Source organism: Paracoccus sanguinis (genome assembly GCF_900106665.1).
GTDB lineage: Bacteria > Pseudomonadota > Alphaproteobacteria > Rhodobacterales > Rhodobacteraceae > Paracoccus > Paracoccus panacisoli.
Window position 1 is genome coordinate 113,587 of sequence record NZ_FNNA01000002.1, and the last position, 109,847, is coordinate 223,433.

The window sequence follows — 109,847 nt, forward strand, 5'->3', positions numbered from 1 at the left end:
CCGCCGCGGCCCCTTGAAATGCCATTGAAACTGTCCCTTCCGCCGCCTTAGCTGGCCCGGAGGAAGGATGTCCCATGAAGCCCAAGATCCTGTCCACCCTGCCCGGCTATCGCGGCGCGGATTTCCTGGCCGATGCGGTGGCGGGCGTCACCGTGGCGATGGTGGCGATCCCGCTGAGCCTCGCCATCGCCATCGCCTCGGGGGTGCCGCCGGGCGTGGGGCTGGTCACGGCCATCGTCGGCGGGTTCCTGATCTCGGCCCTCGGCGGCAGCCGGGTGCAGATCGGCGGGCCGACCGGGGCGTTCATCGTCGTGGTGGCAGGCGTCGTCGCGGCGCACGGGCAGGACGGGCTGATCCTCGCCACGCTGATGGCGGGCGTGGTCCTCGTCGCAGCCGGGGCGCTGCGGGCCGGGCGGCTGATCGCGCTGGTGCCCGAGCCGGTGATCGACGGCTTCACCATCGGCATCGGAATCATCATCGCGGCGAGCCAGCTGCCCGACGCGCTGGGACTGCACCTCGCCCATGTCCCGGCCGAGTTCCTGCCCAAGCTCGGCGCGATCTGGGCCGCGCGGGGGCAGATCGACCCGGCGGCGCTGGGGGTCACGGTCGGGACGATGGCGCTGATCGTGCTGCTGCGGCGCGCCTTCCCGCGGTTTCCGGGGCTGATCGTCGCGGTCGGGGCGACCTCGGCGCTGGGGCTCGCCCTGGGGCTCGGGGTGGACAGCATCGGCTCGCGCTTCGGCGCCCTGCCCGACCACCTGCCGAGGCCGGCGCTGCCCGAGATGAGCTATGCCCGGGTGGTGGAGCTGCTGCCCTCGGCGCTCGTCATCGCGTTCCTCGCCGGGATCGAGTCGCTGCTGTCGGCGCTGGTCGCGGACCGGATGATCGGCGGCCGCCACCGCCCGAATGCCGAGCTGATGGCGCAGGGCTGGGCCAACATCGGCTCGGCGCTGATGGGCGGCCTGCCCGCGACCGGGGCGATCGCGCGCACCGCGACCAACGTCAAGGCCGGGGGCCGCACGCCCGTCGCGGGGCTCGTGCACGCGCTGGTCATTCTGGTCGTGATGATGGTCGCCGCACCGCTGGCCGGCGCGCTCGCCATGCCGGCGCTGGCGGGGCTCTTGCTGCTCACCGCCTGGAACATGACCGAGCCGGCGAAATGGCGGCACCGGCTGGCGCTGCGGCGCGGCGATCAGGGGCTGTTGCTGTTGACGCTGGGGCTGACGGTGCTGGCCGACCTGACCATCGCCATCGGTGTGGGTGTCGGGGCGGGCCTCGCGCTGCGGCTGGCGCGGCGCGACGTGCCCTCGGACTGGACACCGCCCGCGCATTGAGCGGCGCGCCCGCCCGGACGGGCAGGCGCGGCCGCGAAGGTCAGTCGAGCTGCGCCGCGACCGCCTCGGTCAGGTCGAAGTTGGCGGTGACGGTCTGCACGTCGTCGTCATCCTCGAGCGTGTCGATCAGCTTCATCAGCTTCTGCGCGTGGTCCAGATCGCCGACCTCGGTCGGGGCCTGCGGCTTCCAGATCAGCTTGGCGGTCTCGGATTCGCCCAAGGTCGCCTCGAGCGCCGCCGCGACCTCGTTCAGGTCGGTGTCGGCGCAGTAGATCCAGTGGCCCTCGTCGTCGGATTCGACGTCCTCGGCCCCCGCCTCGAGCGCCGCCATCATCACCGTGTCGGCGTCGCCGACGCTCGCGGGATACATGATCTCGCCCACCCGGTCGAACATGAAGCTGACCGAGCCGGTCTGGCCGAGGTCGCCGCCGTTCTTGGTGAAATACGACCGCACGTTCGAGGCGGTGCGGTTGCGGTTGTCGGTCATCGCCTCGACGATGATGGCGATGCCGTTCGGGCCGTAGCCCTCGTAGCGGATTTCCTCGTAGTTCTCGGCGTCACCGCCCTGCGATTTCTTGATCGCGCGGTCGATCACGTCCTTGGGCATCGAGTTCGACTTGGCCTCTTTCACCGCCAGCCGCAGGCGCGGGTTCTTGTCGGGGTCCGGGTCGCCCATCTTCGCCGCGACGGTGATTTCCTTCGAGAGCCGCGAGAAGAGCTTGGCGCGCAGTTTGTCCTGCTTGCCCTTGCGGTGCTGGATGTTGGCCCATTTGGAATGGCCTGCCATGGGGTGCGTCCTTTGTGCGGCGGCGCCGCCCTGCGGGGCGCCGGAAGGGGGATGCGGCGGGGCTGCGACGGCCCGGCCGCCGCCTTCGGCGGGCGCCGCCGGGCCAGCCCCCCGGGTGCAGCGCGTTCTAGTCGCCGCCGCCCTGCCCCGCAAGCGGGGCCACGGCCCCGGCCCGGCTGCCGGCACGCTGAGCGGCGTCGAGCACGAACAGCCGGATGGCGGTGGCGAGCCCGACCTCGGGCGGGCGGCCCGCGTCGATCAGCGCGATCAGCCCGGCCCTTGTGGTGCCCTGCGCCGCCGCTACGGCGCCGAGCCCGCGCCAGAACGCATCCTCGAGGCTGACGCTGGTGCGGTGCCCCTCGATGGCGACCGACCGCTTGAGCGGCGCGGTCATCGGCGGCAGGGCGAGCGGGTCAGCGGTCATCCGCATCCCCCTCGGGCGCAATCCGGTGCTGGTCGAGCGTGCGGCTGGCGCGGTCCTGCCGGGCCGCCTCGGCCTCGCGCTCGGCCTTGGGCCGGCCGAAGCGGGCGGCGTTGGCGTCGGCTTGGCGCCGGGCTTCGGCCCGCTTCTGCGCCTTGCGATAGCGGTTGAGGTTGGTGATCTCGGCCATGCGTCCCCGCGGTGTGCGCCCGACCGGCGCGCGCGCAGCATAGCCAGTTTCGCGGCTCCGGTCACGCGCCGGCGAAAGCGGGTTGCGGGCGGCGGCTGTTTCCGTAATGTTATATTATTACAACAACTGGAGACCGATCCATGCCCCACCCCTCCCCTCGCCTGCACGCGCGCCTCGGCGCACTGGCGCTCGTCGCGGCGCTCAGCGGCGTTGCGCTGTCCCCGCTCGCCGCGGTTGCCGAAAGCAAGCCGGCGCACAGCCACGATCACGTCCATGACCACGCCAAGGACCCCGCTGCGGCCAGGATCTATGCCGGCCACTTCGACGACGCCCAGATCAAGGCGCGGACGCTCGCCGACTGGGCGGGGAAATGGCAGTCGGTGCATCCGCTGCTGGCGGACGGGACGCTCGACCCGGTGATGGCCGACAAGGCGGCGCATGGCGACAAGACGGCCGAGGGCTACAAGGCCTACTACGACACCGGCTACAAGACCGACGTGGACCGGCTGACCATCGACGGCGACCGCGTGACCTTCCACCGCAAGGGCGGCGACGTGACCGGCGTCTATGCCGACGACGGGCACGAGACGCTGACCTATCCCAAGGGCAACCGCGGGGTCCGCTACAGCTTCCGCAAGACCGGCGGGGATGCGGCGGCGCCGGGGTTCATCCAGTTCAGCGACCACAGGATCGCGCCCGAGGCGGCGGACCACTTCCACCTCTACTGGGGCGACGACCGCGCCACGGTGCTGGCCGAGCTGACCAACTGGCCCACCTACTACCCCGCCGCGATGACCCCGGCCGAGATCGTCGACGCGATGCTCGCCCACTGACCGCACGCAGGGCGCCCCTTCCGCCGGGCGCCCTGCCCCCCCGCGCCGCCGCGTCGCGGCTTGGCCCGCGGCCCTGCGCGCCTAGATTGACGCCGTGACCACGGGGACGCAGGACGGGACGCATGAAGGAACCCACGCAGGACCGCCGACGGCCGGGCCGGGCCCGCCGGCTCGTCGCCCTGCTCGGGGCGGCGCTCGTGCTGCTGGTGGTGCTGGCCGGCACCAACACGCTGCGCAACAAGGCCGGCATCGCCATCACCGACAACACGCCGGCCGAGCGCCGGGCGCTGCTCGAACCCTTCTGGCGGTTGGTCGGGACCGACGCCGCCCCCCCGCCCCCGGTCGAGGGCGCCGCGGCCCTGCTGATGTCCGGCTGCGACGGCCCGCACGACAACATGGACTATTGGGGCGCGGTGCTGGCCGGCGCCGGGCGCCCGGCGCTGGTGGTGGACAGCCACGGCCCGCGCGGGCTGGGCGAGTTCGACCTGTGGCGGCTGGTCTGTGCCGGGCAAATCCTTCCGGGCGCCGAGCGGGCCGGCGACGTCGCCGTGGCGCTGGCCGCGACGCGGGCCGCGCGGGTGACGCTGCTCGGCGCCTCGCACGGCGGCTGGACGGTGATGGAGCTCATGGCGCAGCTCGCCACCGGGGAGGTGCCGCCCGGCCTGACGGCGTGGCCGGCTCCGCCCGCCGACCTCGCGCGGCGGATCGACCGGGTGGTGCTGCTCTATCCCTATTGCGGGGCGCTGAACGGCGCCGCGGCCGGCGACTGGTCGGCGGCCCCGCCGATCCTGATGGTGCTGGGCAGCGAGGACCGGGTGATCAGCACCCCCGACTGTCAGGCGATGGCCGAGGCGCTGCGCCGCCGCGGCGCCGACATCCGGGTGATCGAACTGCCGGGGATCGACCACGGCTTCGACCAGGCGGAACGCTCGCCCCTTTCGCCGCTCAGGCTGGTGCCCGAGGCGCGCGCGGCGACGCGGCGCGCGGTGCTCGGGTTCCTCGATGCGGGCAACCGGCGCTGACGCAGCCCGTCAGGCGCCCGCGACCTCGACCTGCTCGCCCAGCGTGTCCTTGAGCCACAGCTCCTGCACCGCGACCAGCACCGTGAGCGCCAGCGGCACGGCCAGCAGCACGCCGATCACCCCGAACAGCGTCCCGAACACCGCGAGCGAGAAGATCACCACCACCGCGGGCACCTGCACCGTCCATTGCTGGACGCGCGGGACGAGGACGAGGCTCTCGATCTCCTGAATGGCGATGGCGGCGGCGAGGGTCCAGAGGATCGTCTCGAGCCCGACAGGGACCGCGGTCAGCACCGCGATGGCCCCGGCGAGGAACGGGCCGAGCATGGGGACGAAGTTCAGCACCCCCGCGATGACCGCGAGCGCGGTGGCCGAGGGCAGGCCGATCAGCGAGTAGGCGGCAAAGGACATCGCCCCGATCGCGACCATCACGATCAGCTGGCCGACGAACCACCCGCTCAGCGCATGAGCGATCGAGTCCATCGCCTTGCCGACCCCGGCTCGCTGGGCCGCCGGGAACAGCAGCAGCGTCCCGCGCCGGTAGAGCGCCGGGTCGAGCGCGAAGAACACCCCCGCGCCGATCACCAGCAGAAGCTCGATGACCGACGAAAACGCGTTGATGCCGTAGCGCGCCACGTTGCCCACCATGCCGGGGTCGATCAGGTCGGGCGCGAGCTGGTCGACCATCTTTCCCGGGTCGAGCTCGATCGGCATCCCCAGCGTCCCCGCCACCGCGTCGATGGTGTCGGGCAGCGCGCCCAGCACGGCGGCGATCTGCTGGTAGAGCTGGCCCCAGACCAGCCAGATGAAGAGTCCCAGCAGTCCGATGGTCCCCAGCGCGGCGATCACCACCGCCCATGTGTAGCGCAGCCCCGTCCACCCGGCGAGGCGCCGCCCGGCGGCCGAGATCAGCACGCCGACCAGCACTGCGGCGAAGATCAGCACCGCGACATAGGACAGCCGCCACAGCAGCAGCGCCGCGGCGCCGAGCGCGATCACGATGAGGGTGCGGCGGGCGAAATCCCAGTCGGTGAAGCGGTCGGTCATGGCAGCGCCCCTCATGTGCAAAGGGCCGCTGCCCCGTCGCGCGGCAGAATGGGGGAAGCGGCGGGGCCGGGCAAGCGGCCGCGGCCCGAGGCACCGCGGCGTCACGGGGCGGGCGCGCGAGGGTCGGTGGTGCCCAGCCTGTGAGCAAACGCGGCGAACACGCCCCGGATCGGGTCGTTAACGGACCCGCGCGCGCCCCCGTGGTTTGACCCCCGAGTCCCGCGCTGTTATTGACGCCCGGACCGGGATCGGAAGGCACGAGGGAAGGGGACCGCCGACGCATGACCATGTGGGGCACCTTTCTCAAGCCGATGCACCCCGAGGGCTATCGGTTCGTCGGCATCTTCGCCGCCGTCACGCTGGTGCTGTTCCTCGTCTGGGCGCCGCTCGGCTGGCTCGGGCTGGGCCTCACGATCTGGTGCTATTACTTCTTCCGCGATCCGCCGCGCGCCGTGCCCCAGGGCGAGGGGCTGGTCGTCAGCCCGGCCGATGGCGTCGTCTCGCTGATCGGGCCGGCGGTGCCGCCGGCGGAGCTGGGGATGGCGCCGGTGGCGCTGACGCGGGTCAGCGTCTTCATGTCGGTCTTCAACTGCCACGTGAACCGCGCCCCCGTCGCGGGGCGGGTGGCGGCGGTCGCCTATCGGCCGGGGAAGTTCTTCAACGCCTCGCTCGACAAGGCCAGCGACCAGAACGAGCGCAATGCGCTCTGCCTCGAACTGGCGGACGGGAGGCAGCTCGCGGTGGTCCAGATCGCGGGGCTGGTGGCGCGGCGGATCCTGTGCTGGTCGCGCGAGGGCGACAGCCTCAGGACCGGGCAGCGCTTCGGGCTGATCCGCTTCGGCTCGCGGCTCGATGTCTATCTGCCGCCCGGTGTCGCGCCCATGGTCGCGGTGGGACAGACCATGGTCGCGGGTGAGACCGTGATCGCCGAGCTGGGCCGGCCAGGGGCAGCGCGTGCTGCCGTGATCGACTGACCATGCTCAGGCACAGGGAACGACCGACGCGATTGTCCCTGACGCAGCTTCTGCCCAATGCGCTGACGCTTGCGGGGCTGTGTGCCGGAATGACGGCGATCCGCTTTGCCGTGCTGGGGCAATTCGACCGCGCGGTGCTGCTGATCCTGCTCGCCGCGGTCCTGGACGGGGTGGACGGGCGCCTCGCCCGGACGCTGCGCAGCGAAAGCGCCATGGGGGCCGAGCTCGATTCGCTGTGCGATTTCGTGAACTTCGGGGTAACGCCGGCGCTGGTCCTGCATCTGTGGGCCCAAGGCGGGGCCGGAGGCTTCGCGTGGATCGCCGCGCTGCTCTATGCCTCGGCCTGCGCGTTGCGGCTGGCCCGGTTCAACATCAGCAGCCGCCAGGCGGCGGCCGCACCGAAGCCGAAGAAGAGCTTCACCGGGGTGCCCTCGCCGGCGGGGGCGATGCTGGTGCTGCTGCCGATCTTCGTGGCCCTGCTGATCCCCGGCGCCGGGCTGCACGCGGCCGTGTGCGGGTTGTGGATGATCGCGGTCGCCGCGCTGATGGTCAGCCGGCTGCCGACCCCCGCGATCCCCTCGGTGCGGGTGCGGCCGGATCAGGCGCGGCTGATCCTGCTCGGCGGGCTCGCTCTGGGCGCGGCGCTGCTGACCTATACCTGGCTGACGCTGGTCCTGCTGGACACCGCCTATCTGCTGCTCTTGGCGTGGACGTGGAACCGTCATCGCCAATCGTCCCCTGCAAAGGAGCGCTGAATGGACCTTCACGCCGTCGAGAAGTCCTATGCCCGCTGGGCGCCGATCTACGACCGGACCTTCGGCGCCCTCACCGGCGTCGGCCGCCGCCGGGCCACGGCGCTGCTCAGCCGGCTCGGCGGGTCGGTCCTCGAGGTCGGGGTGGGCACCGGGCTGGCGCTGCCGCTCTACGGCCCGACCGTCAGCGTGACTGGCGTCGATTACAGCGCCGAGATGCTCGAAAAGGCCCGCGCCAAGGTCGAGGCCGAAGGGCTGGACCGCGTCACCGCGCTGCGCCGCATGGATGCCCGCGCGCTGGAGTTTCCCGACGCGAGTTTCGATCATGTCGCGGCCATGCACGTGATCTCGGTCGTGCCCGAGCCGGAGAAGGTGATGTCCGAGATCGCCCGGGTGCTGCGCCCCGGCGGCAGCGTGGTCATCGTCAACCACTTCGCCCGTGATACCGGCCTGCTGGCCCGGGCCGAGCGGTTGGCCGCGCCGCTCGCCAACCTGCTCGGCTGGCACTCGGACTTCGACCGGGCCCGCGTGCTGGGCGAGCCGAGCCTGACGCTGGTCGAGGAATGCACCCTGCCGCCGGCGGGGATGATGACCCTGCTGCGGCTGGTGAAGGCGGCGTGAGCGCGTGTCGCCGGTGCGGCCGGCAGTCGACCGACGACGGGAGGCGGGCAGATGCCACCGCGGGTGAAGGCTCGCGGTTCGTCCGTCGGGACGAACAGCCGATCAACGCCCCGATGCGGCGCGCCCGACAGTCATCACAGTGATCTCGAGAGGGTCTTTCGACACCCGGCGTGGGATGTCTGGAGCGGGTGAAGGGAATCGAACCCTCGTCGTAAGCTTGGGAAGCTTCTGCTCTACCATTGAGCTACACCCGCGTGCGGCCTGCGATAGCGCGGGGCGGCGGCCGGGTCAAGCGGCGACGCGCGGCGGGCGCGGCGTCAGAGCAGACCCATCGCCGCCAGCTCGCGCGCCAGCCGGGGCGGCAGCGCGGTTTCCTCGGCGCGGCTCGCCGGCAGGTCGGGGGGCGCGTCGGCGGCCTCAAGGTAGCGCCAGCCCTGAAAGGCGCGGCGGGGCACCGCCGCCACCCGGACCAGCGCCGGGTCGAGGATCAGCGCGCAGCGGGCGATGCCGTCGGCCCCGGTGCGCGGCTCGATCCCGATCAACCGCTGCCGGGCCAGCATCGTCCCCTTGAACACCCAGTAGAGCGAGCCGCCGGCCAGCAGCTCGTCGGCGCGCTTGGGCTGCATCCGGGTCACGTGCTCGGCGGCGCCCCCGCCGAAGCGGTCGCGCTGCCAGCGCTCGAGCGCCTCGGGGTTCGCGGCGCCAACGCACAGCTTCATCATGTGGAGGGGGGCGGTCATGCCTGCCATATAGGCCCCGCCCGCGGCGGTGAACAGGGTCGGGCCCGTCAGTTCACCCGCTCGGTCGGGTCCTTCAGCCGCGACATCATGTGCGGCGCGGCAAAGCCGTGGAAGACGATCGACACGAGGATGATCAGCGTCATCACCGCCCAGAGCAGGCGCCCCGTCTCGATCGAGAAGGGCGCGTGGCCGAGGCCGTAGGCCATGTAGTAGATCGACCCCACCCCGCGGATGCCGAGCAGGCTGACCGCGGCGCGCGAGGCGGGCGAGAGCCCCGCCCCGGTCAGCGCCACCCAGCCCGCGACCGGGCGCACGACCAGCAGGAACAGCGCCGCGACGACCCCGCCGGCCCAGCCGAGCGGCGCGAGCAGCCCCTGCCCCACGGCCATGCCGAGCACGAACATCACCACGATCAGTCCCATGATCTCGGTCTGTTCGACGAAATGATGCAGGTCGCTGTGGATCTCGTGCCGCGCCTCGACCCGGCGGAACGCCAGCGCGGCGACGAAGACCGACAGGAAGCCGTAGCCCTCGACCGTCTCGGCCAGCCCGTAGGACACAAGCATCAGCCCGAGCGCGAGGAATGCATCCGCGACGCTGCCCGCGGGCGCGACGCGGAAGGCGAGCCAGCCGGTCAGCCGCCCGATGACCACCCCCACCGCCAGCCCGGCGGCCAGCCGCCACAGCACGTCGTGCAGCACCCAGTCGCGCAGCACTTCGGCGGTGAAGCGGCCGCTGTCGCCGGTCACCTGCCCCTCGACCGCCATCGCCGCCGCAGCCGCCAGCGCCAGATGCACGAAGGGGAACGCGAGCCCGTCGTTCAGCCCCGCCTCGGAGGTCAGGGCAAACCGCGCCTCGTCGCCATCGCCCTCGCCCGGCGGGCCGACCTGGACCGAGGCCGCCAGCACCGGATCGGTCGGCGCCAGCGCCGCCCCCAGCAGCAGCGCCGCGGCGAGCGGCAGGCCCATGAGCCCCCAGCCCAGCAGCGTCATCGCGCCGATGCAGAGGATCATGGTGATCCCGAGCAGCCGCCACGTCGTCCCCCAGCTCGTCAGCCCCAGCGGCCGGTCGATCTTGAGCCCGCAGCCGGTCAGCGACAGCAGCACGACGAGTTCTGTGACGTGGGTGATGATCGAGCCGCCGTCGAGCACGTCGATGGTCGGCAGGTCGAGGAAGAAGCCGGTGGCGATCCCGCCAAGCACGCAGGCGATGGGCAGCGTCACCACCCGCGGCAGCCGGTAGTGGGCGACGATCGGCGGCACCAGCGCGGCCGTGAGGATACCGGCCCCGAACAGGGTCAGGAACAGCGGATAGGTCAGGTCGATCATGCGCCGTGCCTTGCGTCGGGTATCGCCGATCAGTGCGGGGGGCGCGGGGGGCTGTCAACTGCCTCGCGCGGCCGTGCACGTGCCGGGGCCGGTGTCGTCGGGTCAGGGCCGCGCGGCCGTCGCGCCGCACCCGGCGCGCGCCGCTTCCGGCTGCCGGAAACCCGCGGGGGGCGGCTTGCCTCAGGCGACGCCGCCGCGCATGGTCTGCGCCGCGGCCCCGGCAGACCGCCGACCGACCCCGTTCCTGACCCGAGGCCCCCGCCCATCATGTCCACGTTCCTGTTGCTGCTCGTCGCCGGCTTCTTCGGCGGGATGCTGAACGCCGTCGCGGGCGGGGGGACGTTCATCACCTTTCCGGCGCTCGTCTTCACCGGAGTCCCGGTCGTCGCCGCCAACGCCACCACGACGGTCGCGGCGCTGCCCGGCTACCTTGCCGCGGCCCTCGGCTTTCGCCGCGACATCGCCCGCATCGACCGGGCGCTCGTCACGCGGCTGACGCTCTGGACCATGCTCGGGGGTGCGGTGGGGTCAGGGCTGCTGCTTGTGTCGTCCAACACGGCCTTCGCCGCCATCGTGCCGTTCCTGCTGCTTGCCGCCACGCTGGTGTTCCTCGGCGGCCCCCGCATCCGCGAGATCGCCAGCCAGTATCGCGGCGGCGTCACCGCCTTCGGCGCCGGGACCATGCTGCCGGTGGCAATCTACGGGGGCTACTTCAACGGCGGGCTGGGGATCGTGCTGCTGGCGCTCTTCTCGCTCTGGGGGATGACCGACCTGCACGCGATGAACGGGCTGAAGAGCTGGCTGTCCTTCGCGCTCGCCATCATCAGCTTCGCGATCTTCGCCGCTGGCGGGCAGATCGTCTGGTGGGAATGTCTCGCCATGTCGGTGGGCACCATCCTCGGCGGCTTTCTCGGAGCCCCCGTGGCCCGCCGCATCCCCGTCCGGGTGCTGCGCGGGTTGATCGCGGTCGTCGGGTTCGGCATGACGGCGGTATTCTTCTGGCGCCTCATCAACGGAGCATGACCATGGCGGACATCAAGCGCATCGAGACCGGCAACCGCATGAGCATGGCGGTCGTCCACAACGGCACGGTCTATCTGGCCGGGCAGGTCGGCAAGCCGGGCGAGAGCGTGACCGACCAGACCCGCGAGGTGCTGGCGCAGGTGGACCGCCTGCTGGCCGAGGCGGGGACCGACAAGACCCGCATCCTCTCGGCGCAGATCTGGCTGGCCGACATGGCCGACTTCGCCGAGATGAACGCCGTCTGGGACGCATGGGTGCCGCAGGGCCACACCCCGGCCCGCGCCACCGGCGAGGCGAAGCTCGCCACCCCCGACTACAAGGTCGAGGTGATCGTCGTCGCGGCGCTGTAAGCGAAGCGACTAGCGCGGCCCGTATGCGGACCACCCGGCGGGGCTATTCAACGGCCCCGTCGGCGGACTCGTCGGCTTCCCACCCGACCATTCCGTAAGGCTCAGGCGGCGCGCGGTTCCAGCGCGCCGATCACGGATCGAGCCGCCCGCAGGCCGGGCGGCTCTCCGCCCCGGCCCAGCCGCTCCATCGTCAGCTGCATCGCGGCCAGCTGTTCGCCGCGCATCGCCTCGTCGTCGAGCAGCCCGACCAGCGCCGCGGCCATCGGGCCCGGCTGGCAGCGCCGGCCGAGGAACTCGGGGACCGCGCGGGTCTCGCTCACCAGATTCACGAGCGTCACCGTGTCGGTCTTGAGGAGCCAGCCGACCAGCATCCGGCTGAGCGGCGCCATGTCGTAGCCGATCACCATCGGCACCGCGTTGGCGGCGAGCTCGAGGCTGACCGTGCCCGACGCCGCCAGCGCCAGGTCGGCGGCGGCAAAGGCCGCGCGCTTCGCGGCCGCATCCTCGACCACCACCGGGGCCGAGGGCCAGCGCTTGGCCATCGTGCCGACCATGTCGGCCACCCCCGGCACGGTCGGCAGGACCACCCGGATCTCGGGCACCCGGTCGCGCATGCGCATCAGCGCCTCGTCGAAGCGCCCGCCGAGCCGCGCCACCTCGCCCCGGCGCGAGCCGGGCAGGCACAGCACCAGCGGCGCATCCGGGGCGATGTCGTGGGCGGCGCGAAAGGCCGCGGCCTCACCGGCCGTCGCGCGGGGTTGGGACACCACCGGGTGGCCGACGAAATCACAGCTCATCCCCGCCTCGTGCATCAGCGGCGGCTCGAAGGGCAGGATGGCGAGGACATGGTCGATGACCTCGGCCATGCGCTCGGCGCGGCCCGGCCGCCAGGCCCAGACGGAGGGGGCCACGTAGTGAACGGTGCGGATGCCGGGCGCGGCCTCGCGCACCCGCCGCGCCACGCGCAGGCAGAAATCCGGGCTGTCGATGGTGATGAGCACGTCGGGCCGGAAGGCGAGCGCCGCCTCGGCGGTCTCGGCGATGCGGCGCTTGAGGGCGCGGTACTTCGGCAGCACCTCGACGAGGCCCATGACGCTGAGCTCAGACATCGGGAACAGGCTCGTGAGCCCCTCGCCCGCCATCAGCGGCCCGCCGACGCCGGCGATGGAGAGGTCCGGGTCAAGCTGGCGCAACCCGTTGATGAGCGCCGCACCCAGCGCATCGCCCGAGGGCTCGCCCGCGATCAGGAACGCGCGCATCGCGGACCCCCGACGTGGCAGGGGGATTCGGGCCAGTCAGACGTCCTCCGGCGCCGCGAACAGGCGTCTTTCTGGTTCAAATCCCCGATTCCGCGCGTGCCCACAGGAACAGCCCCGCCTCGTTCGCCGCCGCCTCGGTTTCGGCGCGGTCCAGCACCAGAACGCCGCCCGCGGCCCAGACGATCCCCGACAATCGCGCGGCGGCGGCCTGTGCCACCGTCTCGGGGCCGATTGCGGGCAGGTCGATGCGGCGGTCTTGCCCAGGCTTCGGTGCCTTGTAAAGCACCCCGCTGCGCGGCGTCTCCCGCGTGGCGGCCACGAACTCCAGCATCGCCGCGGTCCCCGGCAGCGTCTCGAGCGCGAGGCAGAGGCCGCCCGCCACCACGCAGCCCTGCCCGATGTCGAGCGGCCCCGTCGCGGCGAGGATCGCCGCCGCACGGTCCGCGTCGGCGCGGTCGCCCGCCGTGGGGGCGCCGGCCAGCACCCGCTCGCCCGGCAGCAAATCGGGGCGCAGCGTCTCGGCGCCGACCACGGACAGGCCCCACTCCTCGAAGATGGCAATGAGTTCGCGCAGCGCCGCGTCGTCGCCCTGCCCCATCGCGGCGGCGATGCGGGGGACGAGGGTGGCGGTGCGGGGATCGAACGCCTCGGGGTCAAGCCGCGGGCGGCGCACGGCCCCGGCAAAGGCCACCTGCGTCACGCCCTCGTCGAGCAGCCGGCCCATCAGCGGCACCAGCCGTTCGAGCCGGAACGGCTCGGCCGCAAGGGCCGGGGTGACGCCTTCGAGGGCGAAGACCAGCGGCGCCTCGACCGCCTCGGCCAGAAGCACCGGCAGCCGCCCGGCCCCGGCGATGATCGCGGTGCGGGTCATCCGCCGTGCCCTGTCATCCGTGCGGGGTGAGGAAGCTGCGGTCCGACGGCCCGAGGATGAAGTCGAGCATCTCGCGCTCCATCGCCGTGGTGGCCTCGCCCGCCCGCGCCCGCGCCGTCTCGCGGAAGGCGCCGGTGCCGAGATCGGCGAGCAGCCCGCGCAGCGCGGCGATTTCGGCCCGGCTGGCGCCGCGGCGCTTGAGGCCGACGAGGTTCAGCCCGTCGAGATGCCCGCGCGGCCCCGAGACCAGCGCGAAGGGCAGCACGTCGGCGGTGACCATGGTCAGCGCCCCGATCATCGCGCCGCGGCCGATGCGGACGAACTGGTGCACGCCCGAGAGCCCGCCGACGATCACCTCGTCGCCCAGGCTGCAATGCCCGGCGATGGCGACGTTGTTGACCAGGATCACGCCGTTGCCGACCCGGCAGTCATGGGCGACGTGGCTGCCGGCCATGAAGAGCCCGTCGTCACCCACCTGCGTTAGCCCCCCGCCGCCCGCGGTGCCGGGGTTCATGGTGACGTATTCGCGGATGCGGTTGCGGGCGCCGACCACCAGCCGCGTGTCCTCGCCCGCGTATTTCAGGTCCTGCGGCGCCTCGCCGATGCAGGCGAAGGGATAGAGGGTCGAGCCGGCGCCGATCTCGGTGTCGCCCATGACGACGACATGGGACTTGAGCACCACCCCGTCGCCCAGCCGCACCCGGGGGCCGACGTGGCAGAAGGGGCCGATGCGGACGCCCTCGCCCAAGGCTGCCCCCGGCTCGACGATGGCCGAGGGGTGGATGAGCGTCTCAGCCATCCGCCCCGCCCGAGCCGCCGGACTTGAGGTCCATCATCGCCGTGAACGCCGCCTCGGCGACGAGCTGGCCGTCGACGCGAGCCTCGCCGGTGAACTTCCAGATCTTGCCGCCGGGGCGCTTGACGGTGACGTGCAGCTCGAGCACGTCGCCGGGCTGGACCATGCGGCGGAACTTGGCCGCGTCGATGCCCATGAAATACGTCAGCAGCGGCTCGTCGATGATGTTCATCGAGATACCGACCATCACCGCTGCGGTCTGGGCCATCGCCTCGACGATCAACACGCCGGGCATGATCGGCTGGGCGGGGAAATGGCCGGGGAAATGCGGCTCGTTCGAGGTCACGCACTTGATCCCCACCGCCCCCTCATAGGGGACGATGTCGCGGACCTTGTCGATCATCAGGAACGGATAGCGGTGCGGGATGATCCGCTTGATGAGGGCCAGGTCGGCGGCGGTGTGCGGGGCGGGGTTGCGCTCGGCCATCATGTTCTCCGTCGGGTTGGGCTTGCCTAGCAAGAAGGGCTTCCGATTGGCAAGGTTCGGCGCGGCCGACCGGCGCCGGACCGGGGCGCTGCCCCGGACCCCGGGATATTTAAGCAAGGAAGAATGGGGGGCGTCAGGTCAGCCCGGCCAGCGGCGCGCCGGCGTCGGGGCGCAGCGTCGCGGCGCGGCGGGCGGCGCGGATGGCGCTTGAGGACAGCGCCGTCATCGGCACGTTGATCAGCACCCAGGCGGGCGGGGTCGCGTCAGCCAGCAGCGCGGCGCGGGACTCGGGCAGGCGGTGGCGGGCGAGGATCGTCGCCGCGCGGCTGGTGCGGGCCTGGGTGCGCGAGCCCGGGCGCGCGATCACCCCGATCGGCACCCGCGCGGCGATCCCCTGCCAGCGGTCCCAGCGGGCGAACTGCACGAGGTTGTCGGACCCCATCAGCCAGACGAAGCGCACCCCGGGCCAGAGCGCCTGCATCGCCGCCAGCGTGTCGGCCGTGCGCCGCGTGCCGAGCCGGGCCTCGAGCCCGGTGACGACGATCCGCGGGTCGTCGGCGAGCGCGCGCGCCGCCGCGATCCGCTCGGCCAGCGGGGCGGGGCCGTGGGCCTTGAGCGGGTTGCCCGGCGAGACCAGCCACCACACCAGATCGAGCCGGAAGCGGCGCAGCGCCATTTCGGTGATGTGCAGGTGCCCGGCGTGGGGCGGGTCGAACGAGCCGCCGAGCAGCCCGATGCGCTGCCCGGCGATGGCGCGGGGCAGCGGGATGGCGTCGGCCGCGGCCGCGGGGGTCGGCGCCCGGGTCAGGGCGCGCGGTCCGGTGCGGGGGCGGGCGTGGCGTCGGTCGGCGTGGCGGCCGCGGGGAGCGTGTCGTTGCCGGTCGCGGCGGCGGGCGCAGCGGCGTCTGCGTCGGCCGCGGGGGCCGGGCGGGCGGCGGCGGCTTCCTCGTCGGCGATGGCGGCGGCGACGATGTCGCTGCCGTCGCCCAGCGCGGCGTCGAGGGCGGCGATGGTGGCCGCCGTCACGTCGATCGTCTCGGCCGAGATCAGCACCGTGCGCTGGTCCAGCACCAAGAGCGCGCCGCGCTGCTCCATCACCGAGGTCAGGACGGGGCCGGCGGCCTGGAAGAACAGCGCCCGGTCGCGGTCCGCCTGCCGGGCCAGCGCCAGCCGGGCGTTGTCGCGCTCTTGTCGGACGGCGGTCACGCGCTCGTCGAAGGCGGTGGCCCGGCGGCGGAACTCGGCCGGGTCGAGGGTGGCGCGGGCGCGGGTCAGCGCGTCCTCGTCGGCCACCAGCGCGGCAAAGGCGGTGTCGTTGTCGGCGGCGACCTTGCGCGACTGCTCGGCGATCTCGGCCTCGGCGCGCTGGCCCCAGCGCGAGCGGCGGTAGATCGCCTCCTGGTCCACGGTCAGGATGGCCTGCGCCAGCGCGGTGCGCGCCGAGGGGCCGAGCGCGGGCGCCACGGCCGCGGGCACCGCCAGGCCGGAGGGGCGCGCGGGTTGCGGCTGCGCGCCCCCCGGATCGGCGGGCGTCTCGGGGCCGAGCGGGCGGTCGGGGCCGGTCAGGGCGAGGGCATCGCCGGGTGTGGCCGGCGGAGACGCGGGTTCCGGGGCCGCGGTCTCAGGCACAACAACAGGCGTCGGCTCGGCCGGACGGAGAGTCGGCCGGGGCCGGGGCGGGGTCGTGCCCTGCGCAACCCGGTGCGGGGCACCGGCCGCCGGTACGTCCGGGACGGTGGTCTGCGCCGCCGCCGGCCACGTCCCGGCAACGAGGGTCAGCAGCGCTGCCGCTGCCGCCGGTGCGACGGACCTGCGCCTAGAACTTCGTCGAGATCGACAGGTCGAAGGGCTGGTCCTTGTCATAGTCTTCCTTCTTGACCGCCTTCGAGAAGTTGAAGCGCAGCGGGCCGACCGGCGTGGTCCAGAACAGCGACACGCCGACCGCGGCCCGCACCTTCATCCCGTCGTCAACCGTGCCGTTGGCGAACTCGGTGAAGTTGCCGTTGCCGTTGCGGTCGTTGGCGTCGCGGTCATAGCCCCCGAGGTTGTCGAGCCCCCAGACCGAGCCGGCGTCGGCGAACAGACCGCCGGTGATGCCGTATTCCTCGGGCAGGCCCAGCGGGAACTGCGCCTCGGCGCGCGCGGCCCAGTAGTAGTTGCCGCCCAGCGCGTCCTCGTTCGGGGCGTTCAGGTCGCGCGGTCCGTAGCCGTTCGGCTCGAACCCGCGGATGCGGCCCGAGCCGCGGAACCGCTCGGTGATCCGCGTCGGCTCGTCGTCGAGCCGGTGGATGGCGCCCGCCTCGACCTCGGCGCGCAGCGTCACCTCTTCGCGCCAGGCGCGGCTTTCGACCCCGGCCGAGATCACGCTGGTCACGCCCTGCACGTCGCCGCCGACGCCCGCGAAGTCCTGGCTGAAGCGCAGCTTGTAGGCGGTCAGCGGGTTCAGCCCGCCGATACGGCTGTCGTAGGTGTAGCTGTAGCCCAGCGCCGAGCTCACCCGCTCGCCCTGCTCGGCCACGAGGATCGGCGACGAGCCGCCCCATTCCCCGCTTTCGGGATCAAGCTCGATCGGCTTCACGTCGAAGAGCTTGTCCTTGCTCAGCCGGTAGCGCAGTTCGACCCGGCCGTTCTCGCTGACCGGGAACTCGAGCCCGGTCGAAAACCCGGCGCTGCGGGTGTTGAACTTGGCGTTGTCATAGTCCGAGGTGCGGTACCAGGCCGAGAACCGCGCCCTGAGGTCGCGGCTCATGAAGAACGGCTCGACGAAGGTGAAGTCGAAGCTCTGGGTGCCGCTCGCGGTCGAGAAGGACAGGTCCACGGTCTGCCCGCGGCCGAGGAAGTTCGTCTCGGAGAGCGAGGCGTTGAAGCCCACCCCGGCCGAGGCGCCGTAGCTCGCGCCGAAGCCGAGGCTGCCGGTCGGCTGCTCTTCGACGTTGACGTCCACGATGACCTGCTGCGGGCTCGACCCCTCGCGGGTCTCGACCTGGGCATCGGCGAAATAGCCCAGCGCGCGGATGCGCTCGGCCGAATTGCGCAGCTCGCGCGGGTTGAAGGGGTCGCCCTCGACGGTGTTGAACTGCCGCCGGATGACCTCGTCCAGCGTCGTGGTGTTGCCCTCGATGTCGATCCGCTCGACGAAGACGCGCGGGCCGCGGACCAGCGCGAAGGTCAGGTCGAGCGTCTGGTTGCGCATGTTGCGGGTGATGCGCGGCTCGAAGCTCAGGAAGTCGCGGCCCTGCTGGATGGCGATCGCCTCCATCCGCTGGATGGTCTGCTCGATGGCCTGGGGGCTGTAGACCTGGCCGGGGCGGACGCGGTTCTGGGCGATGTAGGGGCCGGCATCGACGCCGGGCACCTCGCTCACCACGTCGACGCGGCCGAAGCTGTAACGCGGGCCTTCCGAGATGTTGTAGGTGACGTAGAAGGCGTCACGCTCGCGCGTCACCTCGGGGGCGACGCCCTGGACGCGGAAATCGGCGTAGCCGCGCGAGCGGTAGAAGTCGGTGAGCAGCCGCTCGTCCAGCTGCATCCGGTCGGGCGCGAACACGTCGCGGCGGATGAAGGTCCGCAGGATGCCCGCCTGCTTGGTCGACAGCACGTTGCGCAGCCGCCGGTCGGTGAAGGCGCGGTTGCCGGTGAAGCCGATGCGCTCGATCTCGGTCAGGTCGCCCTCGCGCACCTCGAACACCAGGTCCACGCGGTTGTTCGGGCGGCGGATGACGCGCGGATCGACGCGGGCGGCATAGCGCCCCTCGGCGGCATAGGCGGCGGCGATGGCCTGGGCGTCCTGCTCGGCCTGGCTGGGCGAGAACACCCGGCGCGAGCGCGACTGGACCAGCTCGGCCAGCTTTTCGTCCTTGATCCGGCGGTTGCCCTCGAAGCTGATGACGTTGATGGTCGGGTATTCGCTGACCCGGATCACCAGGGTCGTGCCCTGCGGGACGATCTCGACCGTCTCGAACAGCCCCGACGCCTGCAGCCGCTGCTGCGCGTCGTTCAGGTCGCCGGCCGAAAGATTGGCGCCGCGGCGGATGTTGGCCAGCGACAGCGCCGTCTCGGCGTCCACCCCCTGCGCCCCTTCGAGCCTGACCTGGGTATAGACGGCGGCCGCGGCGGGCGTCGCCACCCCTGCCGCTGCGCTCAGGGCCGCGGCCAGCGCCAGCCCTGCGACCTGCGCCCGCGGGCGGATCCCCTCGTTTCTGTCGCTCATCGCCCGCCCCTCGCGTCTGCGTGCCTGCGCCGGGTTTGCCCGTGCGCGTTTGGGGGCAGGATTAACCCTCTCGGGTGGCAGCTGTCAAAATGAAACCCCGCCGCGGCGGCGGTTTCATCGGCACATGATGTCGTTCGAGAGCCCGAAGACCATCAGCATCAGCACCAGCGCCATCCCGACCCGGGTCAGGATGTCCATCGCCCGGGCCGAGGGCGGGCGCCCGGCCAGCGCCTCCCACGTGTAGAAGGCGAGGTGGCCGCCGTCGAGAACCGGGATCGGCAGCAGGTTCAGGAACCCGATCCCGGCCGAGAGGACGGCGATCAGCCAGAAGAAATTGCCCGCCCCGGCGCTCGCCGCGTCGCCCGCCACCTCGGCGATGGAAATCGCGCCTGAGAGGTTACAGCGCCCGATCTGGCCCGAGATCATCGCCGCGATCCCGGTGACCGAGCCCCAGATCACGTCCCAGGTCTGCTTCGCGCCCATTCCCAGCGCCTCGACCGGGCCGGGGGTGCGGGTGGCGGGGCGCAGGTAGCCCTCGCCCCCGGTCACGCCGATGAGCCAGCGGTTCTCGAAGCCGGTGGCGGTCGGCAGGTCCTGTCGGCGGGGGACGAGGACGAAGTCGGTCTCGCCCGCCCCCTCGCGCCAGACGCGCAGGGTGACGGGGCGACCGTCGGCGGCCTCGACGGCGGGGCGCAGTTCGGTAAAGCGGCTGATCGGGCGGCCCTCGACCGCCATCACCACGTCGCCCGGCCGCAGGTCGGCGGCCGAGGCGGCGCTGCGCGGCGCCACGCCCGAGATGCGGGGCGGGGCCGGGTCGGGGGCGCGCACGGTGATCTCGGCCCCCTCGCGGCGCACACGCCAGTTCTGCGCGGCGGCCGGGGGCAGCGTCTCGGTCAGGCGGAAGAGCGCGCCCCAGTCGGCGACGGGCTGGCCGCCGACGGCGAGCACCTCGTCGCCCGGTCGCAGCTCGTTGACGATCCCCGGCGGCGCGGGGGCGAGGCTGCCGACCACCACGCGGTCGGTGGCGATCCCCTGCCAGGCGATGACGCCGGCAAAGACCAGTGCGGCCAGGACGAAGTTGAAGACCGGCCCCGCCGCGACGGTGGCGAACCGCGCCCAGAGCGGCGCGCCGCCCAGCGTCTGCCGCGCCAGCGTCGGGTCCACCGCCTGCCCCGGCCCAGCGCTCGCGGCATTCTCGTCGCCGAGGAAGCGAACGTAGCCGCCCAGCGGGATCGCCGCGATCTGCCAGACCGTGCCGCGCCGGTCGCGCCACGCGGCGACGCGCGGGCCGAAGCCGAGCGAGAACACCTCGGCCCGGATCCCCGACCAGCGGCCGACGATGTAATGGCCATACTCATGCACGCCGACGATGATCGACAGCGCCACGATGAAGGCGACGACGGTCCAGGCGAGCCCGCCGGTCTGGGCGACGAGGTCTGCGATCATGCGGCGCGGCCCCACGCGGCGGCGTCACGGCGGGCGGCGGCGTCCCAGGACAGCACCGCCTCGAGGCTGTCGGGGCTGCGGGCGAACCCCGCCTGCCCCGCCGCGCGGTCGAGCGCGTGGGCCACCGCGGGCGCCATGTCGGTGAAGCGGATGCGCCCGGCGATGAAGTCGTCGAGCGCCTGTTCCTTGGCGGCGTTGAGGACCGCGCCCGCCGCCCCGCCCGACGCGATCACCTGCCGCGCCAGCGCGAGCGCCGGCCAGCGCGTCTCGCACGGCGCGCGGAAGGTCAGCCGCCCCAGCGCCGCGAGGTCGAGGCGCGCCACCGGCAGCGGCGCCCGCGCCGGCCAGTTCAGCGCGTGGCCGATGGCGTGGCGCATGTCCGGCGCGCCGAGATGGGCGATCACCCCGCCATCGACATGGGCGACGAGCGCGTGGACGATGCTCTCGGGGTGGACCAGCACCGCGATGCGGTCCGAGGGCAGGCCGAAGAACTCACGCGCCTCAATGACTTCCAACGCCTTGTTGAACATCGAGGCGCTGTCGATGGTGATCCGCTGGCCCATCGCCCAGTTGGGATGGGCCGACGCCTCGGCCACCGTCGCCTGCGCGAGTCGCTCGAGCGGCCAGTCGCGGAACGCCCCGCCTGAGGCGGTCAGCGTGACCATCTCGACGCTGTCGAGGTTGCCACCCGCAAGGCACTGGAATACCGCAGAATGTTCGCTGTCCACCGGCAGGATGGTGGCGCCGTTGACGCGGGCCGTCTCCATCAGCAGCGGCCCCGCGGCGACGAGGCTTTCCTTGTTGGCGAGCGCCAGCACCCCGCCCCGCCGGGCGACCGCCAGCGACGGCGCGAGGCCGGCCGCGCCGATGATGGCCGACAGCGACCAGTCCGCCGGGCGGTCGGCGGCCTCGGCCACGGCGGCGTCGCCCGCGGCGACCTCGGTCCCCGTGCCCGCCAGCGCCGCGCGCAGGTCGGGCAGCAACCGGGCGTCGGCGATCACCGCCAGCTCTGCGTTAAGCGCGCGGGCCATCTCGGCCAGCCGCGCGACGTTGCGCCCGCCGGTCAGCGCGACCGTGCGCCACGCCGCCGGCCCGCCCGACCCCATCAGCAGGTCAAAGGCGCTTTCGCCGATCGAGCCGGTGGCCCCGAAGATCGAGACGCTGCGCATCGCTCAGCTCCCCACCACCGGCAGGAGGCCCGCGAGCCCCAGCACCAGCGCCGCGGCCAGCGCCCCGCCCATCGCGTCGAAGCGATCCATGAGCCCGCCATGCCCGGGGATCAGCTGCGAGCTGTCCTTGACCCGCGCCCGGCGCTTCAGCGCGCTTTCCGCGATGTCGCCCAGCTGCCCGCCCAGCACCAGCAGCGGCCCGATGACCAGCGCGCCGGCGTGGGTCTCGCCCGCGGCGATCAGAGCGGCACCCGCGCCCAGCGCGCCGAGCCAGCCGGCGACGGTGCCGCTCCACGTCTTCTTCGGGCTGTAGCGGGGCCAGAACTTCGGGCCGCCCACGGCGCGGCCGACGAAATAGCCCAGCACGTCCGACAGCACGACGAGGATCACGATCCACCACGCCGTCCCCTGCCCGTGCGTCGCGCGCACCCAGGCGAGGCCCGCCGTGGCCAGCGCCATCAGCACCGCCTGCGCGATGAGGCTGAGGCGCAACGCCGGATCGGCCATCCGCAGCGCCAGCAAAAGCGGCACCGCCAGCAGCAGCATGGCCCACGGGCCCACCAGCAGCACGGCCGCCATCGCCAGCCCGGCGGTCAGTCCGACGGCGATGGCGTTGCGGGACGCCGCGGGGCCCGGCCGGGGAACGGGAAGCTGGACCCCCTCGGGGGCGGTGGGCGGCACGACCAGCCGCGCGAGTTCCCACATCAGCGCGCCGAAGAGCGCCGCCAGCCCGAGGTCCGACCACGGGCGCGGGGCCAGCAGCAGCCCGGTGCCGAGCACGAGGATGACCATGGCCGAGCCGACCCGCTGGGCCAGATCGACCCAGCGTCCCGCCGGGCGCACCTCCGGCTGGGCCGGGCGCGTCATGCGGCGCCGAAGCGGCGCTGGCGCTGGCTGGTGCGGTCGAGGATCTGGGCCAGATGCGCGGGGGTGAAGTCCGGCCACAGGGTCGGCGTGAACTCGTATTCCGAATAGGCCGCCTGGAAGGGCAGGAAGTTCGAGGTCCGGGTCTCGCCCGAGGTGCGGATCACCAGATCGGGGTCCGGGTGCCCGGCGGTGTCGAGACAGGCGGCGAGGTCTTGCTCGGTCCCCGTCGCCTCGCCCGCGGCGATGCGGGCGGCGAGCCGGGTGGCGGCGCGGGCCAGCTCATCGCGGCCGCCGTAGTTGATCGCCACGGTCAGGTTGAGGCGCGAGTTGCCGGCGGTGCGGGCCTCGATCCCGGCCATCAGCGCCTGCAGCTTGGCGTCCAGCCGCTCGCGCCCGCCGATGAAGCGCATCCGCACCCCCTCGGCCGACATGGCGTCCGCCTCGCGCCGGATGTAGCGGGCGAAGATGCCCATCAGGCCCAGCACTTCCTCGGTCGAGCGCTTCCAGTTCTCGGTCGAGAAGGCATAGACGGTCAGCCAATCCACGCCGAGGTCCGGGCAGGCGCGGACCACCTGCTTGACGCGCTCGGCCCCGCGCCGGTGGCCGACCAGCCGCGGCCAGCCGCGCTCGGTCGCCCAGCGGCCGTTGCCGTCCATGATGATGGCGACATGGCGGGGCCGGCCCGCGCCGCCGGGGGTCAGGGTCTGCGCCTCGGCGGGCACCGCGGCCATCCGCCTAGACCTGCATGATTTCGGCTTGTTTCGATTCGAGCGCCTTATCCACCTCGGCGATCATGCGGTCCGTCAGCTCCTGCACCGAGGTTTCCCAGAACTTCTGGTCGTCCTCGGACATGCCCTTCGACTTGGCCTTCTTGATCTGGTCCATCCCGTCGCGGCGCACGTTGCGGACCGCCACGCGGGCGTGTTCGGCATAGCCCGCGGCGACCTTGGTCAACTCTTTCCGGCGCTCTTCGTTCAGCTCGGGGATCGGCAGCATGATGATGGTGCCGTTGAGCTGCGGGTTGATGCCCAGACCGCTTTCGCGGATGGCCTTCTCCACCTTGCCGACCAGCGCCTTGTCCCAGACGTTGATCGTGACCATCCGCGGCTCGGGGACGTTCACCGTACCCACCTGGTTGATCGGCGCAGGCGAGCCATAGGCGTCCACGGTGATCGGGTCGATCATGCTGGCCGAGGCGCGGCCGGTCCTGAGCGAGGAAAACTCGTGCCTCAGGCTGTCCATGGCGCCCTTCATCCGCCGCTCGAGGTCGTCGGTGTCGATTTCCAGCTCGTCGGACATGGCGATTCTGCTCGGCCTTCTTTTGGGTTTGGTTTCGGCCTTGTAACCGTAGAGGCCGGGGATTCAAAGTCCAGACCGCGACCGCTGCGCCCCCGGCGGCACCATGCCGCCTACCCCTCGCCCCGGCCCGGATCGTCGCCGTGCGGGCGGGCGGCCGACCCGCCCCCGTCGCGTGCGTCGAGTTGCGCCTCGATCGCGCGCAGCCGGGCCAGAACCTCGTCGCGGTAGGCCTCGGTGATGGCGTTCTCCTCGGACTGGTGGGCCTCCTGCATCGAGTTCACGATGAGGCCGACGACGAGGTTCATCACCGCGAAGGTGGTCATCAGGATGAACGGGACGAAGAAGACCCAGGCCGCGGGATAGACCTCCATCACCGGGCGTACGATCCCCATCGACCAGCTTTCCAGCGTCATCACCTGGAAGAGCGAATAGGCGGATTCCCCGAGCGTGCCGAACCATTCGGGAAAGGCCCCGCCGAACAGCTTGGTGGCGATCACCGCGCCGATGTAGAAGATGATCCCCATCAGCAGGAAGACGCTGGCCATGCCGGGGACGGCGGCGAGGAACCCCTCGACCACGCGGCGCAGCTGCGGGGTGACCGACACCACGCGCAAGAGCCGCAGGACCCGCAGCGCGCGCAGCACCGACAGCCCCTGCGCCGCCGGCACCAGCGCGACGCCGACCACCAGGAAATCGAAGATGTTCCAGCCCGAGCGGAAGAAGGCCGGTCCGCGGCCGATCAGCTTGATGCCGATCTCGACCACGAAGATCGCGAGGCACGCCATGTCGAGCGCGAGGATCAGCCCGCCCCAGCGCGCCATCACGCTGCCCGAGGTCTCGAGCCCGAGGATCAGCGCGTTGAACAGGATCACCGCGGTGATCAGGCGGCTGACACGCGGGCTTTCCACCCAGTCGGCAAGTTGGCGTCGGCTCGGCATGGTGATCCGCAAGGCTGCCGCGGCAGGGTTCCCCCTCCCGCGCGACGGGCTGACCCGGCGCTGTTACTTCTTGTCGGCGACCCGCGTATAGGTGCCCGTCCCGGCGAGGATCGACCGGAACCCGCCCGGCTCGTCGAGCGAGAACACCACGATCGGCAGGTTGTTGTCGCGGGCGAGCGCGATGGCCGAGGCGTCCATGACGTTCAGGTGCTTATGCAGCACCTCGTCATAGGTGACATTGTCATAGCGCACCGCGTCGGCGTGCTTCTTGGGGTCCTTGTCGTAGACCCCGTCCACCTTGGTGCCCTTGAAGATCGCCTCGCAGTTCATCTCGTTGGCGCGCAGCGTGGCGGCGGTGTCGGTGGTGAAATACGGGTTCCCGGTGCCGGCGGCGAAGATGATGATCCGCTTCTTCTCGAGGTGGCGGACGGCGCGGCGGCGGATATAGGGCTCGGCCACCTCGTCCATGCGGATGGCCGAGATCACCCGCGTGTGGATGCCGCGCGCCTCGAGCGCCGCCTGCATGGCCAGCGCGTTCATCACCGTGGCGAGCATCCCCATGTAGTCGGCAGTCGCCCGCTCCATCCCCTGGGCCGAGCCCTGCAGGCCGCGGAAGATATTGCCGCCGCCGATCACCATGCAGATCTCGACGCCCATGTCGTGGACCGACTTCACCTCGTCGGCGATACGCTGGACGGTCGGCGGGTGCAGGCCGTAGCCCTGGTCGCCCATCAGCGCCTCGCCCGAGATCTTGAGCATGACGCGCGACAGGCCGCTGGCGGGCGCCTCGGCGCCGGCAGCGCCCTGGTCGGCCCCGCCGGGTGGCGCCGTGTCGGGGGTGGTGAAGCTGTTGGTCATCGCGGGGCCCCCTAGGTTTCGTCGGCCGGCAAAATGGCGCAAAGAGGGACCATGTTCAACCTCGCCGCCACCGCGAGCGCGCCGGACGCTGCGCGCCTTGTCGACAGCCTCGATCCCGATCGCCCGGTGCTGATCGCCGGGCCGACGGCGGCGGGCAAGTCGGCGCTGGCGCTGGCGATCGCCGAGCGGCAGGGCGGCGTGGTGGTGAACGCGGACGCGCTACAGGTCTGGTCCTGCTGGCGGGTGCTGACGGCGCGCCCGTCCGAGGCCGACCTCGCCCGCGCGCCGCACGCGCTTTACGGACATCGCGCGCCCGGGCAGGCCTATTCGGTCGGCGACTGGCTGGCCGAGGTGGCGGCGCTGCGCGACGGCGGGGCGCGGCTGATCGTCGCCGGCGGCACCGGGCTTTACCTCACCGCCCTGACCGAGGGGCTGTCGGTCATCCCCCCTGTCCCGCCGGAGGTGCGCGCCGACGCCAACGCGCGCATGGCCGCGCCGGACGGGCTGGCGGCGCTGGTGGCGGCGCTCGACCCCGAGACGCGGGCGCGGATCGACACCCGCAACCCGGCCCGTGTCCAGCGCGCGTGGGAGGTGCTGACCGCCACCGGCCGGGGCCTCGCCGCGTGGCAGGCCGAGACCCCGCCCCCGGTGATCGCCCCCGCGGCCGCGCATCGCCTGCTGCTGGTCGCCGACCGCGAGGCGCTCGCCGCCCGCATCGCCCGGCGGTTCGACGCGATGCTGGCCGAAGGGGCGCTCGACGAGGTGCGGGCGGGGTTGCCGGAGTGGGACGCGCGGGCGCAGTGGACCCGGGCGATCGGCGCGCCCGAGCTACGCGCCCATTTGGTCGGCGAGGCCTTGCTGGACGAGGCCCGCACCGCCGCGATCATCTCGACCCGGCAATATGCCAAGCGGCAGCGGGCGTGGTTCCGGGGCCGGATGCGGGACTGGACCCCGGTCACGGTGTGAGGCGCGCCTCACAAGCGTGTCATTCATGCCGCATCGGCGGATTTTTGCCGAAAAGGCGGAACGGTTAAGCAATTTTCAAGCTTTTATGGGGACGCTGAGCCTGCCCGGACGTCCCTTCCGAATCTCGTGAACCTGCCATGTCCCTTGGTCCCATCCCCCGCGCTGAACTGCAGGCGCCACAGACCGCGCCGCCCGGCCTCGCGGCCGAGGCCGTGCGTCCGAGCCCACCCACCCCCGCCAACCTCACGCGAGAGACGGCGCCGCTGCGCCCCTATGCCGGCCGCCCGCGCCTGCCCGAGGCCGGGCTGCGGATGCTGCCGCTCGACGGGTTCCACTGGGGCGGCCGACCGCGGCTGGGGATGTCTCGCAGCGCCCGGGTGCGGGGCGATCACTGCCTGATCCGGGTCACCGGCGGCGCGCTGCGGGTGATCCTGCCCAGCGGCGCCGTCGATCACGGGGCGGGCAGCGTGATCTTCATCCCCGCCGGCACCGCCTTCGGCACGCTGCCCCTGCCCGACGCGGCCGGGCAGGTGCTTCTGATCCCGCGCCCGCTGGCCGAGCGGCTGGGGATGCCCCTGCCGCCCCGGATGGTCGTGGGCGCCGGGGCGAGCGACGCGTTCTCGGCCGACCTCGCCGCCCTCGCATCGCGCGCCGCCGACCCGATTGCCGCCGCCACCGCCGCCTGCCGGGTCGAGCTGATCTCGGCCGCGCTGCAACGCCTCGCCACGGCGCCTGAGGCGCCCGCCCCCACGCGTCCCGGCAGCGGCGACCGGGCGCTGTTCGAGTCATTCGTCGAGTTGGCCGGGCGCGAGATGGGACGTGGCCGGACGCTCTCGGACCTTGCCGAGGCGCTCGGTGCGACGGCCTCGGCGCTCGATACCGCCTGCCGTCGGCAGCGGGGCCGGTCGGCGCTCGATGTGCTCTATGACCTGCGCCTCGACCGTGCCCGGCGTCTGCTCTCGGACGCCGCCACCCCGCTGAGCGCCATCGCCGCCGAGCTTGGGTTCACCGGGGTGCCGCATCTCAACCGTGCGTTCATGGCCGCGACGGGCCGACCCGCGGAGGATTTTCGCGGGCGGGGGTGAGCCTGCTGAAGGGTTGAGCAGGTGCGGGGGTGGGTGGCGCTGAAATCCATTCTGCAGGGCAGCGGCATAAGCCTAAACCTGAGTCTCTGAGGCCACCGTTAAAGCTGCAAACCGACCCAACATCAGACAACGCCTGCTTCCTGACGCAGGCACACCGCTCGCTGGGCGTAGAAACTTTGCTCGGTCACCCAGCCCCTACCCGTCCTCGCCCTCGCCCTCACCCTCGGACGCCTCGTCACGTCGCCCCCGGAACCCCATCGCCACCACGAACTTCTCGGAGGAATCCGACCGGCTCGCCGGGGGCTTCACGTTGGCGACGGTGGTGAAGTTGCGCTTTAGCACCGCCTGCAGCCCCTGCTCGGCGCCGCCCGCCAGCACCTTGGCCACGAAGCTGCCCCCCGGCTCGAGCACGTCAAAGGCGAACTCGGCGGCGGCCTCGACCAGCGCCACGATCCGCAGGTGATCGGTGCCCTTGTGCCCCGAGGATGCCGCGGCCATGTCCGACATCACCACGTCCGCGCGCCCGCCAAGCCATGCCTTGACCTGCGCATCGGCGCCCTCGGCCAGGAAGTCGAGCTGGTGGATGTCGGCCCCGGCGATCGGCGCGACCTCCTGCAGATCGACGCCGAGCACCGTCCCGCGCGGCTTGCCGGACCGCTCGCCCAGCGCGTTCACCCGCGCGACGGCGACCTGGCACCAGCCGCCGGGCGCGCAGCCGAGATCGACGACCCGCGCCCCGGGCCTCAGGAATCCGTAGCGGTCATCGAGTTCGAGGATCTTGAACGCCGCGCGGCCGCGGTAGCCCTCGCGCTTGGCGCGGGCCACGTAGGGGTCGTTCAGCTGCCGCTCGAGCCACAGCGTCGAGCTGAGCTTGCGGCCCTTGGCGGTCTTGACCCGCACCCGCAGGTCGCGCTGGCCCCGCCCCGAGGTGGCCTTGCCCCCCCGGCTGCCCGGACCCTTGGCGCCCCCGCCCGCCCCGCCACCCGACTTGCCGCCACCCGTCCCGGCCATTCCGTCACCCTGCCTTACGCCACGCCCTTGACGTCCTCGGGCGCGAGCACCCCATCGCGCACCATCTGGGCGTAAAGCAACCCCTCGCGCAGGCCGCGGTCGGCGACCGACAGGCGGTTCGTGGGCCAGACCCGCATCAGCGTCTGCAGGATCGCCGCGCCCGACATGATGAGCGCGTGCCGCTCGCGCCCGATCCGCGGATCCGAGCGGCGGCCGTCCGGCCCGAGCGCGAGGTAGTTCTGGATCACCCGGTCGATCTGGGCCGAGGTCATGCTGAGCCCGTCCACCTTGGTCCGGTCATAGCGCCTGAGGCCAAGGTGGCTCGCCGCGACCGTGGTCACGGTCCCTGAGGTGCCGATGATCTGGAACTGGTCGTCGGCGCGGGCGCCGGTCGTGTAGGGGGTGAAGCTCTCGAGCATCTGCTCGAACTGCCAGCTCATCAGGGCAAAGCGGGCCGGGTCGTCCTCGACGTCGTCGAACTGGTCGCGCAGCGTGGCAACGCCCAGCGGCACGCTGATCCAGTCCACCACACGCGCCGCGCCGGGGGCCGGATTGTTGAACCCGTCGGCCAGCCGCATGATCGCGCGGGGCCGCTCGGCCGGCTCGACGTCGCTCAGGTCGATCCAGACCAGCTCGGTCGAGCCGCCGCCGATGTCCACGACGAGCAGCTGCTCGGTCCTGAGGCTCACCAGCGGCGCGCACGAGATCACGGCCAGCCGCGCCTCTTCCTCGGCCGCGATGATCTCGACCGGCAGGCCGGTCTCGCGCTTGATCATCCGCAGGAAATCGCGGCTGTTGCGGGCCCGGCGACAGGCCTCGGTCGCGACCAGCCGCATCCGCTTGACGTCATGGGTTTCCAGCTTGCGCCGGCAGACCTGCAGCGCATGGACGGTCCGGGTCATCGACTGCCGCGACAGCCGCCCCGATGCCTCGAGGCCGAGCCCGAGCTGGACCGGCTTCGAGAAGCTGTCGATCACCTGAAACTGACTGCCCGTCGGTCGGGCGATCAGCATCCGGCAACTGTTGGTGCCCAGATCGAGGGCCGCATAGAGCGCGCCCTCGTCGGGCTGGCGGGTGGAGAACGGCTCGACCGCATGGTCCGGGAACGCGTCCGCACCCGCAGGACGCCTGGGCGTCATGTCAACGCCCTCCGATATCGTGTTGGGACCAGAGGTAACGCTGCCGGGTGCGGGGTTCAAGGGCGGCCGGCGCATTGGCGGTGCGGGATGCCTCCCCTCCCCCCTCGCTTGCCACCCCCGGGCCCTTGGCCTAGACCGGGGCCAGCCCTCAGCCTGCCCGAAAGACCCCTGCGATGATCGTTCTTGCCGCCATCCTGATCGGTGCCGTGATCGGCGATCTGCGGGCCCGGGCGGCGCAGGGCAACCGCAAGGACCGGCTGCAATATGCCGCCGCCCACGCCATCGCGCTGGCGATCCTCGCGCTCTTCGCCACGATCCTGATCGACCGCGCGGCGCGGGGCTGAGGGCGATGTTCCTGCCCTTCCTCGACGCGCTGCGCCGTCAGGGGGTGCCGGTCTCGCTGCGCGAATGGCTCGACCTCATGGCGGCGATGGAGGCCGGGGTCGCGGGCTGGTCGGTGGACGATTTCTACACCGTCGGCCGCGCGATCCTCGTCAAGGACGAACGCCACATCGACCGCTACGACCGCGCCTTCGCCGAGAGTTTCTCGGGCCTCGAGACGATCCCGGTCGAGGCGCTGGTGAACGAGGCCACCCTGCCCCGCGAATGGCTCGAGAAGCTGGCCGAGAAGCTGCTGACCGACGAAGAGCGCGCCGCGATCGAGGGCGCGGGCAGCTTCGAGGCGCTGATGCAGAAGCTGCGCGAGCGGCTGGCCGAGCAGAAGGGCCGCCACCAGGGCGGCAACAAGTGGATCGGCACGGCGGGCACCTCGCCCTTCGGGGCCTATGGCTACAACCCCGAAGGGGTGCGGATCGGCCAGGCCGAAAGCCGCCACCGCCGCGCCGTCAAGGTCTGGGACAAGCGCGAGTTCCGCGACTTCGACGACCGGGTCGAGCTGGGGACGCGCAACATCAAGGTGGCGCTCAAGCGGCTGCGGCAGTGGGCGCGGCACGGGGCGGCCGACGAGCTGGACCTGCCGGCCACCATCCGCGCCACGGCCGACCACGGCTACATCGACGTCCAGACCCGGCCCGAGCGGCACAACGCGGTCAAGGTGCTGCTTCTCCTCGACGTGGGCGGGTCGATGGATGACCATGTGCGGGTGGTGGACGAGCTCTTCTCGGCCGCCCGCGCCGAGTTCAAGCACCTCGAGCACTACTACTTCCACAACTGCCTGTACGAGGCGGTCTGGCGCGACAACCGTCGGCGCTGGAACGAGACGGTGCCGACCTGGGACCTGCTGCACCGCTTCGGGCGCGACTGGAAGGTGATCTTCGTCGGCGACGCGTCGATGTCGCCCTATGAGATCGTCGCGCCGGGCGGGGCCAACGAGCACTGGAACCCCGAGCCGGGCGAGCTGTGGCTGCGCCGCGCCGCCGAGACCTGGCCGGACCATGTCTGGCTGAACCCGATCCCCGAGGCGCACTGGCGCGCCACCCCCTCGATCGGGATGATCGAGCAGGTGTTCGCGGGCCGGATGATGCCGCTGACGCTCGACGGGCTGACGCGCGCGATGCGGGTTCTGGGCTGACGGCCGGCCTTTCGGGGCCGCTGCGGGTCAGAAATACGTCAGCACCACCAGCTCGATGTTGGGGATCGACCCCACGCCGGCGAGCAGGATCTCGATGTCCGCGACCGCATCGCCGTCGACGTCACCGAGGATCAGGGTGTTGCCGCCCTGCACGCTGGACCAGACCGCGTGCGCGGCCGGCCCCTCGGCGATGGTGCCGAAGCTCTGCGCGCCGGGGCGGGTCACGTCGGCGTCCACCTTGAGCAGGATCAGGTCCTCGTCCGGGTCGAAGTTCTGGATGACGTCGCGCAGCGCGCCGGCGCGGCTGTCGCTCGCCGCCCGGAACTCGAACCGGTCCGCCGAGGCGCCGATCACGCCGCCGATCATCACGTCCGTGCCGGCCTCGCCCAGAAACCAGCAGCCGCCGTCGCCGCCGATCAGCGTGTCGTTGCCCGCGCCGCCGGCGAGCCATTCCGGCGACCAGCCGCCGGCGTTCCCGCCCGAGGCCAGCCGGTCGGCGCCGTCGCCGCCGAACAGGTTGTCGCACCCCTGCTCGCCGTAGAGCCAGTCGTTGCCGTCGCCGCCCACGATCCGATCGTCGCCGCTGCCGCCCAGCATCAGGTCAGCCCCACCCGCGCCGGTGAGGGAATCGGCGCCCGCGCCGCCGAACAGACGGTCCGCCGCGTCGCCGCCAGCCAGCGTGTCGTCCCCGGCCGCGCCGTTCAGCACGTTGCCCTCGCTGCCCCCCGACAGGCTGTCGTCGCCCGCCCCGCCGCCCAGAGTGTCGGCGCCCGCGCCGCCGATCAGCGTGTCGTTGCCGTCCCCGCCCCGCAGCACGTCCGCCCCGGTGCCGCCGTCCGCCAGATCGTCTCCGGCCCCGCCGTCGAGCACGTCGCCGTCGTCCCCGCCGCGCAGCCGGTCGTTGCCCGCGCCCCCGGACAGCGTGTCGCGGCCGGCGTCCCCGGTCATCACGTCGTTGCCGCCGAAACCGTAGAGCCCGTCATCGCCGGCATCGCCGATCATCTGGTCCGAGCCGGCCTCGCCGTTCAGATAGTCGTCGGCCGCACCGCCCCAGAGCGTGTCGTCGCCCGCCCCGCCCACCAGCACGTCGGCGTCGTCGCCGCCGATCAGCCGGTCGAGCCCGTCGCCGCCATAAAGCCGGTCGGCCCCCGCACCGCCGACCAGCACGTCGTTGCCGCCCAGCCCCGACACGGTGTCGTTCCCGCCGAGCATCTCGACCACGTCCGCGAAGCCTGTGGCGACCAGCCGGTCGGCGGCGTTGCCATAGGCCCGGGCGGCCACCTGATAGGTCGCGGTGAGCTGCGCATAGGCCGTGTCCACCGGGATCAGCGGGTCGTCGATCACCACGCTGCCGCTGCGCACCACATGGTCGCCGGTCAGGACGACCGAGGCCGCGAACCCTCCAGCGATCTGCCGCGCCGTCAGGGCGAGGGGGGCCGAGGCGGCGTCCGCGTGGGACAGCGGAAATCCGGTCATGCCCACACCCGCGATGGGATAGGCGCCGGTATCGGCCGCGGACATCGTACCCGTGACCCCGGCCGGGGCCCCGGTGCCGGCCGTGAACCGGGCCGAAAGGCGCGATTCGATCGTCGCGAGCGTCACGCCGCCGGAGAGGTTGGGAACGCTGGCGCTGGCCGCGAAGCCGATCTCGCGCGCGACGTTGGCGCTGACCACCCGGCCGAGCCCGCCCCATCCCGACAGGACAAGCGGCCCCGACGCGCCGCCGGATTCGAGCGCCCCTGCGACGGTGTTGCTGCTGACTTTGGTCGCGTAAACCGCCATGACCAGCCCTCCGGGACCAGACCTCCCGGCCGGACCAGCCCGGCCGCACCTTGCGCGGGGGTCTGGCACGGGTTTGTAAGACTTGTGCGACAGCATCGCCCCGTTGACCGCAGGCCCGGCTGCGCCCACATCGGGGGCATGCTCAAGCTCATGCCCCTGCTGCTGATCGTCGCCTACGCGCTGGCCATGTGGGTCTATTCCAGCTGGCGGATGCGCCAGCAACTCAGCGCGAACTCGACCCCGCTGGATGACCCGCGGCTCGCCCAGGCGCTCGACCGGCTGGGGGCGGCGATGGGGCTGGGGCGCATCCGCGCCCATGTCTACGAGATCTCGCCGGTCAACGGCCTCGCCGCGCCGGACGGGCGGGTGTTCCTGACCCGCGGTTTCCTCGACCAGCTCGACGCGGGGCGGGTGACCGAGGCCGAGCTTGCCTCGGTCATCGCCCATGAGCTGGGCCACGTCACCCACGGCCACGCGCGCCGGCGGATGATGGACTTCGCCGGGCAGAGCGTGCTGCGGACGGTGCTCGCCGGCGGCTTCGGGCGGATCATCCCGATCGTCGGGCCGATGCTGGCCGGGCTGGTGGCGAGCGCGCTGGCCGCCCGGCTCTCGCGCGAGGACGAGTATCAGGCCGACGCCTTCGCCGCCGCGCTGATGGTCAAGGCGGGGTTCGGCACCGGACCGCAGAAGTCGCTGCTGGCCCGGCTCGGGCGGCTCAGCGGCGGCGGGGCTGCGCCGGTGGCGTGGCTCGCCTCGCACCCCGCCACCGAGCGCCGGATCGCGGCCATCGAGGCGCTCGAACGCCGCTGGGCGGTCACGCGGGCCTGATCGCGCGTCAGCGCCCGCCCGCTTGGCCCCTGCAAGGCGCGGTGCTAGGGCCACACGCAACCCCGCCGGAGCCCCGGCCCCACCAGACCACGGACCCCCGATGCGCGCCCTTCTCCTTTCCGGCCTCGCAGCCCTGACCCTCACCGCCTGCGGCACGTCCGAGGCCGTCCGCAGCGCCACCACCGCCCCGAGCATCGCCCCGGTCGAGCGTCCCTCGCTGACCGCCCGCGCCGCGACCGCCCTGCACCTGCGCAAAGAGCCGCCGGCGATGCGCTGGGGCGACGAGAACCCGGAATGGACCGTCGCCACGCTCGACGCGCTCGAGACCGAGGGGGTGGCGCTGCTGTCGTCGATGCCCTCGGACGTGCTGCAATACTGCCCCGGCTACGCCACCGCGAGCCGCGAGAACCGCGCCGCCTTCTGGGCCGGGTTGCTCTCGAACGTGGTGACCCGGCAGGCGACCGGCGGGGCCACGGGCGGGGTGCTGGCCCGCGGCGGCGGCAAGGCGCTGTCGCTGATGGGGCTCTCGTCCGGGTCGCGCCGCGCGCATGGCTGCGGCGGCGGGGCCGAGGGCGGCGAGGTGGTGCTGCGCTGCGCGGTCAAGGTCATGGCGGCGCAGGTCGGCCGCGACAACGCCATCGCCGGAGGCAGCGGATCGCGCTGGCTCGGCGCGGCGCGCGAGTGGCTGCCGCTGCGCTCGGCGCAGAGCCGCGCCGACATCGCCGGGTGGACGCGCCAGCAGAGCTACTGCCGCTAGGACCGCCGGGCGGCTGCCCTCACGATAGCCGCCCGCCCGGCCCGCCGGTGCCGAGGCCGAGCCCGTGTTCGGGCGCCTCGTCATGCTCTCCGTCGTCCAGCGGCGCGGCGGCGGGGCCATCCGCGAAGCGGTCCATCAGCGCGTTCTCGAGCGTCGCGCGCAGCTCTTCGGACCGGCGGATGTAGTCGGCGTTCTGGTCCAGCGGCACGCCCGGCTTCCAGACCTCGGCCAGCTCGCGCAGCCCGGCGCGGTCGTGGCGATAGTAGATCCGCTCGAGCTCGTTGGCCTCGTACTGCGACAGCCCGAGGTTCTCGAGGACGTAGCGCCCGGCCCTGAGCGAGCTGTCGAACATCTCGCGCACGATATGGTCGGCGCGCGCGGCGTAGAGCTGGTAGACGTTCACCCGGTCCCGCGCCCGGGCGATGATCACGAGGTCCGGCCGCCGCTCGCGCGCGTGGCGGACGAGGCGCAGGTTCGCCTCCTGATCGTCGAGGGCCGCGACGAGGATGCGGGCGCGCTCGAGCCCCGCAGCGGCGAGGATCTCGGGGCGGGTCGGGTCGCCGAAGTACCCCTTGACCCCGAACCGCCGCATGAGCTGGATCGTGTCGAGGTCGTTGTCGAGCACCACGGTCTTGAACCCGGACGAGGTGACGAGCCGGTTCACCACCTGCCCGAAGCGCCCCACCCCTGCGATGATCACCGGCTGCTGGTCGTCGATCCGGTCGGGCGGGGCCAGCACGTCGCGCTCGTCATCGAGCCAGGCCACCACCCGGTCGTGCAGGATGAACAGCAGCGGCGTGACCAGCATCGACAGCGCGATGACCAGCAGGAACCCCTGCGCAAGCTGGGTGCGGATGATCGCGAGTGAAGTGGCGTAGGACAGCAGGACGAAGCCGAACTCGCCCGCCTGCGCCAGGGACAGGGTGAAGAGCGTCCGGTCCCGGCGCGACATCCGCGCGGCCCGGGCGACCGCGAACAGCACCCCCGCCTTGATGGCGATGACGAGGGCCGTGACCCCGATCACCACCACCGGCTGGGCCACGAGCATCGAGAAATCCATCCCCGCGCCCACGGTGATGAAGAACAGCCCCAGCAGCAGCCCCTTGAAGGGCGCGATCTGCGCCTCGAGCTCGTGGCGGAACTCGGACCCGGCGAGCATCACCCCGGCGAGGAACGTGCCGAGCGCGGGGCTGAGCCCGACCATCGACATCAGCGCCGCGATGCCCACGACGATAAGCAGCGCCACCGCCGTGTTCATCTCGAGCAGGCGGGACTTCTGCACGAAGCGGAAGAGCGGACCGATGGCGAACTGCCCGAGCAGCACCACCGTGCCGACCGCCCCCAGCGTCACCAGCGTCGCGGCCCAGCCGGGCAGCCCGGCCATGAACTCGGCCCCCGGCGCGTGATGGTCGGGGGTCGCCGCCCCCGCCGCCAGCAGCGGCAGAAGTGCCAGGATCGGGATCACCGCGATGTCCTGGGTCAGCAGCACGAGGAAGGCGTTGCGGCCGCCGCTGGTCTGCATGAGGCTCTTTTCCGACAGCGTCTGCAGCACGATGGCGGTCGAACTGAGGGCGAGGATCAGCCCCAGCGTCAGCGCCACCTGCCACGTCTGGTTCAGCACCAGCCCGAGGACGAACAGCGCCGCCGTGGTCCCCGCGATCTGCATCCCGCCGAGGCCCAGCAGGCGCTTGCGCATCCCCCAGAGCTGCCGCGGCTCGAGCTCGAGCCCGATCAGGAACAGCATCATCACCACGCCGAACTCGGCGAAATGCTGCAGGTCGGCGACGTCGCCGGCGCTGCCGGCGAGCCCCAGCACCGGCCCGATCAGGATGCCGGCCACGAGGTAGCCCAGCACCGACCCCAGCCCGAGCCGTGCAGACAGCGGCACCGCCACCACCATGGTGGCGAGGTAGACCGCCGATATCAGCAGGAAAGACCCCATCTTACCCCGCCCCGCGCCGGCGGGCGGGGGCGAGGGTCAGGGCGGCAGCCGGCTCAGCGTCCATTCAGGATGGGCAGGTTGAACTGGCGCCCGCCCTTGACGTAGCTGATCCGCCCGTTGCCGATCGAGTTGATCGCCCCGCCGTCGATCCGGTCGCCGAGGCGCACGGTCACGACCTTGCCGTTGCGCAGCCGGATCAGCCCGCGGCTGGCGCGGCCGGCGCCGATCACGCCGATCACCTGGGTCCGGCCAAGCTCCATGCCGCCGACCGTCGCGTTGCGTGCGACCTGCCCGGCGGTGGTGCCCTTGGCGGCGGTGGTCGCCACTTCGGGCTCGTCGTCGTTCTCGGGCGGGCGATATTCGCCGCGGGCGGCGATGGCGGCACGCTCTTCGGCGGCGGCCTGGGCGCGGGCGCGGGCCTCGGCCTGGGCGCGGGCCTGTGCCTCGGCCTGGGCGTCCGAGGCCGCGTTGGCGCGGGCCCGGGCCTCGGCCTGCGCCTGCAACTGCTCGTCGCGCATCCGCTGGGCGGCGGCCACGTCGGCGGCGGGCGCCTCGGGGACGACCGGCGGGATCACCACCGGCGCGGCGGGGGCACGGCTCGCGGTCCGCGTCTCGGCCGGGGCCTCGGCGGCGGGCGGGGTGTCGGGGCGGGCGGCCGCGGCGGCAGCGGCGACCGCCTCGGCCTCGGCATCGGCGGCCGACGGCGCCGACTTGCGGGCCGGCTTGTGCGGCGGCAGCAGCGACTTGGGCGTGCTCAGCGCGACCGCGCCGGGGGTGGCCCCCGACTTGCCGACCGCTTCGGCAATGGCGCTTTCGACCGCGGCGGCCGAGCCCTTGCCCGCGGCCTGCTTGCGCGACGGACGGCTGGCCGGGCGGTCATCGTCGGCCGGGGCAGACTTGGTGGCGGTCTTCGAAGACTTCGCGGGCGCCGCCTTGTCGGCGGCGGGCTTGGCCGCGGCCGGGGCATCGGCCTTGGCGCGCGCCGCAGGCCGGGACGCGGGGGCGTCGGCCTTGGCCGCGGGGGCCTTTTTCTTCTTCTTCAGCAGCTCGTCGTCCACGGCGGCCTTGACCGCCGCATCGACCGCCGAGCTCGACCCGGCCGGCCGCCGCGAGGGGCGCGACTCGGCATAGCGCGGCTCGGACCCGTCGCGCGGGGCCACGCCGGCCAGCCGGGGCAGGGTCGGATGGGTGCGATAGAGGTCGGCGAGCCACGCGTCGGCGGCCCGGGCCTCGGCCGCGGTCATCTCGGCGGCGGTGACGGATTCGTCGGCCGAGCCTTCCTCGGGACGCGGCCGCGGGCGCGGCACCGACGAGGAGGTGGCGGGCGCGCTGGCCGGCGCGGCCTCGCTGCGCGGCGCCGCCGGGCGCGCCGGGGCGCGGGCAGGCGCCGCGGCCGGGGTCGAGGAGGTGGCCGCGGGCCGCGAGGCCGCCGGCGCGGTCGTGGTCGTCGCGCGCCCCGCCGCGGGGCGCGAGGGCCGCTCGGCCGGACGCTCCGAGCGGGTCAGCGCGCGGCGGCCGGGCACGACGGCGGGCAGCGGGTCGGCCTCGGCAGCCTTCGGCGCCGCCGCGGGCTGGGGCCGGCGCACGGTTGGCCGCGCCGGGGCCGTGGCGCGCGGCGCGGTTGTGGCGGGGGCCGCCTGCCGCGGCGCGGTGCGCGCCGGCGTCGCCGCGGGGGCGGCCTTGGCCGGGGCCGTTGGCGCGGGCGCGGCCTGAGCCGGCGCCGTCCGGGTGGAGGCGGCCTGCGCCGGCGCGGCTTGAGCGGGTGCGGTTTGCGTGGCGGTCGGAGTGCGGGCGGCCTCGGCGGCCGGGGCGGCGGCGGTCGCCGGGGCGCTGGCCGCAGGCGCGGCAGCAGCCGGCGCTGGCTTGGCGGCCTCAACCGCGGGCGCGGGCGCCGCAGGGGTCGCGGTTTGAGCCGCCGGGGCAGCCTGCGACGGGGCCGGCGCCGCGGTGGGCGCAGCGGTCTGGCCCGCGATCTGCGGCGGCGGCAGCACGAGGGTCTGCTCCGGCACGCGGATCGGCGGCTGGGCGGTGGACGGCACGGCCGCGGCCGCCGGAACGGCCGCGGGCGGCGGCGCGACCGGCTGGGTCGCCGGGGCGGGCGCGCTGGCGGTGGGCGCCGGAACGGCCGCGGGCGGCGCGTCCGCCACCGCGGCGGGGGCGGCGGTCTCGGTGGCCGTAGGCCGCTCGCCCGGGCCGGGCGTGGCGAAGGACCAGATCATCATCAGGCCCAGAAGCAGCGCGCCGAGCATCACCAGCAGGCCGCCGATGCCGCCGCGCGCGCCGGGATGGCGTGCGACCGCCTCGACCGGCTCGGCGGTGCGCCGGGCGCGGGCCTCGGCCGCGCGGTCGAGCACCGCGCGCGCCCGGTCGGGCAGCGGCACCGGCTCGCGCGCCGGCGTGGGCGCGTCGGAGGCGTCGATGAGGTCCGAGGGCGGGGCCACCACCTCGACCGGCGCCGGGACCGCCGAGGGCGGCAGGTCGGCCGGCAGGAAATCGGTGACCCGCGACCCGGCGGCCGGCGCGGCGCCCGCCGAGGCGATCAGCGTCGGGCCTGCGACGGCGGCGGGAGTGGACGCGGGGGCGGCCTGGCCGTCGCCCTTGGGCGCGGTCTCGGCCTTGGCCGGGGCGGCGTCGGACTTGGCGGCGGGGCCATCCCCGGTGCGACTGGCCTCGGGGGTGGTGTCGTTGGGCTTCGTCGTCTCAGGCTCGACGGTCTGCGGGTTTACCGTCGCCGAGGCGATCTCGTCGGTCTCGGGTGCCGTCGTCTCGGGCGCTTCCAGCTTCGGCGCCACGGCCGCCGGGGCGCTGGAGGCGCCTTCGGCGGTGTCCTTGGCCCCCGGTTCCCCGGCGCTGGCGAACACGCCCGCCGCGGAAACCGCAGCAGCCGCAGCGGAGCCTGCCACAACGGTCGCCGTTGCCGGGACCTCATCCGACGTCGCCGGCCCAGTCACCTCGGACGCATCGGCCTCGTTCCTGCCCTCTGCCGAAGCGGCCGTCTCACCCGCGCGCTCGGGGGCGTCGCCGGGCAGCTCGGGGGCGTCGCCGGGCAGGTCGTGGTCCTGCGCCGCCTTGGCCTCGGCCGAGAAGCGGGGCGCCTCGGGGAACAGGCCCTCGGCCGGATCGGCCTCGAAGCCGTCCGCCGCGAACCCGTGCCGGCGGGCGAAATCCTCGGCCTCGCGCAGCGTCTGGCGCGCCACCGCGGCCACCCGCACGTCGCGCCCCTCGGCAGCGCCCGTCACCGGGCGCCAGTCCCAGGCAAGGTCCGCGACCGGATAGGGCGTCAGCCCGTCGAGCGCCCGGCCGAGGCCCGCCGCCACGTCATCCTCGGCCGCCACCGGCAGCGAGGTATAGAGGATCTGGTCGTCGGGGATGATCAGCGCCACCCGCGCGTCGGGGCCGTTCGCCACCAGCCGCCTCAGCCGCGCCATTTCCGAGCGGAAGTCCGGCGCGTCGAACGGCGCCGAGGCGCGCTCGTGCCAGCGGACCGCGGGGGCGGCGCTGGCATCCGATCTTTCCATCAGGTGAACGGCGTCGCTGCTGAACGACAGGGCGTATTCGGGCGCGGGGCTCGTGCTCATGTGCCGGTCTTTTCTTGTTCGTGGCCGGCTCGTCGTTCGTGCGCGATCCGGTCCGTTGCTGCTCAGTTCCATGGATACCGCATCCATCCCCCCAAGCAAAGCAAAACACCGCTTCGTGACGGAGCCTGCGCGCCCTGCGCGGCGTTCGGCCGGCAACCCCGCGGGGCGCGGCGCCGCCGTGCGTCCGCACCGGGGTGCCGATGACGTCTCGAAAGGACATTGCATGACCCGTTCCGTCCTCTCCCCCCGCAGCCTGCGCCCGGCGCTGGGTGGCGGGCTGGCGCTGGCCCTGATGACCGCGCCGCTCCTGGCCCAGACCACCCCGCCCGCGCCCCCCATGCCCATGCCCCCGATCGAGGGTCACGTCATGCCGATGCACGCCCCCGCCCCGGCCACCGTCACCGTCACGGGCGAGGGTCAGGTCGGCATCGCGCCCGACCTCGCCACCGTGGCGCTGGGGGTGACGACGCAGGCCGAGACGGCGGCGAAGGCGCTCGCCGACAACGCCACCCGGCAGGGCGACGTGATCGCGGCGCTCAAGGCGCAGGGGATCGCGCCCGAGGATCTGCAGACCCAGGGGCTGAACCTGTCGCCGATGGCGGACTATTCGCAGCAGGGCAAGCCGCCGGTCATCACCGGCTATCAGGCGCAGAACATCGTCAGCGCCCGGGTCCGCGACCTGGCGAAGCTCGGGCCGCTGCTCGACGCGATGGTGGCAGCCGGGGCGACCGACGTGCAGGGGATCGCCTTCTCGCGCGAGGATGACGCGGCCCCACTGGACGAGGCCCGCGGGAAGGCCGTGGCCGAGGCGCAGCGGCGCGCCGAGACGATGGCCGCGGCAGCCGGGATGGCGCTCGGGCCGCTCGTCTCGCTGACCGAGGGCGGGGCGGCAAGCCCGCCGATGCCGATGGCCATGGCCTCGATGGCCCGCGACGCGGGCGGCGCCGCCACTCAGGTCGAGACGGGCCGGCTGATGCTGACCGTGCAGGTCACGGGCATCTGGACGCTGGTGCCGAAGGGGCAATGACCCGTCGGCTGTCGCCTTTGGGCGTCGGGGAGCGGTAGCAAGGCGACCGCCCCGCCGCCGCCTGAAATGTGCTCAGCCCAGCGCCTGATCGAGATCGGCGATGATGTCGGCGGGGTCCTCGATCCCGATCGACAGCCGCACGAGGTCCGGCCCGGCGCCCGCGGCGACCTGCTGCTCTTCGGTGAGCTGCCGGTGGGTGGTCGAAGCCGAGTGGATCGCCAGCGTCCGCGCGTCCCCGAGGTTGGCGACGTGGCTGATCAGCTTCAGCCGCCCGATCATCGCCACGCAGGCCTCGTAGCCGCCCTTGAGGCGGATGGTGAAGAGCGCGCCCGCCCCCTTGGGATAGAGCCGCTCGACCCGCTCGTGCCACGGGCTCGAGGGGAGGCCGGCGTAGCTGACCGCCTCGACGCGGTCGTCGGCGGCCAGCCATTCGGCGACCGTCACCGCGTTCTCGACGTGGCGCGCCATGCGCAGGCCCAGCGTCTCGATCCCCATCAGCGTGTAATGCGCTGCCTGCGGGTTCAGCGTCATGCCGAGGTCGCGCAGCCCGATGGCGATGCCGTGGAAGGTGAAGGCGGCGGCGCCAAAGGTCTCGTGGAACTTCAGCCCGTGATAGGCCGGCTCGGGCGCCGAGAGCGAGGGGAACTTGTCGCTGGCCGACCAGTCGAACTTGCCGGAATCGATCACCGCGCCGCCGGTCACCGTGCCGTTGCCGGTCAGGTACTTGGTCAGGCTGTGCACGACCAGCGTCGCCCCCATCTCGATCGGGCGGCAGAGGAAGGGCGAGGCGAGGGTGTTGTCCACGATCAGCGGGATGCCCGCGTCATCCGCGATGGCGGCGATGGCCGGGATGTCGGTGACGTAGCCGCCGGGGTTCGAGATCGATTCGACGAAGATTGCCCGGGTGTCGTCGTCGATCGCCGCGCGCACCGCGTCGGTGTCGTCGAGGTCGACGAAGCGGCAGGACCAGCCGAAGCGGCGGATGGTCTGGCTGAACTGCGTCATCGTCCCGCCGTAGAGCCGGTTCGACGCGACGAGGTTGCGCCCCGGCCCCATCAGCGGGAACAGCGCCATGATCTGCGCCGCGTGCCCCGACGAGCAGGCGACCGCCCCGGCCCCGCCCTCGAGCGCCGCGAGCCGCGCCTGCAGCGCGCTGACCGTCGGGTTGGTCAGGCGCGAGTAGATGTAGCCGACCTCCTGCAGGTTGAAGAGCGCGGCAGCGTGGTCGGCGTCCCGGAACTGGTAGGCGGTGGTCTGGTAGATCGGCACCTGCCGCGCGCCCGTGGCAGGATCAGGCGCGGCGCCGGCGTGGATGGCGATGGTGTCGAACCCCTGCGCCTTGGCGTCGGTCGGGCGCGGGTCGGTCTGGTCGGTCATGGTCGTCCCCCGTTTGCGTGTTCGCCAGACCCTAGGTCGGCCGCCCGTACGAGGCAATCGGCGCCGCCGGCAAGGACGTTTCGTCCCGCCGCGGACGGGTGCGGCGGAATCGTTGTCCTCGGGCGCCGGCGGGGGCGGGCGCGGGGTCCGGCGTTCCCGCCGCGCGCCGGTCCGGCGTCCTGCCCGGCGGCGCGGCCGGCTGCCTCCGGCGGGGATATTTTGGCAAGAAAGAAAGGGGGGGTGCGGTGGGCTGCCCTGTGAGGGGAGCGTAGGGCCGCGCCGGGGAGGCCGGGGTGTGGAGCAGTTCCCTCGGCGCGGCACGCGCTCTAGGATCGCGCCATGAAGACGCTCTCGCGCCCTGCCCCGGTCATCGCCTATGGCGCCGCCGCGCTGTTCCCGGCGCTGGTGCTCGCGGCGGGGGCGCTCTGGGGCGGCGCCTGGGTCTGGGTCGGGTTCCTGTGGGTGGCAGGCGTCAGCCAGTCGATCGACACGCTCGCCGCCCGCGCCCTGCCCGATCCGCCCGAGGGCGCCGCGCATCTGGGCGCGGACGCCGTCTCGCTCGTGCTCGTCGCCGCCCATCTCATGCTGCTGGTGCTGGCGCTGCGGGCGCTCGCGGGAGCCGGGCCGCCGCTCTCGGGCGCCGCGCACGCCGCGCTGTTTCTCGGGACCGGGATGTTCATGGGACAGGTCTCGAACGCCAACGCCCATGAGCTGATCCACCGCGGCAGCCGGCTGCTGTTCCGGGCCGGGGCGCTCGTCTACGTCACCCTGCTCTTCGGCCACCACGTCTCGGCCCACCGCCTCGTCCACCACCGCCATGTGGCGACCGACGCCGACCCGAACTCGGCCCGCGCGGGCGAGAGCTTCTGGCGCTTCTTCCCGCGCGCCTGGGCGGGGTCGTTCCGCGCCGGGCTCGCCGCCGAAAAGGCGCTCGCGGCCCGGCAGCCGGGGCGGGTGAACCCGTACCGCTGGTGGGTCGGGGGCGGCCTTGCCTGCGTGGCGCTGGTCGCGCTGACGCTCGGGCCGCTGGCGGCGCTGATCTACCTCGGGCTCTGCCTTTACGCGCAGATGCAGCTGATGCTGTCGGATTACGTCCAGCACTACGGGCTGCGCCGGGCGCGCCGCGCCGATGGGCGACCCGAGCCGGTGGACGCGCGCCACAGCTGGGACGCGCCGCATCTTCTGTCCTCGCTGATGCTGGTCAATGCGCCCCGCCACTCGGACCACCATGCCCATCCCGCCCGCCCCTGGCCGGCGCTGCGCCTCGACCGGGCGGCGCTGCCGCGGCCGCTGCTGCCGTGGTCGCTGCCGGTGATGGCGGCCATCGCCCTGATCCCCCCGCTCTGGCGGCGGGTCATGGACCGGCGCGTGGCGCGGATGCAGGCGCTGCCGCCCGGGCCGTGACCCGACGGGCCACCGGCGCCGCACCGCCCATCCCCCGCGCCACGCCTTGAACCGCGCGCCGCGAAGGGTCAGATGGAACCGCATGACGCCAAGGAGACCGCAGATGACCCGCAGCCGCCATTTCGATGCCGAACAGCCCGGCGCCGCCGCACTCGACCTCGGGCCGCTGCCGGAGTGGGATCTGTCGGACCTCTACACCGGCCCCGACGCGCCCGAGATTAAGGCCGACCTCGCCCGGCTGGAAGAGGCGACCGCCAGCTTCGCGGCCGATTACGAGGGGCGGCTGGCCGATCTCTCGCCCGCCGAGATGCTGGAGTGCATCGAGCGCTACCAGACCATCGACCTGATCGCCGGGCGGCTGATGTCCTATGCGGGCCTGCGCTACTACCAGAACACCACCGACGCGGGCCGGGCCAAGGCGATGGGCGACCTGCAGGCGAAGATCACCGACATGACCACGCCGCTGGTCTTCTTCAGCCTCGAGTTCAACCGCATCCCGGATGCGACCTACGAGGCCGTCTTTGCCGCCGCGGACGGGCCGGCGCGCTACAAGCCGGTGTTCGACCGGATGCGGGCGATGCGGCCGCACCAGCTTTCGGACGAGCTGGAAAAATTCCTGCACGACAACTCGGTGGTCGGCGCCGCCGCCTGGAACCGGCTCTTTGACGAGACGACCGCCGCGCTGACCTTCGACGTGGACGGCGAGACGCTGGGGCTCGAGGCCACGCTGAACCTGCTGACCGACCACGACCGGACCCGCCGCGAGGCCGGGGCGCGGGCGCTGGCGCGGGTCTTCACCGACAACGTCAAGCTGTTCGCCCGCATCCACAACACCCTCGCCAAGGAAAAGGCGATCGAGGACAAGTGGCGCAAGATGCCCACGCCCCAGCACGGGCGACACCTGTCGAACCACGTCGAGCCCGAGGTCGTGCAGGCGCTGCGCGACGCGGTGGTGGCGGCCTATCCGCGGCTCTCGCACCGCTACTATCGGCTCAAGGCGCGCTGGCTGGGGCTGGAGAAGCTGCAGGTCTGGGACCGCAATGCGCCGCTGCCGCAGGAAACCCCGCGGCTGATCGGCTGGGACGAGGCGCGCACCACGGTGCTGGACGCCTATGCAGGCTTCGACCCTGAACTGGCGAAGCTGGCCGAGCCGTTCTTCGAGCGCGGCTGGATCGACGCCGCCGTGAAGCCCGGCAAGGCGCCCGGCGCCTTTGCCCACCCGACCGTCACCGACGCGCATCCCTTCGTGCTCTTGAACTACCTCGGCAAGCCGCGCGACGTGATGACGCTCGCGCATGAGCTGGGCCACGGCGTCCACCAGCGGCTGGCCGCGGCGCAGGGCGAGCTGCTCGCCTCGACCCCGCTGACGCTGGCCGAGACAGCGAGCGTGTTCGGCGAGATGCTGACCTTCCGGGCGCTCTTGGCCAGGACCACCGACCCCGCCCAGCGCAAGGCGCTGCTGGCCGGCAAGGTCGAGGACATGATCAACACCGTCGTGCGCCAGATCGCCTTCTACGACTTCGAGTCGCGCCTGCACGCGGCCCGCGCCGAGGGCGAGCTCACCCCCGACGACATCAACGCGATCTGGATGACGGTCCAGCACGAAAGCCTCGGCGACGCCTTCGACTACATGGAGGGGTACGAGACCTTCTGGGCCTATATCCCGCATTTCATCCACTCGCCCTTCTACGTCTATGCCTATGCCTTCGGGGACGGGCTGGTGAACGCGCTCTACGCCGCCTACGAGGCCGCGCCCGAGGGCTTCCCGGCGCGCTACTTCGACCTGCTCAAGGCGGGCGGGTCGCAGCATCACTCGACGCTGCTTCAGCCCTTCGGGCTCGACGCTGCGGACCCGGCGTTCTGGGACAAGGGGCTGTCGATGATCGAGGGCTTCATCGACGAGCTCGAGGCGATGGAGGGCTGAGCGGGTGGCCCGCGACCCCTTCGGCCGCGCGAAGCCCCGCCGCCTGCGCCGCGTCCTGCTGGGTGCCGCCGCGGTGGTGGCGCTCGCGGCAGCCGCAGTGCCGGTCTTCGGGCCGCGGATCGTCGCGGACCGGCTGAACCCGGTGACGGCGGCGCAGCCGTGGCACGTCTCGGACGAGGCGGCGGCGCTGCACGCGCGGCTTTCCATCGCCGACCTGCACGCCGACCCGCTGCTCTGGGACCGCGACCTCGCGAGCGAGCGGCCCGAGGGCCATGTGGACCTGCCCCGGCTCGACCGCGGCAACGTGGCGGTGCAGGTCTTTACCACCGTCACCAAGTCGCCGCGCGGCCAGAACTACGCCACCAACACCGCCGAGGCGCCCGACAACATCACGCCGCTGGTGATCGGCCAGCTTCGCCCGGTGCAGAGCTGGTTTAGCCTCAAGGAGCGCGCGCTCGACCAGGCCGCCCGCCTGCGCCGGCTGGCCGAGCGCCACCCCGAGGCGGTGCGGCTGATCCGCTCGCGCGCCGATCTCGACGGGGTGCTGGCCGACCGCGCGGCGGGCAAGCGGGTCATCGGCGCGATCCTCGGGATGGAGGGGGCGCACCCGCTCGAGGGGCAGATCGCCAACCTCGGCGTGATGGAGGCGGCCGGCTTCCGCCTCGTCGGCATCACCCATTTCTTCGACAACGAACTCGGCGGCTCGCTGCACGGCACCTCGCAGGCCGGGCTGACGCCCTTCGGGCGCGAGGTGGTCGAGGGGCTGGTGGCGCGCAACATGGTGATCGACCTCGCCCATGCCTCGCCCGCCATCGTCCGCCAGGTGCTGGCGATCCCCGGCGCCCGGCCGATCCTGTCGCACACCGGCATCCGCAGCGCCTGCGACACGCCGCGCAACCTGCCCGACGACCTCGTCCGACAGATCGCGGCCAAGGGCGGGATCATCGGCATCGGCTTCTGGGCCGACGTGACCTGCGACGGCACGCCCGCCGGAATCGCCCGGGCGATCCGCGCCGCCATCGACCTCGTGGGCGAGGATGCGGTCGGGCTGGGGTCGGACTGGGACGGCTCGGTCGGGGTGCCCTTTGACGCGGCCGGCCTGCCCGCGCTGACCCAGGCGCTGATCGATCAGGGGCTGACCGAGGACCAGATCGACAAGGTCATGGGCGGCAACACCATCCGCTACCTGCGCGAGACGCTGCCGCGCTAGATCGCCTGCGGCGCGGGTATTCGGGCCAGAAAGACGCGTCTTTCTGGCCCAAGTGGCCTTTCAACGCCGCAGGATGCGGTTCGCGTGCCCCATCTTGCGCCCCGGCTTCACCTCGGCCTTGCCATAGAGGTGGACCTGCGTGTCGGGCGCCGCCAGCAGCGCGGGCACCCGGTCCATGTCGTCGCCGATCAGGTTCTCCATCACCACATCCGCATGGCGCTGGCCGTCGCCCAGCGGCAGGCCGGCCACCGCGCGGATGTGCTGCTCGAACTGGTCCACGGCGCAGCCGGCCTGCGTCCAGTGACCCGAGTTGTGGACCCGCGGGGCGATCTCGTTGACCACCAGCCCGCGGGGGGTGACGAAGAGCTCGACCCCCATCACGCCGACATAGTCGAGCGCCGTGACGATGCGGCTGGCGATCAGCACCGCCTCGGGGATCAGGCGGCCGGGCACACCCGCGGGCACGGTCGTGGTGCGCAGGATGCCGCCCTCGTGGACGTTCAGGCCCGGGTCATAGGCCGCCACCGCCCCGTCCGCGCCGCGCGCGACGATCACGCTGATCTCGGCGGTGAAATCCACGAACCCCTCGAGCACCGCGGGGGCGTTCACCTCAGCCCAGGCCGCGGCGGGGTCGTCGCCCGCCGCAAGCCGAAGCTGCCCCTTGCCGTCATAGCCGAAGCGGCGGGTCTTGAGGATGGCGCGGTCCTGACCGGCGAGCGCGGCGGCAAGATCGTCGGCGCTGTCCACGGCCGCATAGGGCGCAACGGCGAGGCCGAGGCCGGAGAGGAAATCCTTCTCCGTCAGCCGGTCCTGGCTCACCGCCAGCGCGCGGCGGTTGGGGCGGATCGGCACCAGGCTCTCGATCAGGTCGAGCGCCGCGGCCGGCACGTTCTCGAACTCATAGGTCACCACATCGACCGAGGCTGCAAAGGCGCGCAGCGCCGCCTCGTCCTCGTAGGGTGCGGTGGTCAGGCGGAAGGCCACGTCGCCGGCGGGCGCGGCGCCCGGCTCGTAGATGTGGCAGCGATAGCCGAGCCGGCTGGCCGCGACCGAGAGCATCCGGCCCAGCTGGCCGCCGCCGAGGATGCCGATCACGGCGCCGGGGGCGAGCGGGTCATTCATCGCGCGGCTCCTCGGGGATCGAGGCCGAGAGCGCCGCCCGCCAGGCGTCCAGCCGCTCGGCCAGCGCCGCGTCCGACAGCGCGAGGATGCCGGCCGCCATCAGCCCGGCATTGGCCGCCCCCGCCGAACCGATCGCCATGGTGGCGACCGGATAGCCCTTGGGCATCTGGACGATGGAATAAAGCGAGTCGACGCCGTTCAGCGCCCGCGTCTGCACCGGCACGCCGATCACCGGCACCCGCGTCTTCGACGCCATCATGCCGGGCAGATGCGCGGCCCCGCCCGCACCCGCGATGATCACCTTGAGCCCCCGCCCCGCCGCCGCGCGGCCATAGTCCCAGAGCCGGTCGGGGGTGCGGTGGGCGCTGACGATCCGGGCCTCGTAGCCCACGCCGAGCTCGTCGAGGATCGCCGCCGCCTCGCGCATCGTCGCCCAGTCCGACTGGCTGCCCATGATGATGCCGACCGGCTTGTCCATGCCCGACCCCCAGATTTCGCGTCGGCGCGCATCATAGGGGCGCGCCGGGCGGACGCAACGCGCCCCGAACGGCCGCGCCGCGCGGACGCGGTGTCAGGCGATGATGTCGGGGGTCAGCTCATCCTCGAGCCGCGCGATCTGGTCCTTGAGGACCAGCTTTTCCTTCTTCAGCCGCCCCAGCGTCAGGCTGCACACGACGCCGCCCGCGCTCATCCCCGACACCTGCTCGTCCAGTTCGCGGTGCTGGCGGCGCATCACCTCGAGCCGGGTGCGGATGATCTCTTCGTGGGTCATCTCGTGGTCGGCGTTCATCGGTGCGGGCCCTTGAAAAGACGGCGGAATCGGATGGCTGCGACCATACCGCCGCGGCCCCCGTCTTGATAAGCGAAACTTGCGCCCATCTTGCACCAACGCTGCGGCGCGCACATATCTCGGGGGACCGGGTCGCCGCCTGAGGGGCCCGGGCCAACGCAGTCGCTTGTGGACCGAGGACGCCGATGACGAAGATGACTCTGGGGACGCACCCCTACCTGTTGGGGTTCGACCAGCTCGAACGGCTGGCCGAGCGCGCCGCCAAGGGCGCCGACGCCTACCCGCCCTACAACATCGAGCAGTCGGGCGCGGACGGTTTCCGCATCACGCTCGCCGTGGCGGGCTTTGCCGAGGCGGACCTGTCGCTGACCATCGAGGACCGCCAGCTCATCATCCGCGGCCGCCAGTCCGAGGCGGCCGAGGACCGGGTGTTCCTGCACCGCGGCATCGCCGCCCGCGCCTTTCAGCGCAGCTTCGTGCTGGCTGAGGGGATCGAGGTCGAGGGTGCCGCGCTCGAGAACGGGCTCCTCCACGTCGATCTGCGCCGCATCACGCCGCAGAGCGTCGTCCGCACCATACCGATCAGCCGCACCTAGAAGGGGATCGCCAAGATGAACATGAAACACGATTTTCCGCAGATGGCCGACGGCAATGTCGTCTATGTCCGCCGGGTGGCGATGGACAGCCTGCCCGACGAGGTGCGCGAGCAGGCGCCCGGCCTCGACGCGCTCTACGCCGTGCACGGCATCGACGGAGAGCGCCTGGCGCTGGTCCGCGACCGGCACATGGCCTTCATGCTGGCCCGCCAGAACGAGCTGAACCCGGTCAGCGTCCACTGACCGGCCGGCCCGCGACCTGCGCAAGGTAGCGGGCCGCCACCCGCCGCATGGCGGCGCGGACCTGTCGCTGGGTGCGGTATTTCCCCCGCCCGGCGGCCAACCCCATCCACAGTTTCCGCTGGCGGTTGAACGCCGAAAGCCGACTGCCCAGCGACGCCGCGGGCAGCGGCGGCATCTGCGCGGCGATCAGGCCCGCGTGGTGGCGCCACACCTCGCCCATCATCACCCCCCGCGCCGCCCACGGCTTGTGGCCGACGACGTAGTGGATCACCGCCGGATCGGCCGGAACGGCTGCGGCGCCGGGATAGGCGGCCGGGTCGGCATAGACGTTGTAGCGCGCGGGCAGCGGCAGGATGCGCCCCGCGGCCGCGATGTTGAGCGCCGACTGATCCTCGGACATGAGCGGCCGCGCCGGGTCGGACAGCAGCGCGAGGCAACGCTCGGCGACCCCCTCGGCCCGCCACACGGGCAGGTTCATCACCAGCAGCCCGGCGTTGACATAGGCGCCGCGCGCCACCCCGGTCGAGGCCAGCTCGGCCGCGTCGGGGCTCGGGTCCGGGACCGCTGCCACCACCGCATCGCCCAGCGGCAGCGCGGCCAGCGGCGACAGGTCGTCCGTCACCACCATGTCGCAGTCCATGTAGAGCACCCGCTCGGCCTCGGGCAGCAGCTGCGGGATCAGCAGCCGCAGATAGGTGCTGCGCGTCAGGTGCCCGCGCCGCACCGGCAGGTCGGCGAAGGCGTCAGCGCCAATCTCGACCCGCGCCAGCGGCACCCCGAGCCGCGCGCCCAGCGCGTCGATGCGGGCGCGGTTCGCGGCCGAGATGCAATTGTCGAGCACCGTCACCCGCAGGTCGGGGGTGTGGAACGCCGCCGAGGCGATGAGCACCAGCACCCCCGCCGCGTAGTTGTCATCCGACCCGGTGACGAGATGCAGGGTCACGCCCGGCCTCCGGCTTCGGGGCCATCGCCCTCCGCCCCGCCCTCCCACGCCGCGCGCAGCCAGTCGATGTTCCCGATCCGGCGATACCAGCGCCCGCCCCGGCCGGCGAGGACGTCGGCCATCTTGGGACTGCCGGCGAAGAGCACGATCCGCGCGCCGGGTGGTGCCTCGGGGTCACCGCACCAGCTCGCCAGCCCCCGCCCCACGCAGTCGTTCTTGAAGCTGACGCACCAGCCCTGCGGCCAGTAGGACAGCACCCCCTGCCGGTCCAGCACGTCGCTCACGAGCTGCTGCTCGTGCTCATAGCGCGCCGCGGCGGCGGCGGGATCGTCGAGATAGGCGCGCACCACCTGCGGGTGGGCGCCGACCCGGTAGCGGAACACCGAGGTGTTGCCGACCATGTGCAGGAAGCGGTCGCGGGCCGGGTTCAGACGGCGCAGCGGCTTGGCGCGGAACAGGTCGTCGTCGCGCAGGATCACCACCTCGCCCGGCACCTCGAAGAACGGGTCGAGCGGCCCGACGATCACCAGGTCGAGGTCGAGAAACAGCGCCGTCCCGGTCAGCCCCAGGTCGGGGTTGAAGAGCGCGAGCTTGCGCCAGCGCGTGTCCCCCGACCCCGGCGGCAGGTCGAGCGCCGGCAGCGGCCGTGCCTCGATCCCTTGGTCGAGGCCGGTCGCGTCGTCGGTGAAGCAGATGAACCGGTGCGGCCGCGCCAGGTGCCGCGCCACGCCGCGGGCGAGCGCGTTCACGTCCCGCGCGCCATAGAGCGTGCCCCATTTCATGCACAGGATCAGGACCGGCTCGGTCATCGGCGCGCCTTTTCGATCATCCGGCCGGGGGTGGACTGCAGGGCCGGGCTTGTCAACCGCCGCCCCCGCGCCCGGAAACGCAAACACCCCCCGGACCGGCCGGGGGGTGCGCTGACATCTCGCGGTGGGACGGCGATCAGGACAGGCCGATCAGCCCCATCTGCTCAAGCTTCAAGAGAACCTGCTGGGCGGCGTAATCCACGTCCACGCCCTCGGTCTGGACGCGCAGCTCGGGGTTCGCGGGCTCCTCGTAGGGGTCCGAGATCCCGGTGAACTCCTTGATCTTGCCCTCGCGGGCCAGCTTGTAGAGCCCCTTGCGGTCGCGGCGCTCGCATTCCTCGAGGCTGGTGGCGACATGGACCTCGACGAAGGCGCCGACCGCCTCGACCATCTCGCGCACCGCCCGGCGGGTCGCGGTATAGGGCGCGATGGGCGCGCAGATGGCGATGCCGCCGTTCTTGGTGATCTCGGACGCGACATAGCCGATGCGCTTGATGTTGATGTCGCGGTGCTCCTTCGAGAACCCGAGTTCCGACGACAGGTGCTTGCGGACCACGTCGCCGTCGAGCAGCGTGACCGGACGTCCGCCCATCTCCATCAGCTTGACCATCAGCGCGTTGGCGATGGTGGACTTGCCCGAGCCGGACAGCCCGGTGAAGAACACCGTGAAGCCCTGCTTGTCGCGCGCGGGCGAGGTGCGTCGCAGCTGGGCCACGACCTCGGGGAAGCTGAACCACTCGGGGATTTCCAGCCCCTCGCGCAGGCGGCGGCGCAGCTCGGTCCCCGAGATGTCGAGGATCGTCGCGCCCTCTTCCACCTCGTCGCGCGGCTCGTACTGCGCGCGCTCCTGCACGTAGACCATCTGCTTGAAGTCGACCATCTCGATGCCGATATCGGCCTGATGCTCGCGGAACAGCTCCTGCGCGGCATAGGGGTCGTAGAAGTCCTGCCCCTGGCTGTTCTTGCCCGGCCCCGCGTGGTCGCGGCCGACGATCATGTGGGTCAGGCCGTGGTTGCGGCGGATGATGCCGTGCCACACCGCCTCGCGCGGGCCGGCCATGCGCATGGCGAGGTTCAGAAGCGACAGGTGGGTGGTCGCCTGCGGGTACTTGTCCAGCACCGCCTCGTAGCAGCGGACGCGGGTGAAGTGGTCCACGTCGCCGGGCTTGGTCATGCCCACGACCGGGTGGATCAGCAGGTTCGCCTGCGCCTCGCGGGCGGCGCGGAAGGTCAGTTCCTGGTGCGCGCGGTGCAGCGGGTTGCGGGTCTGGAAGGCGACGATCCGGCGCCAGCCCATCTTGCGGAAGAAGGCGCGCAGCTCGTTCGGGGTGTCGCGGCGGGCGCGGAAGTCATAGTGCGTCGGCGCCTGGATGCCGGTGATCGGCCCGCCCAGATAGACCGGGCCGGCGACGTTGTGCAGATAGTTGATCGCCGGGTGGGCCAGATCGTCGGTGCCGTTGCCGAAGACCTTTTCGGCCTCGCGGGTCTTGTTCGGCGTCCATTTGTCGGTGACCGACATGATGGCGAGGATCACGCCCTCCTGATCGCGCAGCGCGATGTCGGTGCCCGGCTCGATGCCGTCGGCAAAGGCCTGGCTCACGTCCAGCGTCACCGGGATCGGCCACAGGTCGCCCGTGGACAGGCGCATGTTCTCGACCACGCCGTCATAGTCGGCCTCGGTCAGGAAGCCCCGCAGCGGGTGGAAGCCGCCGTTCATCAGCAGCTCGACGTCGCAGAGCTGGCGCGGGGTCAGATCCCACGAGGGCATCGTCCCGGCGTCGGCCTTGAGCTTCTGGGCCGAGTCGGCGTTGACGTAGAGTTCCGGGATCGGCGCGAGGTTCGGCTGCTGGATCATCTGCACACTCGGGTTGAACGAAAACGACGCAAGCCCGGCTGAGGCAAACAAAAAGGGGGCGTGCGTCGCCCCCTTAGCCCCGGGGGGCGCGCTTCGCAACCGAGCCGCCACGGCAAATCCGCCCCGCGCCCCCGGCATGGCTGGGCCGAACGGCGGGGCGGCGGGGGCTCAGGCGACCTCGGTCGCCTGCGCGGGGACGGCGGTCCCCTCGGCCAGCCCCTCGGCGGCAAGCCAGTGCTCGGCGTCGAGCGCCGCCATGCAGCCCATCCCGGCGCTGGTCACGGCCTGCCGGTAGACGTCGTCGGTCAGGTCGCCCGCGGCGAACACCCCGGGGATCGAGGTGCGGGTCGAGCCCGGCTCGACCGCGACATAGCCGCCCTCTTTCAGCGTCAGCTGGTCCTTGACCAGTTCGGACGCGGGCGAGTGGCCGATCGCCACGAACACCCCGTCCGCGGCCACCGTCTGGGTCGTGCCGTCCACCGTCGAGCGCAGCACCGCGCCGGTGACGCCCAGCGGCGCCTCGGTCCCGGTCACCTCGGCCAGCTCGGCGTTCCAGATCACCTCGACCTTCGGGTGCTTGAACAGCCGGTCCTGCATGATCCGCTCGGCCCGCAGGTTGTCGCGGCGGTGAACGAGGATCACCTTGCTGGCGAAGTTGGTCAGGAAAAGCGCCTCCTCGACCGCGGTGTTGCCGCCGCCGACGACGATCACCTGACGGCCGCGGTAGAAGAACCCGTCGCAGGTCGCGCAGGCCGAGACGCCGAAGCCCTTGAACTTCTCTTCCGACGGCAGCCCGAGCCAGCGCGCCTGCGCCCCGGTGGCGAGGATCACCGCGTCGGCGGTCAGCGTCCGGCCGCTGTCGCAGGTCAGCCGGAAGGGACGCTGCGACAGGTCCAGCGCGGTCACCGTGTCGGTCACGATCCGCGCCCCCATCTCGCGGGCGTGCGCTTCCATCCGCACCATCAGGTCGGGGCCCATCACCTGCGTGTCGCCGGGCCAGTTCTCGACCTCGGTGGTGATGGTGAGCTGCCCGCCGGGCTGCATCCCCTGGATCAGCACCGGGGTCAGCATCGCGCGGGCGGCATAGACCGCCGCGGTGTAGCCCGCCGGCCCCGAGCCGATGATGACGAGGCGCTGGTGCGGCTCGATCGGGGCGGCAGAGGCGGGGGTGGGCGCATCGGTCAGGGGGACGGCATCGGACATCGGCGGGGCCTTTCGGGCGTGCGGCAGGGGCAGTTGCGCCCTGACCTAAGCCCTGCACCCGCCGCGATCAACCAAGCCCGCCGCCGCGTCCGCAATGCTGCCGGCGCGAAACAATCTTGCGGATCGGGGGCGTGAAAGATAATCAAGCTGCGATTTCCCGACCGGAGGCCTCATGGCTGGCGCCCGACTAGACGACATCGACCGCCAGATCCTTGCGGAATTGCAGGCCGACGGACGGATGACGAATGTCGAACTGGCGCGCCGCGTCGGCATCTCGGCCCCGCCCTGCCTGCGACGGGTCCGCACGCTGGAAGAGCAGGGCTACATCCGCGGCTACCACGCCGAGGTGGACGCCCGCGAACTCGGGTTCGAGGTGCAGGTCTTCGCCATGGTGCGCCTCGTCAGCCAGTCCGAGCGCGACCTCTCGGCCTTCGAGGACCGCGCCCGCGGCTGGTCGCTGGTGCGCGAGTGCCACATGCTCAACGGCGAGATCGACTTCATCCTGAAATGCGTGGCGCCCGACCTGCCCACGTTCCAGCGCTTCCTGACGCAGGAGCTGACGGCCGCCGACAACGTGGCGAGCGTCAAGACCAGCCTCGTGATCCGCGGCGCCAAGGACGAGCCGGGGGTGCCCTTCGACGCGATGCCGCTGGCCCGCGCCTGAGCCGCGTCAGAGCCGGATGGCCGAGATCAGCCGGCCGTAGTCCGCTGCCCCTTCGTGGGTCGCGCGGCGGTAGCTGAAGAAGCGCTCGGGGTCGGAATAGGTGCAGTGCCCGGTCCAGTCGGCATCGACCCCCAGATCGCGCAGCCGGGCGAGGCCGAAGCCCGGCAGGTTGAACATCGGCCGCCCGTTCGGCCCGCCCGAGAAGAACCGCTCGGACTCGGGCGCCTCGGCGAGGAACCGGTCCATGAACTCCTCGCCCACCTCATAGGCGCGCAGGCTGATGGTCGGGCCGATGACGGCGCGGATGCGGGTGGCCCCGGCGTCGCGCATGGCCGCCACCGTGGCCTCGAGGATGCCGTCGAGCGCCCCCTTCCACCCCGCATGGGCCGCGCCGATGACGCCCGCCTCGGGGTCGGCCAGCAGCACCGGCTGGCAGTCGGCAGTCAGCACCGCGATGGCGACCCCGGGGGTGGCGGTCACGATCGCGTCCGCCTCGACCCCCGCCAGCGCCGCCGGATCGTCGCCCTCGGCCAGCCGCGCCACGCGGGTCGAATGGGTCTGGTGGACGGTGGCGAGGCGGTCCGGCGCCACCCCCATTGCCTCGGCCACGCGGGCGCGGTTCACCGCCACGATCCCCTGCTGGTCGCTCGAGCCGCGCCCGCAGTTGAGCCCGCGGAACAGCCCCGACGAGGCCCCGCCCTGCCGGGTGAAGAACCCGTGCCGGAGCGGCGCGAGGGTCGGATGGGTGATTATCTCGAGGCTCATCGGCAGGGTCCGGGTGGTTCGGGTCTCGGGTCGGGTCGGCGCGGCGTGGCGTGGCGTGGCGGCTCTGGTGGCGGGGCGCGCCCTGAAGGGGGCGCGGATCAGCGGCCGGCCGGCAGACCGGCGGGCACGGGGTCGGCCGCGGCGGGAAGGGCGTTGAATCCCGGCGGTGGCGGGCTGTGGCGCGGATAGATCGCCATCGCCTTGAACAACTGTCCCATCGCGGCGGGCGCGGTCAAGCGCTCCATCGCCGCCGCGGCCCCGGCGTCGCCAGCCGCCGTCAGGCGGGCCGCCCGCTGCGCCAGCCCCAGCGACAACAGCCACTCCCCCTGCGGCACCGGGCACGAGGCCGCCGCACCCGCCGCCAGCGCCGTCCCGGCCAGCGGGGCGAAATCGACGTGCGCCGTCAGGTCGGCCTCGCCGGGGTGGGCGAGGATGTCGTCGGGCGCGTGGCGGCGCAGCGCCTGCAGGCTGTCGCCCTGCCCGTCCCAGGTGCCGTAGTCGATCACGATCGCGGCGCCGCCGTGGCGGGCGATGCGGCCCGCGACCTCGGCCACGACCGGGATCGCCTCGGCGCAGACCTCGCGGATCTCGCCCGGCGCGCCGGGGCGGGCGGCGTCGCCGGGGGGACCGAGCGCCAGCGCCAGCGCCCCGTCGCGCAGGCTCACCATCCGCTCGCGCCAGCCGTCGGGGTGGCGCTCGAACTGGCGGATCGGCAGGGCGTCGAAGAACTCGTTGGCGACAAGGAACAGCGGCGCCTCGGGAAGGCCCTCGGCGCGGTCGCGGTGGGTGACCTCGCCCAGACGCGCGCGCTGGACGCCGCGCAGATGCGCCGAGGCCTCGACCAGCTCGACCCGCGCCGCGGCGCGGAAGCCGGGCACCCGGGCGGTGGCGCGCAGGATGTCGGCCATCAGCGTCCCCCGCCCCGGCCCCAGCTCGGCCAGCGTGAAGGGCGCGGGGCTGCCCTGGTCCAGCCACGCCTGCGCGAGCGCGAGGCCCACCAGCTCACCGAACATCTGGCTGATCTCGGGCGCGGTGGTGAAGTCGCCCTGCGCGCCGAACGGGTCGCGGGTGGCGTAATACCCATGCGCCGGATGCAGCAGGCAGAGCCGCATGTAGTCGTCGAGCCGCATCGGCCCCTCGACCGCGATCCGCTGCGCGATCAGCCGCGCGAGCGGGGTCACGGGCGGGGTCACGGGCGGGGGCCCGCGGGCGGCCTGCGCCGGGCGGCGAGGATGAAGCCCAGCCCGATGAGCAGCATCGGCAGCGAGAGCAGCTGCCCCATCGTCAGCCCCCAGACCGGCCCGCCGAGGACATGGCCCCAGGGGTTGTCGGGGGTGACGAACTGCGCGTCGGCCTGACGGAAGAACTCGACCACGAAGCGCGCCAGCCCGTAGCCGGCCAGGAACACCCCGAGCGCCAGCCCCGGCCGGCGCAGGCCGCCGCGGCGGACGAGGAGGAAGAGGATCAGCCCGAGCAGCAGCCCCTCGAGCCCGGCCTCGTACAGCTGGCTCGGGTGGCGCGCGCAGGGGCCGACGACGCCAGGACAGTCCTGCGCGGCGGCGCCGGGGAAGATCACCCCCCAGGGCGCGTCGGTCGGGCGGCCCCAGAGCTCGGCGTTGATGAAGTTGGCGATCCGGCCGAGCAGCAACCCGGCCGGCGCCGCGACCGCCAGCGCGTCCGCGAGCCGCAGGGGCGGGATGCCGTTCCGGCGCGCGAACAGCGCGGCGGCGATCACCACGCCCAGGAAGCCGCCGTGGAAGGACATGCCCCCCTGCCAGACCTTCACGATCTCGGCCGGATTGGCGAGGTAATAGGCGGGCTCATAGAAAAGCACGAACCCGAGCCGGCCGCCAAGGATCACGCCGGCCACGATCCAGGTCAGCAGCTCCTCGACCTGGCCCGCGCGCATCGGCGCGGTGCCGCCCCAGAGCGCCGGGCGGCGCATCAGCGCGGCGATGATCCACCAGCCGAGCAGCAGCCCGACGAGATAGGCCATCGCGTACCACCGCAGCGCGAACTCGCGCCCCGCGAGGGTGATGGTGAAGATGTCGGGCGAGATGTCGGGAAAGGGGATCATGGGACCTCGGGCGCGCGACGCAGGGCGGGGACGGGCGCGCCGGTCGGGGCGCGCGCCACCGGGGCTGCTTGGCCCCGCCGCCGCGGGGTGTCAACCGCGGCGGATTGAACGCAGGCCCCGCCCCCGCCATATTGCCCCCGGATGAGGCGCCCGGACCGGCGCGCCCCTTGGCAACAGGATGACGCGCATGACCACCCAGAAACCCGGCACCGGCGGCCTTTTCGACGACATGTCGCGGCTGATGAGCAACGCGATGGGCGTGGCCCAGGGCGCCCGCGACGAGGCCGAGACGGCGATGAAGGGCTGGGTGGACCGCTGGCTCGCCGACCGCAACCTCGTCACCCGCGACGAGTTCGAGGCGGTGCGCGAGATGGCGATCAAGGCGCGGACCGAGAATGCCGAGCTGCGGGCGATGATCGAGACGCTTCGGGTTGGGGCTGCGGGTGGTGCTGGCAGCAGCGCCGCGGGCGGTGCTGGCCCCGTGGGCGGTGCTGGCGCCACGGGCGGTGCTGGCGCCACAGGCGGCGCTGGCGACGCGCAGAAGTAGGTGAGACGGGCCGTGCCTAGGGCGCGGCGATGGCGTGACGCGGGGGCCCGGGGCTCGCGCGCGTGACCCCCCGCGGCGCGCCGAAGTTGCTCAGGCAACCGGAGCGGGTTGGACCGAGCGCGAATGATCCCGCATTAGTCGGCCGACGCTGACACTAGCGGCCGAGCGCGGGCCGCTGGCCCGTCAGGAGCGACGCCCTTGCTGTCGAGCCGGCGATTTCGAGTTCGCCGCGAACGCGAAGAAGAAAAATGGACAGCCGAGATCCGCGTTCGGCAGGAAGCCGGGTCGATCCCAGCTATCGACCCGGAAGAATCGGTTAGCCCGCCGCGAGACTGAAACGCGATCAACCGCGTTAGGCTTTGCGCGGAGAGCTCGGCTGATTTCATCACCTAAAAGCAGTAAATATCGAGCGTGGCCCGGCGTGAGATATGCCGGTCTGCCAAATATTCTTGGTGGCAGGACTATGTGCGCGCCTGACACGGTTTGTGCGGATAGCGAATATCTAGCGGCAGTGCAGGTCAGTCTGACGCAAAACCGCGCTTATCGGCCCAGTCGGGGATGCTCACAGCCGCTAGCCACATGGACGAAGTGTACCACGATGGCTCCACATCGAGGTGCATCACGCTGGTCGCACGTCATCACCAATTCGCAGAACACTGCCCGCGTCGTGTGAATATGGCCGTCAAAGGGCCGGGCTTGCCATCGCGTAACGCCTCAGCACCAGCCATAACTGACGACCAGCCATAACGCCGTTTGCCATGGGGGCGGCTGGACTTCTCACAAGGGGTAGCACGACCTCCTGTCCAGTGGGGCCGCAACCTGCCACGGCCCCTAGCCCCCTACTCCTCCCCCATCTCCATCCCACGCTCACCCGCAAGCCGGCGCATGCGCTCTTGTAGCTTCTCAAACGCCCGAACCTCGATCTGACGGATGCGCTCGCGCGAGACGCCGTAGCGGCCCGACAGATCCTCCAGCGTTACCGGGTCGTCGCGCAGGCGGCGCTCGGTCAGGATGTCGCGCTCGCGGTCGTTCAGCACGTCCATCGCCGCGGTCAGCATCGACCGGCGGGTGTCGAGCTCGTCGGCCTCGGCATAGGCCTCGGCCTGGTTGGCGGTGTCGTCCTCGAGCCAGTCCTGCCACTGCGCCGTCGAATCGCCGTCGGCGCTGCCGACCGTCGCGTTCAGCGAGGCGTCCCCGCCCGAGAGGCGGCGGTTCATGTCCACCACCTCCTGCTCGGTCACGTTCAGGTCATGGGCGATCCGGGCCACGTTCTCGGGCCGCAGGTCGCCCTCTTCCAGCGCGCCCAGCTTGGCCTTGGCCTTGCGCAGGTTGAAGAACAGCTTCTTCTGCGCCGAGGTGGTGCCCATCTTCACCAGACTCCACGACCGCAGGATGTATTCCTGGATCGAGGCGCGAATCCACCACATCGCGTAGGTCGCAAGGCGGAAGCCCTTTTCCGGGTCGAAGCGCTTGACTGCCTGCATCAGGCCCACGTTCGCCTCGGAGATCACCTCAGCCTGCGGCAGGCCGTAGCCGCGGTAGCCCATGGCGATCTTGGCCGCGAGACGCAGGTGCGAGGTCACGAGCTTGTGCGCGGCCGCGCTGTCCTCGTGGTCCACCCAGGCCTTGGCGAGCATGTACTCTTCTTCCGGTTCCAGCAGCGGGAACTTGCGGATTTCCTGAAGATAGCGGTTCATCCCCTGTTCGGGGCTGGGGGCCGGAAGGTTGGTGTAGCTGGCCATCGGTGTCCTGCAATATGGCCGAATCGGGCATCGGCGCGGGCAATCTAACGGGTGTCGGGTTAACCGAGTGGAAACGCCAGTCAGGGGCTTCGGGTTCCTGAGCGTTTCACTTCGCCGCCGTGGCGTCACCGGCCCCGCGCAGCGCGTCGAGCAGCGCCGCCATGTCGGCCGGCAGCGGGCTGTCGAAGGCGAGCCAGCGGCCGTCGTCGGGGTGCGCAAACCCCAGATGCGCGGCGTGCAGCGCCTGGCGCGGGAAGGCCGCGACCTCGGCCGCCGCCGCGCCCAGCGCCCGGGTCGAGGCGCGACGCGCGCCGCCATAGACCGGGTCGCCGATCAGCCCGAGGCCGCAATAGGCGAGATGCACGCGGATCTGGTGGGTGCGGCCGGTCTCGAGCCGGCATTCGACCAGCATCGCCGCGGGCGGGGTGCCGAAGGCCTCGCGCATCACGGCCCGCGTCACGGCGTGGCGGCCGCGCTCATGGCTCACCGCCTGGCGCTGACGGTCGGTCGGGTGGCGGCCGAGGCGGGTGGCGATCCTGAGCACGTTGCCCGGCTCGAAGCTGACGCCGGCAAGGCCGCGCAGCCGCGGGTCGGCCGGGTCGATGACGCCGTGGGCGAGGGCGAGATAGCGGCGGGCGGCCGAGTGATCCTCGAACTGACGGGCGAGCGACTGGTGGGCGCGGTCGGTCTTGGCGACGACGAGCAGGCCCGAGGTGTCCTTGTCGATCCGGTGCACGATCCCCGGCCGCGCCGCCCCGCCGATCCCCGACAGGCTGCCCGCGCAATGGGCGAGCAGCGCGTTGACCAGCGTGCCGTCGGGCGTCCCCGGCGCCGGGTGGACGACCATGCCCGCGGGCTTGTCGATGACGATCAGCGCGTCGTCCTCATACGCGATGTTCAGCGCGATGGCCTGCGCTTCGGCCGCGATCGGGCGCGGCGGGTCGAGGCGGATGCTGTAGTCGCCGGGCAGCGCGCGGGCCTTGCCGTCGGTGACGGGTCCGGCGGGCCCCGCGACGGCGCCCTCGGCGATGAGCCGGGCGAGGCGCGAGCGCGACAGCGCCGCCGACGCTGGCGCGGCGGCGGCCAGCGCCTTATCAACGCGGTCGGGTATCTCGCCGGTCTCGGCGAGGGTGATGACGAGAGCGGCGTCAGGGTCAGAGGTGAGATCGGGCATGGCAGGCGATGATAGGGGCACGGCCGGGGCGGCGAAAGTCCCCGAACTGGCCTGGCTGCGCCGGGTGGTCACGGGGCTCGCGCTGGCGATGGGCGTCGGCATCCTGTCGCTGGTGGCGATCCTGTGGCTGCGGCTGTCGCAACCGCCGCTGCCGGTGCTGCCCGAGGGGGTCGTGCTGCCCGTGGGGGCGCGGGCCGCGGCGGTGACCTTTGCCCGCAACTGGACGGTGGTGGTGACCGAGGCCGGCGAGGTGCTGGTCTATGACCGCGCCGGGCAGTTGCGGCAGCAGGTGGCGGTGGAGTAGGCGCCTCACCGCACCGCTTGCCGGCGCCGAGGTGTATTGGGGCCAGAAACAAGCCGCCGGGCTGACGCGAAGGCTCCAGACCCCACCCCCCCGCGGCAATCCGCGCACGCCCGCGCCGCTTGCGCTGCGCCGTGCGGCTTGCGACAAGGGCGCACCATGACCGACGCCCCCTCCCCCGCCGCCCCGGCCCCGACCAAGACCATCCTGCGCGCGCTGGCGGGGGAACGCCTGCCCACGCCGCCGATCTGGATGATGCGGCAGGCCGGGCGCTACCTGCCCGAATACCGCGCGACGCGGGCGCAGGCCGGGGACTTCCTGTCGCTCTGCTACAATCCCGACCTCGCCGCCGAGGTCACGCTGCAACCGATCCGCCGCTACGGGTTCGACGCGGCGATCCTGTTCGCCGACATTCTGCTGGTGCCGCAGGCGCTCGGCTCTGACCTGTGGTTCGTCACCGGCGAGGGGCCGCGACTCTCGACCACCACCACGCCGGCCGAGGTCGCCGCACTGAAACCCGCGGGCGCGGTCCACGAGACCCTCGCGCCGGTCTACGAGACGATCCGCATCCTGCGCCGCGAGTTGCCCGCCGAGACGACGCTGATCGGCTTTGCCGGGGCGCCGTGGACGGTCGCCACCTACATGATCGCCGGGCGCGGGTCCAAGGACCAGGGCGCGGCGCACGCGCTCAAGGCCGCTGACCGGGCGACCTTTGCGGCGATCATCGACCGGCTGACCGAGGCGACGATCGAGTATCTCTCGGCCCAGATCGAGGCCGGGGCCGAGGTCGTGAAGCTGTTCGACAGCTGGGCCGGCAGCCTCGAAGGCCAGGATTTCGACGATTTCTGCCGCGCGCCGATCGCCCGGATCATCGCCGCGCTGAAAGCGCGTCACCCCAGCGTGCCGATCATCGCCTTCCCGCGCGAGGCGGGGGCGCGCTACGTCGGCTTCGCCCGGGCGACGGGGGCGGATGCGGTGGCGCTCGACAACTCGGTCGCGGCCGAGTGGGCGGCGGCGAACGTGCAGGTGGACGGCTGCGTGCAGGGGAACCTCGCGCCCGGGCACATGGTCACCGGGGGTCCGGCGCTGGTCGACGAGACGCGGCGCATCGTGCGGGCGTTCGCGGGCGGGCCGCATATCTTCAACCTCGGGCACGGGATCACCCCCGACGCCGACCCCGAGAATGTCGCGCTGATGGTCGAGACGGTGCGCGCCGGGGCCTGACCCATGTGGATCGCGGCCACGCTGATCGCCGCGCTGGCCCAGACCGGACGCAACGCGGCGCAGGCGGGGCTGACCGCGCGCATCGGGACGATGGGCGCGACCGGGGTGCGCTTTCTATTCGGCCTGCCCTTCGCGCTGCTGTTCCTTTTCGCCGTGGCGCAGGCCGCGCCGCTGCCGGCGCTGACGGCGCTTGCCGCGGGTTGGGCGCTCGTTGGCGCGCTGGCCCAGATCGCCGCCACCGCGCTGATGCTGTCGGCCATGCAGCGGCGCGGCTTTGCCGTGGCCACGGCGCTGGTCAAGACCGAGCCGCTGACGCTCGCGCTCATGGGCGCGGCCGTGCTGGCCGAGCCGCTGGGGCCCGCGCGGCTCGGCGCCATCGCCACCGCCACGCTGGGGGTGCTGCTGCTTTCGGGCGGCGGCTGGCAGCGGGCGGGCGGGCGCCCGGTCGCGCTGGCGGTGGCGGCCGGGGCGCTGTTCGGGCTGTCGGCGCTGGGGTTCCGGGCGGCGATCCTCGCCCTTGGCGAGGGCCCGAGCGTCGCGCGGGCGAGCGTCGTGCTGGTCCTTGCCCTGGCGATCCAGACGCTGCTAATCGGCGGCTGGCTTGCCGCCCGCGACCGGCGCGCCCTGCGGGGGATGGCGTCGGCGTGGCGCGAGTCGCTCGGCGCCGGGTTTCTCGGCGCGCTCGCCTCGCAGTTCTGGTTCATCGGCTTCGCGCTGGCCCCGGCCGCGGACGTCCGCACCCTCGCGCTGGTCGAGGTCGTGTTTGCCGCCGCCGTCTCGCGCCGCCGCCGCGAGGCGATGGGGCGGCGCGAGCTGGCCGGGATGGCGCTGGTCGTGGCCGGGGTCGCGTGGCTCTTGCGCGCCGCCTGAGGTTCAGCGGACCGTCAGACCCATTTCGCCAGCGGCGGCAGGCTCATCAGCACCGCATCGGCGTTGTGCCCGGTCTCGAGCCCGAACTTCGTCCCCCGGTCATAGACGAGGTTGTATTCGGCATAGAGCCCGCGGTGGATCAATTGGACGTCGCGGTCGGCGGCGTCGAAGGGCGTTTCCATGCGCCGCTCGGCGAGCGGCAGAAAGGCGGGCAGGAACGCCTCGCCCACCGCGCGGGTGAAGGCAAAGTCCGCCTGCCAGTCGGCGGTGTTCAGGTCGTCGTAGAAGATCCCGCCCACGCCCCGCGCCCGGCCGCGGTGGGGGATGAAGAAATACTCGTCCGCCCAGGCCTTGAAGCGGTCGTAATAGTCGCTGCCGTGCGGTAGGCAGGCGGCGCGCAGCGTGTCGTGGAAATGCCGCGTGTCCTCGGCATATTCGATGCAGGGGTTGAGGTCCGACCCGCCGCCGAACCACCAGGCGCCGGGGGTCCAGAACATCCGCGTGTTCATGTGGACGGCCGGCGCGTGCGGGTTCTGCATATGCGCGACGAGGCTGATCCCCGAGGCCCAGAACCGCGGGTCCTCGGCCATCCCCGGCACCCCGCGGGCGGCCATCGCGGCCTGCGCGCGGGGGGCGAGCGTGCCGTGGACCTCGGACCAGTTCACGCCGACCTTCTCGAACACCCGGCCACCGCGCATCACCGACATGATCCCGCCGCCGCCATCGCCGGCCCGCGCCGTCGGCGTCACCTCGAACCGGCCCGCGGGCGCCGTCCCGCCCGCGCGATCCTCGAGCGCCTCGAACGCCGCCACGATGCGGTCCCGCAGTTCGTGAAACCAGCGCGCGGCCTCGGCCCGCTCGGCGGTCATCTCGGACGCCAGCCCGCCAACCCTTTCGGATGCCCTGTCCATCGCCGGTCCTTTCGTGATTTGCCGCCCGGTGCGGGCTGGGGCTACTCTTGCCCATCTGCTTAGAGGCGCGCCCGATGACCCGCAACCTGACCCTGTCCCTGACGGCCGTGCTGGCCGGATCGCTGATGCTCTCGGCCTGCGGCACCCCGCAGGAGCAATGCGTCGCCCGCAACACGCGCGAGTATCGCGTCGTCTCGAACCTGCTGGCCGAGGTCGAGGGCAACCTCGCCCGCGGCTACGCCTGGCAGGAACGCGAGATCACCCGGACCGAGTGGCGCGACTGCCCGGTGGTGGTGCGCGACCGCGACGGCAACCCGCAGTGGCGCTCCCGCCCCTGCCTGCGCGACGTCTCGGACACCGAGCGCTTCCGCGTGGCCATCGACCCCGCGGCCGAACGCCGCAAGGCCGAGAACCTGCGCCAGAGGCAGGCCGCGCTGCGCAGCCATGCCGAGGCCGCGGTCCGCGCCTGCCGCGAGGCCTTCCCCGAGCCGCGCTGAGCCTCAGCGCCGGCCCTTGGCGCGTCCCGCGGCGGGGCGACCGCCCGCCGACCGCCGCTGCCCGGCGCCGGTCGCGCTCAGCAGTTTGAAGCGGGAATCGCCGCCGATCTCGGCCACCTCGGCGAAGCTCTCGGCCAGCACCGGCTCATACGGCAGGTGCCGGTTGGCGACCATCCACAGGCGCCCCGCGCCGGTCAGCAGCCCGGCCGCGGCGCGGATGAACTGCGCCCCGAGTTGCGGGTCGGAGGCCCGCCCGGCGTGGAACGGCGGGTTCATCACCACCCCGTTCACCGGCTCGGGCAGGCGGAAGCGGGTGGCGTCGGCCCAGTGGAACTGCGCCCGCGGATCACTGACGTTCCGCCGCGCGCAGTCGAGCGCCGTGTGGTCGGCCTCGACCAGATGCACCACCTGCACCCCCGGGCGGGCCAGCACCTGCGCCGCAAGCCAGCCCCAGCCGGCGCCGAGATCGACGACGCGCGAGGGCATCCGCTCGGGCAGATGCGCGGCAAGCAGGACCGAGGCCGGGTCGGGGCCATCGGCCGAGAACACGCCCGGCCGCGTCACGAACCCGTCCACCACCGTCTCGCGCGCGGCCCAGTCGGCCGGCAGCCAGTCGCCCTCGGGGACGGTCAGGCGAAAGATCTTGCCATGCGCGCGGGACTGCACGTCCTCGACCGGGACCAGCGCCCTGAGGTCGCGCAGCATCGCGTCGATCCCGTCGGTCTTCTGCCCGTCGATCCAGAGCGGCGCGCCTGCCGGCAGCACCGCGGCCGCTGCCGCAACCCGCGCCCGCGCCTCGGCCCGCGCCCGCGGCATCACCACCACGGCCGCCTCGGCCGGGCCGATGATGTCCGGCGCCACCGTAAAGCCGGCCGCGGCCAACGCGTCGTGATCGGGGCGGAACCCCTGCGCGATGGTCACCCGCGCGGGGTCGAGCCCCGCCACGTCGCCCGGCCGCCCGCCGACGACGAGCAGCCGTCCCGCGGGCGGGTCGATCAGGTCGATCCGCGAGCCTGCCACGCTATTCCTTTTCCATCGTGCATTGCAGCGGGTGCTGCTGGCGGCGCGCCAGCTCCATCACCTGCGCGACCTTGGTCTCGGCCACCTCGTGCGAGAAGACGCCGACGACCGCGATCCCTTTGCGGTGGACGGTCAGCATGATCTCGATCGCCTGGGCGTGGGTCATGCCGAAGAGCCGCTCGAGGATGTGGACCACGAACTCCATCGGGGTGAAATCGTCGTTCAGCAGCAGGACCTTGTACATCGGCGGCCGCTGCGTCTTGGGCCGCGTCTTGACCGCCAGATCCTCGTCCCCATCGGTCCGGGTCGGCGGCTTGCCAAGGGTGATGGGGGTCGCGAAGCTTCGCACGGCACGTCGTCCTGCAGGGATGGGGTCCGGGGGCAATATAGGGATCGGCGCGGGCATGAAAAGTCCACAGCCGCCGGCGGGTGGCCGCCGGTCGGGTTCTCGCGGCAAAAATCGGACAAATACGCGGTTTCCGCATCCGAGACCCCGTGCTATTGTCGGATCATTAACAAAGGGCGTGCAAGAAGAACGCGTCCGCGAGCAGAGAGACCGGGGCAGTGAACAGACTTTACAAGACCCTCGTTGCGGGGTGGCTGGTGCTGATCGGCGCGATGATGCCGGGGGCGCTGTCCGCCGCACCCTTTGCAGCCTTCGTCATGGACGGGCGAACGGGCAAGGAAATCTATTCCCAGAATGCGGATGCGCGGCTGCACCCGGCCTCGCTGACCAAGATGATGACGCTCTACATGGCCTTCACCGCCATCGAGCGGGGTCAGGTGCGGCTCGATTCGCGCTTCACCGTCTCGACCCACGCCGCAAGCCAGCCGCCGTCACGGCTGGGCCTGCGCCCGGGCCAGCAGATCGAGCTGCGCTACCTGATCCGCGCCGCGGCGGTCAAATCCGCCAACGACGCGGCGACGGTGATCGGCGAGGGGCTGGCCGGGTCCGAGGCGCAGTTCGGCGCCCAGATGACCCAGATGGCGCGCGCGCTGGGGATGCGGAACTCGAACTTCCGCAACGCCAACGGGCTGACGCAAGAGGGGCATTACTCGAGCGCCCGCGACCTCAGCATCCTCGGGCGGCGGCTGTTCTATGATTTCCCGCAGTATTACTCGATCTTCTCGCGCCGCACGGCCGATGCGGGCGTCGCAACGGTCGCCAGCACGAACAAGCGGTTCCTCGACAGCTATGCGGGCGCGGACGGGATCAAGACCGGCTACACGCGGGCGGCGGGCTTCAACCTGACGGCCTCGGCGCAGCGCGGGTCCAAGCGGATCATCGCCACGGTGCTGGGCGGGCAGTCCACGGCGCAGCGCAATGCGGTGATGGCGCAGCTGCTGGATGCGGGCTTCGGCCGGGCGCCGGCGCAGGTGCGCGAGATCCGGCCCGAGGCGCCGGCCTATCTCGCCGACAAGAAGCGCGTGGTGAAGGTTGCGCGCGCCGCCCCCGAGGCGCAGGCGCCGGTGGCGACCGCCCGCCCGGTGCGCGGCTCGACAGTGGCGCTGGCGGCGGTCCCGGTCGCGGTGCCCGCGCAGCCCAAGGCCACCGCGCGGGTCGCCGCGGCGCCGTCCGCCGACGCGCAGGCCGAAGCGGTGGCGGGCGCCGTTGCTGCGGGCCGCGTGGCGGGCGCGCGCCCCTCGCGCCGTCCCGACGAAGCCCCGGCGGCGGTGAAGGTGGCCGAGGCCCCTGCCCCCGCCGACCCCAAGCCCGCGGCCGAGGCCGCCGCGCCCCGCGTCGCCAGCGTCTCGGCCGACCGACCCACCCGCGCGCCGCGGAAGGGCGCCGACGCCTCGGCCGACCCCGCCCCTGCGGCGACCGGCAAGGCAGCCAAGGCCAAGGCGCCCCGCACCCCCGGCTCAACCTTCGCAGCGGAGGCAGCGCCGGCGCCTGCAGCGGACACGAAGCTCGCCCGGTCGGCCAAGCCGGTGCGCAAGTCCGACACGGTGATCCTCGCCGCGATGGAGGAAGAAGAGGGTGACCGCTCCGAGCCCGAGGCGACCGAGATCGTCTCGCGCCCCTCGACCGGTCGCGGCAAGTTCGCGATCAACGTCGGGCGCTTCAAGACCAAGGCCGAGGCCGAGCAGCTTCTGCTGCGGCTTGCCCTGCAGGAGAGCGCGGTGCTCGACAGCGCCACGCGGCGCGTCGGCAATACTCCGAAAGGGTGGGAGGCGACCTTCACCGGCCTCTCGCGTGACAGCGCCCGTCTGGCCTGCGACAAGCTCGCGGCCCGCTCGCAGCGGTGCCGGGTGCTGGGGAATTGAGCGCCCCGCCAGAGTGACGAGCGTGAGGCCCGGACGCGTTGTCCGGGCCTTTTGTTTTTGGGGTGAGGAGCGGGGAGGCTGGGTTGGGACGGCCCCGTCTTTAGAGGGCGCGGGGCGCCGGAGCGTGACCTGAACTTAGGCTTGCTGAGTCCCGGAGATGGCATCGGTTGGGCAGGACGACCAGTGGATCACGCGCAGAGGAGCGGCGACGTCGCGGGGCCCGTCGCGGCTGGGGGTGAGCCGTGAGGTGTTAGACCCGGTAGATGTCGCCTAGTCGAGGCGGACGGGACATGACGTTCGTGCCGAAGGAACCTGCTTCATAGTGCTGGCCAAGCCGAGAGAGCGCGGCGCTACGGGAGCGCCGCGCTGAACCGCGCTTGCCAGTTATTGTATCGCTCCGGTGGCAACCCGGCAGAAAAGCGCAGGCCGCGCTCGGATCGGTTCACCGCCTGACCAGCGAGTTCCGACCATCGGGCCGCGCGACGATCCGGCAGGAAAGCGTACGGGTTCTCGTGAAGCACCGCGTCCGTCAGAACGTTACCTTTTCCATCAAGGGCAGGGGTGCGCGGATGACGCGGTCAGAGAAAGGCAAAGCCGCAGAGGTCTCGGTACGCCATCGCGCAACCCCAGCCCTAAAATGCTAGGGCGCTTATTACGGGCCAGGATGAACCAAACGGCGCCAGACCATCAACCTTTTGCCCGTCCCTTGCTCCGCACACCCCCGGTCGCCTAACCCGTGTCTATCGAAGCAAGGATGGCCGTCAGCGGCTTCGCCGACCTGCCTGATGCACGGCGAGCGGGTGGAGGGCGCACCCAAACTGGACCGCCATCCCGCTCCGCCCCCTGCCCTCACGGCTTCGGCTTGTCGTCCCACTCGCTGCTGAGGATGCGCGCGGCATCACCCTTGGGGTCCTCATACTGGCGGTTCCGCAAGGACCACAGGAACGCCGCGAGGCCGAGCGCGCCGAGGCCCAGCGAAGCGGGGATGAGGAAGATCAGCACGTCCATCAGCGCACCCTCAAGGCATTCAGCGTCACGCTGATCGAGCTCAGCGACATCGCCAGCGCCGCGAGCAGCGGCGTCGCCAGCCCGGCCACCGCCACCGGCACCGCGACGATGTTGTAGAGGATCGACAGCGCGAAGTTCTCGCGGATGCGCAACGCCGCCGAGCGGGCGACGTGCACCGCCTCGGCCACAGGCCCCAGCGCGCTGCCCATCAGCACCATGTCCGAGGCCACCCGCGCGGCATCGAGCGCGCTAGCCGGCGAGATCGAGGCATGCGCCCCGGCCAGCGCGGCGGTGTCGTTCAGCCCGTCGCCGACCATCAGCACCTTGTGTCCCTCGGCCGCGAGCGCCGCGACCGCCGCCGCCTTGTCCTGCGGCGTCATCCCGGCGCGCCAGTCGTCGATCCCGAGCTCCTCCGCGATGGCGCCCGCCGCCCCAGCAGCATCGCCCGAAAGCATCATGACCCGCAGCCCCTGCTTGCGCAGCGACGCGATGGTGGCCGCGGCGCCCGGTCGCAGGCTATCGGCGAAGTCGATCCGCCACACCCGCTCGCCGATCCGCAGCCAGCTTGCCGCGCCCTGGGCGTCCTCGCCGGTCCCGGCCCAGTCGGCGCGGCCCAGCCGCACCGTTTCGCCGCTCCAGCGCGCCTCGACGCCGTAGCCGGGCCGTTCGCGCAACCCGTCCAGCCGCGCCGGCGCGACCTCGAGCGCCCCGGCCAGCGCCCGCGACAGCGGGTGCGCCGAACCGCCCGCGAGCGCCGCCGCGACCGCCTGCGCCTCGGGCGGCAGCGCCGCCGCCACCACCCGCGGCGTGCCCATCGTGAGGGTGCCGGTCTTATCGAAGACAACCGTATCGACCTCGGCCAGCCGCTCGAGCGCGGTGCCGTCCTTGATCAGCAGCCCGCGCCGGAACAGCCGCCCCGAGGCCGCCGTGACCACGGCCGGCACCGCGAGACCCAGCGCGCAGGGGCAGGTGATGATCAGCACCGCGGCCGCCACGTTCAGCGCCACCCGCGCGTCGCGGGTGATCCAGAGCCAGCCGAGGAAGCTCGACAGCGCCATGAGGTGGACGACCGGCGCATAGGCGCGGCTCGCCCGGTCGGCGACCGAGGTATAGCGCCCCCGCGCCGACTCCGCCGCCGCGACCAGCGCGGTCAGCCGCGCCAGCGAGCTGTCGCGCCCCGCCGCCGTGACGCGCAGAGTCAGGGGGCCGGTCAGGTTGACCTCGCCCGCCGAGAGCTCGGCCCCGGGCCGCGCGGCCACGGGGGCCGACTCGCCGGTCAGCAGCGAGCGGTCGATCTCGGACGCGCCCTCAGTCACCACCCCGTCGGCCGCCACCCGCGCCCCGGGTCGCACGAGGATCAGGTCGCCCGGAACGAGGTCGGCCACCCGCACCTCGACCGGCGCGCCATCCTCGAGCCGCAGCGCGCGCGGCACCTCGAGCGCGGTCAGCTCTTCGGCGGCCGAGCGTGCGACGGCCCGGGTGCGATAGTCGAGATAGCGCCCGACGAGCAGGAAGAAGCACAGCATCACCGCCGCGTCGAAATAGGCGTGATGCCCCGAATGCAGCGTCTCGAAGACCGAAATCGCGCTGGCGAGGATCAGCGCCAGCGAGATCGGCACGTCCATCCCCAGCCGCCCGGCCCGTAGCGCCCGCCAGGCGCTCGAGAAGAACGGCTGCCCGGCAAAGGCCACGGTCGGCAGCGCGATGGCGCCGGAAATGAAGTGGAACATGTCCCGCGTCGCGTCGTCGGCCCCGGACCAGACGGCGACGGACAGGATCATAATGTTCATCATGGCAAAGCCCGACACCCCGATCCGCATCAGGATGTCGCGCCCCTGCCGGTCGGCGGCGGTCGCGGTCAGGGCGGCGGGATCGAGCTCGAAGGCCTCATAGCCGATCCGGTCGAGCGCCGGGATCAGGTCGGCGGCCGCCACCCCCGCTTCGGCATCCACCACCACGCGGCGCAGCGACAGGTTCACGCGCGCGGCGTGGACGCCGGGCTGGGCCGTCAGCACCCGCTCGACATCGGTGATGCAGGTCGCGCAATGGACGGCGGGGACCGACAGCATGATGTCGCCGCGCACCGGGTCGGGACGCCCGATCCGGCCCGCGAGCGGCGCCACGTCACAGGCGGGGCAGGCGCTCAGCCGCGCCTCGTACCCTTGAGCGGCGGCATCCGTCATCACTTCACCTCGGCGCCGGCATAATGGTCGATCCGCTGCCGGAATACGGTCCCGTCCCCGGCTTCCGCGGTGATATGGATGTTCCACAGCCCCGGCGCCAGCGTCAGCGGCGCCCGGAACACGCCGCCGGCGTAGGTGAAGACCGGGGTCTGGTCGTCGCGGACATGGGTGGGGCGGCCCACCGTGGCGCTGAGCGTCCGCACCCGCGCCGGGTGGCCGTCGCGGTCGCGGATGGCCAGCGTCAGCTCGTGCCCGTCATAGTCCGGCGTCACCGTCCAGCCGAGCTTGTCCTGCGCCGCCCGCTCGCGGTCGAAGCGCTGCGAGGCGACATAGGAGTTCGTCGTCTCGAGCCCCGGGAAGGTCTGGACCGCCTGCGTGGCGAGCCAGATGTTGATGCCGATGATGACCCCGAACATGCCCACGGCAAAGCCGAGCATGTGCCGGCCGGTGAAGTTCCGGCTGAGCGAGAACAGCAGGAACGGCAGCCCGAAGATCGCCGCGACCCCGAGGATGAGGCCGTAGGGGCCGACGGTGGAGAGCACGGCACCCATCAGCGGTCGGTCCCGTGGAAGACGGTGCCCACGGTGGCCCGGCGGTGCGAGGTGGTGTCCTCGATCCACATGGTCACCGGCGTCTGTCCGCCCGTCGCCAACGCCGAGGCGGGCTCGGCGGTCAGGTAGACGCGCTGCTCGAAGGTGGCGTCCTGGTTGACCGTCACGGTCCCCGGCTCGCCCTCGAGCGTCACCGCCAGCCCCGGGATCGGCGCGCCGTTGGCGTCGCCCGCCCCGATGGCGAAGGTCTTGACCTCGCCCTGCTTGTTGCGCAGCCGCATCTCGTAGGTGTTGCGGATCGAGCCGTCCGACATGGTGACGAACAGCGGGCTGCGCACCGGCGAGACGTTGAGGTCATAGGGCGAGCGCATGAACAGCGCCACGATCAGGCCCACCCCGATCGCCCCCCAGAGCGTGAAATAGAGCAGCGTCCGCGGCCGCAGCACGTGGCGCCAGAGCGAGGCGCCCTCGTGCCCGGTCTTCTCGGCGCTTTCGTCCTTGAGCGCCATATAGTCGATCAGGCCGCGCGGCTTGCCGATCTTGGCCATGATGTCGTCGCAGGCGTCGATGCAGAGCGCGCAGGTGATGCACTCGAGCTGCTGGCCGTCGCGGATGTCGATGCCCATCGGACAGACGTTCACGCAGGCATAGCAGTCGATGCAGTCGCCCTTTTCGCCGGGCGGCACGTCGGACTTGGTGCGCTCGTCCTTGCGGATCTTGCCGCGCGGCTCGCCCCGCCACTCGCGGTAGGCGACGGTCAGCGTGTCCTCGTCCATCATCGCGCCCTGGATGCGCGGCCAGGGGCAGGCGTAGATGCAGATCTGCTCGCGCGCGAAGCCGCCGAAGAAGAAGGTGGTGGCGGTCATGATGGCGATGGTGGTGTAGGCGACCGGGTGCGCATGGCCGGTCACAAGGTCGCGCAGCAGCGTCGGCGCGTCGGCGAAGTAGAACACCCACGCCCCGCCGGTCAGCAGGCCGATCAGCAGCCAGAGCGTCCACTTCGTCACCCTGAGCCGCGCCTTCCTTGCGTCCCACGGCTGGTTGTAAAGGCGGATGCGGGCGTTGCGGTCGCCCTCGACCCAGCGCTCGACGAGGATGAAGAGGTCGGTCCACACGGTCTGCGGGCAGGCGTAGCCGCACCAGACCCGGCCCAGCGCCGAGGTGAAGAGAAACAGCCCGAGCCCGGCCATGATCAAGAGGCCCGCGACGAAGTAGAACTCGTGCGGCCAGATCTCGATCCAGAAGAAGAAGAAGCGGCGGTTGGCGAGGTCCACGAGCACCGCCTGATCGGGCAGGCCCGGGCCGCGGTCCCACCTGATCCAGGGCGTGATGTAGTAGATGCCGAGGGTGAGTGCCATCAGCACCCATTTCAGGTTGCGGAACGTCCCCGAGACGCGGCGCGGAAAGATCGGCTCGCGCGCGGCGTAGAGCCGCGGGGGTTCATTTTCGACACTCGACATGGACTTCTCCTGCCCGGCGTGGGCCGATCCTGGGTGGCGAGGACGGACCCGCCAGCGAACGGGCCAGAGCAGGCCCGGCGTTCATATAAGCCATCCGCGATGCGTCTGAGAGGGACGGTTTGTCGCACATGGGAGGCCCGGTCTTCTTGCGCGGCCGCGCGGGGGTGGCGCGGGTCGCCGCAAGTCTGCCATGCGGGCGGTGGTGGGGAAAGCGTTAACGCGGCGTTTCCGGGGTGGGTGATGGCGCGAGCGCCAGCGTCACGCGCGCCTGGCCACGGCGCCGTGACATCAGGGCACTGGGTGAAAACGCCGAAGGACGACCCCCGAGTGATGTAGCCGTCTCAATGCGGCGAAGGCGACCTCGTAAAAAAAAGAACGGCGGCTGCACGCCGCCGGAAGCGAAGGGGGGACCGGCGGGGCCGGTCCCCCAAAGGATCACTCGCCGCCGCCGAGGCCGTGGACATAGGCGGCAACCGCCCGGATGTCCGCCTCGCTCAGGCGCTTGGACCAGGCCGGCATCACGCCGAACGGGCCGTCGTGGATGATCCGGCGGATGGTGGCCTCGTCCGGGGCGCCGCCCTTGTTGTAGAGCCACACCGCGTTGGTGAGGTTCGGCGCGCCCTGGGCCCGGTCGCCGGTACCGTCCTCGCCGTGGCAGGCGACACAGTTCTCGGCGAAAACCGGCTGGCCCGCGGTCGCCTTGGCGGCGTCATGCGGCAGGCCGCTCATCGACATGACATAGTTCGTCACGTCGTCGATCTGGGTCGCGTCGAGCAGCCCGTCCACACCGAAGCGCGGCATCTCCGAGTAGCGGGTGTCCGGGTCGTCCGGGCTGCGGATGCCGTGCAGGATCGTCGTGTGGATGTCGTCGATCGTGCCGCCCCACAGCCAGTCGTCGTCCACCAGCGAGGGATAGCCGTTCGCCCCGGCGCCGCCCGCCTGGTGGCACTGGACGCACCAGGTGCTGAAGACCGCACGGCCGGCGTTGTTGGTGTAGTTCACCAGCTCGGGGTCGTTGCGGATCTCGGCCAGATCGACCGACGCCAGCTTCTGCTGGATCGGCGCGTTGGCGTCGGCGAAGCGCTGGATGTCCACCGCCACCTCGTCGCGCGGGGTGGTGCCAATGAAGCCCTGGGTGGACCCATTGATCAGCGGGATCGCCGGATAGGCCAGCACATAGCCCACCGCCCAGATGATCGTGGCATAGAAGGTCCAGAGCCACCAGCGCGGCAGCGGGTTGTCGTATTCCTCGATCCCGTCCCAGCTGTGGCCGGTGGACTGGACCTCGACCACGTTCTTGCCGACGCGGCGGCGCTGGGTGTTGCGGGCCTGCGGCCGCGCCCCGGGCTTGGCGCCGACGATCGTCTCGGGCGCGTTCTCGAGGATCTGCTGGGCGTTCTCGGCGTCGGCCGCACGGCGGTCCACCGAGATGCGGTTGTCGGGGTTGGCCGGGCTCTCGTGCGCGTCGGACGCATCGGCGCCGACGTTGCGGGCCACCTGCTCGTCGCGCGGGGTCGGCTTGGGGGTGTCGTCAGTCGGATCGGCCATCACTTGACCTCCTTGCTGCCCGGTTCGGGGTCCGTCGCGGGTCTCGTCTCGTTTCGAAAGATGCTCTCGGCGGCGTCCTGCTGGACCTTGCGCGACCCGGGCCTGAAGGCGAACAGGATCACCCCCAGGAAGATCAGGGTCAGGACCAGCAGGACCCAGCTGTCGGCGAGGTGGCGCAGGAAGGAATAGCGCTCCATCCCGTGCGCCCCGTCAGCGATGCCGCTCGGGCTGGAAGGTCGAGAAGTCGACCATCGTGCCCAGCACCTGCAGATAGGCGATCAGCGCGTCCATCTCGGACACCCCCGCCTGGCGGTCGAAGTTCCGCTGCTGGGCGCCGGGGTAGCGCGCCTGCAGCGCCGAGGCGTCCGCGTTCGGGTCCGCCTGCGCCAGCCAGTCGGCGCGCGCCTCGGCCAGCATCTCGTCGCTGTAGGGCACGCCCACGCGGCGGTCGGCGGTGATCCGGGCGTCGATGTGGGTCGGCTCGATCAGCCGCTGCCGCAGGAACCCGTAGGACGGCATGATCGATTCCGGCACCACCGCCTGCGGGTGCGTCAGGTGGTCGATGTGCCATTCGTCCGAATAGCGCCCGCCCACCCGGGCCAGGTCCGGCCCGGTCCGCTTGGAGCCCCACTGGAAGGGGTGGTCGTACATCGACTCGGCCGCGAGGCTGTAGTGGCCGTAGCGCTCGACCTCGTCGCGCATCGGGCGGATCATCTGGCTGTGGCAGACGTAGCAGCCCTCGCGGACGTAGATGTCGCGCCCGGTCAGCTCGAGCGGGGTGTAGGGACGCACCCCCTCGACCTTCTCGATGGTGTTCTCGAGGTAGAACAGCGGCGTGAGCTGGACGATCCCGCCGATGGTGACGATCAGGAACGAGAACACCAGAAGCAGCGTCGCGTTCTTCTCGAGGATCTTGTGGTGGTCAAGGATTGCCATCGGTCAGATCCTCATTCGGCCGGCACGGCGACGCGGGTGTCCGCGACGCGGGGCTGGCGGGCCACGGTGGCCCACAGGTTGTAGCACATGATGATCGCACCGCTGAGGAAGAACCCCCCGCCCAGCGTCCGCACCACCAGCATCGGGTACTTGGCGACCACGGTGTCGGCGAAGGCGTTGACCAGGAAGCCCTGGCTGTCGACCTCGCGCCACATCAGGCCCTCCATGATGCCCGAGACCCACATCGAGGACGCGTAGAGCACCAGGCCGATGGTCGCGAGCCAGAAGTGCCACGAGACCAGCGTGTTGGAATAGAGCCGCTCACGCCCCCAGAGCCGCGGGGTCAGGTAGTAGAGCGCCCCGAAGGTGATCATCCCGTTCCAGCCCAGCGCACCCGAGTGGACGTGACCGATGGTCCAGTCCGTGTAGTGCGACAGCGAGTTCACGGCCTTGATCGACATCATCGGCCCTTCGAAGGTCGCCATCCCGTAGAAGCCCACGGCCACGACCATCATGCGGATGATGGGGTCGGTACGCAGCTTGTCCCAGGCGCCCGAGAGGGTCATCAGGCCGTTGATCATGCCGCCCCACGAGGGCATCCACAGCATGACCGAGAACACCATCCCGAGGGTCGAGGCCCACTGCGGCAGCGCGGTGTAGTGCAGGTGGTGCGGACCGGCCCAGATGTACATGAAGATCAGGGCCCAGAAGTGGATGATCGACAGCTTGTAGCTGTAGACCGGACGCTCGGCCTGCTTCGGGATGAAGTAGTACATCATCCCGAGGAAGCCCGCGGTCAGGAAGAAGCCCACCGCGTTGTGGCCGTACCACCACTGCGTCATCGCGTCCTGCACGCCCGAGAAGAGCTGCACCGACTTCGACCCGAAGACCGAGACCGGCAGCGACAGGTTGTTGACCACGTGCAGCATCGCGATGGTCACGATGAAGGACAGGTAGAACCAGTTGGCGACGTAGATGTGCGGCTCGCGCCGCTTCATGATCGTGCCGAGATAGACCGCGAGGTACACGACCCAGACGGTGGTCAGCCACCAGTCCACGTACCACTCGGGCTCGGCGTATTCCTTGGACTGGGTGGCGCCGAGGATATAGCCGGTCGCGGCGAGCACGATCATCAGCTGGTAGCCCCAGAACACGAACCAGGCCGCGTTCCCGCCCCACAGCCGCGTCGCGCAGGACCGCTGGACGACGTAGAACGACGTGCAGATCAGCGCGTTGCCCCCGAAGGCGAAGATCACCGCGCTGGTGTGCAGCGGGCGCAGCTTGCCGAAGTTCAGGTAGCCGTGGGCCAGATCCGAAAGGTTCAGCGACGGCCACGCCAGCTGGGCGGCGATCACCACGCCGACCAGGAAGCCGATGACCCCCCAGAAGGCGGTGGCGATCACGCCGGCCCGGATCACGCCATCCATATACTCGGATTCGATCCCCACGCGGCTGGCCGCGCGGCGCGGATCGTCCATGCTGCGCAGCTGCCACAGGAAGGTGAGGCCTGCAGCCAGCATCACCGTCAGCGCGTTCACCATATAGGCCAGATCATGCGCGTAGTTGGCGCCTATCGCGGCGAACACCGCGATGACGCCAAGCACGATCAGCTTGATGACATCCCACATTGTCGTCTTGTCCCTTGTCCCTGTGCGGTTTTGACCGAATCGCGCAACTTCGCGATCGGTCTTTCCCGCCGTGGCACCGTGTCTATGGGCCATAGGTTGACCAAACATTGATCTGGGTCAACAAATCGCGGGCGTTCCGCGGCGTATGGTCGCTGTGGATGACCTCAGGAGCACAGGCATGGGCTACAAGACCATTCTCACCGTCGTCACCCGGCAGGGGCAGACCGCGCAACTCGAGGCCGCGATCGCGCTGGCGCGGCGCGAGGACGCCCATCTCGACGTGTTCTGCCTGGGCGTCGATCACACCCAGACCGGCTACTATTACGCCGGCGCCTCGGCCTATGTGTTCCAGGAGGCGATCGACCGGGCCATGGCCTCGGCCGAGGCGCTCGAGACCGAGGTCAAGGCGCAGCTCGCCCCCGAGGACATCCGCTGGTCGACCGAAAGCGCCGTGGCGCAGATGGGCGGCGTCTCGGCGCTGATCGCGCAGCGGGCGCGGTTCTCGGACCTCGTGGTGCTGAGCCAGCCCTACGGCGAGGGCGCGGCGCCGGACGCCGAGGCGGTGCTCGAGGCGGCGCTCTTCGAGGGAAGCTGCCCGGTGCTGGTACTGCCGCACGGGTTCACCGACGTGGCGGGGCTGGGCCGGCGGGTGCTGATCGCCTGGAACCAGTCCGACGAGGCGCTGGTCGCGGTGCGCCGCGCCATGCCGATCCTGCGCGCGGCGGAAGCGGTCGAGATCGCGGTCGTGGACCCCTCGCCGCACTCGCCCGAGGGCTCGGACCCGGGCGGCGCGCTGTGCCAGAAGCTGACCCGGCACGGGGTCAAGGCCGACATCGCGGTGCTGGCCAAGACGCTGCCCACGGTCAGCGAGGTGCTGAACCGCCGCGCCGCCGAAACCGGCGCCGACCTCGTGGTGATGGGTGCCTACAGCCACTCGCGGCTGCGCGAGGCGATCCTCGGCGGGGCCACCCGGCACATGCTCGAGCGGGCGCCGCTGCCGATCCTGATGGCACGCTGAGGGGTCAGTCGGCGGTTACAGGCGGGCCGGGGAACCGGCTCGCCCCCCTGCCCTCCGCGCTCACGCGGGTGGGGTCAGCAGGGCAGTCCGCCGTCCGAATCGTCGCCGCTTTCGGCCGCGAGGCGATGGAAGTCGGGGATCACCACCCGGCGGCTGCCCTCGAGCGCGATGACCCCCTCGCGCCGCAGGGCCGAGATCTGCCGGCTCACCGTCTCGAGCGTCAGCCCGAGATAGTCGGCCATCGCCTCGCGCCCCAGCGGCAGGTCGACCACCGTGCCGCCGGTGGGCAGGCTCTGACGCAGCACCGCCTCGCGCCGGGCGAGGATGGTGAGGAACGAGGCGATCTTCTCGCGCGCCGACTTGCGCCCCAGCAGGAGCAGCCAGTCCCGCGCCGCGTCGAGTTCGTCGAGCGTCATGTCGAGCAGCCGCGCCGCCACCCGCGGGCTCGAGTGCAGCAGCCCCTCGAACGGGCGGCGCCGGAAGCAGCAGAGCAGCAGTTCGGAGAGTGCCGTGACGTCATAGGGCGAGCGGTCGCGGCCGGGCCGGCCGAGGAAGTCCGACGGCAGCAGCAGGCCCACCATCTGGGTGCGCCCGTCCTCCATAGTCTGGCTCAGGCCTGCCACGCCAGAGACGACCGAGGCCACGAAGTCCATCCGCTCGCCGGCCAGCCCGATCACCTGCCCCGCCTCATAGCGGCGATAGTACTTGCTGCCCTCGAGCGCGGTCAGTTCCGACGGCTCGCAGGTCGCGCAGACCGCCCGATAGCGGATCGGGCAATCCTCGCAGGGAATCTGCAGCGGGTGGCAGCCCGCGGGTGATATGGACTTGACCTGTGTCAATACTGGCCTGTGTGATGCTTGTATCTGACTAGGCGCATGGAACAGGAATCGCAACTCACCCGGCTGGGACTGTTTGACGCGCGCGTGCCGCGCTACACGTCCTATCCCACCGCGCCACACTTCAAGCCCACGATCGGGGCCGGGGACTTCACCCGCTGGGTCGAGGCCATCCCGCCCGGCGCGGCGATCTCGCTTTACATGCACGTCCCGTTCTGCCGCCGGCTGTGCTGGTTCTGCGCCTGCCGGACGCAGGGCACGCAGTCGGACGCCCCGGTGCGCGCCTATGCCGACGTGCTGATTCAGGAGCTTGCGCTGCTCAAGGCGCATCTCGCGCCCGGCGTTACGCTGTCGCGGCTGCACTGGGGCGGGGGCACGCCCACGCTGATGCCGCCGGACATGATGCGGCGCGTGGCGGGCGCGGTGTTCGACGCCTTCCCGCTCGCCCCCGGGGCCGAGTTCTCGGTCGAGATCGACCCCAACGAGATCGACGAGGCGCGCATGGACGCGCTGGCCGAGGCGGGGCTGACGCGCGCCTCGATCGGCATTCAGGACTTCGATCCGGCGATCCAGGCCACCATCGGCCGCGACCAGAGCTTCGAGGTGACCGCCGAGGCGGTCCGCATGATCCGCGCCCGCGGGATCGAGAGCCTGAACGCCGATATCCTCTATGGCCTGCCCCACCAGACCCCGCAGCGGATCGCGGATTCGATCCAGAAGCTGATGGCGCTGTCGCCCGACCGGATCGCGCTTTACGGCTATGCCCACGTGCCGTGGATGGCCAAGCGCCAGGTGATGATCCCGGACGCGGCCCTGCCCGACCCGCAGGCGCGGCTGGCGCTGTTCGAGGTCGCCCGGCGGCTGTTGGTCGCGGACGGCTATGACGAGATCGGGATCGACCACTTCGCCCGCCCCGGCGACGGGCTGGCGGTGGCGCAGCGGGCGGGGCTGCTCAGGCGCAACTTCCAGGGCTACACCGACGACCAGGCGACGGCGCTGGTGGGGATGGGCGCCTCATCCATCTCGCGCTTCCCGCAGGGTTACGCGCAGAACGCGCCCGCGACCGGCGCCCACGTCAAGGCGATCCGCGAGGGGCGGTTCTCGACCACCCGCGGCCATGCGTTCACCCCCGAGGACATCTGGCGGGCCCGGATGATCGAGGCGCTGATGTGCGACTTCGAGATCCGCGCCGACGAGTTCATCCGCGACCACGGCTTCACGGCCCCCCGCCTCGCGGCGCTGTTCGCCCCGATCAAGGCGCAGTTCGGCGAGATGGTGACGGTGAATGCGGCCGGGCTCTCGATCCCCTTCGAGGGGCGGCCGCTGACCCGGATGATTGCGCGGATGCTCGACGGCTACGAGATGGAGGCCAAGGGCCACAGCCCGGCGATCTGAGCGGATTGGCGGTGCCGGACCGGGGCGCTGCCCCGGACCCCGGGATATTTGGGTCCAGCCCGAGGTGGGGTGGGCCGGTCGACGCGCGCCCTCTGGCTTCGTTCTGGTCCAGATACCTCCGCCGGAGGTGCCCGCTCAGCGGCCGAGCTTGGCGTGCACTTCGTCCAGATCGACCTCGCCCTTCGGCAGCTTGTTGTCGGGGTCGTCGAAGTCGTAGCGGAAGAGCTGGAAGTCCTTCTTGTAGATCTCCCACACGAGGTGCCGCGACAGGTCGTCGAAGTAGTCGCTGACCTTGTGCAGCCGCTTCGGCCCGTGCCCCTCGCTCTCGTTGAAGCGCGGCACCGTGGTCACGTCGAGCTTCACCGGCGTCTCGGCGGCGTCGAGCACCCGCTGCATCCCCTCGTTGAACTTCTCGGTGAAGAAGATCTGGTCGTAACGCCCGCCGTTCACGATGAAGGTGGCGATATGGCCGGACATGGCCGACCAGTGGATGTCCGGCTCCATCGGGCGGCGCCAGCGGATGGTGTCGCGGGCGAAGAGCAGGAAGCGGCGGAAGCTGGCGATCTGGTCGAAGGCGAAGTCGTTCTCGGGCGAGCCCACGTCGACGCCGTAGCGCTGCATGAGCTGCGGGATCAGGTTGCCGCGGTAGCGCTTGCCGTTGCGCTGGATGCCGGCGATCTTGTCGAAGAACGACGACAGCACCCGCGCATAGGGGTTGCGGACACAGGTGAAGCTGACCGGCTTGCGCGCCGTGACCGCGCGCTCGATCGGCTCGTGGCTGTGCTCCTGGTTCCACTTGTGCAGGCCGGTGGTGGAATCGTGGATGTCACCGTCGAAGTAGCGGCCGTGGTCCGAGTAGAACATGATCTGCCCGATGGTCGAGCAGGCGCATTTCGGCACCACGCGATAGGCGATGCTCTCGCTTTCGGTCATCCACGTTCCGGGGAAACCCATGACGCATGTTCCTTTCCGCCGCGGCTTTCGGCCGGGTTGCCCAAGCCCATAAAATCGTTATGGACGCAAAGCAACGCGCCCGTTGGCAATTTCCTGTCCGAGCCGCCGCGCCGGGTCCGAAAGGGCGGCGCGGCGTCGGTTTGAGTCGAGTTCCATGGCCCGCATCGCCTTTATCCTGCTCTGCCACAAGGACCCCAAGGGGGTCATTGCGCAGGCCCGGCGGCTGACCGGCTCGGGCGACTATGTCTCGATCCATTTCGACGCCCGCGCCAGCGCCGCGGATTTCGACCTGATCCGCACGGCGCTGGCCGACAACCCCGGCGTGACCTTCGCGGCACGGCGGCTGAAATGCGGCTGGGGCGAGTGGTCGCTGGTCGCAGCCACGCTCGAGGCGGTGCGCGCCGCGGTCGCGGCGTTCCCCGCCGCCACGCATTTCTACATGCTCTCGGGCGACTGCATGCCGGTCAAGTCGGCGGCCTATGCCCACGACTACCTCGACGCCCACGACCTCGACTACATCGAGAGTTTCGACTTCTTCGCCAGCGACTGGATCAAGACCGGCTTCAAGGAAGAGCGGCTGATCTATCGGCATTTCTTCAACGAGCGCACGCAGGCGCGGCTGTTCTACGGCAGCTACGAGCTGCAGCGCCGGCTTGGCCTGACCCGGCCGGTGCCCGCCGACCTGCAGGTGATGATCGGCTCGCAATGGTGGTGCCTCAGGCGGCAGACGATCGAGAAGGTGCTCGCCTTCTGCGACGAACGCCGCGACGTGATGCGGTTCTTCGCCACGACCTGGATCCCGGACGAGACGTTCTTCCAGACCGTGGTGCCGCACGTGGTCGCCCGGCGCGAGATCCGGTCGCGGACGCTCACCTTCCTGATGTTCACCGACTACGGGATGCCGGTGACCTTCTACAACGACCATTACGACCTGCTGCTCGGGCAGGATTTCCTCTTCGTCCGCAAGATCAGCCCCGAGGCCATCGACCTGCGCGAGCGGCTGGGCGCGCTGTGGCAGGCGCCGGACCTCGACTTCCCGATCTCGAACGAGGCGGCCGGCCTCTACCGCTTCCTGACCCAGCGCGGCCGGGTGGGCCGTCGCATGGGCCAGCGCTTCTGGGAGGCCGAGGGCAGCCTCGGGCGCGGCCGCACGCTGCTGCTGATCGTGTGCAAGAAATGGCACGTCGCCAAGCGGCTGACCGATGCCATCCGCACCCACACCGACATTCCCGCTGTCAACTATCTCTTCAACGAGACCGACGCCGCCCTGCCCGACATGGGCGGGATCGAGACGACCGTGGACAAGCGCCAGCGCCACCGCCGGGCGCTGGTGCGGATGCTCTTCGACCAGTTCGAGGCGAAGAAGCTGGCGATCTGCCTCGACCCCTCGGCGCTGGGGCTGATCCAGGATTTCGTCGAGGACAAGGCCGACACCCGCGTCCTGCTGATCGATTCGGACTTTGACGACGACTATGTGCGCGGCCACATCGCGCGCGTGGGGCTCGCCGGACCGAACAGCCCGCCGGGGTTCGTCGGGCGCCTGATCGGGGCGGTGCGCAGCGATCTCGCGCACGAGACCGAGCGGCTGCGCGACCTCGACCTCGAGGGGTTCGAGGTGATCGCGGCCCGCCATGACCCGGACCGCAATGCCGCGGCCCTCGCGCGGTTCCTCGGCGTCGAGCCCGAGATTGCCTTGACGCTGGCCCGCACGGATCATCTGTTCGATGACTGAGACGATGCCCGGAGAGGCACCCGACACGACGCCCGAGAAGGACCGCCCGATGACCTATGACGACAGCAACATCTTCGCCCGCATGCTGCGCGGCGAGATCCCGAACGACACCGTGGCCGAGAACGCCCACGCGCTCGCCTTCCGCGACATCCGCCCGCAGGCGCCGGTGCATGTCCTCGTGATCCCGCGCGGCCGCTACGTCAGCTACGACGACTTCGCCGCCAACGCCTCGGACGACGAGATCGTCGGCTTCAACCGGCTGGTGGCCGAGGTGGCGCGGGCCGAGGGGCTGAGCCTCGCGGACGGCGGCGACGGCTTCCGCGCCATCACCAACGCCGGCGCGCATGGCGTGCAGGAGGTGCCGCATTTCCACCTGCACCTGCTCGGCGGCCGCCCGATGGGCCGGATGGTGTCGCGCGACTGAGCGCTGAGCGTCACGGTCCCCGGCAGGTCGCCCCATGCTTCACGCCTTCGCACCGCATCTGGGTGGCCTCGCGCCCCTGCCCCCGGGCGAGCAGATCGCCCGCGCCCGCTGGGTCGACCTCTACCGCCCGCTCGACGCGCAGGTGCGGCAGGTCAAGGCGCTCGGCATCGACGTGCCCACCCTCGAGGACATGGAGGAGATCGAGATCTCGAACCGCCTCTACCGCGAGGGGGACGCGATCTACATGACCGCGGTGCTGCCGGGCGAGTTGCCGGACGGCAAGCCGGTGGCGATGCCGGTGACCTTCATCCTGTCGCCCGAGCGGCTGGTGACCGTCCGCCACCACGCGCCGCGGCCCTTCACCACCTTTCCGACCCGGGCCGAGCGCTCCGCCTCGGGCGTCGGCAGCCCCGACCGCATCTTCCTTGGCCTGATGGAGGAGATCGTCGCCCGCCTCGCCGACATCCTCGAGGGGGTGGGCCGGGTACTCGACCAGACCGGGGCGCTGGTCTTCGACAGCAACGCCAACGCCCGCGACGCCGAGCTGCGCGCCGCCCTGCTCAGGATCGGCGGCCAGTCCGAGCTGATGGCGCGGGTGCGGCTCGGGCTTCTGTCGGTCGAGCGCGTGCTGAGCTTCTACACCAGCTGGACCGAGGCCCACCCGGACGCCGACCGGCTGCGGGCGCTGGCGAAGTCGATCAACCGCGACGTCCAGGCGCTCGAGGTGCACGCCGATTTCCTCGGCACCCGGCTGGGGATGACGGTGGACGCGACGCTGGGCCTCATCAACCTGCAGCAGAACAACACCGTGCGGGTGCTGTCGGTGGTCGCGGCGCTGTTCCTGCCGCCGACGATGATCGCCTCGATCTACGGGATGAACTTCGACGTGATGCCGGAACTGCACTGGCGCTACGGCTACCCGATGGCGCTGGCCGCGATGGTGCTGTCGGCGCTGCTGATCTATCTGCTCGCGCGCTGGAAGCGCTGGCTCTAGCGGCCGCCGGTCAGCGACAGGAACACGTCCTGCAGGTCCGGCTGCTCGGTCGAGAGGTCCGCCATCGGCACCCCGCCCGCGCGCAGCGCATCGACGATTTGCTCGGCCGGGACCCGCTCAGGCGCGTAGCTGAGCGCCAGCCGCCCGTCGGCGCGGCGCTCGGCCGCGACCCCCTCGGGCAGCGGCGGCAGGGCCCCGGCCCACGGCCCGGGGTCGACCACCAGCGTCTTGGTCTCGGCCCGGGCGAGCAGGCGCTCGGTGCGGTCCTGGATGATCTTCTGCCCGCGGTCGATGATGGCGATCTCGTCGCACATCGCCTGCGCCTCTTCGAGGTAATGCGTGGTCAGGATCACCGTCATCCCCTGCGCGTTGAGGCGGCGGACGTTTTCCCACAGCATCTCGCGCAGCGCGATGTCCACGCCCGCCGTCGGCTCGTCGAGGACGAGAATGCGCGGGCGGTGCACCAGCGCCTTGGCCAGAAGCAGCCGCCGCTTCATCCCGCCTGAAAGCTGGCGGGTGTAGCTTTCAGCCTGCGCGGTCAGCCCGACCAGCGCGAGGATCTCGTCGGTCCAGCGGTCGGCCTTCGGCACGCCGTAAAGCCCCGCCTGCACCTCGAGGCTGGCGCGCGGGGTGAAGAACGGGTCGATGTTGAGTTCCTGCGGCATCACCCCGATGGCCGCGCGCGACTGGCGCGGGTTCACGTCCTGGTCGAAGCCCCAGATCTCGACCTGGCCCGCGGACTTGTTCACCAGCCCGGCGAGGATGTTGATGAGGGTCGATTTCCCCGCCCCGTTCGGCCCCAGAAGCCCGAAGATCGAGCCGCGCGGGATGGTCAGGTCGACGCCCTTCAGCGCCTCTTTCGCGGGGACGCGGCCGACCGCGGCATAGGTCTTGCGCAGGCCCGTCAGGCGGATCGCAGGCGCGGCAGAGGGGTCGGGATCGGGCATCGGGCGGTCCGCCTGTGGCTGGGCGACACCCCCGCCCCGCGAACCGCGACGGGTTGCGGCCGGGGATGGGGCGGCTAGAATGGCCGGGCCGTTAAACCGGCGTTTCACCGCCAGCACAAGAGAGCCTCGATGCGCGCGCCCCAGACCGAAAACCCGCTCTCCACCGATCAGGACACCGCCCTGCCGCTGCATCCGGCGCCCGTGACCGAGGTGGTGGCGGCGTGGAAGGTCGCCTGCTCGGGTGACGAGGCGCTGGGACTGGGGCATCCGCGGGTGTGGCTGTCGATCGCCGAGCCGACCGGCTGGGTGGACTGCCCCTATTGCGACAAGCGCTTCGTGATCGACCGCGCCCACGCGCAGGCCGGCCATTGAGGCGCGGCGCCTAGCGCCGGGCCCGCGCCTGCCGGGCCATGACCAGCGCCAGCGCCGGGACGTACATCAGCACGCCATAGAGCGCCGCCGCCAGCGGCGCGGCGCTCAGGCCCCCGGCGAGACCGGCGAGCATTGGCACGGCCACGTTCCGCATCGGCAGCAGCAGCGCCGCGGTCACCGGCACACCCTCGCCACCGGCGACGGGGGCAAGGCCCCTGCCGACGGCATGGCCCAGCACGGTCAGCGCCCCCGCCAGCAGCAAGACCGCCCCGGCCAGCGGCCAGATCGTCGCCCCTGCCCGGCCGAGGATCAGGCCGGCCAGCACCATCGCGGCCAGCGCCAGCCCTGCGACGATCGGTGCCAACCGCTGGACGCCGGGCGAGACCCGTAAACGCAGCACCCGCCCCAGCCACATCGGCAGAGCGGCGGCCAGCAGCAGCGGCAGCACCACCGACCCCGCCGCGCCGAACAGCAGCGCGACCGCCGCGACCGCAGCGACGGCAGCCAATCCGCCCACCGCCATGACGCCGTTCGCCAGCACGATCCGCCCGCCCGCCAGCGCCACCAGCGGATTGACCGCGACCGTCCCCGGCGAGGCGCCGAGCAGCGCCAGCGCCGCCGTCTCGGCCGGGGTCATGGCCAGCAGCCAGCCGATCGCCCAGCCGAGCAGAGCACCGCCGACGACCTGCAATCCCGCCAGCGGCAGCGCCCCCGGCGCAGGACCGCCCGCCCCCTCGCGCGCGGGGACCGTCGCCAGTCCCGCGGCCAGGCAGACGACCGCGCAGCCGAGGGCGGCCGCCAGCAGCATCACTCGGCGGCCAGCCGCGAGATGACGATCTTGACCTCGGGCTTCTTGCCGATCTCCTCCATCGTCGCCTGGCGGACGATGCGGCGCAGCCCCTCGTCCAGCTTCTTGTCGTCGGTGGCGGTCGTCTGGTCGACCCGCTCGAGGTACTCGCCGAGCTCGCTCTCCACATGCCGGGCGAGCGGCACGCCGGCGCGGCCCTGCGCGGCCAGACCCATCGTCTCGACCCAGGCGTCGGGCAGCGGCTCGTCGTTCTCGTCGATGATGACCGAGACCGTCGCATGACCGTTCAGCGCCATGCGGATGCGGTCGCGCACCACGCCGTCCATCGCCCCGATGAGCACCGTCCCGTCCAGGTAGATGCGGCCCGTCGGCACGTCGTCCACCTGCCGCAGCGTGTCGCCGCTGAGGTCCATCATCATCCCGTTGGTGACGATCTCGGACGCCATGCCCTTGGCCCGGCCCAGGTTCATGTGCTCGCGCAGATGCATGTGCTCGCCGTGCATCGGGATCAGCATCTGCGGCTTCAACAGGTCATGGATCGCCTCAAGGTCGGGGCGGTTGGCGTGGCCCGAGACGTGATACATCCCGTCGTCAGGGTCATAGACGTCGACCCCCAGCCGGCTGAGGTTGTTCATGATGCGGATCACCGGGCGCTCGTTGCCGGGGATCGTGCGGCTCGAGAACAGGAAGCTGTCGCCTTCCTTGAGCTGGATGCCGAGATACTTGCCCATCGAGAGCTGCATCGAGGCCGCCCGCCGCTCACCCTGGCTGCCCGTGACGATCAGCATCACCTTGTTGCGCGGCAGGTCCGCGGCCTCGTCCGGGCCGATGACCTTGGGAAAGTCCTTGAGCACCCCCGTCTCGATCGCCGCCGTCACCATCTTGCGCATCGCCCGGCCGAGCAGGCAGACCTTGCGCCCCGAGGCGACGCCCGCCTCGGCCAGCGTCTTCAGCCGCGCGACGTTCGAGGCGAAGGTCGTGGCCACAACCATCTGCTTCTGCGCCATGACGAAGTCGAGCAGCGGGTTCGCCAGCAGCGCCTCGGACCGGCCGGGGTTGGGGCTGAACACGTTGGTGGAATCGCAGGCGAGCGCCTTGATCGGCTGTTCCTGCGCGATGTCGTGCCAGAGGATCGGGTCGAACGCCTCGCCCACCACAGGCGTCCCGTCGAGCTTGAAGTCGCCGGTGTGCACCACCCGCCCCGCGGGCGTGTCGATGATCAGCGCGGCGCTTTCCGGGATCGAGTGGCTGACCGGCACGAACTGGACCTTGAAGGGTCCGACCTCGACCACCCCTGGGCGCGGGGCCACGATGCGCAGCCGGTCGGTCGGCTGGCCGGCCTCTTCCAGCTTCATCCGGGCCAGCGTGCCGGTAAACTTGCGCGCATAGACCGGCACCCGCAGGCGGCTGTAAAGCAGCCCCAGCGCGCCCACGTGATCCTCGTGCGCGTGGGTGATGAACACCCCCTCCAGCCGGTCGCGGTTGTCCTCGAGCCAGCGCAGGTCCGGCATGATGAGGTCGATGCCCGGCGCACTGTCCATGTCGCCGAAGGTCACGCCGAGGTCGACGAGGATCAGCCGCTCGCGCCCCGCCGGGCCGTAGCCGTAGACATAGGCGTTCATGCCGATTTCGCCCGCGCCGCCCAGCGGCAGATAGATCAGGCGCTCAGACATTGCCCGCCTCCCTGTTGTAATCGTGGATGAGCCGCAGCCCGTGCATGGTCAGATCGTCGTCCCAGCTGTCGAACAGGTCCTGGGTCTGGTCGAACAACGCAGCCAAGCCTCCGGTTGCGATGATCTTCATCTTCCGGCCGCGCTCGGCAGCGATGCGCTGGCAGATCTCGCGGACGAGCCCGACATAGCCCCAGAACACACCCGACTGGATGCAGGCAACCGTATTCGTGCCGATGACCTGCGCGGGCTTGGTGATATCGACATGCGGCAGCGAGGCCGCGCCCATGTGCAGCGCCTCGAGCGACAGGTTCACGCCCGGCGCGATCACGCCGCCCACATAGGCCCCGTCGGTGTCCACCACGTCGAAGGTCGTGGCGGTGCCGAAGTCCACCACCGTCAGGTCGGGACCGTAGCGGTCGAACGCCGCCCATGTGTTCACGATCCGGTCAGGCCCGACCACCGCGCCCGGGTCCACCCGCGGCGGCGCCGGCAGCAGCGTGTCGGGCTTGCCCACCACCAGCGGGCGGGTGTCGAAGTAGCGGTTGCAGAGCACCCGCAGGTTGAACACCACCCGCGGCACGGTCGATGAGATGATGCAGTGGTCGATCGTCACCTCGAGCCCGTGCAGCGAGATCAGCGAGCGCAGCCAGACGAAATACTCGTCCGCGGTGCGGCGGTGGTCGGTGGCGATGCGCCACTGGCTCAGGAACCGCGCGCCGTCCCAGATGGCGAAGACGGTGTTGGTGTTGCCGGTGTCGATGCAGAGCAGCATCAGGGGGCCTCGTGAAAATAGATGTCGGCGGCGGGGATCACCTCGCGGCCCTGCGCGGTGATGAGGATCAGCGCGCCGGTGGCGTCGATACCCTCGAAGGTGCCGGTGCGGCTGTGGCTGCCGGTGCGGGCGGTGATGGTCTGGCCCAGCCGCGCGGCCCGGGCCAGCCAGGCGGTGCGGATCGGGGCGAAGCCCCAGGTGGTGAGATGGGCCTGCCAGCGGGCGAAGGCCGGGGCGAGAAGGTCGAGGAACTCGGTCGGCGCGAGGGCGTGGCCGGTCGCCTCGCGGACCGAGACGGCGGGGGTGGCCTCGGGCTCGAGCATCTCGGCCGGGGGGGCGGCGGCGAGGTTGACGCCGATCCCCACGGCGAGCGCGCTGACCTGCCCACCCTGCCCCGCGCTTTCCAGCAGGATGCCCGCGACCTTGCCGCCGTTCAGCAGCACGTCGTTGGGCCACTTGATCGCCAGCCGCGCCGCGGGGCCGCAGACCAGCGCCAGCGCCTCGTGCAGAGCAAGCGCAGCGACGAAGCTGTAGAGCGAGGCCTCGGCCGGCCCACCCGCCGGGCGCAGCACCAGCGTGGCGGCGAAGTTGCCGGCGGGCATCTGCCAGACCCGCCCGCGCCGTCCGCGCCCGGCGAACTGGTCGAGCGTCAGCACCCAGGCCGGGCCAGTGAGCGCGGGGGCCAGGCGCAGCGCCTCGGCGTTGGTGCTGGCGCAGCGCGGCAGGATGTGGCGGCCGACGCCCTCGGGCCAGCCGTCAGCGGCGGCGGAGGGGTCCGCCGCGGACCGTGCGGGGTCAGTCAACGGGGCGGGTGGCCACCGCCACAGGCTCCGCCACCGCGGCCTGCGCCACGACCAGCGACGCCGCCGCCCGCTCGGCGGCCCGGTCGGCCCCGAACATCGTGAAGGCCCCGATCACCATCGCCGCGGCCGCACCGACCAGCGCCACCCAGGTGGCGGCGCCGCCGTGCATCTGCACCGGCTCATCGCGCTCGGCGCCGAAGTAGAGGTAATACGCCATGCGCAGGTAGTAGAACGCCCCGATCACCGACGCGATCACGCCCAACACCGCAAGCCAGCCCATGCCCGCGTCCACGGCCGCCTTGAGCACCCCGAACTTGGCGAAGAAGCCCAGCATCGGCGGCACCCCGGCGAGGCTGAAGAGCAGCACCAGCATCGCCAGCGCCCTCAGCGGCTCGGTCCGCGCCAGCAGGTTCAGGTCGTCCAGCGCGGTGACCGGACGCCCCCCCCGCTCCATCGACAGGATGAAGGCGAAGGTGCCGACGTTCATCACGACATAGATCGCCATATACATCAGCATCGCCTGGACCCCGTAGACGGTCCCGGCGGCCAGGCCGATGAGCGCGAAGCCCATGTGCGCGATCGAGGAATAGGCCATCAGCCGCTTGATGTCGCGCTGGCCGATGCCGGCGATCGAGCCGAGGAACATAGACAGCAGCGCCAGCACCGCGATGATCTGCCCCCAGTCGCCCGGCACCTGCCCGAACGCGCCCCACATCAGCCGCGCGATCAGCGCCATCGCGGCGACCTTGGGCGCGGTGGCGAAGAAGGCGGTGATCGGCGTCGGCGAGCCCTCGTAGACGTCAGGCGTCCACATGTGGAACGGCACCGCCGAGACCTTGAAGGCCAGCCCGACGAGCAGGAACACCATCCCGAACAGCAGCCCCATCGGCAGCTGCTCGGCGGTGACCGCCTGCATCACCCCGGCGAGGTTGGTGGTCCCGGCGAAGCCATAGACCAGCGAGATCCCGTAGAGCAGCATCCCAGAGCTGAGCGAGCCGAGGACGAAATACTTGAGCCCGGCCTCGGACGAACGCACGCTGTCGCGCCGCATGGCGGCCACGACATAGAGCGCCAGCGACTGCAGCTCGAGCCCCATGTAGAGCGTCAGCAGGTCGCCGGCCGAGACCATGACCATCATGCCGACGACGGCGAGCACGATCAGGATCGGCAGCTCGAACCTCAGCAGGCCCTGCCGGTCGAGATAGCCCGCGCTCATCGCCAGCACCGCGGCCGCGGCGGCCAGCGCCGTGACCTTGGCGAAGCGCGCGAAGGCGTCGTCGATGAACATGCCCCAGAAGGACTGCCCGTCCGCGCGGTCGCCCCAGCCCACGAACAGCGCCGCCAGCAGCAGCGCCGCGACCGAGAGCCACAGCACCGTCCCGGCCAGCCGGTCCTTGCCGAAGAACGCCCCCAGCATCAGCGCAGCCATGGCAAACAGCGCCAGCGCGATCTCGGGCAGGATGAGCGAGAAGTTCATGTCGATTGCGGTCATCGCGGCCCCCTCAGTGGCTTGCCGCGGGCGCAGCGGCGACATCGGTGGTCGCGGGGGCTGCGGGCAGGCTGGCGTGGTAATCATGCACGAGCGCGGCGACGGCCGGGCCGGTGATGTCGGTGACGGCGCGCGGATAGACCCCGAGCAGCAGCGTCATGGCGATCAGCGGGACGAAGATCCAGCGCTCGCGCGGGGTCATGTCGGTGATCGTGCGCAGGCTCTCCTTGACCAGCGCGCCCAGCGTCACCCGGCGGTAGAGCCAGAGCGCATAGGCCGCCGAGAGGATCACCCCGGTGGTGGCGACGAGCGCCACCCAGGTGTTGACCTGGAACACGCCGAGCAGGGTCAGGAACTCGCCCACGAAGCCCGAGGTGCCCGGCAGGCCCACGTTCGCCATGGTGAAGAACATGAAGATCAGCGCGTAGATCGGCATCCGGTTCACGAGCCCGCCGTAGGCGTCGATCTCGCGCGTGTGCATCCGGTCGTAGATCACGCCGACCAGCAGGAACAGCGCGCCCGAGACGAAGCCGTGCGACAGCATCTGGAAGATGGCGCCCTCGACGCCCACCTGGTTGGCCGCGAAGGTGCCGAGCGTCACATAGCCCATGTGCGCGACCGACGAATAGGCGATCAGCTTCTTCATGTCGGACTGCGCCAGCGCCACGAGGCTGGTGTAGACGATGGCGATGGCCGAGAGCCAGAACACCGCGGGCTGGGCGATGGCGGACGCCTCGGGGAACATCGGCAGCGAGAAGCGCAGGAAGCCGTAGCCGCCCATCTTCAGAAGCACCGCCGCCAGCAGGACCGAGGCCGCGGTCGGCGCCTGCACGTGGGCGTCGGGCAACCAGGTGTGGACCGGCCACATCGGCATCTTGACCGCGAAGCTGGCGAAGAACGCAAGGAACAGCAGCATCTGCGTCCCGCCCAGCAGCGTGGTGCCGAACACCGGGATCGGCGTCGACGGGAAGTCGAAGCCCATCAGCGTCGGAATGTCGGTGGTGCCGGCCATGTTGTACATCGACACCATCGCCACCAGCATCAGCACCGAGCCGAGGAAGGTATAGAGGAAGAACTTGAAGGCCGCGTAGATGCGGTCCTTGCCGCCCCAGATCCCGATGATCAGGAACATCGGGATCAGCCCGGCCTCGAAGAACAGGTAGAACAGCACCAGGTCCAGCGCGACGAACACGCCGATCATCAGCCCCTCGAGCACGAGGAAGGCGATCATATAGTCCTTGGTGCGGTCCGTCACCTCCCACGTCGAGAGGATGACGAGCGGCATCAGGAACGTCGTCAGCATCACGAACAGGATCGAGATGCCGTCGACGCCCAGCTTGTAGCGCAGCCCCATGATCCAGGGCTGGTCCTCGACGAACTGGAAGCCGGTGTTCTGCGGGTCGAAGCCGGCGAGCACGAGGCAGCTGACCGCAAAGGTCGCCACGGTGGCGACCAGCGCCAGCCAGCGGGCGTTGCTGGCCGCGGCCGCGTCGTTGCCGCGCAGGAACACGGCCATGATCAGCGCCGCGACGATGGGCAGGAAGGTGATGATGGAAAGCAGCGGATAGGTCGTCATCTCAGTTCACGCTCCGCGCCATCACCCAGATCAGCAGGCCGACGAGGCCCAGGACCATGCCGAAGGCATAGTGGAACAGGTAGCCGGACTGCACCCGGCCGGCAAAGCGGGTCAGCCGCGGGATCAGCCCCATGGCGAGCCCGTTGATCGCCCCGTCGATGGTCCGCCCGTCCCCGCCGGTCCAGAGCGCGCGGCCGAGCCAGCGCGCCGGCCGGACGAAGAGGAAGTCGTAGATCTCGTCGAAATACCACTTGTTGAGCAGGAAGCGGTACAGCGGACGCTGCATCGCGCCCAGCTGCGCCGCCGACCCGGGATGGCGGATGTACATCATCCACGCCAGCGCCAGACCCGCCAGCATGGCGGAGAACGGCGCCACCTTGACCCAGACCGGCGAGTGGTGCGCCTCGTCGAGGACGTGGTTGTCGGGGTGCATGTAGATCGCCCCGCCCACCGGCGCCGGAACGGCGGTGTTGACCGTGCCCGCGGGCCGGTCGGCCGCCGCGCCCTCGGGGGCGGCCGCGGCCCCCTCGGCCGGCGCTGCGTGGACCGGGGCGGCGTCGGCCGTCTCGGCCGGTGCCGTCACGTGGTCGGCCGGGTCCGTGGCGACCGGGGCGGCGTGGTCGGCCGCGGCGATCTCGTGCCCGCCATGGCCCATGTGGAAGAATTCGGCCACCCGCTCGTGGCTGCCGAAGAATGGCGCGTACCAGACCATACCCGAGAAGATCGCGCCCACCGCCAGCGCCGCCAGCGGGATCAGCATCACCGGCGGGCTTTCATGCGCGTGCTCATAGGCATGCAGGCCGCCGTGGTGGCCGTGATCGTCATGGGCGCCGTGCGCATCGTGGGCGCCATGCGCGTCATGCGCGGCGTGAGCCACATGGCCGCGACCGGCGGCGAGGCCCTGCGGCTGCACCTCCTCCTCGGCCTTGATCTCGGCGTCCCACACCTGCTGCGGACGCGGCGCGCCCCAGAAGGTCAGGAACATCAGCCGCCAGGAATAGAAGCTGGTGAAGAGCGCGGCGATGACCAGCAGCCAGAAGGCATAGGCGTGGCCCGAGGCAAAGGCGCTCTCGATCACGGCGTCCTTGGACAGGTAGCCGGCGAAGCCGATGGTGGTCAGCGGGATGCCGACGCCGGTGATCGCCAGCGTGCCGATCAGCATCGCCCAGAAGGTATAGGGGATTTTCTTCCGCAGCCCGCCGTAGTTCCGCAGGTCCTGCTCGTGGTGCATCGCGTGGATGACCGAGCCGGCGCCGAGGAACAGCATCGCCTTGAAGAAGGCGTGGGTCAGCAGGTGGAACATCGCCACCGAATAGACGCCGACCCCCGCGGCCACGAACATGTAGCCGAGCTGCGAGCAGGTCGAATAGGCGATCACCCGCTTGATGTCGTTCTGGACGAGGCCCACGGTCGCGGCAAAGAACGCCGTCGCCGCGCCGATCAGCACGATGAAGTTCTTGGCGTCCGGCGCGAATTCATAAAGCGGCGACATCCGGCAGACGAGGAACACGCCCGCCGTGACCATGGTCGCCGCGTGGATCAGCGCCGAGACCGGGGTCGGTCCCTCCATCGCGTCCGGCAGCCAGGTGTGCAGGCCAAGCTGCGCCGACTTGCCCATCGCGCCGATGAACAGCAGCACGCCGATCAGGTTGGCCGCGTTCCACTCGGTCCACAGGAAGGGCACCTGCGTCTGCGCGATCTGCGGGACCTGGGCGAAGATCTCGTCGAAGCGGATCGTGCCGGTCAGCCAGTAGATGGCGAAGATGCCGAGCAGGAAGCCGAAGTCGCCGACGCGGTTGACGATGAAGGCCTTCATCGCCGCGGCGTTGGCGCTGGGTTTCTTGTAGTAGAAGCCGATCAGCAGATACGAGGCGACGCCCACGCCCTCCCACCCGAAGAACATCTGCAGCAGGTTGTCGGCCGTCACCAGCATCAGCATGGCGAAGGTGAAGAACGACAGGTAGGCGAAGAACCGCGCCTTGTAGGGCTCGTCCTCGGTCCAGTTGTCATCATGGGCCATGTAGCCCATCGAGTAGAGGTGGACGAGCGCCGAGACCGTCGTCACGACGATCAGCATGATCGCCGTCAGCCGGTCGATCCTGAGCGCCCATTCGGCGTGGAAGTCACCCGAGACGATCCAGTCCATGACCGGGATGTGGCGCGGGGTGCCGTCGAAGCCGAGGAAGACGATCCAGGACAGCGCGCAGGCGACGAAGAGCACCGCGGTGGTCAGGACCTGCGCGCCCTTTTCCGACATCACGCGCCAGCCGAAGCCGGCGATGATCGAGGCTGCCAGCGGGCCGAAGACGATGAACTTTTCCAATTGTCTCAGCCCTTCATCACGTTGACGTCTTCGACCTCGATGGTGCCGCGGTTGCGGAAGAACACCACGAGGATGGCCAGGCCGATCGCCGCCTCGGCCGCCGCGACCGTCAGCACGAACATGGTGAACACCTGCCCGCCGAGGTCGCCAAGATGGGTCGAGAAGGCGACGAAGTTGATGTTCACGGCCAGCAGGATCAGCTCGATCGACATCAGGATGACGATGACGTTCTTGCGGTTGACGAAGATGCCGAAGACGCCGGTGACGAACAGGATCGCCCCCACGACAAGGTAATGTGTCAAACCGATCATTCGCTTCGTCCCTCTCCGGTTCGTGGCCCGGTTGTCGTCTTACCGCGACTCTCTCGCGCGGGTCTTTAGTTCACGCCGTTCGGATAGAACAGCTTTCGGCAGAAGATCATGCGCGCCCCGCGCGATCCACCTTGTCTAGCGCACTGGCACATATTCCGTCTTATCCCCCCGCAGTTCGGGGTAGTAGGTCGCGCAGCCGCAGCTTTCCTTGCCGAGTCCTTTGTCACTCCGCACGGAGATCCGCTTGCTGCGGGCGAGCTTGTCCAGCTCGCTCATGGTCTTGACCTGCCCGCCGAGCAGCAGCCTTCGGACGGCCTCAACCTCGGCGGTGCGGTCTGGCTCCTTGACCTCGCCGGTGTCGGTGTATCCGGTAAAGGTTTTGGTCAGACCTATCGTCGCGCCCGTCCGGCAATCCTCGACCTTGTAATATGAGCCGAAAGCCTGCGGCACCGCTTGGCCACCCGCTTGCCCGACCATCCCGTTCGCCAGATCTTCCGCGGGATCAGCGCCGGATTCGATGTCTTGGAACCCGCATTTTTCCAGGTTGCGGTCCAAGGACAGTGCCGCATCGTCGCGCGGCGTCACACAGGCCGCCAGGCTTGCCGAAGCGACCAGCATGATGGCCGCCGTCCGCATCACAGCCCCTGCCCCGGCTTCGGGTTGGTCATCCGCATCGCCTTCTTCGGATCGCGCCACATCTGCTGCAGCACGTCCTGGCGCTTGATGTCCTTGCGGTGGCGCAGCGTCAGCAGGATCGCCCCGATCATCGCCACCAGCAGGATCAGACCGGCGAGCTGGAAGGCGAGGAAGTAGCGGTCATAGAGCACCCCGCCCAAAGCGTGGGTGTTCAGCGTGTTCTCGACGATCGGCACGCTGCGGGCGGCCGCGGCGCCCGGGGCGGACTCCCACGCGCCGAAGGCGATGCCGAGCTGCGCCATCATCACCACCGCGATCAGGAGGCCGAGCGGCAGGTAGCGCGCCAGCTCGCCCTTGAGCGCGGCGAAATCGACGTCGAGCATCATCACGACGAACAGGAACAGCACCGCGACCGCGCCGACATAGACGATGATCAGCAGCATGGCGACGAACTCGGCGCCTTGCAGGACAAACAGCCCCGCCGCCGAGAGGAAGGCCAGGATCAGCCACAGCACCGAGTGCACCGGGTTGCGCGAGATCACCACCATGAAGCCGGCGACCAGCACGGAGATGGCGAAGAGGTAGAAAGCAAAGACCATCATGCTGCGTCATCCTCCTCGGCGAATACCGCCTGCGCCAGTTCCAGCGCCTTCTGCATGGCGGGCAGCCCGCCGAACATCGACATCTGCCAGATCGTCTCGGCGACCTCGCGCTGCGTCGCCCCGGCCTTCAGCGCGTGGCGCACCGCCAGCCGCAGCTGCGGCTCGGCGACAGCGCCCTGCACCGTCAGCGCCCCGATGGTCAAGAGCAGCCGCGTCTTGGCATCCAGCCCCTCGCGGTTGAAGGTGCGGCCGAACCACATCTCCATCATGTCGGCGGGCATGACGGGCAGCATCTTCTCGAACGCGCGGGTGTCGAAATTCTCGAGCCCCGGGTTGAAGGCGCGCGCCATCTCCTGCCCGGACTGGAGCATCTGCTGGAACAGCCTGGCGAAACCGTCGCTCATCGATAGGGCGCGTCGAGCTGGAGGTTGCGGGCGATCTCGGCCTCCCACCGCTCGCCGTTGGCGAGCAGGCGGGCCTTGTCGTAGAACAGCTCTTCGCGGGTCTCGGTGGCGAACTCGAAGTTCGGCCCCTCGACGATGGCATCGACCGGGCAGGCTTCCTGGCAGAAGCCGCAGTAGATGCACTTGGTCATGTCGATGTCGTAGCGCGTGGTGCGCCGCGAGCCGTCCTCGCGCGGTTCGGCGTCGATGGTGATCGCCTGCGCCGGGCAGATCGCCTCGCACAGCTTGCAGGCGATGCAGCGCTCTTCGCCGTTCGGATAGCGGCGCAGCGCGTGCTCGCCGCGGAAGCGGGGCGAAAGCGGGCCCTTCTCGTGCGGGTAGTTCAGCGTCGCCTTGGGGGCGAAGAAGTACTTCATCCCCACGCCGAAGCCTTTGATGAAGTCCCACATGAGGAAGTATTTGGTGGCGCGGACCAGATCGAGGGCCATCTCAGACGTTCCCCTCCTCGTCGGCATAGCGGTCCATCGCGCCGACGATCAGCCGCTTGGCGGCCGAGTCGTGCGGGACGCCCGCGCGCTCGAGCGCGTGCAGCACGTATTGCGCCAGCGTCGCCTTGTCGGTTTCGGACGCCGCGGCCAGTGCTGCGGCAAGCTCATGTGCGGCCATGGTCAGCCCCCCACAATGGTGGTGCCGATCGGCACCAGATGATCCCAGCGCGCCCAGGCCCCGCCCAGCACGTCGAACCGGGCCAGGAAGGCGACCAGAACGACCCAGAACAGCGACAGGGGCAGGAAGACCTTCCAGCCGATCCGCATCAGCTGGTCGTAGCGGTAGCGCGGCACGATGGCCTTCACCATCGCGAACATGAAGAACCAGACCCACATCTTCAGGACCATCCACAGCGCCCCGTCGGGCAGCCCCGGGATGGGCGACAGCCAGCCGCCGAAGAACAGGATCGAGATCAGCGCGCACATCAGGAAGATCGCGATGTACTCGCCCGCCATGTAGAGCAGGTAGGGGGTCGAGGAGTATTCGACCATGTGCCCGGCCACGAGCTCGGATTCGGCCTCGGACAGGTCGAAGGGCGGGCGGTTCGTCTCGGCCAGCGCCGAGACGAAGAACAGCACCAGCATCGGCAGATGCGGCAGCCAGTACCAGTTGAACATCCCGTAGGCGCCGCGCTGGCTCTCGACGATGCCGCTGAGGTTCATCGTGCCGGCCGAGATGATCACCCCGATGATGATCAGCCCCAGCGACACTTCGTACGAGATCATCTGCGCCGCCGACCGCAGCGAGGCGAGGAACGGGTATTTCGAGTTCGAGGCCCAGCCGCCCATGATCACGCCGTACACCTCGAGCGAGGAGACCGCGAAGATGAACAGCACGCCCACGTTGATGTTGGCCATCACCCAGCCGGGGGCGAAGGGGATCACCACCCAGGCGAACAGCGCCAGCATCATCGACAGGAAGGGCGCGAGGAAAAAGACGAACTTGTCCGACCCGGCCGGGACGACGATTTCCTTGACGACGTATTTCAGCGCGTCGGCCACCGACTGCAGCAGGCCCCAGGGGCCAACCACGTTCGGACCCCGGCGCATCTGCACCGCGGCCCAGATCTTGCGGTCGCCGTAGACGAGGAACAGCAGCGAAATCATCACGAAGGCGATGATTCCCAGACCCTGCGCCAGCAGGATCACGGCAATGCCGAGCGGGGACGCCAGAAAGTCAGCCATGCGGAACGTGCCCCCTCGTCATGCGGCCGGAATGCCGCTGTCCCTGCAGGCGCGCAGGGTGTCTTGTGTTTCCATGACCCGCAAGCCCATGGGCCGCGTGTCCGACAGCGTAAAGACCGACCCGACGACCAGCTTGCCGTCGCGCCGTTCCTGCAAGGTGCGGATGTGCCGGCCAAACGGCTTGTTCTGGCCCTTGGCCCACCCGGCCAACGCGCAGGTGGCATAGGCGAACGCCACATCGGCGTCCACCCCCGGCCTGAGGTTCGCGCTGACCTCGACGAGGTCGCCGCGCCGGTCCCCGGCCAGCGGCTGGACGCGGGCGGCCACGAAATCCTGCGGGTCGGCCTTGAAGCCCTTGGGAAAGGCGGGCAGCGCCGGCCGGGTGCGGGCGGCGAATTCCTCGAGCGCCTTTTCCTGCGCCGTCGGCAGGCGTGGCTTTTCAGGCGCAACGACGTCGAAATTCGCCACGTCCGCCGGCTTCAGCTTGAGACCGAGATTGACATTCAGCGCCTCGAGTTCCGCCTCGGTGACCTGGAACGCCTCCTGCCCGGCGGGGCTGTCGAGCGCCACTTCGGTCACCGATCCGTCGTGCTCGAGGATCAGGATGTCGCCCGACTTGGTCGAGACGCGGGCCCGGCTCAGCTTGGTGCCCGCAATGCTGCGATCGACGATCTTGACCTTGACCTCGTCCGGCTTGGCACGGGGCGGCGTCGCCAGCCCCTGCCCGCCCGACTCGCGCTGGCCGCAGCCGCTCAGCGCCCCGACCGAGACCGCGACCGCCACCAGAAGGGACAGCCCGCCGCGCACGGGGGTTACTCCGCCGCCAGAGCCGTGGCCCGCCGGGCCATGGCCATCGCCGACAACTCGCCCATCAGCGCCGAGGCGCGGGCGATCGGGTTCGAGAGGTAGAAATCGGCCACCGCACCGCGGAAATCGGCCCGGCCGAGCGGCCCGGCCTCGACCGGCTGCCAGACGTTCGCCGGCACCTCGTCGATCTGCGCCAGATGCGGCACCGCGTCGATCAGCGCCCGGCGCAGCTGGGCCAGGCTGTCCCACGGCTGGGTCTTGCCCAGACGGGCCGAGAGCGCCCGCAGGATCGCCCAGTTCTCCTTGGCCTCGCCGGGGGCGAAGTTGGCCCGCATGGCCAGCTGGGGACGGCCCTCGGTGTTCACGAAGAGGCCGTTCTCCTCGGTGTAGCAGGCGCCGGGCAGGATCACGTCCGCCCGGTGCGCGCCGCGGTCGCCGTGGCTGCCCTGGTAGATCACGAAGGCGCCCGGGGCCACGTCCACCTCGTCGGCGCCGAGGCTGTAGATCACCTCGGCCCCCTCGACGGCGGCCGCAAGACCGCCCTCGGTCACGGCGCCCACGTCCATCGCCCCCACCCGGCTCGCCGCCGTGTGCAGGATCAGCAGCTTCGAATTCGAGTTCTCGGCCAGCCGCATGGCATGGCCCAGCACCGCCGCCCCGTCTGCCTCGCGCAGCGCGCCCTGGCCGACGATCACCAGCGTCTCCTTGCCGCGCGTCTCGTCCGAGATCTCGCGCGAGGACAGGCTCTCGAGCGCCGCGCGGTCGCTGCCGACATGGGCATAGTCGTAGGTGAGGTCCACCGCCGGGCCGACCAGCCCGACCTGCGCGCCCCGCGCCCAGGCGCGGCGGATGCGCGCGTTGAGCACCGGCGCTTCGGTCCGCGGATCGGTGCCGATGAGCTGGATCATCTCGGCCCGGTCGATGTCGGCGATGCTCGCCGTGCCGACGTAGCCGGCGCGGTTCCCGGCCGGCAGCCGGGCGCCATCGGTGCGGCACTCGACGCTGCCGCCGATCCCCTCGATCAGCTGCTTGAGCGCGAATACCGCCTCGACCGGGGCCAGATCACCGATCAGCCCCGCGACCTTACGGCCCTTCATCGCCTGCGCGGCGACCGTCAGCGCCTCGTCCCACGTCGCGGGACGCAGGCGCCCGTTCTCGCGCACATAGGGCCGGTCCAGCCGCTGCCGGCGCAGCCCGTCCCAGACGAAGCGGGTCTTGTCGCTGATCCACTCTTCGTTCACGCCGTCGTTGTTGCGCGGCAGGATGCGCATGACCTCGCGGCCCTTGGTGTCGATGCGGATGTTCGACCCCAGCGCGTCCATCACGTCGATCGACTCGGTCTTGGTCAGCTCCCACGGGCGGGCGGTGAAGGCGTAGGGTTTCGAGACCAGCGCCCCCACCGGGCACAGGTCGATGATGTTGCCCTGCAGGTTCGAATCGAGCGTCAGGCCGAGATACGAGGTGATCTCGCTGTCCTCGCCGCGGCCGGTCTGGCCCATCTGGGTGATCCCCGCCACCTCGGTGGTGAACCGCACGCAGCGGGTGCACGAGATGCAGCGGGTCATGTGCGTCTCGACCAGCGGCCCGAGGTTCAGGTCGTCGGCCGCCCGCTTCGGCTCGCGGTAGCGGCTGAAGTCGACGCCATAGGCCATCGCCTGGTCCTGCAGGTCGCACTCGCCGCCCTGGTCGCAGATCGGGCAGTCGAGCGGGTGGTTGATGAGCAGGAACTCCATCACCCCCTCGCGGGCCTTGCGGACCATGGGCGAGTTGGTGCGGATCTCGGACGGCGCGCCGTCCGGGCCGGGGCGCAGGTCCTTGACCTGCATCGCGCAGCTTGCCGCGGGCTTGGGCGGGCCGCCCACCACCTCGACGAGGCACATCCGGCAGTTGCCGGCGATCGACAGCCGCTCGTGATAGCAGAAGCGCGGCACCTCGATCCCGGCCTGCTCGCAGGCCTGGATGAGCGTGAGGTTCGGATCGACCTCGATCAGCCGGTCGTCGATCTTGATCGTGCGGGTGTCGCTCATCTGCCTGTCTTCCTCGTCATGCCGATCCGGCAAGGTCTCATCCGCGGCGCGTCGTCCGGTCGCCTGTCACCGTCGCGCGCCGCCGGTCGTCCGTCCCGCGGTCGGCTCAGTTGCCGGCCGCGAGCCTCTGTACATTCCCCCGCACCGGCAGCGGGCCGCCCCGCTGGCCGGGCGATTCGACCAGCATCAGCGGCACCTGTTGCCCCTCGCGGAACAGCAGGATCGCGTCCACCTGCACGGCCAGCGGGTCGCGCGGGTCGGGCCGCGCGTCGATCAGGAACCGGCCCGCGCCGGGTCGTTCGCACAGGATCTGCATCCCCGCATAGGGGCCGTGCAGCGTCACGAGGTCGCGCCCCATCAGGTCACGCCCGGCCCGCACCTGCCCCTCGGGCGAGGTGCCCCGGCAGCGCACGTCAAGCGGCGAGAAGAGATCGAGCCGCACCTGATAGTCCACGACGTGGGTCTGGGCCGGCGCCTGCGCGGGCTGGGCCAGCACCATGTCGGCAAACACCATCGTCAGCGCCGCAGCGGCTACGATGCCCATGCCGATCCAGCGGATCACCTGCTTCATTTCGCCACCAGCAGCGAACCGCTGACGGTCCGCCCCGCGATCTCGGCCCGGCCGATGGCGCAGAAGCTCTCGGCGTTGCCCTTCTTCGCGCCGTTGCGGGCGAGGTAGTCCTCGGCCACCGCATAGATGCGCTGCTTCTCGGCCTTGTCGTCGAGGAAGGCGTCGATCTGCGCCTTGCTGTAGCCCTTGTCGAGCGCATAGCGCTGCAGCGCCCGTGCCTGGCTGTAGGCGAGCACGATCCGGCCGTCGATCGACGGGCATTCGCGCCGGATGCGGTCGGCGACGCGCGCCGCGATCAGCCGGTCGTTGATGTATTTCTCTTTCGACAGCGGCTCGAGCGCCGCCGCGGGCGAGGCGAGCGTCGCCACCGCGGTGAGCGCGAGCAGTCCGGTCCTGAGGCGTTTCATGGGCACATCCTTCTTGCAGATGCCTGCAATATAGGGGCGCCGGCGCGCGGTTTCGCCGCAAGCCCGCGTCAACCGCCCGTGATCGGCCTGCCGAGGATCGACCGCGCCGCTCATTCCGCCGCCATCGCCCCCATGCGCCCGGTCCGCTTGGCCTTGATGCGGTCCTCGATCTCTTCGCGGAAATGCCGGATCAGCCCCTGGATCGGCCAGGCGGCCGCGTCGCCCAGGGCGCAGATCGTGTGCCCCTCGACCTGCTTGGTCACGTCCAGCAGCATATCGATCTCTTCGATCTCGGCCTCGCCGCGGACCAGCCGGTCCATGACCCGCATCATCCAGCCGGTGCCCTCGCGGCAGGGCGTGCACTGGCCGCAGCTCTCGTGCTTGAAGAAGTAGCTCAGCCGCCAGATCGCCTTCACGATGTCGACCGAATTGTCCATGACGATCATGCAGGCGGTGCCGAAGCTGGATTTCAGCTCGCGCATCCCGTCGAAGTCCATGATCGCATCCTCGCACAGATGCGCCGGCAGCACCGGGCAGGAGGCCCCGCCGGGGATGATCGCCTTGAGGTTCGACCAGCCGCCGCGGATGCCGCCGCCGTGCTTCTCGATCAGCTCGCGCATCGGGATCGACATGGCTTCCTCGACGACGCAGGGCGTGTTGACGTGCCCGGTCAGGCCGAAGAGCTTGACGCCCGCATTGTTCGGACGGCCGAAGCCCGCGAACCACTCGGCGCCGCGGCGCAGGATGGTCGGGACGACGGCGATAGATTCGACGTTGTTCACCGTCGTCGGGCAGCCATAAAGGCCCGCGCCGGCCGGGAACGGCGGCTTCATCCGCGGCATCCCCTTCTTGCCCTCGAGGCTTTCCAAGAGCGCGGTTTCCTCGCCGCAGATATAGGCGCCGGCGCCGTGGTGCAGGAACAGGTCGAAGTCCCAGCCCGACTTGGCGGCGTTCTTGCCCAGAAGGCCCGCGTCATAGCATTCGTCGATGGCCGCCTGCAGCGCCTCGCGCTCGCGGATGTATTCGCCGCGGATGTAGATATAGGCCGCGTGCGCGCCCATGGCGAAGCTGGCGATCAGCGCGCCCTCGATCAGCGTGTGCGGATCGTGACGCATGATCTCGCGGTCCTTGCAGGTCGCGGGCTCGGATTCGTCGGCGTTGATGACGAGATAGGCGGGCCGCCCGTCGCTTTCCTTGGGCATGAAGGACCACTTCATGCCCGTGGGGAAGCCGGCGCCGCCGCGGCCGCGCAGGCCGGATTTCTTCATCTCGTCGATGATTCCGTCGCGGCCACGGGCGATGATCTCGGCGGTGCCGTCCCAATGGCCGCGCGCCCGCGCGCCCTTGAGGCTGCGGTCGCCCATCCCGTAGAGGTTGGTGAAGATCCGGTCCTGATCGCTCAGCATCGCGTCGTCGTCCTATCCTTTGCGCGGGCGTGAGCCACGCGGTGCCGCCGCGCCGCCGGCGCGCCGTTTGTCCTGTGCCGGCGCCGGGCCGGTCGTCGGTGCGACCTCGGCGGCGCGCCCGCGCCGCCAGACCCGCCACGTCACCAGAAGCGCCCAGACCAGCGCCCCGATCGCCGCCAGATCGGCGAGGAACGCATACTCCGGCGCCCAGCCGAAGCGCTGCCCCGCCCAGTTCGCCGCGAGCCACAGCACCATCGCCGCGGCCATCACGCCGCCGGCGAGGCGCATCTGCCCCGCGTCATGGGAAGGATGCTGCGCCGTCATGTCGCCTCGCCCCGGTCCACGCGGCGGGAATGCTCGGTTTCGCCGCCGGCCGCAAGGATGCGCGCCTGCCCGACCCAGTCGTCCCGCTCGATCCGCCCGCCGTTGCGGCCGAGGCGCTCGCCCCAATCCAGCACATCCTGGTCGCTCCACGCGGCGATCTGCGCGAAGCGGGTAACGCCGTTGTCGTTCAGCCACTCGGTCAGCACCGGCCCGATCCCGAGGATGCGGCCGAGGTCGTCGCGGTCGTCCGAGGCGTCCGCGGTGGCGGGCCGCGCCTCGCCCACCGGCTGAACCTCCGCGACCGGCGCGGACGCCGACTCACGGCGCCCCGCCGCATCATCGCCCCGCGCCTCGACGTCCTGCGCCGCTCCACCTTCGGTCTGACGGTCCCCGGCCTCGAAGGTCACGGCCTGCCGCGGATCGGAGCTCGCCCCCGCCGGCGCGCCGAGTTCGATCGGCGCCGGGGTCTCCTCCGCCACCCGCTCCTCGCGCGCCACCTCGGCCGAGGGCTCGAATGTCACCGCCTGCCGCGGGTCGGTCGTGGCGCCCTGCGGCGCCCGGCCCATCCCCTCGGGGCGCGCCGCGCGGGTGATCTCGATCTTGCCGAAGCGCGCCTGACGGGCCGCTGCCGCCTCGGCCAGATCGGCGTCGGACAGGGGCTCGGCCACGCGCAGCGGCTCGGGCTCATAAGGCTCGACCTCGCTGCCGCAGAACAGCAGCACCAGCAGGCCGCCCAGCAGCCAGGCGGTGACGAACGCCAGGAACAGACCGCCGAACACCCCTGCGCCGCCGTGGCCCATCGCCATCAGCCAGACCACCAGCCCCATCAGGGCGGCGAAGATCCAGCATTTGCGCGCGCAGTCGGTCATCGGGGCGTCCTTGAGGTTCGGGTCAGGTCAGTGGGTATCCTTCGCATCGGCGGGCTGCCCGGCGGGCTCGCCCTTCGACTGGGGCTTGCCGGGCGAGGTCGCGGCGGCCTCCTGCACCGTCACCCCGGTCTTGTCGGCCGGACGCCCGGCCGAAGGCGTCGGCTCGACCTGCGGGGCGTCGGGATCGGCCTGCTCGGGCCGCCGGCGCCACGGGGTCAGGATCGGCACTTCCGACCCGTCGATCCGCTTGACCGTGTCGCGCAGCTTGACCGCCAGCGCCGCCGAGGCGTTCAGCTCTTCGGCCTTCTCGGTCGCCTTGAGCGCCACCGGCCCGCCCAGCGGCTCGGACGAGAACCGCCCGTTCTGCGGCCCCGGCACCGGCACCTGCCCCGCGGCCAGCGCGTCGAGCAGCGCCGAGAGCTTCTCGGCGGTCAGGTCCTCGTAATAATCCTTGCCGATCTGGGCCATCGGCGCATTCGAGCAAGCGCCGAGGCACTCGACCTCCTCCCAGCTGAAATTGCCGTCGGCCGAGACGGTGTGCGGCGCCGGCGCGATCCGCGCGCGGCACACGTCGATCAGCTCACCCGCCCCGCAGATCATGCAGGTCGTGGTGCCGCAGATCTGGATATGTGCAATCCGACCAACGGGATGCAGCTGGAACATGAAGTAGAATGTCGCGACCTCGACGACCCGGATATAGGGCATCCCGAGCAGGTTGGCGCAGGCCTCGATGGCCGGACGCGAGAGCCAGCCCTCCTGCTCCTGCGCGCGCCACAGGACCGGGATCACCGCCGACTGCTGGCGACCCTCGGGGTACTTGGTCATCTGCGCCTTGGCCCACGCCAGGTTCTCGGGCGTGAAGGCGAACGAGTCCGGCTGGACGAGAGACAGGCGGCGCAGCATCAGGCGAGGCTTCCCAGAACGAGGATGGCGGCAAGGCAGAGCACCACGGCCGGATGCTGCCCGAGGGCGGTCGAGGCCGTGGCGGCCGAAGCGGTGAGGGCGGCGGGGTCGATCACCGGTCGACCTCGCCGAACACGATGTCCATGGTGGCGATGATGGCGGGGACATCCGAGAGCAGGTGACCGCCCGCCATCCAGTCCATCGACTGAAGATGCAGGAAGCCCGGCGCACGCAGCTTGGCGCGATACGGCTTGTTGGTGCCGTCGCTGACCAGGTAGACGCCGAACTCGCCCTTGGGCGCCTCGACTGCGGCATAGACCTCGCCCGCCGGCACCTTGAAGCCCTCGGTATAGAGCTTGAAGTGGTGGATGAGGCTTTCCATGTCGCGCTTCATGTCGGCGCGGCGCGGTGGCGTCAGCTTGCCACGCGCGAGCACATCGCCCGCAGGCTCGGCCCTGAGCTTGGCTACCGCCTGCTGCATGATCTTGCAGGACTGCCGCATCTCCTCGACCCGGCAGAGATAGCGGTCGTAGCAGTCGCCGTTGGTGCCGACCGGCACCTCGAACTCGAACTCGTCGTAGCACTCGTAGGGCTGGCTGCGCCGCAGGTCCCAGGCGAGGCCCGAGCCGCGCACCATGATCCCCGAATAGCCCCAGTCGAGCGCGTCCTGCTCGGTCACGATGCCAATGTCGACGAGCCGCTGCTTGAAGATGCGGTTCTCGGTGAGAAGCGTGCCAAGGTCGTCGACCAGCCGCGGGAAGCGCTCGCACCACGCCTCGATGTCGTCGAGCAGCGCCGGCGGCAGGTCCTGGTGGACGCCGCCGGGACGGAAATAGGCCGCGTGCAGCCGCGCGCCCGAGGCGCGCTCGTAGAACACCATCAGCTCTTCGCGGGCCTCGAACCCCCAGAGCGGCGGGGTCAGCGCGCCCACGTCCAGCGCGCCGGTGGTCAGGCCGAGCAGGTGGTTGAGGATGCGCCCGATCTCGCAGAACAGCACCCGGATCAGGCTCGCCCGCCGCGGCACCACGGTGCCGGTCAGCCGCTCGATCGCCAGGCACCACGCGTGCTCCTGGTTCATCGGGGCGACGTAGTCGAGGCGGTCCAGATAGGGCAGGTTCTGCAGATAGGTGCGGCTCTCCATCAGCTTCTCGGTGCCGCGGTGCAGCAGGCCGATGTGAGGGTCGGCGCGCTCGACCACCTCGCCGTCCAGCTCGAGCACCATGCGCAGAACGCCATGCGCTGCCGGGTGTTGCGGGCCGAAGTTGATGTTGAAGTTGCGCAGCCGCTGCTCGCCGGTCACGGCATCCACCGAACCGTCGTCATAGTGGTTGTCGCGGAAATCGCCGTCCATCATTTCTTGCCCTCCGCGGTCACGCCGGTCGTGGCCGGGGCCTTCTCGTCGCCAGGCAGGACGTACTTCGCCCCCTCCCACGGCGAGAGGAAGTCGAACTGCCGGTATTCCTGCGTCAGCTTCACCGGCTCATAGACCACGCGCTTCTCGCTGTCGTCCCAGCGCACCTCGACATAGCCGGTGGTGGGGAAGTCCTTGCGCAGCGGGTGACCCTGAAAGCCGTAGTCGGTCAGGATGCGGCGCAGGTCCGGGTGGCCGGCAAAGGCGATCCCGAACATGTCGAAGACCTCACGCTCGAACCAGTTGGCCGAGGGGATCACCGACACGAGCGAGGGCACCAGCTCGTACTCGCGCACCGCGGCCTTGAGCCGGATGCGCTGGTTGGTGTGCATCGACAGCAGGTGCCAGACCACGTCGAAGCGCGCCGCCCGGTCGGGATGGTCCACCGCGGTGATGTCGACGAGGGTCGCGAACCGCGCCGCCGGGTTGTCGATCAGCGCCTTGACCAGCCCCACGATGCCCTTGGCATGGATGGTCAGCGTCAGCTCGCCGAAGGCCACGTCGGCCGACAGGATCTCGTTGCCATGCCGCGCGGCCAGAAGCTCGCCCAGCTCGGCCAGCGCCTGCGGATCGGGATAGACGGCCATGACTTACCTCACCAGCGTGCCGGTGCGGCGGATGCGCCGCTGGAGTTGCAGGATCCCGTAGAGCAGCGCCTCGGCGGTGGGCGGGCAGCCGGGCACATAGATGTCCACCGGCACGATCCGGTCGCAGCCGCGCACGACGCTGTAGCTGTAGTGATAGTAGCCGCCGCCGTTGGCGCAGGACCCCATCGAGATCACGTAGCGCGGCTCGGGCATCTGGTCATAGACCTTGCGCAGCGCCGGGGCCATCTTGTTGGTCAGCGTGCCCGCGACGATCATCAGGTCCGACTGCCGGGGCGAGGCGCGCGGCGCGGTCCCGAAGCGCTCGAGGTCGTAGCGCGGCATCGAGGTCTGCATCATCTCGACCGCGCAGCAGGCCAGCCCGAAGGTCATCCAGTGCAGCGAGCCGTTGCGCGCCCAGTTGATGATGTCCTCGGTCGTGGTCAGCAGGAAGCCCTTGTCCTGCAGCTCGCGGTTCAGCTCGGCGGTGGCGAACTCGCGGTCGGCCCCGGCGGCATTGGCACCCGTCATCACGCCCATTCCAAGGCCCCTTTCCGCCATTCATAGGCGAATCCGATGGTCAGCACGCCGAGGAACAGCATCATCGACCAGAAGGCC

General features: G+C 71.3%; 111 protein-coding genes, 1 tRNA gene and 1 pseudogene (2 of these 113 only partly in view). 33 read left to right on the plus strand and 80 right to left on the minus strand.

The window, feature by feature from the left end; genetic code table 11:
- A protein-coding gene (locus tag BLW17_RS07030) for a LysE/ArgO family amino acid transporter (protein WP_052176432.1) crosses the window boundary here: on the minus strand, positions 1-25 show its 5' end (the start). Its footprint begins 596 nt before the window's first position; 25 of the gene's 621 nt are visible here — the first part of the coding sequence; it begins with the start codon at positions 23-25; its stop codon lies beyond the left edge, outside the window.
- A gap of 49 nt (positions 26-74) precedes the next feature.
- Between BLW17_RS07030 and BLW17_RS07035 the strand changes: the two genes are divergently transcribed.
- Positions 75-1,334: a SulP family inorganic anion transporter gene (locus tag BLW17_RS07035; protein ID WP_036734087.1), complete on the plus strand. Its 1,260-nt coding sequence runs from the start codon at positions 75-77 to the stop codon at positions 1,332-1,334.
- A gap of 40 nt (positions 1,335-1,374) precedes the next feature.
- On the opposite strand, the gene BLW17_RS07040 is transcribed toward BLW17_RS07035, so the two are convergent.
- The 3 genes from BLW17_RS07040 to BLW17_RS07050 form a co-directional block, all read right to left on the minus strand.
- Positions 1,375-2,121 (minus strand): YebC/PmpR family DNA-binding transcriptional regulator, encoded by a 747-nt coding sequence (locus tag BLW17_RS07040; protein ID WP_036734085.1) that lies wholly within the window; start codon positions 2,119-2,121, stop codon positions 1,375-1,377.
- Between the two features lie 127 nt (positions 2,122-2,248).
- Positions 2,249-2,545 carry a ribbon-helix-helix domain-containing protein gene (locus BLW17_RS07045; protein WP_074826372.1) on the minus strand — a complete coding sequence of 99 codons (297 nt, stop codon included), beginning with the start codon at positions 2,543-2,545 and terminating at the stop codon, positions 2,249-2,251.
- Positions 2,535-2,732, minus strand: a complete 198-nt coding sequence (locus tag BLW17_RS07050) for a DUF4169 family protein (protein ID WP_036734083.1) — start codon at positions 2,730-2,732, stop codon at positions 2,535-2,537. The genes BLW17_RS07045 and BLW17_RS07050 overlap by 11 nt, the downstream gene beginning before the upstream one ends.
- 140 nt (positions 2,733-2,872) lie before the next feature.
- Here BLW17_RS07050 and BLW17_RS07055 point away from each other — a divergent pair, with 140 nt between their 5' ends.
- Positions 2,873-3,565 (plus strand): ZinT family metal-binding protein, encoded by a 693-nt coding sequence (locus BLW17_RS07055; protein ID WP_052176431.1) that lies wholly within the window; start codon positions 2,873-2,875, stop codon positions 3,563-3,565.
- A gap of 122 nt (positions 3,566-3,687) precedes the next feature.
- On the plus strand, positions 3,688-4,587 hold the full coding sequence (locus BLW17_RS07060) for an alpha/beta hydrolase (RefSeq protein ID WP_052176430.1): 900 nt from the start codon (positions 3,688-3,690) through the stop codon (positions 4,585-4,587).
- A 9-nt stretch (positions 4,588-4,596) separates the two neighbouring features.
- Here the strand turns inward: BLW17_RS07060 and BLW17_RS07065 are convergent, their stop codons facing one another.
- On the minus strand, positions 4,597-5,634 hold the full coding sequence (locus BLW17_RS07065; RefSeq protein WP_036734081.1) for an AI-2E family transporter: 1,038 nt from the start codon (positions 5,632-5,634) through the stop codon (positions 4,597-4,599).
- A 230-nt stretch (positions 5,635-5,864) separates the two neighbouring features.
- Here BLW17_RS07065 and BLW17_RS07070 point away from each other — a divergent pair, with 230 nt between their 5' ends.
- Genes BLW17_RS07070 through BLW17_RS07080 form a run of 3 tightly spaced genes read left to right on the plus strand, consistent with a single transcriptional unit; the run spans position 5,865 to position 7,981 of the window.
- A complete protein-coding gene (locus tag BLW17_RS07070; RefSeq protein WP_269429084.1) occupies positions 5,865-6,608 on the plus strand; it encodes a phosphatidylserine decarboxylase in 744 nt (247 codons plus the stop codon).
- 32 nt (positions 6,609-6,640) lie between these two features.
- Complete coding sequence (locus BLW17_RS07075) at positions 6,641-7,363, plus strand: CDP-alcohol phosphatidyltransferase family protein (protein WP_231572791.1); 723 nt, start codon at positions 6,641-6,643, stop codon at positions 7,361-7,363.
- Positions 7,364-7,981 (plus strand): class I SAM-dependent methyltransferase, encoded by a 618-nt coding sequence (locus BLW17_RS07080; RefSeq protein WP_036734075.1) that lies wholly within the window; start codon positions 7,364-7,366, stop codon positions 7,979-7,981.
- Between the two features lie 180 nt (positions 7,982-8,161).
- On the opposite strand, the gene BLW17_RS07085 is transcribed toward BLW17_RS07080, so the two are convergent.
- The 3 genes from BLW17_RS07085 to BLW17_RS07095 all read right to left on the minus strand — a co-directional run bounded on the left by BLW17_RS07085 (position 8,162) and on the right by BLW17_RS07095 (position 10,049).
- Positions 8,162-8,235, minus strand: a tRNA-Gly gene (locus BLW17_RS07085).
- A 63-nt stretch (positions 8,236-8,298) separates the two neighbouring features.
- Positions 8,299-8,721 (minus strand): DUF1489 family protein, encoded by a 423-nt coding sequence (locus BLW17_RS07090; RefSeq protein ID WP_036703290.1) that lies wholly within the window; start codon positions 8,719-8,721, stop codon positions 8,299-8,301.
- Between the two features lie 47 nt (positions 8,722-8,768).
- Complete coding sequence (locus BLW17_RS07095) at positions 8,769-10,049, minus strand: cation:proton antiporter (RefSeq protein ID WP_036734073.1); 1,281 nt, start codon at positions 10,047-10,049, stop codon at positions 8,769-8,771.
- Positions 10,050-10,316: 267 nt separating this feature from the next.
- On the opposite strand from BLW17_RS07095, the gene BLW17_RS07100 reads away from it, so the two are divergent.
- Complete coding sequence (locus BLW17_RS07100) at positions 10,317-11,072, plus strand: sulfite exporter TauE/SafE family protein (protein WP_036703271.1); 756 nt, start codon at positions 10,317-10,319, stop codon at positions 11,070-11,072.
- Positions 11,073-11,074: 2 nt separating this feature from the next.
- On the plus strand, positions 11,075-11,422 hold the full coding sequence (locus BLW17_RS07105; RefSeq protein WP_036734071.1) for a RidA family protein: 348 nt from the start codon (positions 11,075-11,077) through the stop codon (positions 11,420-11,422).
- A gap of 101 nt (positions 11,423-11,523) precedes the next feature.
- Here BLW17_RS07105 and lpxB read toward each other — a convergent pair whose 3' ends face one another.
- From lpxB to pyrH, 14 genes are all read right to left on the minus strand, one after another.
- Positions 11,524-12,681, minus strand: coding sequence for a lipid-A-disaccharide synthase (gene lpxB / locus BLW17_RS07110; RefSeq protein ID WP_036734069.1), 1,158 nt, complete (start codon positions 12,679-12,681; stop codon positions 11,524-11,526).
- 76 nt (positions 12,682-12,757) lie between these two features.
- Positions 12,758-13,552, minus strand: a complete 795-nt coding sequence (locus tag BLW17_RS07115; protein WP_036734067.1) for an LpxI family protein — start codon at positions 13,550-13,552, stop codon at positions 12,758-12,760.
- Between the two features lie 13 nt (positions 13,553-13,565).
- Positions 13,566-14,351 (minus strand): acyl-ACP--UDP-N-acetylglucosamine O-acyltransferase, encoded by a 786-nt coding sequence (gene lpxA / locus BLW17_RS07120; RefSeq protein ID WP_036734065.1) that lies wholly within the window; start codon positions 14,349-14,351, stop codon positions 13,566-13,568.
- A complete protein-coding gene (gene fabZ / locus BLW17_RS07125) occupies positions 14,344-14,835 on the minus strand; it encodes a 3-hydroxyacyl-ACP dehydratase FabZ (RefSeq protein WP_036703280.1) in 492 nt (163 codons plus the stop codon). The genes lpxA and fabZ overlap by 8 nt, the downstream gene beginning before the upstream one ends.
- Positions 14,836-14,968: 133 nt before the next feature.
- On the minus strand, positions 14,969-15,604 hold the full coding sequence (locus BLW17_RS07130) for a nicotinate-nucleotide adenylyltransferase (RefSeq protein WP_052176433.1): 636 nt from the start codon (positions 15,602-15,604) through the stop codon (positions 14,969-14,971).
- Between the two features lie 35 nt (positions 15,605-15,639).
- On the minus strand, positions 15,640-16,464 hold the full coding sequence (locus tag BLW17_RS07135) for an OmpH/Skp family outer membrane protein (protein WP_074826375.1): 825 nt from the start codon (positions 16,462-16,464) through the stop codon (positions 15,640-15,642).
- A gap of 187 nt (positions 16,465-16,651) precedes the next feature.
- Positions 16,652-19,045: an outer membrane protein assembly factor BamA gene (gene bamA, locus BLW17_RS07140; RefSeq protein WP_081969208.1), complete on the minus strand. Its 2,394-nt coding sequence runs from the start codon at positions 19,043-19,045 to the stop codon at positions 16,652-16,654.
- Between the two features lie 114 nt (positions 19,046-19,159).
- The gene (gene rseP / locus BLW17_RS07145; protein WP_036735373.1) at positions 19,160-20,491 is read right to left on the minus strand and encodes an RIP metalloprotease RseP; all 1,332 of its coding nucleotides are present in this window, start codon (positions 20,489-20,491) and stop codon (positions 19,160-19,162) included.
- Positions 20,488-21,660 (minus strand): 1-deoxy-D-xylulose-5-phosphate reductoisomerase, encoded by a 1,173-nt coding sequence (gene dxr, locus BLW17_RS18290; RefSeq protein WP_036735359.1) that lies wholly within the window; start codon positions 21,658-21,660, stop codon positions 20,488-20,490. Before dxr ends, rseP begins: the two co-directional genes overlap by 4 nt.
- 3 nt (positions 21,661-21,663) lie before the next feature.
- On the minus strand, positions 21,664-22,527 hold the full coding sequence (locus BLW17_RS18295; RefSeq protein WP_036735360.1) for a phosphatidate cytidylyltransferase: 864 nt from the start codon (positions 22,525-22,527) through the stop codon (positions 21,664-21,666).
- Positions 22,524-23,258, minus strand: a complete 735-nt coding sequence (gene uppS / locus BLW17_RS07160; RefSeq protein WP_036704070.1) for a polyprenyl diphosphate synthase — start codon at positions 23,256-23,258, stop codon at positions 22,524-22,526. The genes BLW17_RS18295 and uppS overlap by 4 nt, the downstream gene beginning before the upstream one ends.
- 4 nt (positions 23,259-23,262) lie before the next feature.
- Complete coding sequence (gene frr / locus BLW17_RS07165; RefSeq protein WP_036735361.1) at positions 23,263-23,826, minus strand: ribosome recycling factor; 564 nt, start codon at positions 23,824-23,826, stop codon at positions 23,263-23,265.
- A 110-nt stretch (positions 23,827-23,936) separates the two neighbouring features.
- Positions 23,937-24,764: an ion transporter gene (locus BLW17_RS07170; protein WP_052176538.1), complete on the minus strand. Its 828-nt coding sequence runs from the start codon at positions 24,762-24,764 to the stop codon at positions 23,937-23,939.
- A gap of 63 nt (positions 24,765-24,827) precedes the next feature.
- Entirely contained in the window at positions 24,828-25,523 is a 696-nt protein-coding gene (pyrH, locus tag BLW17_RS07175) for a UMP kinase (RefSeq protein WP_052176541.1), read from the minus strand.
- A 150-nt stretch (positions 25,524-25,673) separates the two neighbouring features.
- Here pyrH and miaA point away from each other — a divergent pair, with 150 nt between their 5' ends.
- Both miaA and BLW17_RS07185 read left to right on the plus strand, forming a co-directional pair.
- Positions 25,674-26,588, plus strand: a complete 915-nt coding sequence (gene miaA, locus BLW17_RS07180) for a tRNA (adenosine(37)-N6)-dimethylallyltransferase MiaA (protein ID WP_052176539.1) — start codon at positions 25,674-25,676, stop codon at positions 26,586-26,588.
- Positions 26,589-26,725: 137 nt separating this feature from the next.
- Positions 26,726-27,673 carry a helix-turn-helix domain-containing protein gene (locus BLW17_RS07185; RefSeq protein ID WP_052176540.1) on the plus strand — a complete coding sequence of 316 codons (948 nt, stop codon included), beginning with the start codon at positions 26,726-26,728 and terminating at the stop codon, positions 27,671-27,673.
- A 195-nt stretch (positions 27,674-27,868) separates the two neighbouring features.
- Here BLW17_RS07185 and BLW17_RS07190 read toward each other — a convergent pair whose 3' ends face one another.
- Complete coding sequence (locus BLW17_RS07190; protein WP_083388343.1) at positions 27,869-28,684, minus strand: RlmE family RNA methyltransferase; 816 nt, start codon at positions 28,682-28,684, stop codon at positions 27,869-27,871.
- A 14-nt stretch (positions 28,685-28,698) separates the two neighbouring features.
- Positions 28,699-29,823 (minus strand): Ppx/GppA phosphatase family protein, encoded by a 1,125-nt coding sequence (locus tag BLW17_RS07195; RefSeq protein WP_036704552.1) that lies wholly within the window; start codon positions 29,821-29,823, stop codon positions 28,699-28,701.
- Between the two features lie 173 nt (positions 29,824-29,996).
- Between BLW17_RS07195 and BLW17_RS18090 the strand changes: the two genes are divergently transcribed.
- Positions 29,997-30,167 (plus strand): hypothetical protein, encoded by a 171-nt coding sequence (locus BLW17_RS18090; RefSeq protein ID WP_168782245.1) that lies wholly within the window; start codon positions 29,997-29,999, stop codon positions 30,165-30,167.
- 5 nt (positions 30,168-30,172) lie between these two features.
- Positions 30,173-31,354, plus strand: coding sequence for a vWA domain-containing protein (locus BLW17_RS07200; RefSeq protein ID WP_036712132.1), 1,182 nt, complete (start codon positions 30,173-30,175; stop codon positions 31,352-31,354).
- Positions 31,355-31,381: 27 nt separating this feature from the next.
- Here BLW17_RS07200 and BLW17_RS18790 read toward each other — a convergent pair whose 3' ends face one another.
- Positions 31,382-33,136 carry a calcium-binding protein gene (locus BLW17_RS18790; protein ID WP_052176591.1) on the minus strand — a complete coding sequence of 585 codons (1,755 nt, stop codon included), beginning with the start codon at positions 33,134-33,136 and terminating at the stop codon, positions 31,382-31,384.
- Positions 33,137-33,274: 138 nt separating this feature from the next.
- On the opposite strand from BLW17_RS18790, the gene BLW17_RS07210 reads away from it, so the two are divergent.
- Positions 33,275-33,964, plus strand: a complete 690-nt coding sequence (locus tag BLW17_RS07210; protein ID WP_036712131.1) for a M48 family metallopeptidase — start codon at positions 33,275-33,277, stop codon at positions 33,962-33,964.
- A 100-nt stretch (positions 33,965-34,064) separates the two neighbouring features.
- The gene (locus BLW17_RS07215; RefSeq protein ID WP_052176590.1) at positions 34,065-34,721 is read left to right on the plus strand and encodes a hypothetical protein; all 657 of its coding nucleotides are present in this window, start codon (positions 34,065-34,067) and stop codon (positions 34,719-34,721) included.
- Positions 34,722-34,740: 19 nt separating this feature from the next.
- Here BLW17_RS07215 and BLW17_RS07220 read toward each other — a convergent pair whose 3' ends face one another.
- Both BLW17_RS07220 and BLW17_RS07225 read right to left on the minus strand, forming a co-directional pair.
- Positions 34,741-36,663, minus strand: a complete 1,923-nt coding sequence (locus tag BLW17_RS07220; RefSeq protein ID WP_036704548.1) for a cation:proton antiporter domain-containing protein — start codon at positions 36,661-36,663, stop codon at positions 34,741-34,743.
- Positions 36,664-36,716: 53 nt separating this feature from the next.
- Entirely contained in the window at positions 36,717-40,241 is a 3,525-nt protein-coding gene (locus BLW17_RS07225) for a hypothetical protein (protein ID WP_074826377.1), read from the minus strand.
- Between the two features lie 223 nt (positions 40,242-40,464).
- Between BLW17_RS07225 and BLW17_RS07230 the strand changes: the two genes are divergently transcribed.
- A complete protein-coding gene (locus tag BLW17_RS07230) occupies positions 40,465-41,268 on the plus strand; it encodes an SIMPL domain-containing protein (RefSeq protein ID WP_074826381.1) in 804 nt (267 codons plus the stop codon).
- A 72-nt stretch (positions 41,269-41,340) separates the two neighbouring features.
- Here the strand turns inward: BLW17_RS07230 and BLW17_RS07235 are convergent, their stop codons facing one another.
- The gene (locus BLW17_RS07235; protein WP_052176526.1) at positions 41,341-42,645 is read right to left on the minus strand and encodes an O-acetylhomoserine aminocarboxypropyltransferase/cysteine synthase family protein; all 1,305 of its coding nucleotides are present in this window, start codon (positions 42,643-42,645) and stop codon (positions 41,341-41,343) included.
- Positions 42,646-42,984: 339 nt separating this feature from the next.
- On the opposite strand from BLW17_RS07235, the gene BLW17_RS07240 reads away from it, so the two are divergent.
- From BLW17_RS07240 to BLW17_RS07250, 3 genes are all read left to right on the plus strand, one after another.
- Complete coding sequence (locus BLW17_RS07240) at positions 42,985-44,049, plus strand: alkane 1-monooxygenase (protein WP_052176527.1); 1,065 nt, start codon at positions 42,985-42,987, stop codon at positions 44,047-44,049.
- A gap of 103 nt (positions 44,050-44,152) precedes the next feature.
- On the plus strand, positions 44,153-45,973 hold the full coding sequence (locus tag BLW17_RS07245) for a M3 family oligoendopeptidase (protein ID WP_139305955.1): 1,821 nt from the start codon (positions 44,153-44,155) through the stop codon (positions 45,971-45,973).
- 4 nt (positions 45,974-45,977) lie between these two features.
- Complete coding sequence (locus tag BLW17_RS07250) at positions 45,978-47,183, plus strand: dipeptidase (RefSeq protein ID WP_081969196.1); 1,206 nt, start codon at positions 45,978-45,980, stop codon at positions 47,181-47,183.
- 60 nt (positions 47,184-47,243) lie between these two features.
- Here BLW17_RS07250 and BLW17_RS07255 read toward each other — a convergent pair whose 3' ends face one another.
- The 3 genes from BLW17_RS07255 to BLW17_RS07265 form a co-directional block, all read right to left on the minus strand.
- On the minus strand, positions 47,244-48,305 hold the full coding sequence (locus BLW17_RS07255; RefSeq protein WP_036735168.1) for a 5-(carboxyamino)imidazole ribonucleotide synthase: 1,062 nt from the start codon (positions 48,303-48,305) through the stop codon (positions 47,244-47,246).
- A complete protein-coding gene (purE, locus tag BLW17_RS07260; protein ID WP_036735173.1) occupies positions 48,298-48,783 on the minus strand; it encodes a 5-(carboxyamino)imidazole ribonucleotide mutase in 486 nt (161 codons plus the stop codon). Before purE ends, BLW17_RS07255 begins: the two co-directional genes overlap by 8 nt.
- Before the next feature lie 93 nt (positions 48,784-48,876).
- Entirely contained in the window at positions 48,877-49,095 is a 219-nt protein-coding gene (locus BLW17_RS07265) for a YdcH family protein (protein ID WP_036703390.1), read from the minus strand.
- A gap of 185 nt (positions 49,096-49,280) precedes the next feature.
- On the opposite strand from BLW17_RS07265, the gene BLW17_RS07270 reads away from it, so the two are divergent.
- Positions 49,281-49,691 (plus strand): Hsp20 family protein, encoded by a 411-nt coding sequence (locus BLW17_RS07270; protein ID WP_036703389.1) that lies wholly within the window; start codon positions 49,281-49,283, stop codon positions 49,689-49,691.
- 15 nt (positions 49,692-49,706) lie between these two features.
- Positions 49,707-49,934: a DUF1150 family protein gene (locus BLW17_RS07275; RefSeq protein WP_036703387.1), complete on the plus strand. Its 228-nt coding sequence runs from the start codon at positions 49,707-49,709 to the stop codon at positions 49,932-49,934.
- On the opposite strand, the gene BLW17_RS07280 is transcribed toward BLW17_RS07275, so the two are convergent.
- The 4 genes from BLW17_RS07280 to trxB all read right to left on the minus strand — a co-directional run bounded on the left by BLW17_RS07280 (position 49,921) and on the right by trxB (position 54,744).
- Positions 49,921-50,877, minus strand: a complete 957-nt coding sequence (locus tag BLW17_RS07280; protein WP_036735175.1) for a glycosyltransferase family 8 protein — start codon at positions 50,875-50,877, stop codon at positions 49,921-49,923. The two genes, BLW17_RS07275 and BLW17_RS07280, sit on opposite strands and share 14 nt — an antisense overlap.
- A complete protein-coding gene (locus BLW17_RS07285) occupies positions 50,874-51,686 on the minus strand; it encodes a hypothetical protein (RefSeq protein WP_052176528.1) in 813 nt (270 codons plus the stop codon). The genes BLW17_RS07280 and BLW17_RS07285 overlap by 4 nt, the downstream gene beginning before the upstream one ends.
- 136 nt (positions 51,687-51,822) lie before the next feature.
- Positions 51,823-53,541, minus strand: coding sequence for a bifunctional sulfate adenylyltransferase/adenylylsulfate kinase (locus BLW17_RS07290; RefSeq protein WP_036735178.1), 1,719 nt, complete (start codon positions 53,539-53,541; stop codon positions 51,823-51,825).
- A 168-nt stretch (positions 53,542-53,709) separates the two neighbouring features.
- Positions 53,710-54,744 (minus strand): thioredoxin-disulfide reductase, encoded by a 1,035-nt coding sequence (trxB, locus tag BLW17_RS07295; protein WP_083388345.1) that lies wholly within the window; start codon positions 54,742-54,744, stop codon positions 53,710-53,712.
- A 172-nt stretch (positions 54,745-54,916) separates the two neighbouring features.
- Between trxB and BLW17_RS07300 the strand changes: the two genes are divergently transcribed.
- Positions 54,917-55,408 carry an Lrp/AsnC family transcriptional regulator gene (locus BLW17_RS07300; protein ID WP_036703383.1) on the plus strand — a complete coding sequence of 164 codons (492 nt, stop codon included), beginning with the start codon at positions 54,917-54,919 and terminating at the stop codon, positions 55,406-55,408.
- A gap of 6 nt (positions 55,409-55,414) precedes the next feature.
- Here the strand turns inward: BLW17_RS07300 and pgeF are convergent, their stop codons facing one another.
- The 3 genes from pgeF to lgt form a co-directional block, all read right to left on the minus strand.
- Positions 55,415-56,173: a peptidoglycan editing factor PgeF gene (gene pgeF / locus BLW17_RS07305; RefSeq protein ID WP_036731037.1), complete on the minus strand. Its 759-nt coding sequence runs from the start codon at positions 56,171-56,173 to the stop codon at positions 55,415-55,417.
- A 98-nt stretch (positions 56,174-56,271) separates the two neighbouring features.
- On the minus strand, positions 56,272-57,354 hold the full coding sequence (locus BLW17_RS07310; protein WP_052176155.1) for a class I SAM-dependent methyltransferase: 1,083 nt from the start codon (positions 57,352-57,354) through the stop codon (positions 56,272-56,274).
- An 8-nt stretch (positions 57,355-57,362) separates the two neighbouring features.
- Positions 57,363-58,250 (minus strand): prolipoprotein diacylglyceryl transferase, encoded by an 888-nt coding sequence (gene lgt / locus BLW17_RS07315; RefSeq protein WP_036731036.1) that lies wholly within the window; start codon positions 58,248-58,250, stop codon positions 57,363-57,365.
- Between the two features lie 187 nt (positions 58,251-58,437).
- Here lgt and BLW17_RS07320 point away from each other — a divergent pair.
- Positions 58,438-58,677, plus strand: a pseudogene (locus tag BLW17_RS07320) (accessory factor UbiK family protein); the annotation flags it as partial.
- 959 nt (positions 58,678-59,636) lie between these two features.
- On the opposite strand, the gene rpoH reads toward BLW17_RS07320, so the two are convergent.
- Positions 59,637-60,539, minus strand: a complete 903-nt coding sequence (rpoH, locus tag BLW17_RS07325) for an RNA polymerase sigma factor RpoH (protein ID WP_036707169.1) — start codon at positions 60,537-60,539, stop codon at positions 59,637-59,639.
- 106 nt (positions 60,540-60,645) lie between these two features.
- Positions 60,646-61,713 (minus strand): RluA family pseudouridine synthase, encoded by a 1,068-nt coding sequence (locus BLW17_RS07330; RefSeq protein ID WP_036731034.1) that lies wholly within the window; start codon positions 61,711-61,713, stop codon positions 60,646-60,648.
- On the opposite strand from BLW17_RS07330, the gene BLW17_RS07335 reads away from it, so the two are divergent.
- The 3 genes from BLW17_RS07335 (at position 61,712) to BLW17_RS07345 (ending at position 64,108) form a co-directional block, all read left to right on the plus strand.
- Positions 61,712-62,017 (plus strand): DUF6476 family protein, encoded by a 306-nt coding sequence (locus tag BLW17_RS07335; RefSeq protein ID WP_052176148.1) that lies wholly within the window; start codon positions 61,712-61,714, stop codon positions 62,015-62,017. The two genes, BLW17_RS07330 and BLW17_RS07335, sit on opposite strands and share 2 nt — an antisense overlap.
- 156 nt (positions 62,018-62,173) lie before the next feature.
- A complete protein-coding gene (hemE, locus tag BLW17_RS07340; protein WP_052176146.1) occupies positions 62,174-63,238 on the plus strand; it encodes a uroporphyrinogen decarboxylase in 1,065 nt (354 codons plus the stop codon).
- Positions 63,239-63,241: 3 nt separating this feature from the next.
- Positions 63,242-64,108, plus strand: coding sequence for an EamA family transporter (locus tag BLW17_RS07345; RefSeq protein WP_036731033.1), 867 nt, complete (start codon positions 63,242-63,244; stop codon positions 64,106-64,108).
- Between the two features lie 14 nt (positions 64,109-64,122).
- On the opposite strand, the gene hemF is transcribed toward BLW17_RS07345, so the two are convergent.
- Positions 64,123-64,977, minus strand: coding sequence for an oxygen-dependent coproporphyrinogen oxidase (gene hemF, locus BLW17_RS07350; protein WP_036731064.1), 855 nt, complete (start codon positions 64,975-64,977; stop codon positions 64,123-64,125).
- Between the two features lie 116 nt (positions 64,978-65,093).
- Here hemF and BLW17_RS07355 point away from each other — a divergent pair, with 116 nt between their 5' ends.
- Positions 65,094-65,516, plus strand: coding sequence for a hypothetical protein (locus BLW17_RS07355; protein ID WP_036731032.1), 423 nt, complete (start codon positions 65,094-65,096; stop codon positions 65,514-65,516).
- Positions 65,517-65,519: 3 nt separating this feature from the next.
- Here the strand turns inward: BLW17_RS07355 and BLW17_RS07360 are convergent, their stop codons facing one another.
- Positions 65,520-66,536: a class I SAM-dependent methyltransferase gene (locus BLW17_RS07360; protein WP_052176143.1), complete on the minus strand. Its 1,017-nt coding sequence runs from the start codon at positions 66,534-66,536 to the stop codon at positions 65,520-65,522.
- Position 66,537: 1 nt separating this feature from the next.
- On the minus strand, positions 66,538-66,885 hold the full coding sequence (gene clpS / locus BLW17_RS07365; RefSeq protein WP_394318459.1) for an ATP-dependent Clp protease adapter ClpS: 348 nt from the start codon (positions 66,883-66,885) through the stop codon (positions 66,538-66,540).
- A gap of 215 nt (positions 66,886-67,100) precedes the next feature.
- On the opposite strand from clpS, the gene BLW17_RS07370 reads away from it, so the two are divergent.
- Positions 67,101-68,804, plus strand: a complete 1,704-nt coding sequence (locus BLW17_RS07370; RefSeq protein ID WP_331429074.1) for a D-alanyl-D-alanine carboxypeptidase family protein — start codon at positions 67,101-67,103, stop codon at positions 68,802-68,804.
- Positions 68,805-69,653: 849 nt separating this feature from the next.
- On the opposite strand, the gene ccoS is transcribed toward BLW17_RS07370, so the two are convergent.
- From ccoS to ccoN, 8 genes are all read right to left on the minus strand, one after another.
- On the minus strand, positions 69,654-69,812 hold the full coding sequence (ccoS, locus tag BLW17_RS07375; protein WP_036699659.1) for a cbb3-type cytochrome oxidase assembly protein CcoS: 159 nt from the start codon (positions 69,810-69,812) through the stop codon (positions 69,654-69,656).
- Complete coding sequence (locus BLW17_RS07380) at positions 69,812-71,995, minus strand: heavy metal translocating P-type ATPase (protein ID WP_036731031.1); 2,184 nt, start codon at positions 71,993-71,995, stop codon at positions 69,812-69,814. Before BLW17_RS07380 ends, ccoS begins: the two co-directional genes overlap by 1 nt.
- Positions 71,995-72,546: a FixH family protein gene (locus BLW17_RS07385; protein WP_081969042.1), complete on the minus strand. Its 552-nt coding sequence runs from the start codon at positions 72,544-72,546 to the stop codon at positions 71,995-71,997. Before BLW17_RS07385 ends, BLW17_RS07380 begins: the two co-directional genes overlap by 1 nt.
- On the minus strand, positions 72,546-74,006 hold the full coding sequence (gene ccoG, locus BLW17_RS07390; RefSeq protein WP_036731030.1) for a cytochrome c oxidase accessory protein CcoG: 1,461 nt from the start codon (positions 74,004-74,006) through the stop codon (positions 72,546-72,548). The genes BLW17_RS07385 and ccoG overlap by 1 nt, the downstream gene beginning before the upstream one ends.
- A gap of 435 nt (positions 74,007-74,441) precedes the next feature.
- Complete coding sequence (gene ccoP / locus BLW17_RS07395; protein ID WP_036731054.1) at positions 74,442-75,299, minus strand: cytochrome-c oxidase, cbb3-type subunit III; 858 nt, start codon at positions 75,297-75,299, stop codon at positions 74,442-74,444.
- A gap of 254 nt (positions 75,300-75,553) precedes the next feature.
- On the minus strand, positions 75,554-75,751 hold the full coding sequence (locus BLW17_RS07400; protein ID WP_036699651.1) for a CcoQ/FixQ family Cbb3-type cytochrome c oxidase assembly chaperone: 198 nt from the start codon (positions 75,749-75,751) through the stop codon (positions 75,554-75,556).
- 13 nt (positions 75,752-75,764) lie between these two features.
- The gene (gene ccoO / locus BLW17_RS07405; RefSeq protein ID WP_036731029.1) at positions 75,765-76,490 is read right to left on the minus strand and encodes a cytochrome-c oxidase, cbb3-type subunit II; all 726 of its coding nucleotides are present in this window, start codon (positions 76,488-76,490) and stop codon (positions 75,765-75,767) included.
- An 11-nt stretch (positions 76,491-76,501) separates the two neighbouring features.
- Positions 76,502-78,118: a cytochrome-c oxidase, cbb3-type subunit I gene (ccoN, locus tag BLW17_RS07410; RefSeq protein WP_036731028.1), complete on the minus strand. Its 1,617-nt coding sequence runs from the start codon at positions 78,116-78,118 to the stop codon at positions 76,502-76,504.
- A gap of 178 nt (positions 78,119-78,296) precedes the next feature.
- Between ccoN and BLW17_RS07415 the strand changes: the two genes are divergently transcribed.
- Complete coding sequence (locus tag BLW17_RS07415; protein WP_036699642.1) at positions 78,297-79,136, plus strand: universal stress protein; 840 nt, start codon at positions 78,297-78,299, stop codon at positions 79,134-79,136.
- A gap of 74 nt (positions 79,137-79,210) precedes the next feature.
- On the opposite strand, the gene fnrL is transcribed toward BLW17_RS07415, so the two are convergent.
- Entirely contained in the window at positions 79,211-79,957 is a 747-nt protein-coding gene (fnrL, locus tag BLW17_RS07420; protein ID WP_052176150.1) for a transcriptional regulator FnrL, read from the minus strand.
- A gap of 54 nt (positions 79,958-80,011) precedes the next feature.
- On the opposite strand from fnrL, the gene hemN reads away from it, so the two are divergent.
- On the plus strand, positions 80,012-81,367 hold the full coding sequence (gene hemN, locus BLW17_RS07425) for an oxygen-independent coproporphyrinogen III oxidase (protein ID WP_036699640.1): 1,356 nt from the start codon (positions 80,012-80,014) through the stop codon (positions 81,365-81,367).
- Positions 81,368-81,502: 135 nt separating this feature from the next.
- Here hemN and BLW17_RS07430 read toward each other — a convergent pair whose 3' ends face one another.
- The gene (locus tag BLW17_RS07430; RefSeq protein ID WP_036699638.1) at positions 81,503-82,321 is read right to left on the minus strand and encodes a sulfotransferase family protein; all 819 of its coding nucleotides are present in this window, start codon (positions 82,319-82,321) and stop codon (positions 81,503-81,505) included.
- 154 nt (positions 82,322-82,475) lie between these two features.
- On the opposite strand from BLW17_RS07430, the gene BLW17_RS07435 reads away from it, so the two are divergent.
- The 3 genes from BLW17_RS07435 to BLW17_RS07445 are packed head-to-tail and all read left to right on the plus strand — an operon-like array spanning position 82,476 to position 85,471.
- Positions 82,476-84,053 (plus strand): DUF5928 domain-containing protein, encoded by a 1,578-nt coding sequence (locus BLW17_RS07435; RefSeq protein ID WP_036731027.1) that lies wholly within the window; start codon positions 82,476-82,478, stop codon positions 84,051-84,053.
- Between the two features lie 49 nt (positions 84,054-84,102).
- Positions 84,103-84,477, plus strand: coding sequence for an HIT domain-containing protein (locus BLW17_RS07440; protein WP_036731051.1), 375 nt, complete (start codon positions 84,103-84,105; stop codon positions 84,475-84,477).
- 34 nt (positions 84,478-84,511) lie between these two features.
- Entirely contained in the window at positions 84,512-85,471 is a 960-nt protein-coding gene (locus tag BLW17_RS07445) for a magnesium transporter CorA family protein (protein WP_036731025.1), read from the plus strand.
- Here the strand turns inward: BLW17_RS07445 and BLW17_RS07450 are convergent.
- Positions 85,468-86,418 (minus strand): ABC transporter ATP-binding protein, encoded by a 951-nt coding sequence (locus tag BLW17_RS07450; RefSeq protein WP_036731024.1) that lies wholly within the window; start codon positions 86,416-86,418, stop codon positions 85,468-85,470. The two genes, BLW17_RS07445 and BLW17_RS07450, sit on opposite strands and share 4 nt — an antisense overlap.
- A gap of 129 nt (positions 86,419-86,547) precedes the next feature.
- Between BLW17_RS07450 and BLW17_RS07455 the strand changes: the two genes are divergently transcribed.
- The gene (locus tag BLW17_RS07455; protein ID WP_081962491.1) at positions 86,548-86,790 is read left to right on the plus strand and encodes a zinc-finger domain-containing protein; all 243 of its coding nucleotides are present in this window, start codon (positions 86,548-86,550) and stop codon (positions 86,788-86,790) included.
- A 10-nt stretch (positions 86,791-86,800) separates the two neighbouring features.
- Here the strand turns inward: BLW17_RS07455 and BLW17_RS07460 are convergent, their stop codons facing one another.
- The 26 genes from BLW17_RS07460 to BLW17_RS07580 all read right to left on the minus strand — a co-directional run.
- Positions 86,801-87,598 carry a hypothetical protein gene (locus tag BLW17_RS07460; RefSeq protein WP_036731022.1) on the minus strand — a complete coding sequence of 266 codons (798 nt, stop codon included), beginning with the start codon at positions 87,596-87,598 and terminating at the stop codon, positions 86,801-86,803.
- Positions 87,598-89,271, minus strand: a complete 1,674-nt coding sequence (locus BLW17_RS07465) for a ribonuclease J (RefSeq protein WP_036731021.1) — start codon at positions 89,269-89,271, stop codon at positions 87,598-87,600. The genes BLW17_RS07460 and BLW17_RS07465 overlap by 1 nt, the downstream gene beginning before the upstream one ends.
- On the minus strand, positions 89,264-90,043 hold the full coding sequence (locus BLW17_RS07470; RefSeq protein ID WP_036699624.1) for a type III pantothenate kinase: 780 nt from the start codon (positions 90,041-90,043) through the stop codon (positions 89,264-89,266). The genes BLW17_RS07465 and BLW17_RS07470 overlap by 8 nt, the downstream gene beginning before the upstream one ends.
- Positions 90,043-90,846, minus strand: a complete 804-nt coding sequence (locus BLW17_RS07475; RefSeq protein WP_052176142.1) for a biotin--[acetyl-CoA-carboxylase] ligase — start codon at positions 90,844-90,846, stop codon at positions 90,043-90,045. Before BLW17_RS07475 ends, BLW17_RS07470 begins: the two co-directional genes overlap by 1 nt.
- Positions 90,839-92,338 (minus strand): NADH-quinone oxidoreductase subunit NuoN, encoded by a 1,500-nt coding sequence (gene nuoN, locus BLW17_RS07480; RefSeq protein ID WP_036731047.1) that lies wholly within the window; start codon positions 92,336-92,338, stop codon positions 90,839-90,841. The genes BLW17_RS07475 and nuoN overlap by 8 nt, the downstream gene beginning before the upstream one ends.
- Positions 92,339-92,348: 10 nt before the next feature.
- Positions 92,349-93,911 carry an NADH-quinone oxidoreductase subunit M gene (locus BLW17_RS07485; protein WP_036731019.1) on the minus strand — a complete coding sequence of 521 codons (1,563 nt, stop codon included), beginning with the start codon at positions 93,909-93,911 and terminating at the stop codon, positions 92,349-92,351.
- 1 nt (position 93,912) lies between these two features.
- Positions 93,913-96,234: an NADH-quinone oxidoreductase subunit L gene (gene nuoL, locus BLW17_RS07490; RefSeq protein ID WP_036731018.1), complete on the minus strand. Its 2,322-nt coding sequence runs from the start codon at positions 96,232-96,234 to the stop codon at positions 93,913-93,915.
- Positions 96,235-96,239: 5 nt separating this feature from the next.
- Positions 96,240-96,545 carry an NADH-quinone oxidoreductase subunit NuoK gene (nuoK, locus tag BLW17_RS07495; protein WP_036699614.1) on the minus strand — a complete coding sequence of 102 codons (306 nt, stop codon included), beginning with the start codon at positions 96,543-96,545 and terminating at the stop codon, positions 96,240-96,242.
- 135 nt (positions 96,546-96,680) lie between these two features.
- The gene (locus BLW17_RS07500; RefSeq protein ID WP_139305956.1) at positions 96,681-97,163 is read right to left on the minus strand and encodes a hypothetical protein; all 483 of its coding nucleotides are present in this window, start codon (positions 97,161-97,163) and stop codon (positions 96,681-96,683) included.
- Positions 97,164-97,180: 17 nt separating this feature from the next.
- On the minus strand, positions 97,181-97,783 hold the full coding sequence (locus BLW17_RS07505) for an NADH-quinone oxidoreductase subunit J (protein ID WP_036707134.1): 603 nt from the start codon (positions 97,781-97,783) through the stop codon (positions 97,181-97,183).
- Positions 97,780-98,187, minus strand: a complete 408-nt coding sequence (locus tag BLW17_RS07510; protein WP_036731015.1) for a carboxymuconolactone decarboxylase family protein — start codon at positions 98,185-98,187, stop codon at positions 97,780-97,782. Before BLW17_RS07510 ends, BLW17_RS07505 begins: the two co-directional genes overlap by 4 nt.
- Positions 98,184-98,675 carry an NADH-quinone oxidoreductase subunit NuoI gene (gene nuoI, locus BLW17_RS07515; RefSeq protein WP_036699605.1) on the minus strand — a complete coding sequence of 164 codons (492 nt, stop codon included), beginning with the start codon at positions 98,673-98,675 and terminating at the stop codon, positions 98,184-98,186. Before nuoI ends, BLW17_RS07510 begins: the two co-directional genes overlap by 4 nt.
- Position 98,676: 1 nt before the next feature.
- Positions 98,677-98,853: a hypothetical protein gene (locus BLW17_RS18095; RefSeq protein WP_168782286.1), complete on the minus strand. Its 177-nt coding sequence runs from the start codon at positions 98,851-98,853 to the stop codon at positions 98,677-98,679.
- Positions 98,854-98,855: 2 nt separating this feature from the next.
- Positions 98,856-99,920 carry an NADH-quinone oxidoreductase subunit NuoH gene (gene nuoH / locus BLW17_RS07520; protein WP_052171606.1) on the minus strand — a complete coding sequence of 355 codons (1,065 nt, stop codon included), beginning with the start codon at positions 99,918-99,920 and terminating at the stop codon, positions 98,856-98,858.
- 18 nt (positions 99,921-99,938) lie between these two features.
- Positions 99,939-100,727 (minus strand): hypothetical protein, encoded by a 789-nt coding sequence (locus BLW17_RS07525; RefSeq protein ID WP_036707130.1) that lies wholly within the window; start codon positions 100,725-100,727, stop codon positions 99,939-99,941.
- A gap of 5 nt (positions 100,728-100,732) precedes the next feature.
- Positions 100,733-102,754: an NADH-quinone oxidoreductase subunit NuoG gene (gene nuoG / locus BLW17_RS07530; protein WP_036731014.1), complete on the minus strand. Its 2,022-nt coding sequence runs from the start codon at positions 102,752-102,754 to the stop codon at positions 100,733-100,735.
- A gap of 106 nt (positions 102,755-102,860) precedes the next feature.
- Complete coding sequence (locus BLW17_RS07535; RefSeq protein ID WP_139305957.1) at positions 102,861-103,316, minus strand: hypothetical protein; 456 nt, start codon at positions 103,314-103,316, stop codon at positions 102,861-102,863.
- 5 nt (positions 103,317-103,321) lie between these two features.
- Positions 103,322-103,732, minus strand: a complete 411-nt coding sequence (locus BLW17_RS07540; protein WP_036731011.1) for a DUF5333 domain-containing protein — start codon at positions 103,730-103,732, stop codon at positions 103,322-103,324.
- Between the two features lie 110 nt (positions 103,733-103,842).
- Positions 103,843-105,138, minus strand: a complete 1,296-nt coding sequence (gene nuoF / locus BLW17_RS07545; RefSeq protein ID WP_036699595.1) for an NADH-quinone oxidoreductase subunit NuoF — start codon at positions 105,136-105,138, stop codon at positions 103,843-103,845.
- A 12-nt stretch (positions 105,139-105,150) separates the two neighbouring features.
- Positions 105,151-105,462, minus strand: a complete 312-nt coding sequence (locus BLW17_RS07550) for a DUF5337 domain-containing protein (protein WP_170835593.1) — start codon at positions 105,460-105,462, stop codon at positions 105,151-105,153.
- Positions 105,459-106,331: a hypothetical protein gene (locus BLW17_RS07555; protein ID WP_052176141.1), complete on the minus strand. Its 873-nt coding sequence runs from the start codon at positions 106,329-106,331 to the stop codon at positions 105,459-105,461. Before BLW17_RS07555 ends, BLW17_RS07550 begins: the two co-directional genes overlap by 4 nt.
- Positions 106,332-106,358: 27 nt before the next feature.
- On the minus strand, positions 106,359-107,234 hold the full coding sequence (nuoE, locus tag BLW17_RS07560) for an NADH-quinone oxidoreductase subunit NuoE (protein WP_081969040.1): 876 nt from the start codon (positions 107,232-107,234) through the stop codon (positions 106,359-106,361).
- Between the two features lie 112 nt (positions 107,235-107,346).
- Positions 107,347-108,588, minus strand: a complete 1,242-nt coding sequence (locus tag BLW17_RS07565; RefSeq protein ID WP_036699590.1) for an NADH-quinone oxidoreductase subunit D — start codon at positions 108,586-108,588, stop codon at positions 107,347-107,349.
- Positions 108,585-109,232, minus strand: coding sequence for an NADH-quinone oxidoreductase subunit C (locus BLW17_RS07570; RefSeq protein WP_052176140.1), 648 nt, complete (start codon positions 109,230-109,232; stop codon positions 108,585-108,587). The genes BLW17_RS07565 and BLW17_RS07570 overlap by 4 nt, the downstream gene beginning before the upstream one ends.
- A gap of 3 nt (positions 109,233-109,235) precedes the next feature.
- The gene (locus BLW17_RS07575) at positions 109,236-109,760 is read right to left on the minus strand and encodes a NuoB/complex I 20 kDa subunit family protein (RefSeq protein WP_036731043.1); all 525 of its coding nucleotides are present in this window, start codon (positions 109,758-109,760) and stop codon (positions 109,236-109,238) included.
- Positions 109,760-109,847, minus strand: the 3' end of a protein-coding gene (locus BLW17_RS07580) for an NADH-quinone oxidoreductase subunit A (protein WP_036699587.1). 278 nt of this gene lie beyond the right edge of the window; the window shows 88 of its 366 coding nt (coding positions 279-366); the start codon falls outside the window, past its right edge — the gene reads right to left on this strand; the stop codon is at positions 109,760-109,762. Before BLW17_RS07580 ends, BLW17_RS07575 begins: the two co-directional genes overlap by 1 nt.

What these genes read in the sequence shown, in the direction of transcription:
- BLW17_RS07035 (WP_036734087.1), top strand. Translation starts at nt 75, where the DNA reads ATGAAGCCCAAGATCCTGTCCACCCTGCCCGGCTATCGCGGCGCGGAT.
- BLW17_RS07040 (WP_036734085.1), bottom strand. Translation starts at nt 2,121, where the DNA reads ATGGCAGGCCATTCCAAATGGGCCAACATCCAGCACCGCAAGGGCAAG.
- BLW17_RS07045 (WP_074826372.1), bottom strand. Translation starts at nt 2,545, where the DNA reads ATGACCGCTGACCCGCTCGCCCTGCCGCCGATGACCGCGCCGCTCAAG.
- BLW17_RS07050 (WP_036734083.1), bottom strand. Translation starts at nt 2,732, where the DNA reads ATGGCCGAGATCACCAACCTCAACCGCTATCGCAAGGCGCAGAAGCGG.
- BLW17_RS07055 (WP_052176431.1), top strand. Translation starts at nt 2,873, where the DNA reads ATGCCCCACCCCTCCCCTCGCCTGCACGCGCGCCTCGGCGCACTGGCG.
- BLW17_RS07060 (WP_052176430.1), top strand. Translation starts at nt 3,688, where the DNA reads ATGAAGGAACCCACGCAGGACCGCCGACGGCCGGGCCGGGCCCGCCGG.
- BLW17_RS07065 (WP_036734081.1), bottom strand. Translation starts at nt 5,634, where the DNA reads ATGACCGACCGCTTCACCGACTGGGATTTCGCCCGCCGCACCCTCATC.
- BLW17_RS07080 (WP_036734075.1), top strand. Translation starts at nt 7,364, where the DNA reads ATGGACCTTCACGCCGTCGAGAAGTCCTATGCCCGCTGGGCGCCGATC.
- BLW17_RS07090 (WP_036703290.1), bottom strand. Translation starts at nt 8,721, where the DNA reads ATGACCGCCCCCCTCCACATGATGAAGCTGTGCGTTGGCGCCGCGAAC.
- BLW17_RS07095 (WP_036734073.1), bottom strand. Translation starts at nt 10,049, where the DNA reads ATGATCGACCTGACCTATCCGCTGTTCCTGACCCTGTTCGGGGCCGGT.
- BLW17_RS07100 (WP_036703271.1), top strand. Translation starts at nt 10,317, where the DNA reads ATGTCCACGTTCCTGTTGCTGCTCGTCGCCGGCTTCTTCGGCGGGATG.
- BLW17_RS07105 (WP_036734071.1), top strand. Translation starts at nt 11,075, where the DNA reads ATGGCGGACATCAAGCGCATCGAGACCGGCAACCGCATGAGCATGGCG.
- lpxB (WP_036734069.1), bottom strand. Translation starts at nt 12,681, where the DNA reads ATGCGCGCGTTCCTGATCGCGGGCGAGCCCTCGGGCGATGCGCTGGGT.
- BLW17_RS07115 (WP_036734067.1), bottom strand. Translation starts at nt 13,552, where the DNA reads ATGACCCGCACCGCGATCATCGCCGGGGCCGGGCGGCTGCCGGTGCTT.
- lpxA (WP_036734065.1), bottom strand. Translation starts at nt 14,351, where the DNA reads ATGGCTGAGACGCTCATCCACCCCTCGGCCATCGTCGAGCCGGGGGCA.
- fabZ (WP_036703280.1), bottom strand. Translation starts at nt 14,835, where the DNA reads ATGGCCGAGCGCAACCCCGCCCCGCACACCGCCGCCGACCTGGCCCTC.
- bamA (WP_081969208.1), bottom strand. Translation starts at nt 19,045, where the DNA reads ATGAGCGACAGAAACGAGGGGATCCGCCCGCGGGCGCAGGTCGCAGGG.
- rseP (WP_036735373.1), bottom strand. Translation starts at nt 20,491, where the DNA reads ATGATCGCAGACCTCGTCGCCCAGACCGGCGGGCTCGCCTGGACCGTC.
- dxr (WP_036735359.1), bottom strand. Translation starts at nt 21,660, where the DNA reads ATGCGCAGCGTCTCGATCTTCGGGGCCACCGGCTCGATCGGCGAAAGC.
- BLW17_RS18295 (WP_036735360.1), bottom strand. Translation starts at nt 22,527, where the DNA reads ATGACGCGCCCGGCCCAGCCGGAGGTGCGCCCGGCGGGACGCTGGGTC.
- uppS (WP_036704070.1), bottom strand. Translation starts at nt 23,258, where the DNA reads ATGGCCGCGGTGCCCGCCGAGGCGCAGACCCTGACCCCCGGCGGCGCG.
- frr (WP_036735361.1), bottom strand. Translation starts at nt 23,826, where the DNA reads ATGTCCGACGAGCTGGAAATCGACACCGACGACCTCGAGCGGCGGATG.
- BLW17_RS07170 (WP_052176538.1), bottom strand. Translation starts at nt 24,764, where the DNA reads ATGCCGAGCCGACGCCAACTTGCCGACTGGGTGGAAAGCCCGCGTGTC.
- pyrH (WP_052176541.1), bottom strand. Translation starts at nt 25,523, where the DNA reads ATGCTCAAGATCTCGGGCGAGGCGCTGATGGGCGACCAGGGCTACGGC.
- miaA (WP_052176539.1), top strand. Translation starts at nt 25,674, where the DNA reads ATGTTCAACCTCGCCGCCACCGCGAGCGCGCCGGACGCTGCGCGCCTT.
- BLW17_RS07185 (WP_052176540.1), top strand. Translation starts at nt 26,726, where the DNA reads ATGTCCCTTGGTCCCATCCCCCGCGCTGAACTGCAGGCGCCACAGACC.
- BLW17_RS07190 (WP_083388343.1), bottom strand. Translation starts at nt 28,684, where the DNA reads ATGGCCGGGACGGGTGGCGGCAAGTCGGGTGGCGGGGCGGGCGGGGGC.
- BLW17_RS07195 (WP_036704552.1), bottom strand. Translation starts at nt 29,823, where the DNA reads ATGACGCCCAGGCGTCCTGCGGGTGCGGACGCGTTCCCGGACCATGCG.
- BLW17_RS18090 (WP_168782245.1), top strand. Translation starts at nt 29,997, where the DNA reads ATGATCGTTCTTGCCGCCATCCTGATCGGTGCCGTGATCGGCGATCTG.
- BLW17_RS07200 (WP_036712132.1), top strand. Translation starts at nt 30,173, where the DNA reads ATGTTCCTGCCCTTCCTCGACGCGCTGCGCCGTCAGGGGGTGCCGGTC.
- BLW17_RS18790 (WP_052176591.1), bottom strand. Translation starts at nt 33,136, where the DNA reads ATGGCGGTTTACGCGACCAAAGTCAGCAGCAACACCGTCGCAGGGGCG.
- BLW17_RS07210 (WP_036712131.1), top strand. Translation starts at nt 33,275, where the DNA reads ATGCTCAAGCTCATGCCCCTGCTGCTGATCGTCGCCTACGCGCTGGCC.
- BLW17_RS07215 (WP_052176590.1), top strand. Translation starts at nt 34,065, where the DNA reads ATGCGCGCCCTTCTCCTTTCCGGCCTCGCAGCCCTGACCCTCACCGCC.
- BLW17_RS07220 (WP_036704548.1), bottom strand. Translation starts at nt 36,663, where the DNA reads ATGGGGTCTTTCCTGCTGATATCGGCGGTCTACCTCGCCACCATGGTG.
- BLW17_RS07225 (WP_074826377.1), bottom strand. Translation starts at nt 40,241, where the DNA reads ATGAGCACGAGCCCCGCGCCCGAATACGCCCTGTCGTTCAGCAGCGAC.
- BLW17_RS07230 (WP_074826381.1), top strand. Translation starts at nt 40,465, where the DNA reads ATGACCCGTTCCGTCCTCTCCCCCCGCAGCCTGCGCCCGGCGCTGGGT.
- BLW17_RS07235 (WP_052176526.1), bottom strand. Translation starts at nt 42,645, where the DNA reads ATGACCGACCAGACCGACCCGCGCCCGACCGACGCCAAGGCGCAGGGG.
- BLW17_RS07240 (WP_052176527.1), top strand. Translation starts at nt 42,985, where the DNA reads ATGAAGACGCTCTCGCGCCCTGCCCCGGTCATCGCCTATGGCGCCGCC.
- BLW17_RS07245 (WP_139305955.1), top strand. Translation starts at nt 44,153, where the DNA reads ATGACCCGCAGCCGCCATTTCGATGCCGAACAGCCCGGCGCCGCCGCA.
- BLW17_RS07255 (WP_036735168.1), bottom strand. Translation starts at nt 48,305, where the DNA reads ATGAATGACCCGCTCGCCCCCGGCGCCGTGATCGGCATCCTCGGCGGC.
- purE (WP_036735173.1), bottom strand. Translation starts at nt 48,783, where the DNA reads ATGGACAAGCCGGTCGGCATCATCATGGGCAGCCAGTCGGACTGGGCG.
- BLW17_RS07265 (WP_036703390.1), bottom strand. Translation starts at nt 49,095, where the DNA reads ATGAACGCCGACCACGAGATGACCCACGAAGAGATCATCCGCACCCGG.
- BLW17_RS07270 (WP_036703389.1), top strand. Translation starts at nt 49,281, where the DNA reads ATGACGAAGATGACTCTGGGGACGCACCCCTACCTGTTGGGGTTCGAC.
- BLW17_RS07275 (WP_036703387.1), top strand. Translation starts at nt 49,707, where the DNA reads ATGAACATGAAACACGATTTTCCGCAGATGGCCGACGGCAATGTCGTC.
- BLW17_RS07285 (WP_052176528.1), bottom strand. Translation starts at nt 51,686, where the DNA reads ATGACCGAGCCGGTCCTGATCCTGTGCATGAAATGGGGCACGCTCTAT.
- BLW17_RS07290 (WP_036735178.1), bottom strand. Translation starts at nt 53,541, where the DNA reads ATGATCCAGCAGCCGAACCTCGCGCCGATCCCGGAACTCTACGTCAAC.
- trxB (WP_083388345.1), bottom strand. Translation starts at nt 54,744, where the DNA reads ATGTCCGATGCCGTCCCCCTGACCGATGCGCCCACCCCCGCCTCTGCC.
- BLW17_RS07300 (WP_036703383.1), top strand. Translation starts at nt 54,917, where the DNA reads ATGGCTGGCGCCCGACTAGACGACATCGACCGCCAGATCCTTGCGGAA.
- pgeF (WP_036731037.1), bottom strand. Translation starts at nt 56,173, where the DNA reads ATGAGCCTCGAGATAATCACCCATCCGACCCTCGCGCCGCTCCGGCAC.
- lgt (WP_036731036.1), bottom strand. Translation starts at nt 58,250, where the DNA reads ATGATCCCCTTTCCCGACATCTCGCCCGACATCTTCACCATCACCCTC.
- rpoH (WP_036707169.1), bottom strand. Translation starts at nt 60,539, where the DNA reads ATGGCCAGCTACACCAACCTTCCGGCCCCCAGCCCCGAACAGGGGATG.
- BLW17_RS07335 (WP_052176148.1), top strand. Translation starts at nt 61,712, where the DNA reads ATGGCAGGCGATGATAGGGGCACGGCCGGGGCGGCGAAAGTCCCCGAA.
- BLW17_RS07330 (WP_036731034.1), bottom strand. Translation starts at nt 61,713, where the DNA reads ATGCCCGATCTCACCTCTGACCCTGACGCCGCTCTCGTCATCACCCTC.
- hemE (WP_052176146.1), top strand. Translation starts at nt 62,174, where the DNA reads ATGACCGACGCCCCCTCCCCCGCCGCCCCGGCCCCGACCAAGACCATC.
- BLW17_RS07345 (WP_036731033.1), top strand. Translation starts at nt 63,242, where the DNA reads ATGTGGATCGCGGCCACGCTGATCGCCGCGCTGGCCCAGACCGGACGC.
- hemF (WP_036731064.1), bottom strand. Translation starts at nt 64,977, where the DNA reads ATGACCGCCGAGCGGGCCGAGGCCGCGCGCTGGTTTCACGAACTGCGG.
- BLW17_RS07355 (WP_036731032.1), top strand. Translation starts at nt 65,094, where the DNA reads ATGACCCGCAACCTGACCCTGTCCCTGACGGCCGTGCTGGCCGGATCG.
- ccoS (WP_036699659.1), bottom strand. Translation starts at nt 69,812, where the DNA reads ATGGACGTGCTGATCTTCCTCATCCCCGCTTCGCTGGGCCTCGGCGCG.
- BLW17_RS07380 (WP_036731031.1), bottom strand. Translation starts at nt 71,995, where the DNA reads ATGACGGATGCCGCCGCTCAAGGGTACGAGGCGCGGCTGAGCGCCTGC.
- BLW17_RS07385 (WP_081969042.1), bottom strand. Translation starts at nt 72,546, where the DNA reads ATGGGTGCCGTGCTCTCCACCGTCGGCCCCTACGGCCTCATCCTCGGG.
- ccoG (WP_036731030.1), bottom strand. Translation starts at nt 74,006, where the DNA reads ATGTCGAGTGTCGAAAATGAACCCCCGCGGCTCTACGCCGCGCGCGAG.
- BLW17_RS07400 (WP_036699651.1), bottom strand. Translation starts at nt 75,751, where the DNA reads ATGGAGCGCTATTCCTTCCTGCGCCACCTCGCCGACAGCTGGGTCCTG.
- ccoO (WP_036731029.1), bottom strand. Translation starts at nt 76,490, where the DNA reads ATGGCAATCCTTGACCACCACAAGATCCTCGAGAAGAACGCGACGCTG.
- ccoN (WP_036731028.1), bottom strand. Translation starts at nt 78,118, where the DNA reads ATGTGGGATGTCATCAAGCTGATCGTGCTTGGCGTCATCGCGGTGTTC.
- BLW17_RS07415 (WP_036699642.1), top strand. Translation starts at nt 78,297, where the DNA reads ATGGGCTACAAGACCATTCTCACCGTCGTCACCCGGCAGGGGCAGACC.
- hemN (WP_036699640.1), top strand. Translation starts at nt 80,012, where the DNA reads ATGGAACAGGAATCGCAACTCACCCGGCTGGGACTGTTTGACGCGCGC.
- BLW17_RS07430 (WP_036699638.1), bottom strand. Translation starts at nt 82,321, where the DNA reads ATGGGTTTCCCCGGAACGTGGATGACCGAAAGCGAGAGCATCGCCTAT.
- BLW17_RS07435 (WP_036731027.1), top strand. Translation starts at nt 82,476, where the DNA reads ATGGCCCGCATCGCCTTTATCCTGCTCTGCCACAAGGACCCCAAGGGG.
- BLW17_RS07440 (WP_036731051.1), top strand. Translation starts at nt 84,103, where the DNA reads ATGACCTATGACGACAGCAACATCTTCGCCCGCATGCTGCGCGGCGAG.
- BLW17_RS07445 (WP_036731025.1), top strand. Translation starts at nt 84,512, where the DNA reads ATGCTTCACGCCTTCGCACCGCATCTGGGTGGCCTCGCGCCCCTGCCC.
- BLW17_RS07450 (WP_036731024.1), bottom strand. Translation starts at nt 86,418, where the DNA reads ATGCCCGATCCCGACCCCTCTGCCGCGCCTGCGATCCGCCTGACGGGC.
- BLW17_RS07455 (WP_081962491.1), top strand. Translation starts at nt 86,548, where the DNA reads ATGCGCGCGCCCCAGACCGAAAACCCGCTCTCCACCGATCAGGACACC.
- BLW17_RS07460 (WP_036731022.1), bottom strand. Translation starts at nt 87,598, where the DNA reads ATGCTGCTGGCGGCCGCCCTCGGCTGCGCGGTCGTCTGCCTGGCCGCG.
- BLW17_RS07465 (WP_036731021.1), bottom strand. Translation starts at nt 89,271, where the DNA reads ATGTCTGAGCGCCTGATCTATCTGCCGCTGGGCGGCGCGGGCGAAATC.
- BLW17_RS07470 (WP_036699624.1), bottom strand. Translation starts at nt 90,043, where the DNA reads ATGCTGCTCTGCATCGACACCGGCAACACCAACACCGTCTTCGCCATC.
- nuoN (WP_036731047.1), bottom strand. Translation starts at nt 92,338, where the DNA reads ATGACCGCAATCGACATGAACTTCTCGCTCATCCTGCCCGAGATCGCG.
- BLW17_RS07485 (WP_036731019.1), bottom strand. Translation starts at nt 93,911, where the DNA reads ATGACGACCTATCCGCTGCTTTCCATCATCACCTTCCTGCCCATCGTC.
- nuoK (WP_036699614.1), bottom strand. Translation starts at nt 96,545, where the DNA reads ATGATCGGTTTGACACATTACCTTGTCGTGGGGGCGATCCTGTTCGTC.
- BLW17_RS07500 (WP_139305956.1), bottom strand. Translation starts at nt 97,163, where the DNA reads ATGCTGGTCGCTTCGGCAAGCCTGGCGGCCTGTGTGACGCCGCGCGAC.
- BLW17_RS07505 (WP_036707134.1), bottom strand. Translation starts at nt 97,783, where the DNA reads ATGATGGTCTTTGCTTTCTACCTCTTCGCCATCTCCGTGCTGGTCGCC.
- BLW17_RS07510 (WP_036731015.1), bottom strand. Translation starts at nt 98,187, where the DNA reads ATGAGCGACGGTTTCGCCAGGCTGTTCCAGCAGATGCTCCAGTCCGGG.
- nuoI (WP_036699605.1), bottom strand. Translation starts at nt 98,675, where the DNA reads ATGGCCCTCGATCTGGTCCGCGCCACCAAATACTTCCTCATGTGGGAC.
- BLW17_RS18095 (WP_168782286.1), bottom strand. Translation starts at nt 98,853, where the DNA reads ATGGCCGCACATGAGCTTGCCGCAGCACTGGCCGCGGCGTCCGAAACC.
- nuoH (WP_052171606.1), bottom strand. Translation starts at nt 99,920, where the DNA reads ATGGCTGACTTTCTGGCGTCCCCGCTCGGCATTGCCGTGATCCTGCTG.
- nuoG (WP_036731014.1), bottom strand. Translation starts at nt 102,754, where the DNA reads ATGAGCGACACCCGCACGATCAAGATCGACGACCGGCTGATCGAGGTC.
- BLW17_RS07540 (WP_036731011.1), bottom strand. Translation starts at nt 103,732, where the DNA reads ATGAAACGCCTCAGGACCGGACTGCTCGCGCTCACCGCGGTGGCGACG.
- nuoF (WP_036699595.1), bottom strand. Translation starts at nt 105,138, where the DNA reads ATGCTGAGCGATCAGGACCGGATCTTCACCAACCTCTACGGGATGGGC.
- BLW17_RS07550 (WP_170835593.1), bottom strand. Translation starts at nt 105,462, where the DNA reads ATGACGGCGCAGCATCCTTCCCATGACGCGGGGCAGATGCGCCTCGCC.
- BLW17_RS07555 (WP_052176141.1), bottom strand. Translation starts at nt 106,331, where the DNA reads ATGACCGACTGCGCGCGCAAATGCTGGATCTTCGCCGCCCTGATGGGG.
- nuoE (WP_081969040.1), bottom strand. Translation starts at nt 107,234, where the DNA reads ATGCTGCGCCGCCTGTCTCTCGTCCAGCCGGACTCGTTCGCCTTCACG.
- BLW17_RS07565 (WP_036699590.1), bottom strand. Translation starts at nt 108,588, where the DNA reads ATGATGGACGGCGATTTCCGCGACAACCACTATGACGACGGTTCGGTG.
- BLW17_RS07570 (WP_052176140.1), bottom strand. Translation starts at nt 109,232, where the DNA reads ATGGCCGTCTATCCCGATCCGCAGGCGCTGGCCGAGCTGGGCGAGCTT.
- BLW17_RS07575 (WP_036731043.1), bottom strand. Translation starts at nt 109,760, where the DNA reads ATGACGGGTGCCAATGCCGCCGGGGCCGACCGCGAGTTCGCCACCGCC.